This window comes from Lysobacterales bacterium (assembly GCA_016721845.1).
Lineage (GTDB): Bacteria > Pseudomonadota > Gammaproteobacteria > Xanthomonadales > Ahniellaceae > JADKHK01.
Map to the genome: position 1 here is coordinate 57367 of JADKHK010000007.1, position 114212 is coordinate 171578.

Genomic DNA, 114212 nt, shown 5'->3' on the forward strand with positions numbered 1-114212 from the left:
GGCCCCGACGTACAGGGCATTCGCCGTGTACTGCGCCTCGGAATGCGCGCGGAAGGCCTGCTCGCTCCAGATCGCCGACGACAGCGTCATCGTGCCGAGCGAGCTGGCACGCAGGTACAGCACGCCGCGCTCGCCCGGCTTCAGTCGCAGCGTGAACACGGCATTGCGGTGCGGATAACTGCGCGCCGCGAACGGCACGCGATCGCCGCTCTGTTGATGATCGGTGCCGCGCGCGGAAACGAAATAGGCGTCGATGCGGTCGACCGTGGCGTATTCGAATTCGATGCGCCAGGCCTGCTCGCCGGTCGCACGCGACTGCACCGGCAGCCGCATCCAGATCGTGTCGGTGCTGTAGCCGAAGCTCAGGTCGGGATGATCGCGAGGCGGCGCGAACTCCGCCGTGCGCGCGATGACGTCCTGCAGGTTCCAGCGACTGTCGACATCGTGCAGGACGGTGGCGACCTGACCCATTCTCAGGTCGCGCTCGTCCCCGACCAGGTCAAGCGCACGCGCGCGGCCGATCGGCAGCAGCAGGATGCAGGCCAGCAGGAACCATGCGGCGCGACGCATATCGTCTATGGGCTCGCCCAGCACACCCGATTGCGTCCGGCCGCTTTGGCGCGGAACAGCTCGGCGTCGGCGGCGCGCATGAATTCGGCGCTGGTCTGGTAGCCGATCTGCCACTGCACCACGCCGATGCTGGTGGTGATGCGGCGCGGCACGCCGGCCGACTCCGGCTGCAGGGCCTCGATCGCGCGGCGCAAGGCTTCGCTGTAGTCGATGGCTTTCTGCAGCGACGTGTTCGGCAGGATCACCGCGAATTCCTCGCCGCCGAGGCGGCCGGCGAAGAATCCGGCCAGCAGGGCGTTGCGGATCACGGTCGCAACCGCGCGCAGGACATCGTCCCCGGCGAGATGGCCGAGCTCGTCGTTGATGCGCTTGAAATGGTCGAGATCGACGAAGGCCAGCGACAGCGATGCCCCGGACTGCGCACCGATCACGGCCTTTTCCAGCGCTTCGCGCCAGACCCGGCGATTCGGCAGGCCGGTCAGGGTGTCGACGGTGGCGCGCTCGACCATGGCCTGGTGATAGCGATCCTCCAGGCTTTCGCGGCGCATGAACTTCAGCACCGCGTCGCCGACCGCGATCTGGTCGCCATCGTGGAGTTCGATGCGCGTCACCGGTTCCTCGTTGACCAGGGTCTGGTTGGTCGAACCGAGGTCTTCCAGCACGTAATGCTCGCGCTCGAAGACGATGCGGCAGTGCTGGCGCGACACGCTGGCGTGCGGAATCTGCAGATCGCACGAGACCGAGCGGCCGACGACCACGGCGCTGTCGCCGACTTCGATCTGTGCACCGAGGTTTTCGCCATGGATCACGACGATGCGCGCACCGGGGCGGCCGCCGCTGTCGCCGAGATTCAGGCGCAGGCGTTGCGTGGTTTGCGGATCAGGTCCGGACATGGCCGAAAGTGTACGCGTTGCGCCGCGATCCCGCACCGCGCCACGGCTCGTCACGTCGGCACCGGATCGGCATGGCTTGAACCCGGCGGCGCGGCTATCGTCGCCGTCCCGCTCCGGAGTCGAACCAGATGCTGCGATCGTCCCTGTTCCTGTCCGCCCTCCTGTCGGCCGCGGTCGCCCAGGCCTTCGATGGTCGCGATGGCGCCGATCCGCGCTGGCAGGCGTGGTCGCAGCACGAGGCGCTGGAGCGCGCGTCGCTGTTTCATGGCCTGCAATGGCGCGCGCTCGGGCCGACCGTTCAAGGCGGGCGCGTGGTCGACGTCGAATCGATCCCCGGCCAGCCGTACGGCTTCTACGTCGCCTACGCCAGCGGCGGCGTCTGGAAGACCACGACCAATGGCGTCGGCTTCGAGCCCTTGAGCGATGCGCTGCCGACGATGATCACCGGCGATATCGCGGTCGACCCGCATCGACCCGAGCGCTTGTGGATCGGCTCCGGCGAGCCGAACTCGTCGCGATCGAGCTACGGCGGCATGGGGGTGTTCCGCAGCGACGATGGCGGCAAGACCTTCGTCCACCTCGGCCTGACCGATGTCGATCGCATCAGCCGCGTGCTGGTCGATCCCAGGGACGGCACGCACGTCTGCGTGGCCGCGATCGGCAGCCTCTACTCCCGCAACGGCCGTCGCGGTGTGTTCTGCACGCGCGACGACGGGGCCAGCTGGACCCAGGTACTGAAAGGCGAGGGCGATACCGGCGTGATCGATCTCGTCCTCGATCCGACACAGCCGGGCACGCTGTACGCATCGACCTGGGAGCGCTCGCGCACCGCCTGGAACTTCGTCGAGTCGGGCGCGGGTTCGGGCATCTGGAAATCGGTCGATGGCGGCGCGACCTGGGCGCGTCTGGGCGGTGGCCTGCCGAGTGGCCCGCAGGTCGGCCGGATCGGTCTCGCGGCGTCGGCGTCGCAGCCTGGCACGCTGTACGCCAGCATCGACAACTGGGCCGAACTGCCGGCCGACCAGCAGGACCTCGGCGATCGACCACTGTCGGCGCGGCGCCTGAAGCGCATGAGCAAGGACGAATTCCTCGCCCAGGACCCCGAGGAAATCGAGAGCTTCATCCGCAGCAATGATCTCGACACCGAACTGGATGCCAAGACCCTGATCGCGAAGGTCAAGGCGGATGAGGTCAGCGTGCAGGATCTGGTCGATGCGCTGAACGACGCCGAGGCGGCCTTGTTCAATACCGACATCCACGGCCTCGAAGTCTGGCGTTCCGACGACGCCGGCGCGACCTGGCGCAAGACCCACGCCGACGTGCTCAGCGAGGTGAATTACACCTACGGCTACTACTTCGGACAGATCCGCGTGTCACCGACGAATGCCGACCTGATCTACCTCCTCGGCATGCCGGTGATCACCTCCAGCGATGGCGGCAAGACCTTCACCGGCATGAATCCGCCGAGCGTGCATGTCGACCACCACGCGTGGTGGATCGATGCCGCGAACCCGGACCGGATGATCGGCGGCAACGATGGCGGTCTCGACATCAGCTACGACGGCGGCAAGACCTGGCTCAAGCTCGATGCCCAACCGGTCGGGCAGTTCTACACGGTCGGCGTCGACATGGCCGAGCCCTTCAACATTTATGGCGGCCTGCAAGACAACGGCACCTGGAAAGGCTCGTCCGAGGCGCGCTGGGACGACGCCGACGCATGGTCCTTCATCGGTGGCGGCGACGGCATGCATGTCGCGATCGATCCGCGCGACGCGACCGTCTACACCGGCTACCAGTTCGGCTTCTATCGCTCTTCCGCCGGCCACGAAGTGCGGCCGCGCGAGAAGCTCGGTACACCGGCCCTGCGCTACAACTGGAACACGCCGGTGCTGCTGAGCCCGCACAATCCCGATGTCGTCTATTTCGGCGCCAACCAGCTGTTCCGTTCCTTCGATCGCGGCCGCACCTGGGGCGCGATCAGCCCCGACCTGACCACCAGCACGCAGCGTGGCGATGTGCCGTACGCGACCATCACCTCGGTCAGCGAATCGCCGAAGCAGTTCGGCCTGATCTGGGCCGGCACCGATGATGGCCATGTCTGGATCACCACCGGCGGCGGCAACGACTGGCGCGAGGTCTCGGCGAAGTTGCCGGAACGCTGGGTGTCGCGCGTGTTCGCCTCGCAGCACGTGCGCGACCGCGCCTACGTCAGTTTCAACACCTATCGCAACGACGAAGCCATTCCCTACGTGTTCGTGAGCGAGGATCTGGGCAAGACCTGGCGCTCGATCAGCGCGAACCTGCCGGCCGAAGCGGTGAACGTGATCAAGGAAGACCCGCTCAATGCCGACGTGCTGTACGTCGGCACCGACCGCGGCGTCTATGTCTCGCTGGACCGCGGCGCGGCATGGCAGACCCTCGACGCCGGCCTGCCGAACGTGCCGGTGCATGACCTGGTCGTACATCCGCGTGATCGCCAGCTGGTTGCGGCGACGCACGGACGCAGCGTCTGGATCGTCGACGCGTTGCCGATCCAGGAACTCACCGCCGAAGTGCGCGCGAAGCCCGCACATCTGTTCCATGTCGATGACGTCGAGGGCGACCGCGGCTGGCGTTCGCGGCCATCGCGCTGGTTCGACGAAACCCCCGACCTGCCGACGACGACGATCCACTACTGGGCCAAGGCAGCGGGCACGGGCAAGCTCTGGGTCCTGAATGCCGACAAGCAACTTCTGAAGGAGATCGTGGTCCATGCCGAGCCCGGCATCAACCGGCTGGAATGGGACCTGTTGATCGATCCGGATCTGGCCCTGGCGGCGGAGCAGGCGAAAAACGACAAGCTCGCCGAGGACGCGCGCGAGGCCGCAGCCAAACAGCCGAAGGACGCCGATGCCAAGGCCGCGGATGACAGCGGCCGGCTGGCCAAGACGCCGTACGCCGAGTCCATCCGGCTCGGGCATCGCCTGTACCTGATGCCGGGCGAATACACCTTGCAACTGCAGTTGGCCGACACCACTTCCGACACCCCGTTCACCATCACCGCACCCGAGCCGCGCAAGCCGCGCGCGGTCCCGGCCATGAAGATTCGCGGAAAAGAGGACTGATCCATGAACCATCTGCGTTTTGTCGCACCGCTCGCGGTGCTGGCCGCTGCCCTGGCGGGCGGTGCCGCCGCCGAAGAGGCCTGTCTCACGCCGGGTGCGGCGGGCCAGACGCTTGGCGGCATCGTGCACGGCATCGATGTGTACGGTGCTCGTCGCTACGGCGACAAGCCGAAGTCCGATGCGATCGACCGCGTGATCCTGCTCGCCCTGGATCGCGCCACCTGTGTCGGATCGAAGGACACTGCAGCGGGCGGTGCGATCAAGGCCGTGCAGCTGGTCGCGGACGAAGCGCTGCAGGCGACCCTGCGCGCTTGGGTCGGCCGCCATGTGACGATCGATGGCACGCTCGCAGCCGCGACGTCGAACCTGCACCGCACCGCCTGGGTGCTGGAAGCGACCGCCGCACGTGAAGTCGCAGGTGGCAGTTCGCTGTCGCGTGCGCAATCGGCGGACCTGCTGGAGAAGGGGCGCGTGCCGGTCCGCATCGGCGCTCGCGGCTCACGCTTCGACGCCTGCACCGGCATCGCGCAGCTCTCGCGCTCCTCGCCCGGCATCGTGCGCGAGCGCGGCAGCAATGCGGGCGCTGCGGTCGCGACGATCCAGCATGCCGATGTCGTGCATCTGTGTGAAACCTCGGCCGATGGCGAATGGTTCGGCGTTGTCATCCGGCCGGCGAACAAGCCGAAGCTCGATTGCGGCGTCATGCAGTCGATTCCCGGCGCGGAACCGTATCGCGGCCGCTGCGTCTCCGGCTGGCTGCGCACCGACGAGGTCCTGATCGAAGCGGGCTGATCGCCACGGCGCACCGCGATACCGGCCGTGACAATTCGCTATGCTCGCGGCCCATGATGGGAGAGAGCCGATGAGCACGCCTGCAGATCGCCTGGCGGAGTTGTTGCCGTTTGGACCACGCAAGGGTCGCGGTGGTAGTGGATCAGGGCAGTCGCCCTCGGGCGGCGGCGCGAAATGGCCGAGTGGCCTGATCGGAGCCGCGGTCGTCGCGGTAATGCTGCTGTGGCTGTTCTTCAGTTCCTACTACACGGTGCAGCCGGAAGGGCGCGCGGTGGTGAAGCGGCTCGGCGCGGTCATCGCGATCACCGATCCCGGCCTGCATTTCAAGCTGCCGTTCGGCATCGACACGGTCGAGTTCGTCGCGACCGAGCGCGTGCTCAAGCAGGAGTTCGGATTCCGCACCCTGGCCACCGAGGGCGAGCGCAGCGAATACGCACCGGAGGATTTCCCGGAAGAGTCGCTGATGCTCTCCGGCGACCTCAACATCATCGACGTCGAATGGGTGGTCCAGTACCGCATCAGCGATCCGATGAAATATCTCTACGGCATGCGTGATCCGACCCGCACCCTGCGCGACATCAGCGAATCGGTGATGCGCCGTGTCGTCGGCAACCGCATCGGCAGCGAGGTGCTGACCACCGCGCGCGTCGACATCGCGAATCTGGCCCAGCAGGAAATCCAGGAAGCGATGTCGAAGTACGACGTCGGCATCCACGTGGTCACCCTGCAGTTGCAGGACGTGGTGCCGCCACGGGCGGTGCAGCCGGCCTTCAACGAGGTCAACGAAGCGCGCCAGGAGCGCGAGCGCATGATCAACGAGGCCACCAAGCGCCTCAACCAGGAAATCCCCAAGGCCAGCGGCGAAGCGAATCGCCTGATCGCCGAGGCGGAAGGTTATGCGACCGAACGCGTGAACCAGGCGCTGGGCGAAACCGCGGCGTTCCGCTCCATCCTTGCCGAATACCGCAGCGCACCCGCGGTGACGCGTGCCCGCATGTACATCGAGACCCTGCATTCGGTGCTGCCGAACATCGGCAACGTGATGGTGGTGAAGGACGGCAAGACCGCACCGCTGCCCTATTTCGAGCTGCGCAAGCCGCAGGCCGCACCCGCCACGGAGACGCCGCAATGAAGTCGACTCTCGCGTTGATCTTCGCCGTGCTGGCCGCGATCGGCCTGCTGCAGTCGACCTATGTGATCGACCAGGCCGAACAGGCCATCCTCGTGCAGTTCGGCGAACCGGTGGGCGAGTTGGTGAACACGCCCGGCCTGCACTGGAAGCTGCCCTTCGTCCAGGATGTGCGTCGTTTCGACAAGCGCATCATGTCCTGGGACGGCGATGTCACCCAGATCCCGACACTCGGGCGCGAATTCGTGCTGGTCGACACCACGGCGCGCTGGCGTATCGTCGATCCGCTCAAGTTCCTGCGCTCGGTGCGCGACGAGGCCGGCGCACGCACGCGCCTCGATGATCTGATCGACTCGGTTGCACGCGACATCATTTCCGGGACCAATCTGGAAGAGATCATCCGCTCCAAGGACTGGACCGTCGACGTGAAGGCGCTGGGCGAAGAAGGCCTGTCGCTGGAGCAGGTCGACCTGACCCGTCCAAAGAAGGGCCGCGCGGTGCTGGAAAAGGAAATGCTGGCGGCGGCGTCGAAGCTGATGCCGGAACTCGGCATCGAGCTCGTCGACGTGCGCCTGAAGCGCATCAACTACATCGAGAGTGTCGGCCGCCAGGTCGAGACGCGCATGATCTCCGAGCGCCAGAGCATTGCCGAACGCTTCCGTTCCGAAGGCCAGGGCAAGAGCAGCGAAATTCTCGGCCAGATGGAGCGCGAGTTGCGCCAGATTCGCTCCGAAGCCGAACGCAAGGCGGCTGAAATCCGCGGCAAGGCCGATGGTGAAGCGACCAGGATCTACGGCGAGACGTATGGCGCCGATCCCGAATTCTTCGCCTTCCTGCGCACGCTGGACAGTTACAAGGCGATGGGCGAGAACACCACGCTGGTGCTCGATGCCGACTCGGAGTTCTTCCGCTACCTCGATTCGACGCGCGCGCGCTGAGGGACGGACTGCTTGCGGGTGCGATCGTGCATCGCACCCGCGAGGCGGTTCAGTGTGAACTTTCGGCGCGACGCCAGGTATTGCGGCCGGCGGCCTTGGCCGCATAGAGCGCGCGGTCGGCATCGGCGATCAACGCATCGGCATTGTTCAGCGATTGCGTCACCGCAATCCCGATGCTGGTGCTGATCCGGAGCGTCATGCCTTCCAGGGTCACCGGCGCCACCATCGCCGCGATGACGGCAAGGGCAGTGCGCTCGGCCGCGTCCGACGCCAGTGTCGCTTCGACATGCTCGGTCAGCACCACGAACTCGTCGCCGCCGATGCGGGCCACCAGGTCGCTGTCGCGCACGCAGCCGACCAGGCGCGTGGCGAATTCGCGGATCACCACGTCGCCGACGGCATGGCCATGGCGATCATTGATCTGCTTCAGATAGTCGATGTCGAGGTAGAGCACGGCCAGCGCCGTCGGCTGATGGCGACCGCGCGCCACCGCGAGCGCCAGACGCTCCTCGAAGTGACGGCGATTGGCGACACCGGTCAGCGTGTCGAAGCGGGCTTCGCGTTCGAGCTGGGCCTCGGCCAGCTTCATGCGCGTGATGTCGAACGTCAGCGCGAAGAAGCCGCAGACCTCGCCGTCGGCGTCGCGCTCCGGGATGTAGCTGGTCTGGTAGTGGAAGATCCGGCCAGCCAGTTCGGCCTGGCCCTCGAAACTGACGGCCTCGCCTGCCAATGCCCGCTGCATGTTCGGCGCCAGCGTTGCGTAGAGGGTGTCGCCGCGCACCTCGCGCACGCTGCGGCCGATGATGTCGGCCTCGTTCACGCCGGTCAGCCGGTGCATGTAGGCATTCGAAAAGGTGTAACGCTCGTTGCGATCGACATGGGAAATGATCGCCGGGATGTTGTCGGTCACCGAGCGCAGACGCTTCTCGCTGGCGTCGAGCGCCGCATCGCTGCGCTGCAGTCGGTCGTAGGCCGCAGCCAGCCGTGCCGTGGCACGGCGGCTCAGCTGCAGGAACACCGCGATCACCAGCAGGCCGGCCACGGCGGCGCCGGCCATCAGCAAGCGCAGGCGATTGCTGGTCTGCAAGGACTTCTCGCGCTCGGCGGCCAATTCCGATTCCTTGGCCAGGCGCTGCAGCTGGAATTCCTGTTCGGCATAACGCAGGCGTGCGTCGAGGTCCTCGCCGACCAGGGCGCGGTCCCGCCGATCGACCACGTCATCGAGTTCGAGCAGGCGCTGCAGGTCCGGTCCGAGGTCGCTGCGGTTCGGCAGGCGCATCAGCTTGACCCGGATCAGCGCGCGCAGGACGCGACGCTCCTCGGCGTCGAGACCGGCAAGGTGGAACTGCGATCGCGACAACTGGAACGACTGCTCCGCTTCAGCGAGTTGTTTGGCCTCGAGCGCCACTTCGCCCAGGACTTCATGACCGAGTGCGCGCAACTGGGCATGACCGAACTGCTCGGCCAGTGCCAGCACGCGCTGCGCGCTGGCACGCTGGGTGGCAACGTCGCCCTGGTCGCGGGCGATGCGTGCCAGTTCCAGGTCGAGTTCGGCGCTGAGCTTCGGATCCTTGACGGCCACGGCCACGTCGATCGCCTCGCGCAGCGAAGCGCGTGCGGCCTCGACCTGACCCAGTCGCGCCTCGGCGCGGCCGCGATTGCGCAGCAGGCGCGCCCGAATCAGCGGTTCCGCGATCTCGCCCAGCACCTGCAGTCCGCGATCGGCATAGGTACGCGCAAGTTCGTGGCGCTCGAGAAAATTGCTCATCGACGAGTAGCCGAGCTGCACGTCCGCCATCAGCGCCGGCGACGGCGTGCGACGCAGGCGGCGCTCGGCTTCGGCCAGCAGTTGTCCGCCCGGACTGTAGTCCTGCTTGGCCATCAGGCCACGGCTCTCGGCGATCAACGCGCGGATGGCGAGCAGCGGCTCGCCGGCCTCGTCGGCCGCCAGCTGCGCCGCACGGCCGGCATCGCGCTGGCAGTCCCAATTCGCGACCACGCGGCAGGCATTTGCATGGGCGAGTTCGAGCAGGGCCAGTTCGCGCTGGTCGCCGCGCTGTCGCGCGGCCTCGAGCAGCGGCGGCAACTGCGCCAGCACCTGGTCCGGATGCGCCAGGGCTTCCGATTCCAGCGGGTGGCGCTCGGTGTCATCGAGCATGGCCTGCGCCCAAGGCGCAGCGAGCAGCAAGGTCACCGCGACCAGGCAAGGCCAATTGAACGCGCGAGGGGTTCGACGCGGCGCGGCACTCATGGGTCGATCCTGGATCCGGTGCGGTAAGCGGCATTCTGCCACCGCCCCGGCGTGCGTGGCGGATTCAATGCGGTGCGGCGTGCCGCCAGGTACTGCGGCCGGCGGCTTTGGCCGCATAGAGGGCCTGGTCGGCGTCGGTCATCAGGCGGTCGCGGTCGCTGTCCGGTCGCGACACGGCGATGCCGATGCTGGTGCCCAGCGGCAGGGTGTGGCCATCCACCGTGAGCGGCTCCGCCATGGCCGCACAAACCGATGCCGCCATCGCATCGGCCGCTTCGGTGGCCGCGTCGGCGCCCGCCTGTTCCAGCAACACCACGAACTCGTCGCCGCCGATGCGTGCGACCAGGGCCTGCGGGCCGACGCACGCCGCGAGGCGATCCGCGAAATTGCGGATCAGCGCGTCGCCGGCGGCATGGCCGCGGCTGTCATTGACCTGCTTCAGGCGATCGATGTCGAGGAACAACAAGGCCACGGCCGATTTCTGCTGCCCTGCACGCGCCAGCGCCTGCGACAGCCGTGACTCGAATTCGCGCCGGTTGGCGAGCCCGGTCAATGCATCGAAGCGCGCCTCGCGCTCCAGTTGCTGTTCGGCGCGGCGCAGGCGGTCGTTGGTCGCGGCCAGACGCTGGTTGGCGCGGCGCTGCAGCAGCAGGAACAGGCCGGTGACGACGACCCCGGCGATCGCGACGGCCATCAGCAGCGCCCGCTGGCGATTGCTGGCCGACAGCAGCTTCTCCCGTTCGCTGGCCAGATCCGATTCCCGCGCCAGGCGCTGCAGCTCGAATTCCTGCTGCGCATAACGCAGGCGCGCATCGAAATCTTCTCCGGCCATGGCCCGGTCGCGGCGATCCATGGCCTCGTCGAGCGCCATCAACTGCAACATCAATGGCGCGGCGTCGCGGCGGTCCGGCTGGCGTTGCAGGAGCGTCCGCAACAATTCGCGCAGGGCCCGGCGCTGTTCGGTCTGCATCGAAAGCGTGTCGAAACCGCTGGTCGCGGCGCGCAGTTCGGCTTCGGCGACGGCGAGGTCGCCGGTGTCGCGCGCGGCGAGGCCGAGGACCTCGTGGCCGAGCGCCGCGATCTGCGGATTGCCGAGACGGTTCGCGAGCGCGAGCACGCGCTCGCCGGCCGCGCGCTGCTCGCTGACGTCGCTGGAATTGCGTGCGATACGGGCCAGTTCGAGGTCCAGTTCCGAACTCAGCTTGGGGTCGTCGAGTGGTGCGGCGACCGCGGCGGCCTGCAACATCGCCGTGCGCGCCACCTCGGGGTGGCCGAGTTCGAGCTCGGCGCGGCCGAGATTGCGCAGCAGCCGTGCGCGCACCACCGCCGCACCCTGGTCGCCGAGTGCATCGAGCCCTCGCTGGGCATAGTCGCGCATCAGGCTGTGCCGGCCGAGCTGCAGGGCCATCGATGAATACGCCAGCATGACATCGGCGAGCAAGCCGCCATCCGGATGTTGCGCGAGGATCGCCTCGGCCGCGCCGAGCCGACGCTCGCCATTGCTGAAATCCTGCATCGCGATGCGTGCTCGCGCCTCGGCGATCAGGCCACGTACGCCGAGATGGTCGGCACCGGCCTTGCGGGCCGCGACGGTGGCCGCGGCCGCGGCGTCACGCTGGCACGACCAGTCGGCGATCACGCGACAGGCGTTCGCGCGCGCCAGTTCGAGCCGCGCCAGTTCCTCGGCCTGACCGCGCGCATCCGCGTCGGCGATCAGTGCCGGCAACTGGGCGAGCACCCGATCCGGTTCGGACAGCGCTTCCAGCTCCAGCGGATGCCGTTTCGAATCCGCCAGCGCCGCATGCACCAGCGATGAGACGCACCCCGACAGCAGGAACAATGCGACGAGCCGGCCCGGCCTGGGGCGTACAGCGCGGTGTCCGGTTGGTCGCAAGGGCATTGATCGATCCGCGGCGGTGGTCAGCCGGTCGATTCTGCCACCGCGCCGGTCGGCGTGGGTGCCGGCCGATTGCTTCGGTCAAGTGTGAACTTTGGGCCGGGTCGCCGCAGCGGGCTTTCGGCCGCCCGGGCGTCAACACTACGCTCGGGCCAGGTGCATCGCCGATGCACGCGTTCAATCCAATCCTTGGGGGATATGTCGTCATGGCCGAAAACGAAGCTGGAAAACCATTCGATCCGTTTGAACTCGCTGCCGCGATCCTGCTCGGTCTCGGTGCGGTCGCATCGGCCGTGGCGGGTTACCAGTCGGGCCTGTGGGGCGGTGCCAGCGTCGAGGGCTACGGGGAGTCCTCGTCGATGACGACCGAAGCCGCAGCGACCTTCAACGATGAATTGACCTCCTACATCCAGGACGCGCAGGTCGACGTGCGCGCCAAGGAGATGATCTGGGAAGCCAGCGAGATCGATGACGCGGCGCGTGCCACGCGCCTGCAGGAAATGGCCAGCTGGCTGTACACCTCGCAACTGACCGAGCACGCCTACCAGGGCCTCGAACTGCCGGTCCCCGAGGCAGACCCAGAAACCGGCGAAGCGGGATGGAACCTGCCCGTCGATGCGCTCGAAAAAGCCCTGAACATCGATCTGGGCGAGGACTACGTCGAAAAGCTGTTCGCCCCCAGCAGCGAAGAGTTCGCGGCCGCAAAAGAGCGCTTCGAAAAGGCGCGCGTGGCCAACGAGATCGGCGACAAGTTCTCGCTCGCCGCAGTGATCCTCACCATCTCGCTGTTCTTCGGCGGCCTCGCGCTGGTCTTCAAGACCAAGGTGCGCTGGGGCTTCCTCAGTAGCGGCGCGGTCGTGCTGGTGGTCGGCGTCGGCTACATGGCGACGCTCACCTGGGCCTGACCTGACACGTTTGCGATTCAGGGCGCAGCTTCTGCGCCCTCGTTCGACGGGTAGAGCGTGCTGCCGGGTTGCAGCGGCACGGTCAGGGCACCACCTTGTTCGAAACCGTCGCGGTGGATCAGATTGCCGGGTGCGACGACCGGGTCGCTGTCGGTGGCGGCATTGTTGCCGGGGTCGATCTCGGACATCGCGCCGACCACGCTGATCGTGGCGCCATGTTGCACCGTGGCGCCGATCGCCGCGGAGATGTTGCCGGTGACGAGGAAGCGCAGCGCGCCACCGCTCGCCAGGTCCAGCGCCAGGTCGTTGATGTCGCCGCTGCCACCGGCCTGCGGGCAGTTCGCCAGCTGGAGGCTGTTGCAACTCCACAACACGCCGGACAATCCGGCCGGCACGGGCACGTCCAGCAAGGCGCCGCTGACGGCATAGGGCCCGGCATTCGCCACCAGCACCTCGTAGACGACGGCCTGCCCCGGCGCCACGCTGGCCGCACCATTGCTGTCGCTGACTTGCAAGTCGCTCGCATTGCGCACGCTGATCGTCAGCATCTGCGGATCGGAGCTTGCCGTGCCGCCATTGGCGTTGCCACCGGAGTCGACCACCGTGACATTGACGCGCGCCAGCCCGGCGTTGCCGGTGAGCGTGTAACCGAGTGTGCCGGCGGTGTTGATGCCGACGGCCGACAGAATATTGGCGGGATCGAAGATCTCGAATGCCTGGACACTGGCGATGGTCTGGCTCGCATCCTCGTCGGGAGGACCGAAGTCGACCGATCCGAGCACGCCATTGCGCATCTGCGCGCCGCTGCTGCCGGCGGCGTGCTCGGGCACGATCGCCGGATTCAGCACGAAGCTCGGCTTGTCGTTGACCGCCGCGATCACGATGTTGACCGTCGCGACGTTCGAATCCTGCACGCCGTCGTTGATCTTGAAGGTGAAGCTATCGCTGCCGTTGGCATCGGCATTCGGCGCGTAGAAGTACTGGCCGCCCGCTTGCACGATCAGCGATCCCTTGGTCGGCGGGGTCACGGTGATGATGGTGTACGGATCGTCGTCGTTGGCGACCAGCACACCCCCGTAGCTGCCGCCGTCCTCGATCGCATCGAGGCTGCCGTTCTGCGCCACCGGGATGCGATTGAAGCCGATGCTCACGCTGCAGCTCTGATTCACCGCGCCGGTCGTGTAGCGACTCCCGACCAGGGTGCCATTGCAGCCGCTGACCGCGCCGATGCGATAGCCCGGGTTCGGCTCCAGGTCGAAGAAGGTCGTGCCGCCGGGCGCGACCGATTGCGGCGTGTTCGGGGTGGCACGGCCGTTCGCGCCGATGGTCGGCGTCACCGTGAGTAGCGTGGTCTCTGCGAACTGCGCCTGCACGTTGATGTGCGCGCCGACATCGAGATCGCTGCGCTGGGCGGTCAGCACGCCGTCGGACCAGGCCACGAAGATCTTTCCGGGATCGGGGATGGCCGTCACCGTCGGGCCATCGGCGCCATAGTCGACCGTAAAGAGCCGGACCGGCTGACCATCGATGCTGCCGCCGGGGCCGGCCGAATACAGCAGGTTGAAGCGCTGGATCGTGAAGAACGCGGTCACGCTGAGGTTCGCGCTGATGTTTGCATCGGTCCGACTGGCTCCCGGCCGCTGATCGCTCCAGTGGTCGAACTGGTAACCGACGTCGGCGATCGCCTGCACCTCGGTGCCGCTGCCGGCATAGTCGACGGTCTGCTGTGCATTGCCACCGATCGAACCGTGCACATCCGCGACGTAGTTCAGCGTGAACTGCAGCGGCGAGAACGCGACGGTCACGGTGCAGTCGGCGGTCGCCGGCGCAGTCGTGTACTGGTTGCCGACGAGGGCGCCACCGCAGCCGCTGGCCGATGCAATCTGCTGGCCGACCCCGGGCGCCAGCGTGAACACGAGCGTGGCACCGGCCGCCACGGTCTGCACGCCGCCCGGATTCAGCGTGCCAATGCCGGTGACCACCGGCGTGATCTGGAAGCCGCTGCTGCGTTGCGCCAGGAAGGTGTCGTAGGCTGCATTGGCGTCGTTCCACGACACCACGTTGGTCGCGATGCTGGCGAATGCGACGCGATCGCCGCTGGCGCTCATCGCCGGATTCGAACTGTTGTGGTTGGCTTCCAGCGTGCTGCCGGCACGATGCGAGACCAGGCTCATGCCCGCGCCGGCACGGTCGTACTGGTAGACCTGCTGGAAGAAGCTGCCGCCGTTGATGCCGCTGATCACATCCCCGGCCAATGTCGCGAACACCACCCGCGAGGCGTCTGCATTGATGCCGAGATTGAACCATTCGCGGTTCGATCCCCGCGTTGCCGCCAGGTGACTGCGCGAGAACAATGTGTTCGAACGCGTTGCGGTGTCGTGCCAGTAGACGTCGGCGGCGGCGCCGTTGCCATCGATGAAGCCGTTCACCAGCGTGCTGCCCGTGCTCGAGAACAACACCGCGCTGCCATCGCCGCTGATCGCCAGCGGCACCGAGAAGCCATCGGCGAGGTCCGTCTCCGAGCTGATCGAATGCGAGATCAGCCGCGTCGTGGAGGTCGAAATCTGATGAACGAACGCCTGGCTCTGGCCATTGCTGACGCCGGTGCCGATCAAGTTCCCGGCGGAGGTGTAGTAGACGATGCGATCGCCGCTGTCGCTGAGCGCGACCGCCGTCGCGGCGGCGTTCGCGCCGCGCACCGTGCTGCCGAATTCGCGCGAGACCAGTCGGCTGGTCGCGGTGGTGCGGTCGTACAGATAGACGTCGTCGCCGCCGGCGTTGAGGTTGACGAAGCCGGCGATCAGGTTGGTCGCGCGGCTCTGGTACAGCACGTAGCGACCGTCCGGGCTCAGCGCGGTTGCACGTGAGGTGTCGTTGCCGGTGGTCGTTGCCGCATTCGCCTTCGACACCAGGATCGAGACGTTGTTGTCGCGGTCGAACAGGAACACGTCGCTGCCGGCGTTGCCGTCGGTGATGCCGGCCACCAGATTGGTGGCATTGCTCTCGTACAACACGTAGCGACCGTCGGCGGAGACCGCTGTCGGTGTCGCGGCGGCATTGCCGGCCACGTTGGTGCCGCTGCTGGCGTGCGAGACCAGGCTGATGCCGCCGCCGACGGCGTCGCGCAGGAAGACATCGACGGCGGCATTGCTGTCGTTCTGGAACGCCAGCAGATTGGTCGCAGCCGACGCGAACAGCACCCAACGACCGTCGCGGCTGAGCGCCTTCGCGGTCGATGCCGCGTTGGCGGGTACGTTTGAGAGCACGTCGAAGCCCTGGATCGCGTAGCTGATCAGGGTCTGGCTGCCGCTGTCGGCATCGAACACGAACACGTCGGCGTCGTTGTCGAGGTCGGATTCGATCTGGTCGACGCCGAGGTTGGCGGCGTGACTCTGCTGCAACAGGTAGCGGCCATTCGCAGACAGACCCACCGGCGTCGTCGCCCGATCGGCACTCGCTGCGCGCGCGAACGCGGCCCGGCTGACCAGACTCGAACTGTTGCCGGGCGTGTTGTAGACGTAGACATCCGGCACCGCATTGCCGTCGCTGCTCGGCGAGAGGTCGCCCGCCCAGGTGGCGAACACGAGGTGGTCGCCACTCCAGTCGAACTGCACCGACTGCGCTTCCGCGGCGCGCGCGCTGCCCAGCGTCGGCTGCGCCTGCGCGTGCGTGAGCAGCGTATTGCTCGAGCTGTTCATGTCGAACACGTACAGGTTGCTGGCATTGGTCAGCGCCGGAAAGTAGCCGGCGACGAGATTGGTCGCGGCCGACTCGAACACCACGCGGTTCGAGGTGGGGGTGCCGGCCACCGCCCTGGCTGCGGCGTTCGCGCGCGCCAGCGGTGCGCCGGGCGCATGCGATACCAGCTGGAACAGGCCGGAATCGCGATACCAGAGCAGCACGTCGCGGCTGGCCGCACCGGTGAAGGCGTTGCTGATGTTGCTGGCCGTGGTATCGAACAGCACGACACGCGTCGACGATCCGGATGCGGCGGACGAGCTGCCGTTCGCGGCCGTCAGCGGTGCGCCGCCGGCATGCGAGATCAGCGTGATGGCGCCGCTCGCGATCTCGTAGCTGAACACGTCGCTGCTGCCGTTCGTGTCGGTGCCGCCCACGATGTGATTGGCATTGCTGCTGTTGAAGATCACGTGGTTGTCGTCGACCGCAACCAGGGTCGCGCCCGCGGCGCCGCTGGCGGCGAGGTTGCCGGCGATGTGCGAGACCAGTCGCAGCGCGCCGGTCTGCGTCTCGTAAAGAAAGACGTCCTCGGCGTTGTTGCTGTCGCTTTGACCGGCGACGAGGTTGCTGGCGCGGCTGCTGAAGGCGACGAAATGGCCGAAGCCGGTGACCATGACCTGCCCATTGAACGCATCGACGCCGACGTCGGCTGCGGTGTTCAGGCTGGCGCCGGTGTGGGTGATCAGGGTGTTGTCGTTCCAGCCGGCACGATACAGATAAAGATCGTGCTGTCCGTTGTTGTCGGTGATGCCGGCCTGCAGGTTGGTCGAGGTACACGCGATCACCGCGAACTGCGCGCTCTGGTCGAACGCTCGGCCACGGCATTCGCCGTTCGAGCGCATGCTGTCTCCGACGGCATGCGAGATCAGGCGATTGCTGCCGTCGCTCGGGAAGTGCAGGAAACTGTTGGCGACATAGCCGGCGCTCTCGCCGGCAATCAGGTGCGGCGCGGTCGAGTCGAACAGCACCACGCCCTGATTGGCGATGGCCTTGACCTGCGAGAAGCCGGGCGAACTCGACCGCAGCGGATTGTCGGCCGCGTGCGAGACCAGGGTCATCGCCTGGGTCTGGCGATCGAGCAGGAAGACATCGGTCTCGGATGCATCGACTTGCCCGACCACGAGATTGTCGGCCCCGCTGTTGAACGCGATGTAGCGTCCGTCCGACGGACTGATCTTCGGCACGCCGCTGCTCGCGTTCGCCGCGTCGCCGGCCTGGACCCGGCTCACCGCGGTGTTCACCCACGACTGTGCCGACACCATCAGTGACAGCGTCGCCGACAACAGCGCCAGCATCCAGCGCGCACTCCCACTCGAACGATTGCTTCGCATCTTCCACCCCGGTCCGGTTCACGAGCGCCGACGCATCGGCCCTCCTTGTCCGTCCAAGCGAGGTTTGAGATGAAACAGTGCCAACCGGGTTGGAATCGTCAGCCGTGCAGGATCGCCGTGGAATCCGAATCGCTCCAGTTCAGGATCGCGTAGCCCTGTCCGGACAGGAACGCTTCGAGCTTGCGCTGCCGCTCGTCGCTCAGATGGCGTCGTTCGAAATTGATCACGCGTGGCCGGAGGCGTTCCGTATCCGACGCGTAGATGACCTCGTCGTCGGCGCCTTCCGCATCGATCTGCAGCACGTCGATGTCCTGCGTCCAGGAGAGTCGCGAGATCAGTGCATGCAAGCCCGAACACGGCACTCGGAGCGCTTCGATGCAATCGTCCAGTGGTGCATCGATGCGGAAATTGCCTTCGGCGTGGCGGCGGACATGCTCGATCGACGACGAGGTGAATCCGCTCGGGACGCGGTACGCCGGCGCGTCTTTCATGTAGGGCGGGTCGTACGCAGCCCACAACGTCGGTTTGACCCTGAACAGGCGCAGGCTGTCTTCGAAGCCGATGGCACCTTGATGGACCAGGGCATCCGGATGCGCCGCGTAATTCTGCCTCAGGAACGGAATGATCTCGGGCTGGGGTTCGATCAGCAGGATGCGGGTGAGCGCGCGATTGCGCATCACGAAGGCATGGATCGGATCGTTGATCCTGCCGTCATTGGCGCCGACCTGGACCAGGTTCATCCGGCCCTTCGCCGCGAGATATCCCTGCAGCAGGACTTCAAGGAAGGTCAGTCTCGATGACATCGTCCGAACCCCTTGCCTGGCGCGATCGTCGGGGTTTTGGACCGCGTTCGCAAGCACTGCGGCGGGTGTCCGGGGCATCAGGGTGCCAGCTTGCGGAATGCCGCCTGGCCGGGCGTAGTCAGTCGGCGTGCGATGTCGGGATCCAGGGCTCTGGCCTCGCGCGCGGCTTGCGCCGCAGTGTCGGCCTGTGCGTTCGCAGCCATGATGATCGCCAGCCAGGCCTTGGCTTCGGCACGGGTGCGATGGTCGTTGGCCAGATAGCGGTCGAGATTGTCGCTCGCGGCAAGGATGCTGCCCTGCGCGGCGTCGATCTGCTGAAGCGCATACTGCGCCTGCGCGCGGCCGAGCAGCAGGCGGCCGCGGCGCTGGTCGTTGAGGCCGGCCCGCTCGTAATTGCGCAGCGCCAAATCGTAGGCCACGAGCGCGGCCGGCCATTGACCGCGGCGGGCGAACACGTTGCCGCGCGACACGGCGACCGAACCGACTTCGACGCTGTGTTCGCCGTAGAGCGCCCGCTGATGGGTGTCGGCGAGATCGAGTTCGCGTGCCGCGTCGTCCAGTCGGTCGAGTCGTGTCAGCAGGTTCGCGAGGTTGCTGTGCACGCGGCCGCAGTCGCCGAGCTTGCTCGCGTTCGGGTGTGCCGCGCACATCGTCTTGACCGCTTCGTAGCGGCCGATGGCGGCGTCGGGTGGCGCGCCGCGTGCCGCAAAGGTCGCGGCGGTCAGTTCCAGCGAGATCAGTGCGGCACTGCCGGCCGGATAGATCTCCCTGGCCGCGGCGATGGCGCGACCCACCTGATCCAGGGCCGGCGCAACCCAGCCACGCGAAAAGCGCATGCTTGCCGCATTTTCGAGCAGCCCGACTTCGCTGACACTGGGGCCGCCGTGGATCGCGCGCACATCGACAATCGCCTGGTCGATCATTGCCAGGCCGGCATCCGGCTCACCGGTCTGGAACAGGCCGACCGCAATCGCAGATTCGAGATTCACGAACTCGATGTCGGGCGGCAACCCGAGTTGGAGCCAGCGCGCTCGCCCCTGCTGCAGTAACGGCAGTGCGTCCGTGTGGCGACCGAGCAGGGCCAAGGTGCGCGCCGGCAGCAGATCCGCGAACAGGCGGTCGCGACTGTCCGTGGCGAAGGCCAACGCACCATCACTGGCGGCTGCTCGCGCCTGCGCGAGCGCCAGGTCCGGTTCGCCGAGCTCGAACGCGACTTCGGTCAGGATTTGCCGAGCCTGATAGCGCAAGCCCGGATCGGCGATGGCATTCGCGTCGACCCGTGCGTCCAGCAGCGTCCGCGCGTCGCGCGCGAGGCCGGTCCGCAACAGGGATTGCGCCAGTCCGACGGTCACGCCGGTGCGCGCGTCATCGGCTTCGCGCCCGCGCAGCGGCGCGAGCAGGTCCAGCGCCTTGCGGAACTGGCCTTGCGCACGATCGAAGCGACTCAGCGAATCGCTGATGCGTGCCAGCGATTCCCATAGCCGGGCCTGGGTCAGCGGTGGCAAGGTGGCATCGCGCACCAGCGTCTGCTCCGCGACATCGAGCAACTGCGTCGGCGACAGCCGATCCCGTTCCGGTGCCACTTCCTGCGCCGCATCGAACAGTCCGAGCACATAGCGGACGACGGCATTGGCGCGATCGGCCTCGGTCTCGGCGCGCGCACGCGCCTGTTCGGCCTGCTCGGCTTGACGGCGTGCCTCGACGCCCTGCCACGCGGCGAGGCCGAGACTCGCCAGCACCGCCACGACCAGCACGGCACTGACACCGACCGCACCGCGATGCCGGAGCACGAACTTCTTGGTGCGATACCAGGTGGACGGCGGATGCGCGAGCACCGGATCACCGTCGAGGAAGCGCTGCAGGTCATCGGCGAGTTCGCCGGCGTTGCGATACCGCAGCAGCGGATCGGGCTGCAGCGCGCGTTCGAGGATGTTGTCGAGATCGCCAGCGAGAAACCGTCGCAGCGTCGACGGATCGGCCACCGTCGCGGTCGATGGCGTGATCAGCCGGGACGGCCGCATCGGCGAATGGCGTTCCGGCCGCACCCCGAGGATCAGTTCGTGCAACACCACGCCCAGGGCATACACGTCCAGCGCTGGCGAATCGCCGCCGCGACGCACCTGCTCGGGTGCGGCGTATTCCGGCGTCATGAACGCATCGACGGTCTGGGTCCGGTAGTTGTCGGCCTGGAGCAGCTTGGCGACGCCGAAATCGAGCAGCTTGACCACGCCCTCGGCGGTGACCAGGACGTTTGCCGGCTTGATGTCGCGGTGCACGATCATGGCGCGGTGGGCATGCTCGACCGCGCGACAGACGTCGCCGGCCAGTCGCACCCGTTCCCGCAGGGACGTGCGCTGGTCCCGGCAATACTGGGTGATCGGCACGCCGTCGACATATTCGAGCACGAGGTAGGGCAGTCCCTGCGTGGTCACGCCACCGTCGATGAGGCGGGCAATGTTGGGGTGATCGAGCGCCGCCAGCAATTGGCGCTCGCGCCGGAACATGCGCAGTTCCGATGCCGAGAGCACGTTGTGACGCAGGATCTTGATCGCGACACGCTGCTCGAAATCGGCGTGCTGGCGTTCGGCCAGGAACACCGTCGCCATGCCGCCGCTGCCGATCTGGCGCAGCAGGCGGTAGTCCGCGATCGTGCGTCCGATCATCGCTTCCGGTATCGCGTCCGCCGGCAGGGTTTCGTCGTCCATCGCCAGGAACCAGTCGCCGATCGGATGGGCCCAGGGCGCGTCGTCGCTGCCATGGGCATTCAGCAGTTCGCCGACCGCCTCGCGCAGGGTCGCGTCCGGGCAGTTCGCTGCCAGCCAGCGGGTTCGCTCCGGCGCCGGTTGCTGCAGTGCGGCGTCGAACCAGGTGCGCAGGCTCGGTGAGGTCGAATACTCGGGCGCGGGAGGTGTCATGACCGGTAGAGCGCGATTCAGGGCCCGGGAGTGTCACCGCGCAATTCCCGCAACAGGAACGCGCGGGCGAACTCCCAGTCGCGAAAGATCGTCCGCCGCGAGGCGCCGAGCAGTTCGGCGATGCGGTCGAAGGACTGGCCACCGAAGAAATGCAGCTCGACCAGTTGCGCAGCGCGCGCATCGATCCGTTCCAGGCGGGTCAGCGCCGAATCCAGTTCGAGCGCCTGCGCCGAGAGCAGGTGCACCGCGTCCGGAATCGACTCGTCGAGCGTGACCCGCTCGTGCTCGCCACCGGCCTTGATGCGACCTCGGGCACGGGCGCGGTCTACCAGCAGGTGCCGCATCGCCTGCGCGGCATAGGCGTAGAACTGCACCGGTTTCTCGAAATGAAGCGCGTTGCGACCGGCGATCTGCAGGTACAGCTCGTGCACCAGTACCGTGGTGTTGGTCGTGTCCGGTTCGCCGCGGCGCTGCTTGCGGGCGATCTGCTTGAGCTCTTCGTAGAACGACGCGACCAGTTCGTCGGCGCTTGACGGTCCAGAGGCGTTCGACACGCGGGGCTCCCGTGGCCATGACACGCCGATCATAGCCCAGTGCTCCAGCGGGTCAGGCCGCTGCGAGGGCGATCAGGCGTCGCGGTCGCCGAGTTGCGCGACCAGATAGTCCTCGGCCCAGCTGTGCAACGACCAGTCGCTGATGAAGCCGCAGTGGCCGCCGTATTCGGTCAGGTCGAGGTGGACCTGGGCCGGCAACTGCAGGGTGGTGAAATCCTCGACGGGAATGATCGGGTCATCCGCGGCCATCAGGATCGCGCCTGGCACCCTCAGCGCAGCCAGTCGGCCCTCGTGGATCGCATAGCCGTCGAAATACGCCTCGATCGTGCCGAAGTTCGTCTCGCGCAGGATCAGCTCCTGGGTCAAGCCGCGCATGTCGAGCTTGTAGATGTCCGGACCGAGCGGATAGCGCTCGGGGAACAGGCGCTGCTTGCGGCGCAGGGAATCGCGCCACTTGCGCATGAAGTAGTCGTGGTAGAGACGACGGCGCTCGAGCGCGTCGAGGATGTGGATCGGCCGGATCGCCGGACACACCGCCACGACCCGGGCCAGCTCGATGCCACGCTCCGGTGCCCGCAAGGCCACGCGCAACGCGAAATTGCCGCCCAGCGAGAAGCCGGCGATCGCCAGCGGGCGCGCCGGAAACAGGCGCGCGATCTCGGCCACGGCGCCGACCACTTCGTCGATGCGGCAGGAATGGAACACCGCTTCGTTCAGATGATGGGTATCGCCGTGGTCGCGCAGGTTCAGGCGGAACACGTCATAGCCTTCGCCGAGCAGGCGGGCCCCGACATTGAGCAGGTAGCTCGAACGCGCCGACCCTTCCCAGCCATGCAGCAGCACGACCAGGCCGCGCGCTTGCGGCCGGAGGTTCTGGGCGGCATGGAACCCCTGCAGGCGCACGCCGTCGCCGCAGTCGAGGATCCATTCCCGCGAGCGCGCCTCCAGCAGGCGATGGCGTTCGCGGAATTTCCAGCGCCGCACCGGGCTGGAGGCGAGGATCGATTGCACATGCGGATTGCGGAACAACCCGCGCGGCTTGAATTCAGACGGGGACATCGGCTTCCGCGATCGGGTCGAGATCGTCCGTTGCATCGACGCTTTTCGCACGCAGCGGCGGCGGCGACTCGAAGCCGAGCGCGACGATGATGGCGCGCCGCGCCGCCTCGGCCATGCGCTTGCGGCCGCCCTCGGTGGCCAGCGGCACCGGATCGAGGAAATGCACTTCGGCGATCGTCGCCGGTTCGCCGAGCAGGCGCAGGACGTTCGGGAAGAAGGCCTCCTTGCCGCGGAAGGCGACGGCCTTCGCCGCATGGCCGCCGCGCACATATCGCAGCGCCACTGGCTGCGCCGGCACGTTGGCGTCGTAACAGGTCTGGAAAATGCGCGCATGGAAAGTCCGCACCTTGTCGACCTCGCCGGTGCCGCCTTCCGGGAATACGCCGACGCCCAGTCCGGACTGCAGTCGCTCGACCATGGTCTGCGACACGCGCGTCAGCGAATCATTGCTGCCGCGCTCGTGATAGATGGTGCCGCCGCGGCTCGCCAGCCAGCCGATCACCGGCCAGTGCGCGATCTCCGACTTGGCGACGAAACACACCGCGCGCTGCGAATGCAGCAGGCTGATGTCGAGCCACGAACAATGGTTGGCGACGAACAACGTTGCTTCCCGGCGCGGCTCACCCACGCGCTTGAGCCGGAAGCCGAACACGCGCATCAGCCCGCCCTGCCACCAGCGGATCATGCGATGGTCGATGCGCTCGCCGGATGCGATGCGCATCGGCGCGATCGGCGGCAGCAGGGCCATCAGCACGATCGGCAGGCCGATGCACAGGTGCAGCAGCAACAGCGGCACGCGCACGACATAGCGCAGCGGACGCTTCCAGTCGCGCGTCGCGGGTTCCAGGCTGGTCGTCGAGGCATTCATCGGCCCGGCATTCTCGCGCAATGTCACTGCATGTAAAGCAAGATTGATGGCGCTTTGATGGAGCGAAAGCTCCATACGGGGGTGGATGCGGGCTATTCGACGGTCGGCTCTATTCCGTCGAGGATGGTCATCCAGTCGCGAGCGCCATGCAGCACGCGCAGAATGCGTGGCTTGGCCAACAAGCAATAGAACACCAGATAGCGATCCACCACGAACGAGCGAACGCCGGGTCGAAGGAGAGCGCTCCGATCGACGCCCATCTGCGGCTGACTCGCGAGCAGTGCAAACACGTGGCTGAAATGATCGAGTTGATGATCGGCTGCGGCCGCATCGCCCGCAGCAATATGCATCCAGATGTCGATCAGGTCGGCTTCGGCAGCCTGGCTGATCTCAACGCCGGCCACGAGTCGCGGCCTGTTTCTGACGGGCCTTCTGTTTCAGGGCAGCGATGTCGAGATCGCCTGCCAGCCCGCTGTCGATGCCGGCCTGGATCAGCGCCTTGAGTTCGTTCAACTTGCCGACGCGCGACAGTTCCCGTTCCTGCAACAGACGTAATCCGTCGCGCACGACTTCGCTGGCGTTGCCATAGCGGCCGCTTTGCACTTGATGACGGATGAACTCTTCGAGTTGGCTTGGAATGGCGACGTTCATGCCCATGACGCATCCTCGTAAGCGAAATCAAAGGATATCAATAGATATCGCTTTGATCGAATGCCGTTCAATCCGACTCCAGCCAGCGCATCAGGTCGTCGCAGTGTTCTTCCCACCAGCGCGGTTCGGCGGCGAAGGGAAAGGCGCGCGGGAAGGCGGGGTCGTCGTAGCGCGCCGAAATCCAGCCGGCGTGGTGGATCTGGCGCATGATCCGCAGCGGCTCGACCAGGGACAGTTCGCCGGGATCGAGGTCGCGGAATTCGGCATAACCTTCGAGCAGGGCGGCACCTTGCGCCGCGCCGCCGTCCATCAGCATCCACAGGTCCTGGATCGCCGGACCCATGGCGGCATCGTCGAGGTCGACGAAATGCGGGCCGGCGTCGGTCCACAGCAGGTTGCCGGGATGGCAGTCGCCGTGCAGGCGCAGTAGCGCGGGCTGGACGACGGCGAACTGATCGTCGAGGCGCGTGGCCACGGCATCGACCAGGCGCTCGTAGCGATCGACCAGTTGCGGCGGCAGCAGGTGCGCGTCAAGCACATGGGCGGCGGCGGCATCCACCCGCGACGCCACGTCGATGCGACCCCGGGCCGCGAACGGCCGCCGCGCGCCGACACTGTGGATGCGCGCGATCAGCCGCCCCAACCATTGCGCGACATCGAGGCCTTCCAGTTCCGGCGCGCGGCCACCCTTGCGCGGAAACAGCGCGACACGCTGGCCGTCGCAGTCGAACAGGGTGTCACCGTCGATCACCAGCGGCGCGACGACCGGCAGTTCCGCCTCGACCAGTTCGTTCGCGTAGGCGTGTTCCTCGCGGATCGCCGCATCGCTCCAGCGACCGGGCCGGTAGAACTTCGCGATCAACGGCTCGCCGCCTTCGATGCCGACCTGGTAGACGCGATTCTCGAAACTGTTCAGCGCCTGCAGGCGCCCGTCCGGATCAAAACCCAGCGCCTCGATCGCATCGAGCACGAAGTCCGGCGACAGCGCGGCGAACGGCGTCGCGTTCATCGCATCAACGTGCAGCGACCACGGCCAGCGTCAGCCGCGAGATGCAGACCAGCGCATCGTCGGCGTCGGTGATGCGGATCTCCCAGACCTGGGTGCTGCGGCCGAGATGCAGCGGTCGTGCGGTGCCGGTCACGTCGCCGTCGCGCATCGCTTTCAGATGATTGGCATTGATTTCCAGACCGACACAGCGACTGCCATCGTCGGGCAGACACATCCAGCCGGCCATCGAGCCCAGCGTTTCCGCGAGCGCGACCGACGCGCCGCCATGCAGCAGACCGAAGGGCTGCTTGGTGCGATGGTCGACGGGCATGGTGCCGCGCAGGAAATCATCACCGACTTCGCTGATGCGGATGCCCAGCGCGCCCTGCATCGTGTTCCGGCCGTGTGCTTCGATGGCGGCGAGATCGAACTGCTTCTTGAAGATCGTCATTGCGGCAGTTCCTTCAGCCAGTCGCGCGGGCGCAAGTAGTCAGCGAGTCGTGCTTCCGCCGACTCGGGTTCGGGCGCATAGCCGTATTCCCAGCGCACCAGCGGCGGCAGCGACATCAGGATCGATTCGGTGCGCCCGCCGGACTGCAGCCCGAACAGGGTGCCGCGGTCGAACACCAGGTTGAACTCGACGTAGCGCCCGCGCCGGTACAACTGGAACTGGCGTTCGCGCTCGCCATAGGCGTCGTCGCGGCGGCGTTGCACGATCGGGGCATAGGCGCGCATGAAGGCGTCGCCGACCGAACGCGTCAACGCGAAGCAGGTATCGGCGTCGAAGCGATGGAGGTCATCGAAGAACAGGCCGCCGACGCCGCGCGTTTCAGCGCGATGCTTGAGGAAGAAGTAGCGATCGCACCAGGCCTTGAACTCGGCGTACAGGCCATCGCCGAACGGAGCGACCGCATCGTGCGCGGTCTGATGCCAATGGCGGATGTCGGCATCATTCGGATAGAACGGCGTCAGGTCGAAACCGCCGCCGAACCACCACGCCGGATGGTCGCCGCGGGTCGCGAACAGGCGCACGTTCATGTGCGTGGTCGGGATGTGCGGGTTGCGCGGGTGGAAGACCAGGGACACGCCCATCGCCGTCCACGGTTGTCCGGCGAGTTCGGGGCGATGCGCGGTGGCGCTCGGCGGCATCTGCGTGCCTTCGACGCGCGAGAAACCGATGCCGGCCTGCTCGAACACCGCGCCGTCGCGCAGGATGCGGGTGCGCCCGCCGCCCCCTTCCGCCCGCTGCCACGTGTCCTCATGGAAGCGTGCTGCGCCATCGAGTTGCTCGATGTCGGCGCAGATCGCGTCTTGCAGGCCCATCAGCCACTGTTGCATTCGGACGAGATCGGGCGGGTTCGTGCTCATGCTCATGCAGCAAGGTCCTCGGTCAAGCCGCTAAGATAATCGCCCTGACTTCAATCCGCGATGCGTTCCGGCGTGTCGCCCCGCAATGACCATGTCGATCTCAACCCCAGTGGATCACGGCCTGCGACCGATGGCGCAGTCTGCGGCCGCCGATGAACCCGCGCTGGTCAGCCTGCTGCCCGGCCGCGCGAACGTGAAATATCCCGAGGCCGTGGTGCTGCCGCTGCGTGATCTCGTCGGCGGCTCGCGCATCGAGCTCTGGAATGTCGCGCAGGCACCGCGGGTCGAGTCGCACCAGCATTTCACGCTGCGCCACAATGACGATTGGCTGTTCGGCACCCTCGAACTCGACGAGGGCGGCGACCTCGCGACCGCGACCGAACACGCCTACGGACTGATGCTGGCGCAGTCGCATCGGCTTGGCTTCACCCACATCGTGCGGATCTGGAATTACTTCGGCGCGATCAATGCGGGTGAGGGCGACGACGAGCGTTATCGCCAGTTCGTCGCCGGGCGTGCGCGCGTGATCGATCAGCCACCGGCCGAAGGGTATGCCGCGGCCACGGCAATCGGTCTGCCCGCTCCGCCCGATCAGTTGCACATTCACTGGCTGGCCGCGAAACGGCCTGGCATCGCGATCGAGAATCCGCGCCAGGTGCCGGCCTTCGATTACCCACGCGACTACGGTCCGGTGTCGCCCGGTTTCTCGCGCGCGATGCTGGTGCCGGGCGAAACGCCACTGCTGTTGATCTCGGGCACCGCCAGCATCGTTGGCCATGCCTCGCAGCATCCGGACACGCTGGCGCAACTCGACGAAATCCTGATGAACCTCGATGCGCTGATCACCACCGCCGGCGCCCGCGCCCACGCCCGCGCCGATCTCGCGCGCGACGGCCTGCTGCGCGTCTACCTGCGCGACCCCGCCGAAGCCGGCCTCGTCCGCGCCCACCTGCAACGCGCACTCGGCGCCAGCACCTGCTTCATGCTCCTGCACGGCGACGTCTGCCGCGACGACCTCCGCATCGAAATCGAAGCCGCCGTGCCGATGCACCACGCCATCGGCTGATCCCCCTCCGCCATTGACGCCCTCGCGGCAGCAGTTCCAGACTGCATCCATTGGTCCGACGACTTCGTCGGAGAACTGGTGTTAGCCCCATCATGAAATCAACCGAGGTTTACGCGCTGCTTAAGTCAGAGCTGGGTCCATGGTTCAAGGCGTCCGGATTTAAGCGCGCCGACAGCTTCTTGAGTTGGTCACGCCCGCACGGCGAGCTACACATCACGGTGTGGTGCCAGGTCTCGCGCGACGGCTGGGACGACTATGCGGGCTCAAAGTTTGTCGTCGAGTTTCAACTCGCGCGCGAGCCCATTGTTGGCGCCGGTGCTAAGCGCCGGCAGCGCCTTGCAAGCCTCCTCACCGCGGAACAAAGAGAGTCTGCTCGTCGAATTGAAAACAACGTAATTTCCTCACTCAAAAAACCGCCCAAGACGCATCCAACACTGCACGTTTCTCCGCATGTCACGCAGTGGTACCTCGCCAAGTACGATGCTGTTGCCGCGCCGTATCCCGACGGTCACGACCTCTGGCTGCGCTATGCCAGACCGGAGCACGTTTCGCATTGGGCTCAGTTCATTCTTCCGCTTTTGCCGGGGTGCGTCAGTGCGGTCGAGGCCGGGGGCTAACACTACAGTCAACCGGACACCCAAACTGCTGCGCAGTCTGGGTTCCCGCCGCTGGCGACAGGAACTTCACCAGCGCATCGGCGATCACGCGAGCGGATCCATCGTTTCGAGGCCGAGGCTTGCGGCAGCGGCGGACATCTGGGCGTCGTGGGTGACTATGCGGATGTTCGCGCCGAGCAGCGCGCAGGTGGCCAGGTGGATGGCGTCGAGCGATTTGATGTGAGCTTCGATCGCTGCAGCGAAACGAAGCACGCCGTCGTCGATGCTCACCAGATTCACGCGATCAAGTACCGGGCGGGCCATCGAAACATCCAGCCCCTCGCGACGCAGCACGCGCGTCAACTCCAGATGCAACAGCATGGACGAAAACACGTCATCGCCGGCTTGAGTCACCGCATCGAGCCAACGGCGCGCCCGCAGATCGCCACCGGGCAGCAATGCGTGCAACGCGACCGATGCGTCGATGTACCAGCGCATCAGCGGTCGCCGCGCGACTCGGCGAACAACGCGTTCACCTGAGCGGGCGTGTAGCGGGCTTTGGCGGCTGGCCACGGTGCCGGCTTGGCCTTGGCCGGTGTGATGCGTCCTTCGGCGCGCAGCCGCGCGACCGTGTCAACGGACGCTTCCATCGATTCGATTCGCCAGCGAGCCACGCCGCGCTCGGTCACGATGACGGGCCGTCCATCCTTCACGGCATCAAGCACGCCCGCCGTGTTCTGGTTCAGTTCGCGCTTGCTGATCCTCTTCATGCAGCCATTGTAAGACATATGTCTGTCATTGGCGTCGGAAGGAAATCACCGAGACAGGAACTTCACCAACGCATCCGCGATGCCTTTGTACGGCGGGCGCAGGAGGAAGTCGAAGCCGGTGTAGCGGGACTGGTAGACGATCGGCAGCAGCTTGCTGAAATTCAGGAAGCCTTCTTTCGCGTGGTAGTGACCCATGCCGCTGGGGCCGACGCCGCCGAACGGGAGTTCGCTGGCGGCGAATTGCAGCAGCGCGTCGTTGACGGTGACGCCGCCGGCGATGCAGCGCGTCAGGATGCGTTCGACGTTGGCGCGGTCGTAGTCGAACACGTACAGCGCGAGCGGACGATCGTGGGTGTTGATGTAGGCGATCACGTCGTCGATGCGGTCGTAGCTGATGATGGGCAGGATCGGGCCGAAGATCTCGTCCTGCATCACCTTGGCATCGTCGCCCGGTTCCAGCACCACGGTCGGTGGCAGCAGGCGTTCCGATTCGGACGTCGCGGCATCGACATCGAGCAAGGTCTGCACGCTCAAGCCGCGCGTGGCGGCGTCGTCGAGATAGCCGCGCAGACGGCGGTATTGGCCGGCATTGATGACACGGGTGTAGTCGCCGAGTTCGCCTGCATCCGGGAAACGCTTCGCGACATCGGCGCGCAACGCGGCGACGAAGGCGTCGCGTTTGGCGCGCGGCACGAACACGTAGTCGGGCGCGATGCAGGTCTGGCCGCCGTTGAAGAGCTTGCCGGTGGCGATGCGCGCCGCCGCGAGTTCGAGCGGGAAATCGTCGCCGATGATGGTCGGCGACTTGCCGCCGAGCTCCAGCGTCACCGGGGTCAGGTTCGGTGCCGCCGCAGCCATGATCTTGCGGCCGACCGTGGTCGAACCGGTGAACAGCAGATGGTCGAAGGGCAGCGCGGCGAACGCGGCCGCCACCTCGGGACCACCGAGCGCGACCGCGACCTGCGTGTCCGGGAACACGTCGCGCAACAGGTCGGCGAGGAAGGCGCTCGACCGCGGCGTGTGTTCGCTCGGTTTCAGGTACACCGAATTGCCGGCTGCGATCGCGGTGGCCAAGGGCACCAGCGCCAGATTCACCGGGTAATTCCATGGCGCCATCACGCCGACCACACCGAGCGGCATCGGCCGCACTTCGGCGCGTGCCGGCAGCATCAGCCAGCCCGGCGAGCGCGACTGCGGACGCATCCACGATTTCAGGTTCGCCAGCAGTTGATCGATGGTCTTCAGCACCGTCCAGCCGTCCGAGATCGTCGATTCGTGGCGTGAGCGGTGGCCGAAGTCGGCCTGCAGCGCGGCGTTCATCGCATCGAGCCGGGCCTTGAACGCGGCGCGCAGTCGCTTCAGATCGTCGCGACGTTGCACATAGGTCGGTGGCGGCTGGTTCAAGCGCGCGGCCTTGAGCCTTGCGAGCGTGTCGGCGAGGAGCTGGGGCGTGGTCGCCGGCACCGGTTGCAGTTGCGCGTTCATGGGCTCACCTCGATGAATGCGGGAAGTTTACGCCCGCCGCCGGGGCGACGCCGTAAACTTCGCGCTTTGCGAGCCAGGATCTGTATGCCGATTCGTCCCTATCAAGGCCAGTTGCCGCGCCTCGGGCAGCGCGTTTATGTCGACCAGGGCGCGCACCTGATCGGCGATGTCGAGCTTGGCGATGACGTGTCGTTGTGGCCGGGCGTGGTGGTGCGCGGAGACGTGAACTACATTCGTATCGGTGCGCGCACCAATGTCCAGGACGGCAGCATCATCCATGTCAGCCATGATGGTCCATACACGCGCCCGGGCGGCTATCCGACAATTATCGGTGCGGACGTGACCATCGGCCACGGCGCCATCGTGCATGCCTGCGTGATCGAGGACGCCTGCCTGATCGGCATGCATGCCACCGTGCTCGACGGCGCCACCATCAAGAAGAACGGTTTCGTCGGTGCCGGTGCGGTGATCGCGCCGGGCAAGACCGTCGGCGAACGCGAACTCTGGCTCGGCAATCCGGCCAAACGCGTGCGCGTGCTCAGCGACCGCGATGTCGAGTCGCTGTACTACTCGGCCACGCACTACGTGAAGTTGAAGGATCGGTATTTGGAGAGCGGCGATTGAGTCGCTACCAGAGCCGATTCACACCGTAGACATCGAAGGACGGATCGGCGCTGACGACCGTGAGGTTTCCCGCCAGCGCCTGCGCGACCAGCATGCGGTCGAACGGATCGCGGTGGTGGTGCGGCAACGATTCCACGCGCCGACAATGGTTCGGCGTGATGTCGAGGCGTTCGATGGCGTTGGCCGCCATCTGCGTTGACATGCGCGGCAGCCAGTCTTCGGGAAGCTGGAGCTTCGCCAGTGAACGCTTGATCGCAATTTCCCAGAACGAGGCGATGCTGAAACAGGCGGGGTTCGTCGCGTCGTGCATGGCGTCCAATGCCCTGCTGCTCAACTTCGGATTCTGCTCAAGCGCCCAGATCAGGGCGTGAGTGTCGAGCAGCAACTTCACATGTAGTCCTTGAAGTCGTCGAGTGGCGCGTCAAAGTCGTCGGCCATCCAGACTTGGCCTTCCCAGCCACCGAACTGACGAATCTTCTTTTCCGGCTGCTCGACCGGCACCAGTTTCACCACCGGCTTGCCGGCATTGGCGATGATCACTTCCTCGCCCGCCAGCGCCTTCTGGATCAGCTTCGAGAGATGCGTCTTGGCTTCGTGGATCGAGGCGGTGGTCATGGTCGGTCGGAGGGGTTAGCTAAGGCGGTTAGCTAACCACTTCTGGGGGGTCGATTCAAGCGCCGGCCCGCCGTGTCGCACGTTCGCGGGCGATGCGCAGTGCCTCCACGAGTTCGGTCGCATCGCGCCGGCCGATGGCGCGCCAGTGATCGATCCACCAGGTCAATATCGGCGGCAGGAACGGCAGCGGGACCGTGATCAACAGGAGATCGCGCGGCGCATCCGGCGCCGTCCACAAGCGCCACGCCGCGAAACCGACCTCGACCAGCAAACCGAGCGCACTCCAGCGCTGCACCTTCGGCATCGCAAAGAAATCGCCGAGTGCGCGCGATTCGCCTTTCGGACGTTCCAGCCGTTCCGACCACCACCACGCCAGCGTCACCGTGGGTGCGCACAGCAAAGTCACCAGCAACGCATCGCCGCGACCGGACGACGGCGGCACCCACCACCACGCGGCGGCGATGTTCGCCACGGCGAATACCGTGAGCACGACGAAACGGAACTGATTGCCGGTCATCGTGGCAACGGCTTCACCGATTCAACCGCCCATCCACGAGATTCGCGACGACGGACGGGTCGGCGAGGGTGGAGATGTCGCCGAGCTGGTCGTGTTCGTTGGCGGCGATCTTGCGCAGGATGCGGCGCATGATCTTGCCGCTGCGGGTCTTCGGCAGGCCGGGGGCCCACTGGATGCAGTCGGGCGTCGCGGTCGGGCCGATCTCGCTGCGCACCTGCTGCACCAGCGCCTTGCGCAGCGCCTCGTCCGGTTCGATGCCGGCCTTCAGCGTCACGTAGGCGTAGATGCCCTGGCCCTTGAGGTCGTGCGGATACCCGACGACGGCGGCTTCCGCGACGGCGGCATGACTGACCAAGGCGCTCTCGACTTCGGCGGTACCGATCCGGTGGCCGCTGACATTGATCACGTCGTCGACGCGCCCGGTGATCCACCAGTCGCCATCCGAATCGCGGCGTGCGCCGTCGCCGGTGAAGTAGCTGCCGGGATAGGTCTTGAAGTACGTCTCGATGAAGCGCGCGTGATCGCCGTAGACCGAGCGCATCATGCCCGGCCAGGCATGGCGCAGGATCAGATTGCCCTCGCCGGCGCCGTGGATCTCCGCACCGTTCGCATCGACGATGGCGGGGAACACGCCGGGCAGCGGCTGCGTCGCCGATCCGGGCTTGAGCGGGGTCGCGGCCGGCAGCGGCGAGAGCAGGATGCCGCCCGTCTCGGTCTGCCACCAGGTATCGACGATCGGACAGCGCGAATCACCGACGACGCGGTGATACCAGAGCCAGGCTTCCGGATTGATCGGCTCACCGACCGACCCGAGCAGGCGCAGGCTGGCGCGGCTGCGCGCTTGCACATGCGACTCGCCCTCGCGCATCAGCGCGCGGATCGCCGTGGGTGCGGTGTAGAGGATGCTGACCTGATGGCGATCGACGACATCCCAGAACCGTCCCGGATCGGGATGGTTCGGAACGCCCTCGAACATCACCGAGGTCGCGCCGTTGGCGAGCGGCCCGTAGACGACGTAGCTGTGGCCGGTGACCCAGCCGACATCGGCGGTGCAGAAGAACACGTCGGACTCGCGCAGGTCGAACACGCGCCGCATCGTGCTGCTCGCGTAGACGAGATAACCGCCGCTGCTGTGCAGCACGCCCTTGGGCTTGCCGGTGGAGCCCGAGGTGTAGAGGATGAACAACGGATCCTCGGCCTGCATGCGCTCGGCCGGTGCGACCGGATTCTGGCCCTGCATCAGGTCTTGCCAGCAACGATCGCGCGGCGACTGCATCGGCACGTCGGCGCCGGTGCGACGCACCACCAGCACGGTCTCGACGCAGGCGCATTCGCGCTTCGCGACGGCGATATCGACCTGGGCCTTGAGCGCGACCCGTTTGCCGCCGCGCAGGCCTTCGTCCGCGGTGATGACCAGCTTGCTCTGGCAGTCACTGATGCGCCCTGCCAGCGATTCCGCCGAGAAGCCGCCGAACACCACCGAATGGATCGCACCGATGCGCGCGCAGGCCAGCATCGCGATCGCGGCTTCGGGAATCATCGGCAGATAGATCGTGACGCGGTCGCCCTTGCCGATGCCGAGCGCGCGCAATGCGTTGGCGGCCCGCCCCACATCGGCATGCAGTTCGCGGTAGCTGATGTGGCGCGGACGCTCGTTCGGATCATCCGGTTCGAACAGGATCGCGGTCTTGTCGGCGCGCGTCGCCAGATGGCGGTCGAGACAGTTCAGCGCGACATTCAATTCGCCATCGGCATACCAGCGGATATGGAAATCATCGAGGTCGAAGCTGACGTCCTCGATGTCGGTCGGAAAGCGCAGCCACTCGATCTGCGTGGCCTCGCGTGCCCAGAACTGCTTGCGGTCGCGGGCGGCGGCGCGATCGGCTTCGGCGCGTCCGGCGTCGATACTGCGCGCATCGGCGAATCCGGCGATCGGCGGGAACGTGCGTGTGTCGGTCATGGCCGGATCAGTCTTCGTCGCCGTCGTTCTGTGCGGAAGCCGCAGATCCCGCCTGCTTGCGCTTTTCCATCGCCTTGCGCATCAGCTCGCGCTCTTCCGGCGACGGCACATAGACTTCGCGCTGCTGGGTGGAATCGATCCGTGCCTGGGCGAAAGCGAACACCGCACCCAGTGAAAACAGGAACGCGCCGAGCAGGCCGAAGCCCAGAATGGCAGGGCTGTCGGTCACGAAGGCGGCAATCAGGCAGAGGACGGTCAGGCCGGCGAGCACGAAACGCATGGCGACTCCAGGATCGGGTTGGGCGCGAGGCGCGCGGAGTGTCGCATGCCGCGTCAAATTCATCAGCCGCCGGCGTCACCGTCGCGCAATTGCGCCAGCCGCTCGGCCAGCAGCCCCGCCATCTGCTGCAGGACGCGGACATGGCGGTCGGTGTAGAACGCGAGTTGCGAATGTTCAGTGTCGAGCACGCCGAGCAGGAGGTCGTGATGGAGCAGCGGAATCGCCAGCTCCGACAGGCGTTCGTCGTCGTCGATGACGTAGCGCGGGTCCCGCCGAGTGTCGTCGATGCGCACGACGTCGCGCGCCAGCGCACAGGCACCGACCACGCCCTGGCCGACGCGCAGCGTGATCGGATGCTCGATCACCTTGGGCGCCTTCAGCTTGGGCCCGTAGGCAGCGACCTGGGTCAGCATGCTGCCCTGGGCGTCGATCAGATAGACGACACAGTCCTCCAGTCCGAGTGCGGCGATCGCCTCGGAACTCATCGCCCACGCCGCCTCGCGGGCGCTGCTGGCCTTGCGCAACAGGATGATCAGTCGGGCGAGTGCAGCTTCGGCGGCGGCATCGAGGTCGCGCGGGGTCTGGGTGGTCATGACCGCAACGATAGCCGGGTCGCCGCGGCTGAATCCAGACGGAACTGCGGGTGGAGCGACCGGCCGGATACGATCGTGATTGATGTCGGTCAAGGTCGACCTTGTCGGTCCGGTTAGGCTGGACCGGCCGAAATCCATCCGAGGAGATTGCGATGAATACTGTTCGTCCGGTGTGGGACCGCATGGCCCGCAGTCTGCATTGGCTCATGGCCGCGTTGTTGATCCTGCAATGGACGACCGGCAACTGGGACGATCTGCTCGGCGTCCGCTTCCATGTCTCGCTGGGCGTGATCGTGCTGCTGCTGGCCCTGTTCCGGCTGCTGTGGCGGCTCACCCACAAGGCGCCCGGACGCAGCGGCGCGCCCACGCTTCCGGATCGCATGGCCGGTGCCGTGCACGTGCTGTTCTATCTGGTGATGGTGGGCCTGCCGATCTCCGGCATCCTCTGGCGCCAGGCGCGCGAGAAAGTCGTCGACGTGTTCGGCCTGTTCTCGTTGCCGCAGTTCATCGAGCCGGGCAAGGAATTCGCGAAGCAGATGCACGAAGTGCACGAGATCGGCGCCAACATCTTCCTGATCCTGCTCGCCCTGCACCTGCTCGGCGTGCTGAAGCGCGTCTTCATCGACAAGGACGACACGCTGAAACGCATGCTCGGCTGAGCGGACCAGCAAGGTCCTATTGCTGCGGCAGTGACAGGCGCCGGTCCGCCGGCTGGTCCATGGTCGCGCAGCTGCCGAAGGCCTGCGCGCCGTGCTGGCGCGCCCACAGCTCGCGTCGGGCGCGCAGCAGCGCCGTGCCATCGTCCTCGAAACTGTCGCCGAACACGTTCGGATTCAGCCCGAGGGCGCCGAGCATGCTCTGGTGCGCGTTCTGCTGGGTAATGCCGCACTGGCATTCCTGCGCCGGCTGGCACGCGCCCTGGGTGCCGACATCGGCGAGCACGTCGGTGTAGCGCTTGAAACCGCAGCCGCTCAGGTAGGTCATGCTGTCCGGGCAGTACATCTCGTGCGACAGGCCGAAGCCGTGCGCGATCTCCTGGGTGGCGGTCCAGCACAGTTCCAGCACATCGTCGGGGGCCAGGTTCGCGAAGGTGAACGAGATCGAGTTCGCAATCACGCCGCAGGAGAACGGCGACACGCCGGCGACACCGTTGCCAAAGCCGAGCTGGCCGGGCAGCCCGGCGATCATCGCTTCATGGTGCGGCACATTGCCTGGATCGACATCGGTCACCTGCACGCGGAATGGCCCCATCACGTCGCGCACGCAGGCCACCAGTTGTGTCCAGACCTCGTCGCTGCCGTTGAAGGGCGCCAGCCAGCGCGCTCCGGTCGGGGTGATCGTCGAGCGGTTGCTGCGCGAATCGTTCACGCTGCCGCGCGTGACCGTGCACCCCGCCGGCTTGCAGTGATCCAGGTAGATCAGCGTGGTGCTGCCGTCGCCGCCATCGGTCCGCACCAGGTCGGCATCGATGGCGCCGGTCGTGGTCGCGGCGAGGACCGGGATGATCTGGCCTGCCGCGAGTTCGCAGTTGTCGCCGGGGCAGGGCTGGTCGTCGTACAACTCGCCGGCGAACTGCGCGCGGCTGAAGCGCAGGCGATACTCGCCGACGGGCAGGCCGGACAGCAAATAGCCGCCGCTGTCATCACTCTGCGCGGAACGGATCTCGGCGCCGCTGGCGGCGAGATGCGCATGTACGGTGACGCCCGCGAGCGGCTGCTGCGTGCCGGCGTCGTGGACCGTGCCGGCGATGCTTCCGGCAGCGGGCAAGTCGAAGTCGATGTCGGCGCTGAGGTCGCCCAGCGTCGTCGTGACCGCATCGCCGCCGTCGATCTCGCAGGCGTTGAAGGCGCACGGCTGATCGTCGTACAGCTCCGGCACGAAGTCGGCGGCGTCGGCGATCAGGTAGTGCAGGTCGGCATCGAGTCCGGCGATGCGATAGGCGCCTTGTGCGTCGCTGAGAGTCGTCACGACGGGCGCGCCGCGCTCGACATGTCGTGCGGCCTCGTGGCGATACACCGACACGGTCGCGCCCGCCAACGGGGTGCCGGCACCGTCGACGTGGCCCGCAATCGTTGCGCCCGCATCCAGAACGAACGGCGCGAGAGTCGCCTGCTGGCCGGTAGCGAGCGCGATCGCGCCACCGTCATCGGGATTGCAGGCCAGATGCGCGCAGGGCAGATCCGGGTGCAGTTCGGCGCGGCACTCGGTGGCCGCGTCGACGCCACAGGCCGGACTGGTGGCAGCGACGCGGATGCTGCCGCTGCCCAGCAGTTCGATCTGCGCGATGCCGCCGACGCTGTCCGTGGCCAGCGGCGTATCGCCGGTCTCGCCGACGATCCACCACGATACGCGACCGTCGATGGCTTGGCCGGTGGCGGCGCTCTGCAAGGGCACGCTCAGCCGCGCCGGCGGTGACAACCGCAGATCGATGCCGCCGAGTTTGGCGCCTTCGGTCACGCTGAGGGTCTGCACTTCGCCCCGGCAACTTCCGGTGCTGCATTGCGCGTCGGGATAACGCTGGTCATACAGGGTGCCGTCGCCCACCGCTTCGATCACGTAGTCACCAGGCGCGACCGCCAGGCTGTAGGCACCGCTGCCGTCGGTCGAGGTGGCCGCGACCGCGATGCCATTGGCCAGCGCATGCACGCCGACGTTCGCGAGGGGCGTCGCATCGTCGCGCCGCCGCACCGTGCCGGCGATACTCGCGCCGCGGGCCAGGGTGAAGTTCACGCCGGAGCGCACCTCGTCCTGCGTGACCGTCACCGGCGTCGCTGGCGAGAAGTCGCTGCAGCAGGCCTGCTCTTCGTACAACTCGGCGCTGTATTCGGGGTGCTGCGCAATCAGCGCATAGGTACCGGCAGGCAGGGTCAGATTGAAACTGCCATCGGCTCCGCTGAACGTCGTCACGTGCTCGGACGGATCAAAGGCGTTGAACGCGATCACTTCCGCAGTTTCGATGGCGCCGCCGGTGTCACTGGCCGTGACCGCACCGGTGATCGACGCGGCCGACAGGGGTCCGACGCACAACAACATCAGCCAACACAGGACGCGCGACATTGGCAGTACCCGAGGATTTCGGGGACCAGCATAGTTCGGCACGAAGTCGCTCTCCACCCACTTTCGTGATGTTCGGCAAGATCGGTGTTTCGCATTGACTAGAAATTACAAAGGCATTTTGAATCAAATACTTAAAATTCAAATCATGGAAAAGTGATCCATGTGCTTTATAGTCATGGAAGATTGCTTTACAGTCTGATTTGGCAACGAATGTGAGTGCCTGTGAATCATTTCGAAATGGAGCAGGCGCTGTTGGATCGAGTCGAAGCCCATCCTCGGGACGTGGTCCGAATCGTCGCCGAACAGTTCGACACGACGCGTCCCACGGTACTGGCCAGGGTGTCGCATTTGATCGGAGGCGGTTATCTGACCCGGTCAGGCAGCAGTACGCGGCCCGTTTACGGTGTCGGAACCGCCCGACGCCGCCTCGTCGAGTTGCCGCTCGCGGGCATGGCCGAGGATCTCGTTTGGGCACAACACGTGTCACCACTTCTCGCGGGCTTGCCCGCGAATGTACGGGACATTTGTCAGCATGCGGTGACCGAAATGGTCAACAACGCCATCGATCATTCGGATGGTCAATTGCTGACCCTGTTCGTCGACCGGTCGTTGCTGCGCGCGCGCATCGTCATCGACGACGACGGCATCGGCATCTTCAAGAAGATCGCACGCCATGCGGGATTGCCCGACGAGCGACTGTCCCTGCTCGAACTGGCCAAGGGAAAATTCACCACCGATCCCCGAAACCATTCCGGAGAAGGTGTCTTCTTCACGTCGCGAATGTGCGATCGCTTCCAGATCCTCTCGGGTGAACTGGTCTTCGATCACGCGGATGGCTTGCCACTGGACTGGCTCGAAGAGACCGGTATTGATCGTTCGGGCACGACCGTGGTGATCGAGATCGCGATCGACAGCGATCGCACGATGAAGCAGGTTTTCGATCGCTTCTCGTCAGGGCCAGACGACTACAGCTTCGCCAAAACGGTGGTTCCGGTGGCTTTGGCACGCGTCGGTGATGATCAGTTGGTGTCGCGTTCACAAGCCAAGCGGTTGCTGCAGCGTGTCGATCGATTTGCCATGGTGGAGTTCGACTTCAAAGGCGTGGCGACCATTGGCCAGGCATTCGCCGACGAAGTCTTTCGCGTCTTCGCGATCGCACATCCGGAGATCGAGCTGATCGCCATCAACGCCAGCCCCGACGTCCAGCAAATGGTGCGTCGTGTCGAGGTGGCGCGCGATCGGCAACGATTGAATGGGGATCTGTTCAATTGATCCCGGGCCGCGGCATCACCCGCCGTGATAACTCGTGACCCGTGCGACCTCGTTCTTCGAACCGAGGAACACCGGCACGCGCTCGTGCAGGCCGCGCGGCAGACGGTCCATGATCCGGATCTGGCCATCGGTCGCGGCGCCGCCAGCCTGTTCGACAATGAAGGCCATCGGGTTGGCTTCGTACATCAGGCGCAGGCGGCCGCCCTTGTCGCGGCACTTGGCGTCGACCGGATACATGAACACGCCGCCGCGGGTCAGGATGCGATGCACGTCGGCGACCATCGAGGCGACCCAGCGCATGTTGAAGTCCTTGCCGCGCGGGCCGGTCTTGCCGGCCAGCAATTCGTCGATGTAGCGCTTCACCGGCGCCTCCCAATGGCGCATGTTGCTCATGTTGATCGCGAACTCGGCGGTGTCCTCGGGGATGCGCACGTTCATCTCGGTCAGCACGAAGCTGCCCTGTTCGCGATCGAGCGTGAACATGTGCGTGCCATCACCGACGGTCAACACCAGCACCGTGCTCGGGCCGTAGACGGTGTAGCCGGCCGCGACCTGCTTCGTGCCCGGCTGCAGGAAGTCCTCGGGGGTCGGTTCGGTCACGCCTTCCGGCGCCTTCAGCACCGAGAAGATGGTGCCGACCGAGACGTTCACGTCGATGTTCGAGGAGCCGTCGAGCGGATCGAATACCAGCAGGTACTCGCCCTTCGGATAACGATGCGGGATCGGATGCGGATCATCCATTTCCTCGGACGCGATCGCGGCCAGGTGCCCGCCCCATTCGTTCGCCTCGAGCAGGATCTCGTTGCTGAGCACGTCGAGTTTCTTCTGCACCTCGCCCTGCACGTTGATCGAGCCGACGTTGCCGAGCACGCCGCCGAGCGCGCCCTTGTTGATCTGGGTCGCGATGGTCTTGCAGGCGCGCGCGACGACTTCGATCAGCAGGCGCAGGTCGGGCCTGATCACGCCCTTCTCGCGTTGTTCCTCGATCAGATAACGGGTCAGCGAAATCGGCTTGTGCACGCGGGTCATGGCGGGGCTCCGGAAAGGTGGCGCATTGTCCATGCGCGACGCCCGGGCCGCGAGCCGGGAAAGCCCGTTGCTAGCGTTTGGCCATGCGCCTGCAGCGACCCGATGCGGTTCAGTGCGTGTCGCCGGCCATCCAGGCCTCGATGTCGGCGACCGTGCGCGGTGCGCCGGCCGACAGGTTCGTCGGTGTGTCGGTGGTGACCAGGATGTCGTCCTCGATGCGCACGCCGATGTCGGCGTAGCGGGTCAGCGCCGCATCGATGCCGGCGCGTTCCGGTTCCGGCAAGGCGAGATAGACCGGGTTGGCGCGGACATCCGCGGCACGCACGTAGATGCCGGGTTCGCTGGTGACGATGCGGCCCGCTGCCAGCGGATGGGTGCGGTCGTTGACGTCGTGCACGCGCAGGCCGAGGTCGTGGCCGAGGCCATGCGGGAAATACATGCGTACCTGGTCGCGCTCGTTGCGGCTGACCAGCCCGAGCCGGAGCAGGTCCTCGCCGAGGATCCTGATCGTCGCCTCGTGCAGGTCGCGCATGTGCGCGCCGGGCTTCATCATCGCGATGGTGGCGTCCTGGGCGCGCAGCACCGCCTCGTAGATCGCGCGCTGCTCGGGACTGAAGCGGCCGTTCTGCGGATAGGTGCGGGTGACGTCCGCGGTGTAACCCGCGACCTCGGCGCCGATGTCGGTGAGCAACAAGACGCCGGCGGGAATCGGATCGTTGTTGGTCACGTAATGCAGCGTGGTGGCGTTGCGGCCGGCCGCGACGATCGACGGGAAGCCCCAGCAACAGGCGCCTTGGTCGCGGAAGGTGTATTCGATGGTCGCTTGCACCTGGTACTCGTGCGTCGCGCTCTTGACCCGGCGCATCGCGGCCTTCTGCGCGGCGACGGTGGCGTCGATCGCGCGCTGCACGGTCGCGATTTCCGAGGGGCTCTTGACCATGCGCATGTCGGTCAGCAGCGGGAAGGCATCGCGGAATTGCAGTTCCGGATAGCTGCGTCGCAGCCGCTCGACGAATTGCTGCTCGGCGCTCGCGTCGTCACCGAAGTGGCGGTTCTCCAGGATCATCCAGACCACGGCCTTTCCGCCGCGCAGCTTCTGCTGCCAGTTCGGCAGACCGGCGGTGGCGAACGAACGATAGGACTTGGAATCGCCCCAGGCCCGGCCTTCCATCGCGGCGCGGATGAAGTCCTCGAAGCGCGTTTCCGACACCACCTCGGTCACGCCGCTGCGCTTGGACACCTCCTCGACGCTCGGGATACGCCCGGTCCACAGTTCGGCGGCCGGATCGCTGTCCAGGGTGAAGACGATCTCGCGGTGGGTGTCCTCACCCGGCACCAGCACCAGCGTGGTATCCGGGTTGTCGAGGCCGGTCAGGTACAGCAGGCTGTCTTCCTGGCGAAATGGCCAGTCGACGTCGCCATTGCGCACCTGCGCGGCGGGCGAGCGCAGGATCAGCATCGCGTCCGGGCCGATCCGGCGCATCAGTTCGGCGCGGCGTGCGGCGTATTCGTCGGCATCGGTTGCGGCAGCAAATGCCGGGAGCGCCAGCAGCAAGGCGAACAGCGGTGACAGCAAGGCGCGCATGGTCGGGTCCCGGGTCAGGAAAGAGCCGATGCTAACAGCGGCCGCACGCGACCCCGCTGCGCGCCGCGGGTGGGTGCTGCTAGCGTCTGGCGATGCGTTTCCTCCTGATCCTGATGCTCGCGGCGGGCCTTGTCCGGGCTGCGCCGACCAGCGCGTTCAGCCACGAAGCCTACGTCTGGCAACGGCGCTGGACGCCGGAACTGGCACAGACCGTCGCGGATGCAGCCGACGTGTTCGCGGCGTATCGCGTGCTGGTCGGCGAGATCGACGCGCGAGGTGCCGTCGCGGTGGCGGTGGACTGGCCGGCGCTGGCGACTGCGAAGCGTCCGGTCGTGCTGGTGCTGCGGCTGCCGGGTGCGTCGCCGCGGGTCGATCCCGACGCCGTGGCGATGGTGTTGCGCGCTGCGCAGGCCGCCGCGCGTTCGGCCCACGTCGGCGTGGCCGGCATCGAGATCGACCACGACTGCGCCCGGTCGCAATTGCCCGCCTACGCGACGCTGTTGCGCACGCTGCGTGCCCGTGTCGCGGTGCCGAAGTGGTCGATCACCGCCTTGCCGGACTGGCTGCAGAGCACGGCACTGACCGATGTACTCGCCGAAGTCGATGCCAGCGTGTTGCAGGTGCATGCGGTCGCGAAGCCCGGCAACGGCTTGTTCGATGCCGCGCAGGCGCTGCGCTGGATGCGCGCCTACGCCGAGGTCACGCCGAAGCCGTTTCGGGTGGCGTTGCCGGCGTATGCGACGCGGGTGTCGCAGGCCACCGATGGACGCATCCTCGCGATCGAGAGTGACGCGGCGACGATGCCGATCTTCGACGAAGCGGCGCGCGAACTCGTGGTCGATCCGCGCCGGGTCGCCGTCGTTTTGCGCCGACTGCGCGAGTCGCCGCCACCGCGTTTCGACGGCATCGTCTGGTTCCGGTTGCCGCTCGTGTCGGATCGGCGGGCATGGTCGATCGACACCCTGCGCGCCGTCATTGCCGGCGAGGCCATGCATCGCCCGCTGCGCGCCGAACGGGTGCGCATCGGCACAGGGCCGAACGTCGATGTCGTGTTGCGCAACGACCAGCGGGTCGACGTGCTGGCGCCGCCAGCCGTCACGGTGCCGCGTGGATGCCATGACGGCGAAGGCGTGGCCGGCTACCGCTTCGATTCGGCACGCGCGCGCTTCGATTCAAACGCGCCGCCATTGCTGAAACCGGGCGCGTCGCGCACCATCGGTTGGGTCCACTGTCAGGGAAGTACGGCACCATGATGCACCGGAACCGTTTGTCGCTCGCGTTGTTCGCCGCGCTCGTGGCCTCGTCGGCGTCGGCTTGCGGTCCGGACTTTCCGAACGAGGTGCTGGACGATCGCGCCCGCACGTTGTCGCACCTGCCCGAAGGCGCGTTCCATGTCGAAGTCGCGCGCCTGCTGCCGAAGCCGGATGCGCGCTTCGTCGCGAACGAATCGCAGGACTACTGGGAACCGGAGACCGCGCAGCGCGAACTGCGCAGCGAAGCCGAGGGTCGCGATCTCGACCCGGGCGAACACGAGCGCGTCGTCGCGATGCGCCAGTCGGCCGATGCGGCGGCGGCCTACGCCGCCGGCGACGGGTTGCCGGACGACCTCCGCCACTACGTTGCCGGTGCGGTGGCCTGGGAGCACGATCAGCTGGACCTCGCGCGCGATCACTTCGAACGCGCGCTGGCCGCGAACACTGCAGCGGATGCGCGTCGCGCCAGCTGGGCGCAGTACATGCTCGCGCGCATCGCCGCACGCGGCGACGATCTCGATGCCGCAGCCGTGGCGTTCGCGAAGGTGCGCGAGCGTGTGGCCGCCGGTGCGCCGGATCCGGTCGGGCTGGCGGTGGCGAGTTACGGCGAGGAAGCGGCGCTGCATCTCGATGCCTATTCAACCGCGCCGCTGAACCTGTATCTGCAACAAGCCGCGACCGGTTCGGTGTCCGGCGCGAACTCGGTGCTGATGCTGACGCGCAGTGCCTTCAGTGACGCCGAGATGCTGAAGGCCTGGATCGCCGATCCGCTGGCGCGGCGCGTGGCAGTTGCTTATGCCTTCGCACGGTCAGGCGAGCTCGTGACCGATCGTCCTGGTCTCGAAGGCGCGGAATACGACTACCTGCGTGACCCCTATCGCATCGGTGAATCGAGCGCGATCGTCGGCCTGCTCGAAGCCATCGAAGCATCACCGCAAGCCGATACGGACGGTGTGGATCGGCTTGCCGCAGTCGCTTATCGCGCCGGGCGTTTCGATCTGGCGGAACGGCTGGTGACGCAGGATGCCTCGCCGCTCTCGGCCTGGGTGCGCGCCAAGCTCGCCTTGCGCAAGGGCGATCGCGATGGTGCAGCGAAGGCCTATGCCGAGGCCGCGACCGGCTTCCCGCTTGAAGAAACCTGGGGCGGACAATTCGGCGTCAGTTCCGAATGGGAGGTCCTGCAGCCGCAGTGTCAGGTCAATGCCGAACTCGGTACGCTGAACCTTGCGCGCGGCGATTACGTCGCGGCGATGGAAGCGCTGTACGCCGCCGGCGGCCACTACTGGATGGACGCGCAATACGTCGCCGATCGGGTGCTGACCCTGGACGAATTGCGCGCGTTCGTGGCGAAGCATGCCGCATCGGCAACGGCACCGACCGAGGTCGCCGACGATGTCGAGGGCGCCGGCTATGGCGATGTCGCACCCTTGCTGCGCGACCTGTTCGCGCGGCGCCTGATGCGTGCCGGCCAGTACGACGAGGCGTTGCCATATTTCCGCGATGACGACACGCGTGGCGCAGCGCAGCGTTATGCCGCCGCGCTTCGGCGCGCACAGGGCGGCGGCTTCTGGTTCGACCGCGTCGGTCGGGCCGAGGCCTGGTTCGAGGCGGCGACGATCGCGCGCGCGTCCGGCATGGAAATCCTCGGCACCGAAGGTCAGCCCGACTTCGAGATCTGGGGTGGCAATTACGGCCGCGATCCCGGTCACTACGACGCCGAGTGGAACTGGATTCCGGAGCCACCGACCGACCTGAAACTCGAAGGCGAGTGGATCGGCGCCGACGAACCGCAGCGCTTGGCGGCGTCTAAGCCGCCGTACCTGTCGCGCTTCCAGTATCGCCAGGTCGCCGCCGACCACGTGATGCAGGCGGCGAGCTTCGTGCCGACGCGTTCGCAGGCATTCGCGGCGATGTTGTGCACCGGCACCGGCTGGCTGATCGACCGCGAACCGGAGGCGGCGCAGGTGCTGTATCGCCGCTACGTCGCGGACGGGGCGCTGGTGCCGTTCGGCGCACATTTCGGGCGCGATTGCCCGGCGCCCGAATTCGAGCGGGCCCGCGAGCGGCTGAAGTTCGAGCGCGTGCAGGCCGCCAAGCAGGCGGTGCGCGACTACGCGCCGTGGATCGCCGGCGTAGTCGCGTTGCTGATCGGCGGCTGGTTCTGGCGTCGCCGTCGTCGTTGAATCCCTCGCCCCGCGCAGCGGGGAGAGGGTGCCCGAAGGGCGGGTGAGGGGTGCTTTCAATTCGACTTGCGTCCATCGAGCCGATGCGCTTCCAGCGCGCCCAACAGCCCGGGGATGATTTCGAGGATTTCCATGCGGCGTGCGAGGGTGATCGCCGGCGAGTTGTCGTCCTCGGTGCCAATCATCATCAATTCATCGATCTGGTCGAGGTCTTCGCCCAGGCCTTCGATGCGGTCGCACATCTCGTCCCAGGCATCCGTGGCGAGGTCGATCGCGATCGAGAAACCCATGGCCCAGGCCAGTCCGAGGAATTCGTCGGTGCGCTCCGGATCCATGTCCTCCATGTCGGGTGCAGCCGCGATCAACGGCATGCATTCCTCTTCGCGACCTTCGGCCGCCGCGCCGACGCGGGTGCCGACGTCTTCCCAAAGGGACAGCACGCGTTCGCTCATCGCGTCGCGTTCCTCGACGCTGCGGAATTCGAAGCCTTCGCCCCAGATCGGCGGCAGCCACTGGTCGGGCGCAAGCGGCTGCGCGCAGACGTGCAGGGCACACAGGTAACCGTCCAGCATCTCGACGCTGAAGAAGCCGTTGGTGTCTTCGCAGCGTTCCTGCAGGAACTGGTCGAGGGCGTCGATGTCCTGTTCGCTGATCGTGGTCATGCGGCGGCTCCTGGCGATGGGGCGCGCATTGTAGTGCCAACGCCTCAGGCTTTCGGGGCCCGGTACAGATTGGTCAGGCGCGAGATCAGGATGGCGACGAAGAGCACGCCGACGATCTGCTGAAGCATCGCCAGCGCGCGCGCGGCCGGGCTGACCGGCGTGATTTCGCCATAGCCGGTGCTGGTCAGCGTGGTCAGCGAGTAGTAGACGAGATCGCCGAACCCGGTGGTGCCGTCCGGATTGTTGGACGGATTGATGAAGATCGCCTGCGCGTCGTAGTGGATGACGATGGCGTAGGCGCTGGCCCAGAGCAGGCCGAGCAGCACGTAGACACCGGCGATCGCGAACAGCTCGTCGAGGGTGATGACCTCGTCGCCGAGCACGTAGGCGAGCAGGGCGATCGCGGCATAGCCATGGAACACGACCTGCGCGACCAGCATCGGCAGCTCGAACCCGGCCTGCGGCCCCAGCAGGTGCGCGAGCTGCAGCGACACCGTCGGCAGCGCGATGACCCAGCCGGAACGCCACATCTCGGCCTGGGCGCGGATCAGGCGCACGACCATCAGCACCACGGCCACATCCAGGACCTGAGCCAGCGGCCGCAGCGCCCGCGTCTCGTCCGCGAACGGGTAGATCACCAGGCTGGCGGCCAGGGCCAGCACCATCGTGGCCGACGGTTGTCGCCACCAGGCGCGGGAATGGAACAGCCGTGGCAGGCTCATCCGCCGCTGCCGAGTTCGCGGGCGAGGAAGGCCTTGGCCGTGCGCGTGTCGCGCTTCACCGTCGGCGTCGACACTCCCAGCAGTTCGGCCACCTGTTCGACTTCCAGCCCGGCGAAGAAGCGCAGCTCGACCACCTCGGCCAGACGCGGATCGAGCGCCTCCAGCTTCGACAATGCGGCGTCGATGCCGACCAGTTGCTCGGCCTGTGCATCGATCGGCAGCGGCAGGCCTTCGAGGGCGTCCAGCGACACGTGTTCGGCGCCGGCACCGCGGCATTCGGCGACGCGGGCGCGGGCGTAGTCGATCACGATCTGGCGCATCGCCCGTGCGGCGGTCGCGAAGAAATGCTTGCGACTGGCGTAGTCGCCACCGCCGCTTTGGCCGAACAGCTTGAGGTAGGCCTCGTTGACCAGGGCCTGGGTATTCAGGGTTTCGCCCCGGCGATGCCGGGCCAGCTCCGCACGGGCGATGCGGCGCAGGTCCTCATGGACGAGGCCGAGCAGGCGCTCGCGCGCGGCGTGGTCGTCGCTGTTCAGGGCGCGCGTCAGTTCGGCATCGAATCCCATGGACGAAGGCTAGCGCAGGCGCAGCGCATCCATCCATCGCGATGCACGCCGCAGGCTGATAGCCTCGCCGGCCTGTCCGAGGTATCCATGACCGAATCCGCCCCGGCGCCGGTGCGCAAGGCCGCGCTCATCTTCATCTTCATCACCGTGGCGCTGGACATCCTCGCGCTCGGCATGATCATTCCGGTGCTGCCGCACCTGTTCGAGCATTTCCTCGGCAACGACACCGCGCTGGCGGCGCGCTACTACGGCTTCGCCGGCATGCTCTGGGCGGCGATGCAGTTCCTGTTCTCGCCGGTGCTCGGCACCCTGTCCGACCGCTTCGGGCGGCGCCCGGTGGTGCTGCTGTCGAACCTCGGGCTGGGGCTCGACTACATCTTCATGGCGCTGGCGCCGGCGCTGTCCTGGCTGTTCGTCGGACGCGCGATCTCGGGCATCACCGCGGCCAGCATCACCACCGCCGGTGCCTACATCGCCGATGTCACGCCGGCGGAAAAACGCGCCGGGGCCTTCGGCATGATCGGTGCCGCCTTCGGTATCGGTTTCGTGATCGGGCCGGCGCTGGGCGGCGTGCTCGGCGGCATCGATCCGCGCCTGCCGTTCTGGGTCGCAGCGGGCATGAGCCTCGCGAACTTCTGCTACGGCTGGTTCGTGCTGCCGGAATCGCTGCCGCCGGAAAAGCGCACGCCGCGCTTCGTCTGGAAGACTGCCAATCCGCTCGGCGCGCTGCTGTGGCTGAAGAACCACGACCAGTTGCTGCCGCTGGCCAGCGTGCATTTCCTGTCCAGCCTCGCGCACTACGTGTTGCCGAGCACCTTCGTGCTGTACACCGCCTATCGCTATCACTGGGGCCCGACGGAAGTCGGCATCGCGCTCGGCTTGGTCGGCATCGCGTCGGCCATCGTCCAGGCGGGACTGACACGCCGCCTGGTGCCGCTGCTCGGCGAACGCCGGGCCATGGTCATCGGCCTGGCCTTCGGTGTCGCCGGATTCCTGATCTACGGCATCGCGCCCAGCGGTTACTGGATGCTCGCCGGCATCCCGGTGATGGCGTTCTGGGGTCTGGCCGGACCGGCCGGGCAGTCCTTGATGACGGCGCACCTCGAACCGCATGAACAAGGTCGCCTGCAAGGCGGCCTGTCGAGCCTGATGGGCGTCGCCGGCATGATCGGCCCCGGCCTGTTCACGCAGACCTTTGCCGCCTTCATCGGTCCGCAGCGCGGCCTGCATCTGCCGGGCGCGCCGATGCTGATGGCCTCGCTGTTGTTGCTGCTGGCGATGGCCGTCGCGTGGCGAGTGACGCGGCCCGTCCCCGCCTTGCCCTGATCACGGCACCCAGCGCGCGATATAGAGGTCGGTGTCGCGGGCGCCTGCCTGGTTTGCGCGGTTGCTCGCAAACACCAGCCACTTGCCGTCCGGCGAGAACATCGGGAAGCCGTCGAAGCTCGGCGCCGTCGTGATGCGTTCTTCGCGGCCGTCGAAGCCGACGTAGCGGATGTCGAACTCGCGCGCGTCAGCGCCGATGTTGGTGGCGTAGACGACACCGCGTCCGTCCGGCGTCGGATAGGGCGCGAAACTGCCGACGCCGTGTCGCGTCAGTTGTTTCACGTTCGAACCGTCGGCGTCCATCACGAAGATCTCGAGCTGGCTCGGGCGCACGAGGTTTTGCTTCAACAGACGCTGGTAGTCGACCTGGGCATCACCCACGGGTCGCGACGCACGCCAGATGATCTTCGAACAGTCCGGCGTGAAGAAAGCGCCGCCGTCGTAGCCGGGCAGATTCGTCAGCTGCGTCACGTCGCCGCCGTCGCGATTGGCGACGTAGAGATCGAGGTCGCCATTGCGGGTGCTGGTGAACAGGATGCGGCCATCCTTGAAGCACTGGGTGGCTTCGGCGTCGTAGCCAGGGCCGGCGATGATCGGCATCGTTCTTCCGCCGGCATCGCGGCGCACGATGTCGAAGCTGTCGTAGATCGCCCAGACATAGCCCTGCGAATAATCCGGTTTCGCCGGGCAGGTCGGCGCGGCTGCTTCGGTGGTCGCGTAGATCAGCGAGTCGCCCTCCGGAAAATCGAAGTAGCCGCAGGTGGTGCGGCCTTTGCCGCTGGACACCAGTTCTGCCTTGCCGTTGTCGAGATCGAGCACGTATTGCGCGTCGCAGTCGCCGCCCGGTGGCGTGCGCTGGAAGCTGAGCTTGCGCCCGTCCGGCGACCAGTAGGCTTCGGCGTTGTCGCCGCCGAAGGTCAGGCGACGCAGTTCGGCCAGATGCGGTTCGTCCTTGCGCATCAGTTCCGGCACCGCCTTGCCGGCCTGCGGTTCCCAGAGTTGCAGATGGCGCAGCTCGGTCCCGACGTCGAAGCTGGCGTGCGCGACGCTGGTCGGTGCGGCCTTCGGGTCCGATGCCGCGCCGGTGGGCGGATGCGCGGCCGGGGCCGCTTCGCCCGGGCGCTGCGACAACGTCGCGCGCAACGTCACCTCGGCGCCGTCGCGCTTCACGATCACGTCGATGGTGTCGCCGGGCTTGTGCTCGCGCAGCACGAAGGTCATGTCGTACAGGTTGTTGATCGTGATGCCGGCCATGCCGACGATCACGTCGCCCTTTTTCAATCCGCCCTTTTCGGCCGGGCTGTTCGGACGCACGTCGCTGAGCTTGACGCCGCCGGTCGTCGCTTCCATCGCCGAATAGTCCGGCACCGAACCGAAGTAGGCGCCGTAGCCGCGGCTGTCGCCTGTGGTCGGCGACGCCGCGCTGGTGCGCACGTAGTCCGGACGAGGCCCGCGGCGCACGCCGTCCGCCAGCGCGGCGGTGATGCGCGCGACATCGGCGCCGCCGGCGATGTTCAACAACGCGGCATCGTCCTCGGGCGAGTGGTACTGCTCGTGCGCGCCGGTGAACAGGTGCACCACCGGCACGCCGGCGGCGTAGAAACTCGAATGATCGCTCGGACCGTAACCGTCGCCGCCGGCCGTGATCTTCACCGACGGTGCAGCCTTGTTCGCAGCTGCGACGATCGCGTCCCAGGCGGTCGAACTGTCGGCGCCGAGCACATTGAGCTTGTGCTCGTTCATGCGTCCGACCATGTCGAGGTTGATCATCGCGGCGACGTCGCCGATCTTCCCGCTCGGCAGGTGCTCGACGAACCAGGCGCTGCCGCCAAGACCAATCTCCTCGGCCGAGAAGCCGACGAACATCAGCGAACGCCGCTCCATCGGCTCGCCATCGCGTTCGCCGAGCAGCTTCGCCGCGCACAGCATGCCGGCCACGCCGGACGCATTGTCGTCGGCGCCGTTGTGGATGGCGCGCACGTCGGGCTTGAAGCTGCCCTGGCCGCCCCAGCCGAGGTGATCGAAGTGCGCACCGACGACGACATATTCGTCGGCCAGCGCACCGCGGCCGGGCAACACGCCGACCACGTTCTGCGTCTTCGCGATCACCGGATGCAAGTCGACGCGGCCTTCGGCGCGCGCGTCCTTCAGCGCGAACGAGGCCGGCTGGTAGGTCGCATCGATCGCGGCCTGCGCCTTCGCGAGCGTGGTGCCGCTCGCGAGCAGCCAGCGGTCGGCCTGGGCGCGCGTGACCTGCAGCACCGGGATGCCGGCGTCGGACAGCGGGCCCATGGTCTTCAGCGGCGGCAACTTGTCGGGCTCGTCCGGCGATTGCGGCGGTGCGACCAGCAACAGCGCGATGGCACCGGCCTCGCGTGCCTGGATGGCCTTGCTGCGCAGATCGGAATAGCGGGTCGGCTTCTTGCCCTCGAACGGCGACTTCTCGTCCGCTTCGCCCGGCTCGTAGCGGAGCGCGAGCACGGCTTTGCCTTTGACGTCGAGTCCGGCGTAATCGTCGTAATCCAGATCCTTGGCGCGGATGCCGTAACCCGCGAACACCAGTTCGCCCGAGAATTCCGCGGACTTCGAGAACCCGAGCGGAATCCAGTCCTGCGCGTAAACGGCGTCCTTCAACGCGTTGTGTTCGCCGACGCGGATGCCGGTATTCGCCTCGAACGCCTGCATTCGACCTTGCGTCGGCGCCGCCAGGCCGAGCGCGTCCATCCACTCGGCGATCGCGAGCGCGGCCTTGTCGTTTCCTTTCGTGCCGGTTCCGCGGCCTTCCATCGCGTCATCGGCGAGTACCGCGGTGACCTCGCGGAAGCAGGCTTCGGGATCGGCCGGCAGCGGCTTGGCGTGCGTGGCGGAAGCGGCGAGGGCGACGGCCGCGGCGAGCGGCAACAGGCGGGGCATGGGCATGGGATGCATCCGGTTCAAGATCGACATTCAGCCTAGCAGCGCCACGGCAATGCCGGCATCGGCCCGCGTTGACATCGATCAATCCTGCGTCGATGCTGCCGCGATGAACGAACCCATGACGATCCCAACGGACGCCGTCGAGCTGTGCGCGCAGCTGCAGTCGGGTGTGTCGATTCCGCCGGGCGAACGGCCGCTGGGCGAGGCGATCGCCGAAGTGCTGGGGCTTCCGCCGGCCCTGCGCGCCGACGTCTTCGCGCAGCGCGTGCACGAGATCGCGGCCTGGGTCGCCGCGCATCATCCGGAGCGTCCGTGGACCTGCGAGTACTACCGCGGCACCGATGCATCGCACGTGTTCCGGGGTGGTGTCGGACATTCGCTGGTGATCGATCCCGAGGGGCGGCTCTGGCGCGCGCGCAGCTACGAGGATTTCGACACGACCTACGACATCACCCCGCAGACCTGCACCATCGCCACGCTGACGCCGCTGTACCCGCAGATGCGCGAGTACCGGCCGCGATGAATTCATCCGTGCGCCTGCCCGTCACCGGGGTCGTCATCGCCCTCAATGAAGCCGATCGCATCGGTCGCTGCATCGCGTCGCTGCTGCAGGTGTGCACGCGCGTGGTCGTGCTCGATTCCGGATCGAGCGATGACACGGCTGCAGTCGCGCGCGCGGCGGGTGCCGAGGTCCTGCATCAGGACTGGCTCGGCTTCGCCGGCCAGAAGAATGCCGCGATCGCGCAGGCGCGCACCGACTGGGTGTTGCTGCTCGATGCCGACGAATGGTTCGAGCCCGACGCGCTCGCGCAGCTCGATGCGTTCCTGCGCAGCGACCGCATCGCCGCGGCTGACGCTTGGGAACTGCCGCGCCGCACGATCTTCCTCGGACGTCCGCTACGCCATGGCGGCTGGGGCCGCGAATGGTTGCCGCGCCTGTTCCGAAGTGAGCTGCGTTATCGCCCGGACACGGTGCATGAGCGCCTCGATCTCGACGGCCGTCGCAGCGACAGCCTCGATGTCCGTTTCGAACACGTGCCGGTGCGCGATCTCGACGAGCACTACCGCAAGCTCGCGCGTTACGCCGCGCTCTGGGCCGAAGGTCGCGCCGCACTCGGCAAACGCGCCGGCTTCCTCGACCTGTACACGCACCCTTTGTTCTATCTGCTGAAGAACTATCTGCTGCGCGGCGGTTTTCTCGATGGTCGCGAAGGCGCGGTGTTCCATCTCGCTTACGCCGGCTACACCCACGCAAAATACGCGCGACTGTGGGCACGTTCGCGATAGGGCACGGGCAAGGTCGCGGGCGCCGTCGCGCGATCCATCGCATCACCCGCGGTCGAGCGGGCTCAGCAGTCCCGCCGGGCCACGGTTCAGCACATGCGTGTAGATCTGCGTCGTCGCGAGGTCGCTGTGTCCGAGCAGTTCCTGCACGGTGCGGATGTCGGCACCGGATTCGAGCAGGTGCGTGGCGAAGCAGTGGCGCAAGGTGTGGCAACTGGCGCCACGATCGATGCCGGCCTTGTTCAGGGCGCGCTTGAAGGCGCGTTGCAGCAGGTCGGGATCGAGATGATGACGGCGCTCGATGCCCAGGCGCGGGTCGATGCTGCGCGAGGCCGCCGGGAACACGTATTGCCACCCGGTTTCCTGTGCCGCGTTCGGGTACTTGCGCGCCAGCGCATGCGGCAGGAACACCGCGCCACGGCCGTCGCGCAGGTCCGCGGCATGCGTGGCGAGCGCGCGTGCGACCGCATCTCGCAGCGGTTCGCGCAACTGTTGCGGCAGCATCGTCATGCGGTCCTTCGCGCCCTTGCCGTCGCGCACGACGATGTGGCCGCGCTCGAAGTCGATGTCCTTCACGCGCAGGCGCACGCATTCGCTGACGCGCATGCCGGTGCCGTAAAGCAGGCGGATCATCGCCGCATAGGCCGGTTCCAGCGCGGCGAGCACGCGCCGCACTTCGCCGACACTCATCACCACCGGCAGTCGCGCCGGCCGTTTCGCGCGCACCACCGATTCCATCCACGGCAATTGCACGCCCAGCACCTCGCGATACAGGAACAGCAAGGCCGCCAAGGCCTGGTTCTGCGTGGACGCCGCGACATCACCCTCGACCGCGAGCCGCGAAAGAAACGCCTCGACCTCGGGTCCGCCCATCTCGCGCGGGTGGCGCTTGCCGTTCGCGAGGATGAAGCGGCGGATCCAGCCGCAATACGCCGCCTCGGTCTTCAGGCTGTAGTGCTTCACGCGAATGCGATCGCGCACCTGGTCCAGCAAGCGCGGCGCCGACCCGCCACCGCCCGCTGCGGACATCGCCGACGCACCCGTTATCCCGACGCCACGGTCGCGATAAGACATATCCCTACTCCATCAACGGACATGCCCACATCATCGTCCACGTCCCGCGCCAAGACCTCAGTGCAAGTCGTGATTCCCACTGCGAAATTTCTTGACCCGCTCCTACCACCCGGCACAGACTCGACCGCATATCCCGACGCTTCCGTCGGAGAATTGGCGTTAGATCACTCGTGGCCGTCTCCTGGAACTCGCTAACTTGCACGCCGGATGCCGAGGCTCTTAGCGAGCTCCGGTCGTCTTGGTCTTGGCTGCTGTCGTCGCCTATCGAGCCCGTGCTTTTCCATCTTCGGGGATGTCTTCTTCCGCGCGGGTTCCGCAAGCGGTCTATTGGCTCAACACCGGCACCGGCGAGATTGCGAAGGTGTCTGAAACGCTGGCTGAGTTTCAGGAGTTGCTTGGCTCCGAGAAATCCGCCGAATGGTTCCTACCGACGCTCGTTGAAAAGCTGCACGCCGCTGGAAAGGTTCCAGCATCCGGCCAGTGCTATACCTATGCCGTCATGCCGGTCTTCGCGGAAGGGAAGTTCGAAGAATGGAACTTCAAACCTGTGCCAGTGCGCGAGCACTTCGCGGTCACGGCAAAAGTGTTGAAGGAAATCGCCAATCTTCCCAACGGGGCGAGCGTGCGCCCTCAGCATCGCGGAGTGATCTAACTATGTGCTATGGACTCCTCCCCTACGTCAACCTGATTGATCCTGTTCTGCTTCATCACGGGTGGATCGGTGCAAGCGTCTATCCGTCCTCGAAGTGGCGGGATCATCCGCCGGGACATCATGGAATCCGCAGGTGTGGGGCCTATCGTTCAAGCGACCTCGAGGGTCGACATAGTTATCGGCCTTGCCACACCGCGGCCGAGCCGCTGGTGATGAGGTTGATCTGATCGATCCGTTGACGTGCCGCTCTGTGGTGAAAGGGTGTGGTGCGTTGACTGCGGGTATCGATCAGGCGCTGGTCATCACGATCTCCTGATCGAAGCGTTTGCCGTAGTCGGCATCGAAGCTGCGTGCGTGGTGCCACGTCGCCCAGATGATGCGCACCATTTTGTTCGCAAGGCCGACTGCCGCCTTGTTGAAGCCGCGGCGTTCGGCGAGCGCGACCGCCCAGGCGCGCAAACGATCGAGCGGCTTGCCCGCAGCCTGCGCACGTTTTGCCGCCGCGAGTACCGCACGCGCCCTTGAATCAGCAGCGTGCGGCAATACACGTCGCCGCACTTGCTCATGCGCCCCAGTTGTCGCGTCGATCCGCTCGAATGCTCCTTTGGCGTGAAGCCGAGCCAGCTCGACAGCACGCGACCATTCTTGAAGCGATGAATGTCGCCGACCGATGCGCGCACTGCCGTTGCCGTGACCCAGCCGATGGTCGGCAACTTCTCCAGATCGGCGATCACGCGATCGTCCTTCGCTGTCGACGCGAGTGCACGATCGGCGTCGACGACGCGTTGTTCGAGTGCGCGAATCTCATCGAGCAGCGATGCGATCAGATCGCGCATGCGCTGATCGAGTGCCTCGTGACCAAGCGCCGTGCGCATCGCCTGCTGGCCACGCTCGGCGCCTTCGGGAATCACGATGCCGAATTCGCGCAGCAAGCCGCGCGCGAGATTGATGCGTGCCGTGCGCGTCTCTTGCCACTGCTGACGCGCACGATGCAGCAACTGGATCACCTGCTGCAGCTCGGTCTTGATCGGCACCGGCTTCAGGTCGATGGCACGCGCCGCTTCGATCATCGCCAGGCAATCCGCAGCGTCGGTCTTGCTGCGCCGCACATAGGGGCCGCACGTACTGCGCCGGAAGCAGCGTCACCTGATGACCCAGCGCACTCAGCCAGCGGCCGAAATGATGCGCCGAGCCGCAGGCTTCCATCACCACCCGCACCGGTGCACGGTTCTGCCAGAACGCGATGAACTGCGCACGCGACAGCCGATGTGAATCGATTGCCCTGCCGTCCTGATCAACGGCGAGCACCTGGAACACCGACTTCGCGAGGTCGATGGCGATGGTGGCGACAGCGGGATTACACTTCATGGCGGACTCCTCCGGCGGTGACTGATGCCTCAACACCTTCAGACTGGCACTTCGATGCCGATGCCGCGCCGGGAGGAGTCCATCCCATCATTCAAGCCGACGTCGCTCCGCGACGCGGCTTAACTCAGGCGTTAGACACCAATGCCAACCGTCTTCGTGTACGGGTTCAGAGGCAAGTACACCGGGTCTCCGGTGTACGACTATTCGCATCCCGAGCTCAACGCCACGCACAAATGCATGCTCTTCCTGTCGCAAGAAAGCGATCAGAGCCAGATGCACCTAGCCGGAGCCGAGTGCCTGAAGTACGGCTTCGGCGAGTACGAATTTTCCCGCGCGGGGAGGCTGGACATTGATTCGCTGAACACGGACACCTTTCGCGGCTTTTCGGGGTACTACGAAGAGGCCCTGAGCCAGGGTAGTGCGCTGGTCTTTTATCCCAATGCTTGAGGTTCGCGTGCATGGCCGCGTTAGCGTCTAATTATGTGTTCAAGCCGACCGCCGAGGAAGTTGCTCGCATCATCCAAACACCGTCGCGCGGCGGCGGCATGACACGGCGTTAGATGGCATTTCTCGTGAACGACCCAACACAGAACTTTGCTACGGCCGCGCGAATATTCTGTTCGGGGGTTGAAAGCCCTCCTGGTGAGCCATCGAGCGAGGTGGTCGCTGCGCTCCCGGCATCTCATGCGCCTGTACCGGGCCGCACTCGAGCTTCCGGAGCGCTTCGAGGACTTCGACGCTCCGCGTGTTTCAGACGAGGAATGGAAAGTAGTGTTTCGTCGCTTCGGGTCACTTCCGTTCAACTACTACGCCGAGTGCTTCGATCCCCTAACCGTCCCTTGCGAGGAACCTGTCGTCTCAGATCTTGCGGACGATCTCGCGGACATCTGGAGAGACATTAAGGCGGGTCTGGTGTTGTATGAGACGGGGCACCCTGACGCAGCGGTCTGGGAATGGAAGCAGCATTTTCAGTTCCATTGGGGCATCACGCGGTCGGCGCGATGTATGCGCTGCATTGCTGGTTGGCGCAGAACCCGGACAAAATGCCATCTAACCAGCCGCTCCACCCCGACGCTTCGCGCGCAAGCGCGCTCAGCGCGGGCGAGCGCCAGCCTCCGCCGCGCGGCGGCATGACACGTCGTTAGACCGCAGGGTGAATCAATGCAGCTATCTCTGGACCAGGATTTGCAATCCGCAATGCGACGCACACACTTGGATGGCGCACCTGGGGTCGCTGCCTCTGGCGCCGTGTGGCTAGTGTCTGCGGTAGTGTGTTTCGGATTGGGCGTGCCAAAAGCCGTGTGGGCTTTGTTGATCGGTGGAGCGCTCATTTCGCCCCTCAGCAATGTACTCAAGAAGCTGTTGGGTGCCCCCTCGGAAGCGAAGCCGAACAACGCACTCAACCATTTGGCGCTGGCCACCACGATTTGGCTGATCGCCTGCTGCTTTATGGCCTTTGGCCTGTATCTGCACGACGAGACATGGTTCTTTCCGGCCATGATGCTGACGATCGGAAGTCGCTATCTGGTCTTTTCAATACTGTTCGGCCTAACGATCTATTGGGTTCTAGGCGGCCTGCTCATCGGCGCTGGTGCGTTAGCCTTCTACCTGTCGTCGCCGGCGTTGTACTCGGCGCTCGTCGGCGCAGCAGTCGAGATCGCTTTCGCAGTCATCCTCTTCTCCAGACTCTCACGCCATTGAAAACCAACAAGTTCGCTTCATTGATCCGCGCGATCGGGCTTTTCGGTTGTCTGGCAGCACAGTCTTCGACCTTTGCCGAAACGGCGAAGAGCGAAAACTATCCGCCCGTCGAACGTGCGTCCTTCCATCAGTTGGTCTTCGCAGACGACGACTTCGCGGTCCTCGACAATCTCTATCCGCCCGGTGGCGATTCCGGTTTTCATGCCCACTATCGCGACATCTTCTACGTCGTGATCCAGCCCGGACAGGGCGGCCGCAGCCAAAAAATTGGGGAGCCCATGGCTGCTGTGCCGAAGCCTGTCGCGGGAGACGCCGCATTTGGCGGCCTGGGCGGCGAACCTCGCCTTCATCGGGTGGTGAACGGTGACAAGAGCGCCGCCCAGTTCATCGTCGTCGAGTTGCGCCGCGCCAAACCTCTGGGAAGCACCGCTTCGTCGCGCGAGGACTCGAAGCGCTACACGCAGATTGCGGACAATCCTCGGCTGCGCGCTTGGCGCCTTGTCTTGGAACCAGGCCAGTCTACGGCGTCAATTTCGCAGATCGGCAAGGGCATCCGCATTGTCGTGCGCGGCGGCACCTTGAGCACCATTTCTCCCGGCATGCCTGACCAGATTTTGGCGTTGCGGTCTGGCGACTTTTCAGTTCAGTATCCCGGCTTCACGCGCGCACTCACCAACTCCGGCACCGAAGCGATTGAGTTGGTCGAGATGGAGCTGAAATAGGACCTCTGCCCACTCACCCAGCATTCAAGCCGACGCCTCTTCATTCCGGCGTCAGGCCTCGCAAGACGTACCCTTGGCACACAGGAGTGACCATGAAGATCACCGTCTCGACCGTCGTTGCGGCTCCGTTGGACGTCGTCTGGGCTGCGTACACCACGCCCGATGACATCAAGGTCTGGAACGCGGCCTCGCCGGACTGGCACACCACCGCGTCGACGGTGGATCTCAGGCCGGGCGGCAAGTTCTCTTCCCGGATGGAAGCCAAGGACGGATCCTTCGGATTCGATTTCGCGGGCGAGTACACGAACATCGTTCACCTCGAGCTGATCGAGTACGCGTTCGGCGAGCGCATTGGCAGAGTCGAGTTCAAGGAAGGCCCGGATGGCGTCACGGTGACCGTCACCTTCGATGCCGAGCAGACCCATTCCGAAGAACAGCAACGTGGCGGCTGGCAAGCCATCCTGGACAGCTTCGCGCGCCACGTCTCGAGCAGGTTGGCCTCGCAGTAGCCGCGCCTGCCGCTGCTCAGCTCAAACGTCAGACCGCACACGCAATGGAGATCAAGATGGGTGCTGCATTCTGGGTGAAACGAATCCTGCTGGCGTTCGCCGTGGCGTTCTTTGTTCTTCTCGGCGCAGAGCTCGCGAAGGGACACTCGCAGATGGCGGCACTTCAATTTGCCGGGTTGTGGGGCGTTGCCACCAGCGCGATCTTCACCCTCGCCAGCTACCGCCGCTACAGGCGCAATCCGGCATGCTGGCTTGGCGTCACCGCGAGGTCCGACAAACCAATCAAGCCGAAGCCGCTTCGCGGCGCGGCTTGACTCAGGCAGCACGCTCGCGTCGTCGAGCGGCACTTCAATATCAAGGATGGCCGACCATGCAGCTCTTGCTTGCCACTGCCGCAGTTCTGGCGACCGTCACCGGCGTGGTTCACTCTGTGCTGGGTGAGCGCCTGATCTTCCGTCACCTGCGTGCATCCACCCTCGTTCCTTCGCTTCCGGCGAAGCCGCTGCAGGGGCGGCATGTGCGCATTCTCTGGGCCACCTGGCATCTGGCGTCCGTTCTTGCCTGGGCGTTCGCGGCCTTGCTCTGGATGCTTGCGACGCATCCCGAGGCGGTGTTGTCGTCGCGGTCGATCCTTGCTGCTGCGACGGCGGCCTTTCTGGCAGGCGCGCTCCTCGTCCTTGTCGGCACCCGCGGTCGTCATCCGGGCTGGGTCGCACTCGCCGCAGTCGGCATCCTGTCGGCGGTGACCACGAGTGGCACCTGAGCACTCACCCGAGCCGGCGTCGCCCATGGTCCGCCCCGTGCTTCCGGGCTTGGACGACATCGTCGCGTCCTATGACCGGGCGACGTGGGGCCGATCATCGAGGGTCACTACGCGCTGGCCGAGCGGGCGGGCGGTCTGGCGGCGCTGGTGCCGCTGTTGGTGATGGCGTTTCGAAAGATCAAGTCGTTCAAGGGACGCAAAGTCATCCTGCACTTCATCTTGCCCTACGTGCGCTGCACGCGCGAGGTGCTGGACATCGGCCTGTTCGCGTTGGCGGACAAGTCTCGGGTCGTCCGGGAAGACGCGCTCGCGCTGATTGCCTATTCGCTGGACGAACGCGCAATGCCGGCCCTGATCGCCCATGCCGATCATGCCGATCAGCGCGACCGCGATTCCGCCCACGCCGCAATCGACGCGATTCGCAATCGGAACCACCACCTGTTCCTGGATCGGGACCATGCCGGCAATGTCGTGTGGCGCGTGACCGATGCGTGTGGAAAGATCGCGACCTGAGTCCGCGCCGGACCCGAACACCGGCCGCAGCCCGCGCCGATACTGGAGGTCCTCGATGAACATCCTGTTGTGGGTCCTGCAGGCGCTGGCCGCGCTGCTGTACGGCGCGTCGGGGGTCATGAAGGTGTTCATGTTCGAGCAGATCAGCGCGGATGTGCCGTCGTTCGGCGCCTTGCCGCGGGAGGTCTGGATGGCTCTTGGCGTCATGGAGCTCGTCTGCACGGTCGGGCTGATCGTTCCGGCCGCCTTCCATTGGCAGCCGCGACTGACGGTGCTGGCGGCCGCGCTGCTGGCGATCGAGAGCCTCGTGTTCATCGGCGTGCACGTGAAGTACCACGAGCTCGGGTCCATCCTGTTCAGCGCCGTGCTGGGCCTCGCCATGGCATTCATCGCCTACGGCCGGATGGTCCTGAAACCGATCCTGTGAGCGCGGTGTCGGCCGGTGAGCGATGGCTTCGAGGGCGACGGGCGGTTATCGTCGCCGGCACGTCGACCCGTTGCGAGCGCCCATGACCGGACCCGCGTTTCCCGACCTGAAAGATGGCGCCCGCTGCCAGGTGGTGGGCGGGACACACGCCGGCAAGTCCGGCATGGTCACCGACATCCACACCAGCAAGACCGGGCACGTCACCCTGACCGTCGTGCAGCGGGATGGCGTCCGCTTCAAGACGCTCGCGAAGAACGTGCGAATCATCGGCGCGACGTGAACGAACTGCGGCCCGAACCCGCATCCGCGCGGATGCCGGTGTCGGAAGGATGAATCCTGATCGGATCGGGAGTGGGCCCATGCTCAAGACCTACCAAGGCAGTTGCCATTGCGGCGCGGTCCGCTTCGAGGCCGACCTCGACCTCGCCCAAGGCACCTATCGCTGCAACTGCAGCATCTGCAGGCGCACGCGCTTCTGGCCGGCGGTCGCGCGCGAGGGCGGATTCCGCCTGCTGGCCGGCGAGTCGGAATTGACGAAGTACCTGTTCCACTCCAGGAAGAACGAACACTACTTTGCCGTCATTGCGGCGTGCGCGCGTTCGGCATCGGCACCGAGACACCGATCGGCCGGATGTACGGGGTCAATCTCGGCTGCCTGACCGACATCACCGACGAGGAATTGTCGACAGCGCCGATCACCTATGTCGACGGGCGCAACGACCAGTGGCAGCAGGCGCCCGAATTCTTCGCACACCTGTAGCCGTTGCGATTGCCGTACGGTTCGGGCGAGCACCGCCGCGTAGGGGACACGATCATGAATGATGATCCGCTGTATCACGACGGCATGCGCGCGCTGCAGGACGCGCGCGAGACCCGGGCGCTGGCCGACCGCTTGGCGCAGGTCACCGTGCGTGCGACGTTCACGCCCGAGGATCGCGGCTTCATCGAGACCCGGCCGATGTTCTTCATCGCCACGGCCGATGCGCGCGGCCATCCGGATTGTTCCTGCAAGGGCGGCTTGCCCGGCTTCGTGCGCGTGCTCGACGAACGCACGCTTGCCTTCCCCGACTACGACGGCAACGGGATGTACCGGACCCGGGCAACATCGGCGTGAATCCGCATGTCGGACTGCTGTTCCCGGACTTCCAGACGCCGAAGCGGTTGCGCGTCAACGGCACTGCGACGGTCCACGCCGACGATCCGTTGCGTCAGGACTTTCCGGGATCGGTCTTCATCGTCCGCGTCGCGGCCACCCGGATCTTCCCGAACTGTCCGCGTTATCTCCACGCCATGCCGCTGGCCGAGTACTCGGCCTATGCGCCCCGGGCCGACTACACGCCGCCGGTACCGGCGTGGAAGACCTTCGAGGCCTTCCGCGACGCCTTGCCGGCACGCGATCGCAGCGACGACACCAGGGCTGAGCCGGGTGGCGCCGCCTCAGTCGGTGCGCAAGGCCGCGATCGGGTCGAGGTCGGCGGCCTGGCGGGCCGGATAGACGCCGAAGGCGAGGCCGGTGAGGGCGCAGACGAGGGTCGCCGTGAGCACCGGGATCGGCGCCCAGCCGACGGTCCAGCCGGCGAGCCAGGCGATGGCGTAGGCGAGCACGCCGCCGAACACCAGCCCGAGCAGGGCACCGACGCCGCAGATCAGCGCTGCCTCGCGCATGAACTGTTCGATCACGTCGCGGCGACGCGCACCGAGCGCGCGCAGCAGCCCGATCTCGCGTTTCCGCTCCAGCACGTTCGCCAGCATGATGTTCATGATGCCGATGCCGCCAACCAGCAGCGATACCCCGGCGATGGCGGCCATCACGATCCGGAAGATCCGCTGCGTTGCCTGGTGCTGCTGGTAGAGCTGGGCCGGCACGATCAGCGTGTAGTCCTTCTGTCCGGCATGGCGCTGGTCGAGCATTGCCGACAGCACCTTCGAGCCGTCGACGATATGCGCGGGATCGTCGAGCTGCACCAGGAAACGGTCGATCTCATCCTCCATCGGCTGGAAGCGCAGACGCGCCAGCGCCGACCCCAGCGGCACGAAGACACGATTGCTCTCGAGGCCGAGTTGCACGCCTTCGAATTGGTCCTTGCTGAGATCGCGATCCGTGAGCACGCCGATCACCTCGAACCAGGCGTGGTTGACCTTGACCAGTTCGCCGACCGCGCTGCGGCCCGGAAACAGGGTCTTCGCGGCCTGATGGCCCAGCACCGCGACCGCCGCGAGGCGATCATCATCGCTGTCATCGAACGCACGTCCCTGCGCGACCTGCAGCGAGGACAATGCGAAGTAGCCGGGCGTGACGCCGCTCGCGACCGCGTCGGACTTGCTGAATTCGCTGAGCACCGAATGGGTCTTGATCGCCTTTTCCGCAGCGATGCCGGTGGCGCCCGGCACCACGTCGAGCGCGGCGTCGGCGTCGGCGCGGGTGAGGCCGAGACTGCGTGCGCGCATCTCGCGCAGTGCATCTTCGTCCGGTGGCGACTCGGTCTTCGCGATCAGGTTGCGCAGTCCGAGGCCTTCGACCAGCTTCAGGGCTTCCTGCCGCGAGCCTTCGCCGACGCCCTGCATCGCGACGATCGAGCCGACGCCGAAAATCAGTCCGAGCAGGGTCAGCAGGGTGCGCAGGCGCCGCCGCCACAATTCCTCGACGGCTTCGCGCCAATGGGTGCCGAAGCCTTGTCCGATCCGATCGAGCAAGGTGCTCATCCCATCCTCCGCATGCCGCCGCCACGGCCGCCGCGCGCACCGTCACCGCCGGGTGCGGCGTAGCGCTTGGCGTCGGGGTCCGCGGCATTCGCAGCCGGCGTCAGGACCACCGCGTCGCCGGCCTGCAATCCCTTGACCACTTCGCTGCGGGCGGTACCGCGCGCGCCGAGTTCCACTTCGCGCTTCGCGACCTTGCCGCCGGCGCGCACCTCGACATAGGTCTTGCCGCCTTCGGCGATCAGGGCCACGTTCGGCACCGACAAGCCCTGGCCGGATTCGCCGGTGTAGACCTCGGCGGCCATGCCCTGTCCCGGCACCAGGCGATATTTCGCCACCGCTTCCGCCGGCACGACGGCTTTCATCAACAGGTACTTCACCGGGTTCTGGCGACTGCGCGACTGCGCCGCGCCGGCGACCCAGCTGACGGTGCTCGCGAATTCCTGGTCTGGGCGACCGAGCGCGTGCATCTTGACGCGTGCGCCGACCTTGACGCCCTGGGCATCGAGCTGGGTCAGCGCGAACTGCACTTCCAGCGCGGCCAGTTCCGGCAAGGCGCCGAATTCCTGGCCGGCCCACATGCTGGCGCCGACCTTGGGTTTCTCGCCACCCCAGTCGGTGTTCAACACGAACACGCCTTCATGCGGCGCGCGCAGCTCCAGCGCGGCCACGTCTTCGCGGCGTCGCCGGGCATTGAGGTCATAGGTCGCGCGCTGCGAATCGAGCACCGCCAGTTCCGCGCCGCCGCGCACGCCGGTCTGTTGTTGTTGCCATTCCAGCGTCTCGTGTTTGTAGCCGAGGAAGGCAGCGTCCTGCACCGCATCGAGAATCTCGTTGCGCGCGAACATGCCGAGATCGGCCCCGGCATAACGCTCGGCGATGCCAAGATCGACGTCGACCTTGGCGATCTCGGCGCCGACCTTGTCCTGCGCGGTCGAGAGTTCGATCTCCTTGCCCATGCGCGCCAGCACGTTGCGGCGCAGGTCGAGTTCGGCCTTGGTCAATTCGAGTTCGCCCTGCGGCGCGATGAAGCGCGCGATCAACTCGCCCTGCTTCACTTGCGAGCCCTCGGGCACCATCCACTCCAGCTGACGTTGCGACCAGCCCTGGCCGGGCACCGACAGGGGCGTGGCCTTGGCCGAACGGACCTCGCCGGTCGCCATCACCCGCAGCGACAGCGCCGATGCCCGCACGACCTCGACCGGCGCATCCAGCGCCGCATCCTGGCCGCAGCCGGCGAGCGCGAGCAGGGGCCACATCCGCATCCATTTCATGGCTGTTTCTCCGTCGCCGCGACCAGCACCACGCGGACCGGCTGACCTGGTTTGAGCGCCTGGCCCTTGGGATCGAAGCTGACCACCGCATCGACCACCGGCACCAGTTGCGAGCGCGACTTGCTGCGCACGGCGCGACCGATCTCGCTGACCTTGCCCTCGATCGCCTGACCAGCGCCGCCTTCGACGATGACCCGGGCCTGCATGCCGACGCTGACGCGCCGGATCTCGGTTTCGGGCACGGCGACGCGCGCGATCAAGGTCGACACGTCCGGGATCTGCGCCACCGACTGGCCACGGAACACCTGCGAGCCGACATCGAATTTCTCGCCCTGCCAATTGCTCTGGTGCAAGATGATGCCGTCGCGCGGCGCCTTCACGTTCAGTTCCTGCATCGCCTTCTGCGAGCGTTCGACTTCGCCGCGCAGCTGCGTCAGTTCCGCTTCGACCAGGCGCCATTCCTGCTTGCGCTGCTCGGCGGCGGCCAGTTCGCGTCGCGTCGCAAGCGCCAGCTGCTTCTCGGCCTGTTCGCGTTCGATCACCAGTTTCTGGTAATCGACGCGGCGCACGATGTCGACCGGCTGGTCGGCCTTGCGCGTGGCCTTTTCGGCATTCGATTTCGCCTGCGCCGTGGCCAATGCCTCGGTCCGCACGCGCTCGGCGAGTTCGAGGCGCAGGCGTTCGCGCTGCGTCTCCTTTTCCTTCAGTGCACTCTGCTTTTCAGTGAGCTTGCGCATCACCTCCGAGCTGTCGAAGGCGGCCACGACTTGATCCTTCTTCACCGGCGTGCCATCCGGCGCGAGCTGGGTCAGGGTGAGCTGCCACAGATCATCGATCGCGGGCGGCGATATCGCGGCACTCTCGCGAGCGGCGATCTCGCCGTCGAAACTGAGTTCGGCGGCTGCCAGCGACAGGCTCGCCAGCAGCAGGCTGGTCGCGATGATCGTCTTCATGACTGGGCGCCCTTCGTGGCGGCGTCCGGCGCGGCCGGCACCGACTCGACGCGCACGCTCGACGCCGGCAACAAGCCGAGGTCGGCCGAGTTCTCCAACGGAATGGTCACGGTGAAATAGCGGCCGGCGCCCATTTCCATCTTCGCTGCGGGCGCACCGGAAATCGCGCTGATGGTGGCATCGAGTTTCAGGTCGGGGCGCGCATCGAATCGCAGGTGGACCTTCTGGCCGACGGCCAATGCCGAACGATCGGCTTCCAGTGCATAGGCCTTGATCGTCATCGGGCCGCGGTCGACGATCTCGCCGACCTTCATGCCCGGCCACGCCGAGGAGCCTTCGTCGAAGCGATCGCCGCGCCACGGGTTGAAGCCATGCACGACGACACCGTCGACCTCGGCCTTCACTTCCGCCAGCGCCACCTGGGCCTGGTTGTACAACAGGTCCTGATGCAACTTGTCGATCTCCAGGCGTGCGTCTTCACGACGGCGCGTCACGGCGGCGCTCGCGGCGTCGCGTTCCTTGAGGCGCAGGGCGAGATCGCGCTCGGTGCGCACCTGCTCACCCTGGTAGCGGTCGTAGTCGAGCGCGGACAGGTGCTGCTTCGGAATCGCGGCATCGACCCGGGCCTTGCGGAACAATGCATCGGCATCGACCCAGGCCCGCTCGGCGTCGATCGCGGCGACCGTCAAGGTCGCGATCTCCTGCGCCGCCCGAGCCTCGGTCTGCTCGATCTGCGCGGTCAGGGTCTGGATCATCGCCGCGCTCGCACCGGCATCGATGCGCACGACGACATCACCGCGCTTCACCGCCGACCCCTCCGACACGTAGTAGCGCAACACGACCGGCGAGGTGTTCGAGGGCGGGCAGTACACCGGCTGCGCATTCATCGCGACCACTTCGCCGCTGAGGATGACGCGCGACGTCGGGTTGGCGAAGACCGAGCTGCAGCACAGCACCCACAACAGCAAGGCAGGAGCGCATCGTTCAACGTTTCGCATCGGATTCCACCAGGCCGTCGCGCAGGCGCACATGGCGCGGCACACGTGCGGCGATGTCGTTGTCGTGGGTGACCAGGACGATGGTCTGGCCCTGGGCATGCAGTTCCTCGATCAGGCCGAGTACGTCGGCCGCGCTCTTTGAATCGAGGTTGCCGGTGGGCTCGTCGGCGAGCAGCAGGGCCGGGCTCAGGATCAGCGAACGGGCAATCGCCGCACGCTGCATCTGGCCGCCGGAGAGCTGGGTCGGGCGATGATCCATGCGGTCGGCCAGGCCGACGCGCGCCAGCAGGTCGCGTGCGCGCGCACTCACGTCCGGCTTCGGCTCCCGCGTGAAGCGCAGCGGCAGCAGGACGTTCTCCAGCACCGTCAAGCGCGGCAGCAGGTGGAAGCTCTGGAAGATGAAGCCGATCTTGCGGTTGCGCACGGTGCTGATGGCCTCGTCGTCGAGGCGCGAGACTTCCTGTCCATCCAGCACATACGAGCCCGAGTCGGGCTTGTCGAGACAGCCGAGCACGTTCAGCAGGGTCGATTTCCCCGATCCCGAGGGTCCCGTGATGGCGACGAATTCGCCGGCGTCGACGTGCAGGGAGACATCGTCGAGCGCCCGCACTTCGGCGCCGTGCATGTCATAGGTACGGGAGATGTGTTCGACCTGGATCACTGCGACTTCCCTGTAGCGAATGGCTACAGACCATGGGGACGCGGAAAGGTTCCGCAACGGCTGCAACGCCGGAACCGCCAGAGGTCATGCGACGGGATGGGGCGTTGGTGCATCGGGGCGGGTGCGGGCTAATCGATGGTGGGCAAGACCGACACCACTTCCTTCACCGTGGTCATGCCGCGCGCGATCAATTCGGCGCCAGCCATGCGCAGCGGGCGCAAGCCGTCGCGCAGGCAGGATTCGCCGAAGGCGGGGAGGTCGATGTCGGCGCGGATCTCGCGGCGCAGCTTCGGCGTCATCGTCAGCATCTCGTAGACCGCGGTGCGACCGTAGTAGCCGGTGTGGCGACAATCGTCGCAACCCTTGGCGGTGCGCGCATGCGTCGGCAAAGGCACGTCGAAACCGCGGGTCAGCGCCTGCCATGCCCCCGGGTCGACCGCCACCGGCGTCTTGCAGCGCGGACACAGCGTGCGCGCCAGGCGCTGCGCGACGATGCCGTTCACCGTGCTCTGGATCAGATAATGCGGGACGCCGAGATCGAGCAGGCGGGTGACCGCGCTCGGCGAATCGTTGGTGTGCAGGGTGCTCAGCACCAGATGCCCGGTCAGCGCGGCCTGCACCGCCATTTCGGCGGTCTCGAGGTCGCGGATTTCGCCGACCATGATGATGTCCGGGTCCTGCCGCAGCAGCGTGCGCACGCCGGCGGCGAAGGTCAGGTCGATCGAGTTCTGCACCTGCATCTGGTTGAACGCGGGCGCGATCATCTCGATCGGATCCTCGATCGTGCAGACATTGATCGCGGGCGTCGCCAGATGCTTGAGCGTCGAATACAGGGTCGTGGTCTTGCCGGAACCGGTGGGGCCGGTGACCAGCACGATGCCGTGCGGGCGTTCGATCATCTCGCGCCACTGCGCTTCGTCGCGCGGGTTGAAGCCGAGCTCCGAGAAATTCTTGACGACCACGTCCGGGTCGAAGATGCGCATCACCACTTTCTCGCCGAATGCGGTCGGCATCGTCGAGATGCGCATTTCGACTTCGCGGCCGCCTGGCGAGCGGGTCTTGATGCGGCCATCCTGCGGGCGCCGGCGCTCGGCGATGTCCATGCGCCCGAGGATCTTGATGCGCGATACCACCGCAGCCATCACTGGCGTCGGCAGTTCGTAGACCTTGTGCAGCACGCCGTCGATGCGAAAGCGGACTGCGCTCATCTCGCGCCGCGGTTCCAGGTGGATGTCGCTGGCGCGCTGCTCGTAGGCGTACTGCAGCAGCCAGTCGACGATGCGCACGACATGCGAGTCCTCGGCACCGAGTTCGCCGGACTTGCCGAGTTCGACCAGCATCTCGAAGTTCGGCATGCCGCGCGGGTCGGCCGTCTCGTTGCCGTCCCGCGCCTTGCGCACGCTGCGCGAAATGCCCGCGAATTCCATCAGGAAGCGGTTCACGTCGAGCGGGTTCGCGACGACGCGGCTCACCTTGCGCCGCAGCAGGCGTTCGAGATCGGGTAGCCAGCGCGCGTCGAAGGGTTCGCTGGTGGCGATCGTCAGGGCATCGGCGCTGACGTCGACCGGCAGGATGCGATAACGCGTGGCATAACTCGGGGCGACCACTTCGCCGACACGGGCGATGTCGATCTTGGTCGGATCGATCCGCAGGTAGGGCAGGCCGGCCTTGTGCGCCAGCCATTCGGTCAGCGCTTCCAGCGTCAGGTAGCGACCGGGCTCGCGCGGGTCGGGCAGCTTGGCGTTCGCGATCAGGATCAGCGGATGCAGCTCGCCGCGACTCAGGCCCTTGCCGATGCGGATGGTCTTCGCCGCTTCGCCGGTCACCAACTGGTCGACGATCAGCGCCGCCAGCACTTCGTCCAGTTCGACGCGCTTGCCTTCCGAAAACCTGCTCGTCGTGAACGCCGCGCGGCCTTCCATGGGCTCCGACTTGGGAGATTCGTGCTTGCTCATCGCTGGATTTTCCGCCGGGCGCAGCCTGCGCCGCGGCTATACTACGGCGCTTTTCGCCCCAGACCGGAATCCCCATGACAGGCCCCACTTTCCAGGACGTGATCCAGACGCTGAACCGCTATTGGGCGGAGCAGGGTTGCGTGCTGATCCAGCCGCTCGACATCGAAGTCGGTGCCGGCACCTTCCATCCCGCGACCTTCCTGCGTGCGCTCGGCCCGGAGCCGTGGCGTGCCGCGTACGTGCAGCCGTCGCGGCGCCCGACCGATGGTCGCTACGGCGAGAACCCGAATCGTCTGCAGCACTACTACCAGTATCAGGTCGCGTTGAAGCCGAACCCGACCAACATCCTCGACCTCTACATCGGCTCGTTGAAGGCGCTCGGCATCGACCCGCTGACACATGATCTGCGCTTCGTCGAGGACAACTGGGAATCGCCGACGCTCGGCGCCTGGGGTCTCGGCTGGGAGGTCTGGTTGAACGGCATGGAAGTCACGCAGTTCACCTATTTCCAGCAGGCCGGTGGTCTTGATTGCAAGCCGGTGACCGGCGAGATCACCTACGGCCTCGAACGCCTGGCGATGTACCTGCAGAACGTCGACAACGTCTATGACCTGGTCTGGGTGCAGGGCCCGCAGGGCACCGTCACCTATGGCGATGTCTACCACCAAAACGAAGTCGAGCAGAGCACCTACAACTTCGAACATGCCAACGTCGATGCCCTATTCGCCTGGTTCGATACCTGCGAAGGCGAGGCGCTGAAGCTGGTCGAGAAGAACCTGCCGCTGCCGGCCTACGAGCAGGTGTGCAAGGCCAGCCACAGTTTCAACTTGCTCGATGCCCGCCGTGCCATCAGCGTGACCGAACGCCAGCGCTACATCCTGCGCGTGCGCACGATCGCGAAGGCGGTGGCCGAGTGTTACCACGCGCAGCGCGAGAAGCTCGGCTTCCCGGGCCTGAAGCACAAGGCGGCCTGAACCATGACGACACCTATCGCCCCCCTGCTGATCGAACTCGGCACCGAAGAACTGCCGCCGAAGGCGCTGGACGAACTCGCGAACGCGTTTCGCGATGGCGTTGCTGCCGGCTTGAGCAAGCGCGGCATCGCGCACACTGCGCATTCGGTGCGCGCGCTGCATTCGCCGCGCCGGCTCGCGGTCTGGATCGAAGACGTCGCCCTGCAGCAGCCCGAGCAGAAGCTCGAGCGCCGCGGCCCGGCCGCGAGTGCCGCCTTCGATGCCTCCGGCACGCCGACCAAGGCGTTGATCGGTTTCGCGCACAGTTGCGGCGTCACCGTCGAACAACTCGAAAAGATCGATACCGACAAGGGCGCGTGGCTCGTGCATCGCGCCGTGAAGCCGGGTGAGCCGACCGCGACCCTGCTGCCGCAGATCGTCGAGGAGGCGCTGAAGGCGCTGCCGATTCCGAAGCCGATGCGCTGGTCCGACCTCGACTACCAGTTCGTGCGCCCGGCCCATTGGCTGGTGATCCTGCTCGGCACCGATGTCGTGCCGGCCGAGATCCTGGGTCTGAAGTCCGACCGCATGAGCCGCGGTCACCGCTTCCATCATCCGGAGCCGGTGTGGATCAGCAATGCCAACGACTACATCGATGCGCTGCGTGCCGCGAAAGTCCTGGTCAATCCGGCCGAGCGCGCGAATCGCGTGATCAGCGAAGTGCAGCGCGTGGCCGAAGGGCTGGGCGGCCTGCCGCGCCTGCGTCAGGAACTCGTCGACGAAGTGAAGAACCTGGTCGAATGGCCGGTCGGCATCGCCTGCACCTTCGAACGCGACTTCCTGCGCGTGCCGCAGGAAGCGTTGATCATGACGATGGAGTCGAACCAGAAGTTCTTCCCGGTGTTCGACGCGGACGGCAAGCTCACCGAACATTTCATCGGTGTCGCCAACATCGAGAGCCGCGATCCGAACGAGATCCGCAAGGGTTATGAGCGCGTCATTCGTCCGCGCTTCGCCGATGCCAAGTTCTTCTTCGACGATGACCTCAAGTCGCCGCTGGCGGCGCAGCAGGACGCGCTGCAGAGAGTCACCTACCAGCAGAAACTCGGTTCGGTCTGGGACAAGGTCTGCCGCGTCGGCGAACTGGCCCGCGTCATCGCCGAACGGCTGCGCTCGATGCACGGCCTTGGTGTCGATCCGGCGCAGGCGACGCAGGCCGCGAAGCTCGCGAAGTGCGACCTGATGACGCGCATGGTCGGCGAGTTCCCGGAGCTGCAGGGCATCATGGGCCGCTACTACGCGATCGCCCAGGGCGAGTCCGCGGAAGTCGCGAACGCGCTCGACGAGTTCTACCAGCCGCGTTTCGCCGGTGATGCGATCGCGCCGAGCCGTCTCGGTCAGGTGCTCGCGATCGCCGAGAAACTCGACACGCTGGCCGGCATGTTCGCGATCGGCCAGAAGCCGACCGGCAACAAGGATCCGTTCTCGCTGCGTCGCAATGCGCTTGGCCTGGCGCGCACGCTGATCGAAGGTGGGCTGGATCTCGATCTGAATGCGCTGCTGCGCGAAGCCATCGCCGCGATCTCGACCGACGGCCTCGATGCGAAGGCGAACGATCTCTACGACTTCATCACCGACCGCCTGCGCGGCTACTACGCCGACCAGGGTTTGCGTGCTGATGCCTTCGAAGCCGTGCTCGCCGTGCGTCCTTCGAGCCTGCGCGACTTCGACCGCCGCATCCGCGCCATCGACGTGTTCACCAAGCAGGCGGAAGCCGAGAGCCTCGCGGCCGCGAACAAGCGTATCGGCAACATCCTGCGCCAGGCCGGTGAAAAGCAGTTCGCCATCGCCGAGCGCATCGATGCTGCCCTGCTCGATGCCGGCGCCGAAACCGATCTCGCGAACGCGCTCGACGCCGCGATCCGTGACGTCACGCCGCTGATGGCCGAACACCGCTACGTCGAAACGATGCAGCGCCTCGCCCAACTCAAGCCGGTCGCCGATGCCTTCTTCGACGGCGTCATGGTCATGGTCGACGACCCCGCGAAACGCGGCAATCGCCTCAGCCTGCTGCGCGCACTGCGCACGCAGTTTCTGGCGATTGCGGATATCGGGTTGCTCGGCTGATTGTCGTCGCGCAGGGCACGTCGATTGACCGACGTTCTCAATTCGGCTACAAATGTAGCTGAATTGAGAACGCCATGACGCTCGCGAGCCAATTGCTCGGCAACACCCGCTCGGCCGTGCTGGCCGCGATGCTGCTGCGCCCGCAGGCACGATTTCACGTGCGCGAACTGGCGCGATTGCTGGATATTTCTCCGGGCACCCTGCACCGGGAACTGAAAACGCTGACCGAGCTCGGATTGCTGACGCGACAGGAAAGCGGTCGACAGGTCTACTTCACCGCGAACCGCGCTCATCCCATCGCCCATGAGCTTTCCGGTCTGTTGCGCAAGACCAGCGGCGTCGTCGACGTGCTGCGCGCCGCCCTGCAGCCCTTGGCCAGTGGTATCGATGCTGCCTTCGTCTATGGCTCGATGGCTGCCGGTACCGAACACGAGCGCAGCGACATCGATCTCATGGTCATCGGTGGCGTCCGATTCCGCGACGTCGTGTCAGTCCTGCACGACGCACAGCCGGCGACCGGGCGCGAGATCAATCCTTCGGTCATGGACGGCGAGTCGTTTCGGCGCAAGCGCGCATCCGGAGATCCGTTCGTCTCGACCGTCTGGCAGTCACCGAAACTCTGGGTGATCGGGGGCGCGAATGAGCTTGGATAATCTGGTGATAATCGGCCGGCTCAAGGTCCATGTCGCGGCGCAGGAGGAAATCTCGCGCTTGCTGGCGGCCGCCGAGCGCAATTTGCGCGACGCGAAGGCCGAGACCATCAGCGACGAGACCCGTTTCGATGCTGCGTACAAGGCCGTCATGCAGTGTGCGCTTGCGGGGCTGGCCGCCGCCGGATTCCGACCGGCCACCGATGCGCCCGGCCACCACCAGACCATGGTGCAATCGTTGCCGCTGACACTCGGTGTCGATCGGGTCACCATGGTCGTGCTCGACGCGCTCCGCAAGAAGCGCAACATCAATGACTATTCCGGCGACTTGATGGATCCCGAGTCCTTGCGGCAATGCCTCGTGGAGGCGGAAGCCCTGCTGGCGTGTGCGCGCGCTCGACTCCTCGGCGCTTGAGCGTGTGAACAGCCAATACCGCACCATGTCGGAACCAGGCAGCGTGCCGATCAAACTGTGGACACGAGGCGTGCCGGTCGAGGACGAGGCGTTGCGGCAGGTGCAGCAGGTGGCGCGCTTGCCGGTGGTGTGGCCGCATGTCGCGGTGATGCCGGACGTGCATGTCGGGATCGGTGCGACGGTCGGGTCGGTGGTGCCGACGCGGGATGCGATCATTCCGGCGGCGGTCGGTGTCGACATCGGTTGCGGCATGATCGCGGCGCGCACCTCGCTGCATGCCAACGATTTGCCGGATTCGCTGGCGGGTGTGCGCAGCGCGATCGAGCAGGCCGTGCCGCATGGCCGTACGACAGCACGCGGCAGTCGCGACAAGGGTGCATGGAACGATCCGCCGAAGGCCGCGGAACTGGCATGGTCCGGGTTGGTGCGCGACTTCGAGCGTCTGTGCGAGTTGCATCCGCGATTCACGAAGACGAACAATCTGCACCATCTCGGCACGCTCGGGACCGGCAATCATTTCGTCGAACTCTGCCTCGATGAATCCGATCAGGTCTGGGTGATGCTGCACTCGGGTTCGCGCGGCGTCGGCAACGCGATCGGTACGCACTTCATCGAACTCGCCCAGGCGGACATGCGCGCTCACATCGCCAACCTGCCGCATCGTGATCTCGCCTACTTCCAGGAAGGATCGAAGCATTTCGACGACTACGTGTTCGCGGTCGACTGGGCGCAGCGCTTCGCCATGGAGAACCGCGCGATCATGATGGGCAATACGCTTGCCACGCTGGCGGAGGCGATCAAGAAGCCGTTCACGCTGACCGAGGAAGCGGTGAATTGCCATCACAACTACGTACAGCGCGAAACCCATTTCGGCGAGCGCCTGTTCGTGACCCGCAAGGGTGCGGTGAGCGCGCAGCAGGGCCAGCTCGGCATCATCCCGGGATCGATGGGCGCGAAGAGTTTCATTGTCCGCGGGCTCGGCAATGAAGACGCGTTGTGTTCGTGCTCGCACGGTGCCGGCCGGGTGATGAGCCGGACCAGGGCCAAGCAACTGATCACGCTGGACGATCACGTGAAGGCCACCGCACACGTGGAGTGCCGCAAGGATGCCGAGGTGATTGACGAATCGCCGGCCGCGTACAAGTCGATCGATGCGGTCATGGCGGCGCAGCGCGACCTGGTGGAGGTCGTGCATACGTTGCGGCAGGTGGTGTGTGTGAAGGGCTAGGAGCATCGCGGGGCGGAGCCCGCTCCCACAAGAGCGGGAGCATCACGCGGGTTACACGCGGCGTGCATAGAGTGCCCCGCGTGTGATCGGAGGTGAGCCATGACGCTGCGACTGTTGTTACTGGGATGCATGCTTGGATTGACCGGCGCGGCCCATGCGGCCCTGCCCAACGAACCCGTCGAACGCATTGATCTCGGGCGCTATCTCGGCACCTGGCACGAGGTGGCGCGTATGCCGAATCGATACCAGGAGGACTGCGTCTCCGGCACGACCGCGACCTATCTGCGCGGTGAGGACGGCGAGATCGTGGTGCGCAATGCCTGCACGACCGGCGACGGCGAGCGCATCAGTGTCGACGGTGTCGCGCGCGAAGTCGTCTCGGGCAGCGGCAACCTGCAGGTGCGCTTCGCGCCGCGCTGGCTCGCGTGGTTGCCGGTCTGGGCCGACTATTGGGTGCTCGACCTCGATCCCGACTATCGCTGGGCCGTGGTCGGTGGGCCGACGCGCAAGTTCCTGTGGGTGCTGGCCCGCGATCCGCAACTCGACCCGGACGTCTTCGACGGCATCAAGGCACGTGCCGCGGCCCGCGGTTATGCGGTCGAGCGCTTGTGGGTGGCTGACACGCTGCGCAATGCGCCGGAGCAGCGTGTCGCGCAGGGACGCTGATCAGCGTTCGACGATCGCCACGACGCCCATGCCGCCGGCGGTGCAGACCGAGATCAGCGCGCGACCGCCGCCTTTCTCGTCAAGCAGCTTGGCCGCGGTCGCGACGATGCGCGCGCCGGTGGCCGCGAAAGGGTGGCCGAACGCGAGGCTCGATCCGACCACGTTCAACTTCGCCCGATCGATTTCGCCGAGCGGCTTCGCCAGACCGAGGCGCTTGCTGCAGTACTCGGCCGATTCCCAGGCCTTCAGCGTGCACAGCACCTGGGCCGCGAAGGCTTCGTGGATCTCGTAGAAGTCGAAGTCCTGCAGCGTCAAACCCGTCGCCTTGAGCATGTCCGCGACGGCCACGGTCGGTGCCATCAGCAGGCCTTCGCCGGCGACGAAATCGACCGCGGCGACACGCGAATGGGTGAGGTAGGCGAGTGGCTTCAGGCCGCGTTCCTGGGCCCAGGCTTCCGAGCCGAGCAGCACCGCGCTGGCGCCATCGGTCAGCGGCGTCGAATTGCCGGCGGTCAGGGTGCCCTTGCCCGAGCTGCGATCGAAGGCGGGCTTCAGCGTCGCGAGTTTCTCGACCGTGGTGTCGGCGCGCAGGATGTTGTCGCGCTCCAGCCCGCGGAACGGCACCACCAGATCCTTGAAGAAGCCGCGCTCATACGCGGCCGCCGCCTTGCGATGCGATTCGTAGGCGAGCTGGTCCTGGGCTTCGCGCGCGATGCCCCATTCCTTGGCCATCATTTCGCAGTGGTCGCCCATGGCCTTGCCGGTACGCGGTTCGGCCACGCCCGGAAAACCCGGCTTCAGTTCGGCGGGCGAGAATCCTTTCAGCGCCGCGCTGACGCGTTGCCCGAAGGTCTTGGCGCGATTGATGTTGAGCAGGCGGCGTCGCAGTTTCTCGCCGACCACGATCGGCACGTCCGAGGTGGTGTCGGAGCCGCCGGCGATGCCGGCCTCGATCTGGCCGAGCGCGATCTTGTTGCCGATGTGGATGCTGGTGTCGAGGCTGGTGCCGCAGGCGCGCTGCATGGTGATGCCGGGCGTCAGCGGCGACAGGCCGGAGGACAGCGCGACTTCGCGGCCGATGTTCCAGTCCGAGGAATGCTTGAGCACCGCGCCGAGCGCGACTTCGCCGAGCTGCACGCCGCTGAGGTTGAACTTCTCGACCAGCGACCCGACCGCCTTGATCGACATGCCGACATTGCCGAGGTCGAAATAGGCGGTGTTGTTGCGGCAGAACGGAATGCGCGAACCACCGAGGATGGCGACGCGGCGGGCTTGGCTCATGACGAACTCCGGATCAGGGAGTCCCGACCCTAGCAAAGCTGCGTGGAGCGGTCACGCCGACTGCTGGTCTTCGAGGTCAAGCTCTGTGTCCGCCGACCGCGCGGACAGGAAGAAGGCGTCGGCATAGGCCCAGAAATGCCAGGCGGCCGGCACGGTGCGCAACATCCAATCGAGGTGTGCAGCCGCAAACGCCATTGCCGCCTCGCGATCGGTCACCTGCAGGGGTTCGCGGATGCGCAGCTTGCGCCGGCCGGTCGCGGGATCGAGCCAGACCGCGAAGAACACGATCGGCACCTGGGCCTTCTCGGCGAGCTTGATCATGCCGCTCGGCAACTGCGCATCGCGATCGAGCAGGCGCACCGGCATCTCGCCGCCGACGCCGGGCACGTCGATCGAGGTCAGCAGGCCGGTGCCGGCCTGCAGGGCGCGCAGCATCGGGCGCGGACCGTCGCCGATGTAGACCAGGTCATGCGCGCCGGTCCGGATCACTTCGGCATTGCGCAGCAGGGCGTACCGGTGCAGCAGGGTTTGTCCGGCAAAACTGTCCGGATCGGTGCGCACCGAGAGGCCGGCAAAGCGGCGACCGCTGCGGCGCAGCGAACGCAGCGCCCAGAACCCTGCGCCCCAATGGAAGGACAGCGTGATCAGCGCACCATCACCCGTCGGCCAGTTGCCCTCGATGTCGAAGTGGCGATCGAGATAGCGGTCGCTGCGCCACTTCAGCAGGAACAGGTCGACCTGGTCGACGAGGTGGTACAGGCGCTGCTCGACGGCGAATCGCTGCGGATCGTCCACGACGCCGTAGCGCTGCGCGATGGCGACGGTGGCATCGACACGCTCGCGGAAAAACCACGGCCAGCGTGCCAGCCGCCGCGCGATGCGGAAGCCGATGGACCAGGGCAAGGCAGCGATCAGGGCCGGCACCAGCCAGCGTTCCACCAGCACGCGCAGTTCGCGGCGCAGGCGGTTCTTGCGGGAATCGATCATCGATGAATCCTATCAAAGCGCGGCGAAATCTCCTGCGACCGCTAAACTGCGCGGCTGATCGATCGGAGTCCGTCATGTCCGTTGCCCTGAGTTCCTGCCCCGCCGTGCTGGCCGTCGAGCTGGTGCCCGAGGGCGCGCCGACCGCGCTGAGCCTGCCGCTCGAATCGGCGCACCTGCTCGGTGACGCGATCGCGAACGACCTCGCGCGCCTGCTGCCGGGGATCGAGACGATGGGACTCGCGGTGGCTGCGGCACTGTATGACCAGGCCCAGATCCTGCGCCCGGGCTGGCCGATCCACGGTGAACTGATGCGCATGCACCAGCAGGCGCAACGTGGCGGCTGGATGCCGGCGATCACCAGCTTCGGTGCCTCGGCCGGGCGCATGGCCGCACCGGTGCTGGAACCCGACCTGCGCCTGATCGGCAGCCCGCTGTTGCTGGTGCCGTTCACGCTGGTCGGGCATCACCACGATGCTCAGCAGATCGGTGCGCTGATGGAGCGCGACTTCGAGGACAAGGGGCTGGCCGACTCGGCCACCTCGCTGTTCCTCAACGAAGCCTTCTCGATCCGTAGCGAACATGCGCGCTATCTGACCTGCAACGACCTCTGCGCGCTGGCCGCGATGCAGTACGAGCACGCCGGTTTCGCACCGATCTGGTCGATCATCGAGTGCGCCTTGCTGTCGCCGCAACGGGATGAACGCGTCGAACTGGATGGCGATGTCCAAGTGGACTATCGCGGCGGCCACGTCGCCGTTCGCGGGGATGCCGCATCGCTGCCGTTCCGGCAGGCCGCCGCGATCCTGGCCGCGCACGGTCTGCCGGCCAATCCGAACTGATCAGTCGGCGCTGACCGTCCGCGTCTTCGCCCAGTCGCGCAACTGCTGCACCGGCTCGGCCATCAGCACCGACAGCGGTCGCGTTGCCTTCAGCTCGGCGACGACATGGCGTTGCTGCAGCGGCACGCCATCGGCGTGCGCGGCATACAGGGCCGAGACCACCGCCTGCTCGATCTCGGCACCGGAAAAGCCGGCGCTGTGCTCGACCAGCCGGTCCAGCTCGAACTCGGCCCAGTCCAGCTTGCGCTTGTCGAAATGGACGCGAAAGATCGCATCGCGCGAGGCGGTGTCGGGCAGGTCGATGAAGAAGATCTCGTCGAAGCGACCCTTGCGCAGCAATTCCGGCGGCAGTCGCGAGACATCGTTTGCGGTCGCGACCAGGAACACCGGCTGCTTGCGTTCGGCCATCCAGGTCAGCAGGGCACCGAGCACGCGCCGCGACACGCCGTCGTCGCTGTCCGAGGTCGCGAGGCCCTTCTCGATCTCGTCGCACCACAACACGCAGGGCGACAGCGCTTCGGCATTCTTCAGCGACTCGCGCAGGTTGCGCTCGGTTTCACCGTGGTACTTGTTGTACAGCGCGCCGAAATCGAGGCGCACCAGCGGCACGCCGAAGGAGCCGGCGATGGCTTTCGCGGCCAGGCTCTTGCCGCAGCCCTGCACGCCGAGCAGCAACAGGCCCTTGGGCGGGTCCAGCCCGGCCACCTTGTTCTCGCCGAGGAAGATCGCGCGGCGCTGCTCGACCCACTGCTTCAGGCGCGCCAGGCCGGCGACATCGGCGAAGGCCGCGGTTTCGTATTCGAAATGCAGCACGCCGTCGCGGTTCAGCAACTCGAACTTGAGCTTGGCCAGTTCCGGCAAGTCGGCCATGCCGACCGCGCCGTCGCGGAACACCAGATGGCGGGCGATGCGGCGCGCATCCGGCAGTTTCAACCCCAGCAGGTTGCGGACGATGGTCTTGAACGCGACCGGGTCGATCTCGACGCGCTTGCCGCCATGTTCGCGTGAATACAGGAAGGCTTCGTCGCGGACGAGCTTGCCGAGCGCCGACTCGTCCGGCAGCTTCAGCGGCACCCTTACCGTATGCGACTCGATCTCCTTCGGGATCTCGATGCCGACGCCGATCAGCACCAGGGTATGCGCTGCGGCGTTCGTGCGTTCGACGATCTCGCGCAGGAAGCGCATCGTCATCGGGTAGCGCAGATAGCCATGGAAATCGCACAGCAGGAAGATCGCGCGTTCCTTCTGCTCCTTGATGAACTGCAGCGTCGCCGTGGCCTCGACGGCACCGAGCGGCGGTTCATCGAGGGTCATGTCCAGGCGCTGCAGGCCGTCGGTCAGGCTCCACTTGTACAGCGGCCGCCAGACCTTGCCGATGACATGGCGGAAGCTCTCGACGACACGCGCTTCTTCGGCGGTATCGATGGCGATGACCGGGTGACCGGCACGAATCAGGCTGGCGAGATTGTCGAGGTCGGGCATGGTCGGACGGGCAAGGCAAGGCCGCTACTGTGTCCGGAAACGGCTGTTTTGTCGAAGGTCGGCTGCGCCTGAATGGCGGTGCGGCGCATCACGGTGCCGGCGCGCCCGAGCTGTATGCTTGGGCGGTCCGTTGTCCGGAGAAACCCGATGAAGCATTTCACCCGCGTGCTGTGGCTCGCGACCCTGAATATTCCGTTGCTGGTGGCGGCCGCCGAGTTGCCGAGCCGGCGCTACCAGCTCGCGCTCGATCCCGCGGCCCAGTCCGTGCAGACGCCGGCCTTGAATGCCGAGAAGGCGCTGGCCGAGGATGCGCTCGCCGACAAGGGCGCGCCGCTGCGCTACGCGATCATGCACAAGGCGGCGGTGAACCTGGCCGATCGCAGCAAGTTCGCGGTCGGGCGCTGGAGCGACGTCGATGCCGACACGCGGTTGTGGCGCACCCGCATCGATGCCCCCGGCGCGGTCTCGATCGATCTGGCACTGAAGCCCTTCCATCTGCCCGAAGGTGCCGAAGTCTGGTTGAGTGATGCCGCCGGCCAGCGCGTGCGCGGTCCCTACACGGCGGCCGACAATCCGAAGTCCGGCGAGTTCTGGACGCCCTACGTGCCCGGCGATGTCGCCTACCTCGAAGTGCTGGTGCCGAAGCGCGCGCACGACGAGTTGCAGCTCGGCATCCTGAGCGTGCAGCAGGCCTATCGTTCGATCGAGAGCGGCGATTCGCCGTTCGCGAAGTCGGGTAGCTGCAATGTCGATACGGTCTGCCCCGAAGGCAACAATTACCGCGACCAGATCAATGCGGTGGCGCGCTATTCGGTCAGTGGCGGCCTCTGCACCGGACAACTGGTGAACAACGCGGCGCAGGACAACAAGCGCTATTTCATGACCGCGAACCATTGCGTCAGCAGCCAGAGCGATGCGAACTCGGTGGTGGCCTACTGGAAGTACGAGAATCCGACCTGCCGCACGCCGGGCAGCAGCGAGAGCGGGACGCCGATCAGCGCGGCAGGCAATTCGATCAGCCAGACCGGTGGCGCCGTGTTGCGTGCTACCTATGCGGTGGCGGACACCACCTTGCTGGAACTCAACACCACCGTGCCGACCGCCGCGAATGCGTTCTGGCTGGGCTGGGACCGGACCGAGAACCCGGTGGCGTCGGGGGTGTCGATCCATCATCCGCAGGGTGATGAAAAACGCATCAGCTTCGAGAACCAGGCGCTGGTGATTTCCGACAACACCCCGTCCGGCGTGCCCGGCGACAAGCATTGGCAGATCAGTGATTGGGATCTCGGCACGACCGAGCCCGGTTCCTCCGGTTCGGTGCTGATGAATCCGCAGAAGCGCCTGATCGGCGTGTTGTCGGGCGGCGGTGCCGCCTGCGGCAACAACCAGCCCGACTACTACGGTCGTCTCAGCGTCGCCTGGGAAGGCGGCGGCAGCGCGGCGTCGCGGGTGAAGGACTGGCTCGATCCCGGCAACAGCGGCGCCACCGCGATCGACGGCAAGGCGACCTGCGCCAAACCGACGCTGGCCCTGAGCCTGGAGGCGAACGCACGCGCCGGTACCGCGGCGCTGATGAGCGTGCAGATCGCCGGTGGCACCGGTCCCTACGCAGTCGAATGGGACATCGACGGCGATGGCGACATCGATCGCCGCACGGCCGGCGTCGCCAGCACCACGTCGATCCAACCGGTCTATCCGAACAAGCGCAGCACGACCGTATCGGTGAATGTCATCGATGCGACCGGATGCAGTGCGGTGGCGTCGCAGGTTTACTCGTTGCGCGGCCCGCAACTCGCGGCCACGGCCAATGGCGATGCCAGCCAGAGCTGCGGCGATGGCGACTCCAACATCGAGCCCGGCGAAATCTGGAATGTGCCGGTGCGCATCAGCAACGCCGGCGACGACGTGATCGGCGATGGCTTTGCCGTGTTCACCGGCGGTACCGCGGTCGGGGCCGGTGGAGGCAGCAGCACTGGTGCCAGCGACAACTTCGGGTATCGCGCCCTGGCCAGTGCCACGTCGGCCAGTTGTCGCTACCAGCCGGTCGACATGAGCGGCGCCAGCGCCCTCACGCCGGTCATCGGCCCGCACGTCACCAATGCGCCGGCGAGCGACGAAGGTTATGTCGCCGGACTGAGCGTCGGCGGGGCGTCGCCGTTCCGGTTCTATGACCGCGACATCACCAGCCTGATGATGTCGACCAATGGCTATCTGTCGACCAATGCCGCCGATGGTGGCGACGACTACACGGCCGCCTGCGGGGTCGACGACCATGCCGACGTCACCGATGGCCGCGTGCAGGTGCTGCACGACGATCTCGTGATCCAGTCCGGCGGCAGCCTCAAGCACCAGCATTTCGGCACCTGCCCGCGCGCTTCCGATGCCGGCAGCGCCAGTCAGGGTTGCACCGTGTTCGAGTGGCGCAACATGGGCCGCTACGCGAGTGGCGGCAGCGCCACCGGCAACGCGGTGTTCCAGACCATCCTGTACGACCAGAGCTACGAGATCGTGCATCAGTACGTCACCGCCGATCCGACCAGTGGCAGCAATGCCTCGATCGGACTGCAGAGCCCCGACGAAAGCATCCGCTTCGACTATCAATGCGATGCCCCGAATGCAGCACCGTCCGGGACCGCACTGTGCTTCTTCCATCCGACCGCCTTGCCGGCGACGCTGGCCGAAGGCGAAGTGCATGTCGTCTCGACCGCGAATGCGCTGGGTGATCTGGCAGCCGCCGGCAGCGCCAACGTGACCGTGAAGGCCTATGTCGATCCGGCGGCGCAATGTGGTTCGCGTGCGGTCGTCAGCTATCTCGGCGGCGTCGGCGACTACGCCTACAGCTTCGCGCCGACCAAGGTGCTGGATGTCGCGATGCCGAACAGCGGCAACTGCCAGGTGGCAACACAGTGCGCGGCCCAGGTGCAAAGCGTGGGAGCGCTGCCGCAACCCGGCGGCTTGTACCTGAACTTCAACCGCAGCGGCAACGGCCAGAACCTGTTCAATTACGGCAACATCCTGAGTTCCGCCTGGTTCACCGGCAAGGCCGACCGTACGCCGGTCTGGTACATCGTCAACGGCGAATGGAACCCGGGACTGGCGCAGGCGCCGGCGAGCATCCTCAAGGTCACGCGGACGTCGTCGGCGCCCTTCACGACTGCAGTAGCGACCGTCGGCTCGGCCCAGTTCACCCGTGGCGACGACGATTCGGTCTACATCAACACCTGGGAGTTCAATGGCGTCTGGGCCGCGGACAAACTGTCGCGCGCGTTCTCGCCGACCGCAGTGCCGAACCCCAACCATTCCGGCGGCTGGTTCAACTCCGGGCAGTCCGGCTGGGGCGTGGTGATCGACGAACACATCGTCAGCAACCAGGCCTCGACCGGCTTCCTCGGCTACATTTTCGACAACGCCAACGAGCCGCGCTGGGCCCTGGGCGAAGCGGTGGGCAGCAGTGGCCTGATGCTGATGAACACCTACCTCGTGCATTGCCCGTCCTGCCCGGTCTTCGAGGACTTCGGCAGCCTCCCGTTGCCGGCCGGCAACATCACCCGCAGCTACCAGTCGCAGACCACCGGGACGCTCGACACGGCCATCGTCTTCCCGGCACCCTTGAGCGGTAGCTGGACCCGAAATGCCCTGCCGATCCAGATGATCACCCCACCGCCGAGCTCGCCATGATTCGACACTGGATTGTCTTGCGTCACGCCCATGCTGAAGCACAGAGCGCCGATGGCGCCGACGTGTCACGGGAACTGTCCGAACGCGGCCGTGACGAGGCCAGGCGTGCCGCCGACGCGCTGGCGAAGATGCTCGACGGCCGCGTGCCGCGCATCCTGTCTTCGCCGGCCGCACGCGCCGAGGCGACCGCGCAGATCGTCGCCGAACGCCTGGGCGATACCGTCGGCTTCAACGCACGCATCTACGACGGCACGCCCGGCACCTTGCTCGACGTATTCAATGCCACCGAGCCGACCGAGACGGTGCTGCTGGTCGGACACAACCCAGGCGTCGAGGAACTGGTCGCCTTGCTGGTCGATGGTCGCTCGCAGGCGCATCGCGGCATGCCGACCGCCGGCATGGCGGTGATCGACGTGCCGGACGGACTGGTTGAACCCGGTCGCGGCCAGTTGCGCGCATTCTGGGCGCCCTGACCGGGCACGGATGCGCGCGCTGGTCCCAGCGTTGCTGATGTTGCTCTCCGCGCTGCCGGCGCGGGCCGGCGATGAACGCCACCATGTGCTTGATCCGGTCGCGTCGACGGTGCATTTCGAATTGCGCGCACTGGGCTGGTGGCCGGTGCGCGGCGATGCCCGGGCCGAGGGTACGGTGACGATCCGCGATGGCCTCGCCGTGATCGACGTGCGCGTGCCGCTGGCCTCGTTGCAGATGAATCGCGAGGGCTATCGCGACTGGGCGCTGTCGCCGGAGTTCTTTGCGGCCGAGGCCCACCCCGAGATCGGTTTTCGGGCCGAGGCCATCCCGCTGCTGCGACTGCGCGCCGGCGGCGAGATCAGCGGCGAACTGCGCGTGCGCGGACGCACGCGCAAGGCGCGATTCACGCTGCTGGCCAGCGACTGCGCCGAGGCGGCCGCACGTTGCCGCGTGCAGGCCGGTGGCGAGCTGTCGCGACGCGACTTCGGCATGCGCACGCGTCGCTACACGCTGGGCGATCGCATCCGCATCGATCTGGATTTGCGATTGGTGTCGCCGTGATCGCGCCGACACGAGTCCTGTGGGTGCTGCTGGCGATCTTGCTGGGCGGTTGCGCCGACCAGCGGCGGCTGATCCGAGAAGCCGAGGCGCTGGTCGAGGAAACGCGGCCGCTCGATACCACCTGCAGCCGCATCGATCGTTGTGCGATCGACTCGCCGGTGGTCGTCGATGCACGCACCCGGACCGCCGACGGCCGCCACGGTGCGATCCTGCTCAGTGACGCCGAGGCAGCCCTGGTCGCGCGCGTGCACCTGATCCGCGCGGCGCGTGAATCGATCGAGTTGCAGACCTTCATCTTCGCCGACGACGACGTCGGCCTGCTGATCCTCGGCGAATTGCTGACGGCGGCGCGGCGCGGCGTGCGCGTGCGCGTGCTCAGCGACCAGATGTTTTCGATCGAGAATCGGCGCTTCCTCGCGCGCCTCGCGCGCGAGCACGCGAACTTCGAATTCCGCCTGTACAACCCGACCTTCAACGAGGCGCGCACCGCGCCGCTGGAGTTCGCGGCCGGCATCCTCTGCTGCTTCTTCCGCTTCAACCAGCGCAGCCACAACAAGCTGCTGCTGATCGACGGCCGCTACGGCATTGTCGGCGGGCGCAACATCGAAGAGCGCTATTTCGGCTTCGGCGACGAATACAACTACTACGACCGCGACTTGCTCGTGTACGGCGCGGTCGGAGCGGCGATGCAGGCCTCGTTCGATCGCTTCTGGACGCACCCGAAGACGGTGCCGCTGGCGCAGCTGAAGGATGTCGCCAAGCGCATCGTCGAAGCCGGCCGCGATCCGCCGCCCTTGCCGGCGCCGAAGCTCGATCATGGCGACCGCCTGGTGCGCGTGCAGGCCTTGGCCGAAGATCGCGACTACCTCGGTCGCGTGCTGATCGACCATGCGCTCAGCGTGGCGGCGGTCGAGTACTTCTCCGATCCGCCGGACAAGCCGAACGTGTCCGAGCGCAGCGAACACGACGACCTGACCGCGCTGATCGGCCGCATCATCACCGGTGCCGAGCACGAGATCGTGCTGCAGACGCCCTACCTCGTGCTGTCGAAGCCGGCGCGCAAGGCGTTTCTGACCTTGCGTCGCGACCATCCCGACTTGCGCGTGCTCGTCTCGACCAACAGCCTGGCGGCGACCGATGCCTTTCCGGTCTATGCGATTTCGCACAAGCGGCGGCGCTATTACCTCGAATCGCTCGGCTTCGAGATCCACGAGTTCAAGCCCTATCCGGGCCGCAGCGAGGCCGCGATCGAGGCGAAGAAACCACCCGGTGCGCTGCGCTCGGCGCTGAAGATCCGCACCCGCAAGGCGGTGCCGTTGCGCCGCGACACCGTGCGCCGCGGCCTGCATGCCAAGGCGATCGTCGTCGACGGCGAGATCAGCCTGATCGGCTCGCACAATTTCGACCCGCGCTCTGAAGGGCTGAACAGCGAGAACGGCGTGATCGTGCGCGACGCCGGTTTCGCGGCCGAACTGAAGCGCGCGATCGGTGGCGACATCGGTCCCGACCAGAGCTGGGTGATCGCCAAGAAGCCGGACCGCGGCTTGCTCACGCCGATCAACCAGACCATCGAGGCCGTATCGGAGAAACTGCCGGTCTTCGACCTGTGGCCCTGGCGCTATGCGACCAGTTACGAATTGCGCCCGGAATGCGTGCCGTTGCCGCCGAAGCACCCGGATTTCCTCACCTGCTACGTCCGTGTCGGCGACTTCCCGGAAGTCGACCTCGCCGCCAAGGGCATCTACACGCGCATCATCACGGCGTTCGGCGTCGGCCTGTCGCCGATCCTGTAGCGCCTGCGTCCTGCAATTGACGCTGTCCTGCCCGCTGGCTAGTCTGCGGCGGATTCTTCGCGAGGGTTTGCCATGGGTTTGTCGATCAATATCGAGCTGTCGGACAGCGATCTGGACCATTTCCAGGAAGTGCTGAAGCGCGCACACGAGACCGCCGGCAGCAAGTCGTCCAGGGAAATCACCGATGCCGCCGCGGCCTTGCTGGCCGATGCCCACGCCAGCCACGCGCCGGAATTCATCACCGAGCGCCTGGCCAAGCTCGATGCCCTGATCAACATGGTGCACGATCAGGCTTGGGGCATGCCGGAAGAAGACCGCGCGCGGGTGTTGACGGCACTGACCTATTTCGCCGATCCGAAGGACGTGATCCCGGACAACGTGCCGGTGGTCGGTTATCTCGACGACGCGATCATGATCGAGCTCTGCGTCCGCGAACTGAAGCACGAGGTCGAGGCCTACAGCGACTTCTGCTCGTTCCGTACCCACGAAGCCGAAGAACGCGGGCTGGATCCGGCGACCATGGACCGCGCCGACTGGATGGAAGAGCGTCGCCAGGAGCTGCAGGAACGCATGCGTCGCCGCCGCGACCGCGACGGTTACGGCAGCGCGTCGGGCGTCGGTCTGTTCAAGTTCCGTTGAACCTCTGCGCCAGGTGATCGAACAGGGCAGCTTCGGCTGCCCTTTTCAATCGTGCGCCAACGCGGCGATGATGCAGCGCACCCGGCAACCGAACAGGCGAATCCGATGCATGGCATGCACTGGCTGGAACAGGCACTGATCCTGCTGCTGGCGGCTGCCGCGGCGGTGCCGGTATTCACGCATTTCCGGCTCGGTGCGGTGCTGGCCTATCTGTGTGCCGGTGCGGTGATCGGGCCGCATGCCCTCGGTTTCGTCGACAGCGGCGAGCAGCAGCTGGCGGTGGCTGAACTCGGCGTCGTGCTGCTGATGTTCGTGGTCGGCATGGAACTCTCGCCGGCGCGCCTGTGGCTGATGCGCCGGCTGGTGTTCGGGCTGGGCTCGCTGCAGTTCGTCGCCACCGCCCTGCTGTTCGCCTTGCTCGCCCTTGGGTTCGGACAGCGCTGGCAGATTGCGGTGATCATCGGCGGCGCGCTGGCATTGAGTTCGACCGCGATCGGCGTGCAGCTGATGGCCGAACGCAAGACCCTGAATATCCAGCGCGGACGCATGGCGCTGGCCATCCTGTTGCTGCAGGACCTCGCCGCGATCCCGGCCTTGACCCTGGTGCCCTTGCTGGCGGTCGGCGACAGTGGCGGCAGCGGCTTTTCCCTGCTCGCAGTCGGCAAGGCCCTGGGCAGTGTCGCTGCGGTGGTGTTGCTGGGCCGCTATGCCGTCCGTCCCTTGTTCCGCATCGCGGCCAAGAGCGGCAGCGTCGAGACGTTCACCGCCATGACCCTCGTGGTTGCGCTCGGCACCGCCTGGATCACCGGGTTCGCGGGACTGTCGATGGCGCTGGGTGCCTTCCTCGGCGGCATCGTGCTGGCCGATTCGGAATATCGCCACGAGGTCGAGTCGCATCTGGAGCCGTTCAAGGGCCTGCTGCTCGGCCTGTTCTTCCTGTCGGTCGGCATGGGCGTGGACTGGGCCCTGGTGTTTTCGATGCTCGGCTCGGTGCTGCTCGGGGTGGCGGTGCTGATCGCGCTCAAGGCGACCGTGATCTACCTGGTCGGTCGCCATGCCGGCGGGCTGACGGCGGCCGATGCGATCCGCATGGCCGCGGTGATTTCACAGGGCGGCGAGTTCGCTTTCGTGCTGCTGGCGCTCGGCTTCAGCGTCGGCGTGCTGCCGGCCGACGTGCGTGACCTGCTGTCGGCCAGCATCGTGCTGTCGATGGCGGCCACGCCGCTGCTGGTCATGGCCGCCGATGTCGTCGCGAAGCGCTGGGAGCCGAAAGACGAGCGACCCTACGACGAACTGCCGCAGCACGAGGCGCCACGCGTGGTCATTGCCGGATTCGGGCGCGTCGGCCAGATCGTCGGCCGCGTGCTGCGCGCCAGCCGCATCTCCTTCCTCGCGCTGGAGCACAGCGTCGAGCAGGTCGACCTGTCGCGACGATTCGGCAACATGATCTATTACGGCGATCCCGGTCGGGCCGATACCTTGCGCGCCGCGCGCGTCGACCAGGCCGACGTGTTCGTGCTGGCGATGGACGATCCGGTCGAGAGCGTGCGTGTCGCCAAACTCGTCCGGCGCATGTATCCGCACGTCCGCATCGTCGCGCGGGCGCGCAATCGCCAGCACGTGTTCGCGTTGTGGGAAGAAGACGTCAAGAACGTCGTGCGCGAGACCTACCTGTCCAGCCTGATGATGGCGCGCAACACGCTTGATGCGCTGGGCGTGGACACGGCGCGCGCCGAAGGTCGCGTCGAACGCTTCCGACAGCACGACGAATCGATGCTGCGCGCGCAATTCCAGATCCGCGACGACGAAGCGAAATTGATCCAGAACTCGCACGAGGCGCTGGCCGAGCTGCAGCAACTGTTCGAAGCCGACGAGCGCGAATCGAAGGCCGAAACCGCGCGCGCAGACTGACGATCAGGGGCAGGAGCCGTCGCCGCAGACGTTGTGGCCCATGTCGCGCGTTTGACCGATGCTGTATTGCGCGGCAGCCTCGCTGCCGTTGTTCTCGCTGAAATAGTTGCGGCCAAACGCGACTTGCGTGCCCCCATTGGCGCCGCTCAGTCCGAATCCGATGTTGCGCGCGAACAGGCAATCGGTGACGACGCTGCCATAGCCGACGATCAGGCCCGTCTCGTTCTCGGAGAAGACGCTGTCGCTGACCTGCAGCCGCGCGCCGTTGTTGAAGATGCCACAGTTGCCCTGGTTGCGGACACAACGGATGCCGCGCATCTGCACCGGCACGTTGGCGCCGGCATCGCTGACCACGAACGGCAGTCCGCCGGCATTGCCGAGGATGGTGAGGTTCTCGAACGAGGAGCCGTAGTTCAGCGAGAACGCGACGATGCCGCCGCTGCCCATGCCGACCACGGCGCCGTCGTGGATGCGCAGCAAGGTGCCGGCGCCGTTCTGGACGATGCCGCGGCCCGCGACCGCGCCGGAACATTCCAGCCCGGGGTTCAGGATGCACTGGCCACCGCCGTTGACGGTGAACCCGCCGAGGTCCAGGTCGATCCGGCTCGCGGCGATCTCGATGCCGTTGACCGCGAGACCGCCAGTGACCGTTAGGTCGGAGGTCAACCGATAGGCACCGTCATTCGCGAGCGTGACCGGAAAGCCCGGTGCATCGCCGGGAAAGCAGCCGACCGCGACGCAGGCCTGGTCGATCTCGAATTCACCTTCGCCGAAGGCCGGACCGGCCGCGACGAACAGGGCAAGCGCCAGCAGGGGGATCGGTCGCATGGTCGGGCTCCTCATTCGAATCCATCACGGAACAGGCGATCGGCGACGGCAGCGCCGCTGATCGCGTCGAGATCGGCCGGCCACCAGGCCGGATTGCCGCTGCCCAGGGCGCGCAGCAGACTGAATTGCAGGTTGATCGGGTCGAATTCGATGACGTCGTGGTCGAACGCGGTGACGCCGCCGAGGACCAGGGTGCGATCGAAGGACAGCAGCAGATGACCGTTGCCGAGCACGTGCAGGGCATCGAGATCGGCATTGCGCGGCACGCCGTTGGCGTCGCCATCGAAGGCCACGGCATTGAAACTGCTGCCGTTGAACTCGACTGCGTCCGACGCTGCGACGTAACCGAGCGGCGCCAGCGTGACCCCGCGCGTGAACGACAGCAGCAGGCGGCCGTTGCGGGTCGCGACGGCATCGACGTCGATGCCTGCAGGCAGTCCGGCGGTGCTGGCATCGAAGGCCAGCGCACAGCTGGCGTAGCGGCAGGCGACGACGTCGCCGCGCTCGGCATAGACGCCCCCGACCAGGCCGGTCTGGTCGAGCGAGAACAGCACGGTGTCGTCGTCGCGGATGTCGAGTGCGTCGAGATCGGCGCCGACCGGCAGGGTCGCCGGCACCACGAATCCGATCAGGTTGACGCCATCGTCGAGCAGATAACTGTGGTCGGGCGCGGTGGCGGTGCCGATGCGCAGCGCGATGTCCGCCGAGAACTGCAGCGGTGCGCCCGTGACGGCACCGGCGAACGCGAGGAATCCGATGGCGTGCAGGCGTCTCGACATGGCAGCCCCGACAAAGCACGCCAAGCATAGCCGAGCACGCAGCGTGGGCGTCAGTCGCGCTTCAGCAGCGCCGCCAGGTCGACATAGCCGAGCAGGATCGCGACTTCGTGCGCGGTGCGCGTAAGGCCGTCGCGACGACGCGGGTCGGCGCCGCCCTTGAGCAGGCGTTCGGCGATGTCGCGCATGCCGTGCATTGCCGCGGCATGCAGGACCGAGACGCCACGACGATCCTGGACGTCGAGGTCGGCGCCACGATTCACCAGGCGCGTGACCAGTTCGCCCAGTTCGCGGTTCGGCGAACGCGTGCCGGCCTCGGCGCGGGCGCCGAGCAGCAGCAGCAGCGGCGTCTGCCCGTCGCGGTTTGGTGCGTCGATCGGCGAGCCGGCATCAAGCAGGCGGTCGAACATGCGGAGCGATGCGATGGCATCGTCGGCCGCGAACGCGAACTGCGCCGCCGCATGCAGGGCGGTGTTGCCGATCTCGTCCTGCGCCAGCGCCGATGCGCCGCGCACCAGCAGCACCTGGACCAGATGATCGTTGCCGAGTGCGCAGGCGACCATCAGCGGCGTCGCTCCACCGGGCAGGGCCTGGTCGATGTCGACGCCATGCGCGACCAGCATCGCCACCACGCGTTCGAAGCCACGGCTCACCGCGGCGCTGAGCGGTGTCGCACCGGTGCGCGCCGAGAGACCGGCATCCGCGCCAGCGGCCAGCAGGTCGGACACAATGCCTTCGAAGCCGCCGCCAGCGGCGCGCAACAGGGCCGTGCAGCCCTGCGCGTCGCGGCCGTCGATCGGCAATCCGAGTTCGCGCAGCTTGGCCACAGCGTCGCGATCACCGGCCTGCGCCGCGGCGGGCAAGTCGGCTTCCATCAGGGCACGCCGCGGCAACTTCCAGTTCGGCCAGCGCAACAGCCTGAGTGCCTGCTCATGCCGGGCCAGCGTGGCGCGACCGAGCGGGGTTTCGCCGTCGTTCGCGCGACGCTCGGGATCGGCACCGGCGCGCAGCAAGGCCGTCAGCACGACATCGCGTCCGGCCCCGGGCAGGCGCATCAGCAGATGCAGGGCGGTCTGGCCGCTGTGGTCGGCGGCATTCGGATCGAAGCCGCGTGCCAGCAGCAGGCGCGCGGTGCCCGGCAAGGCCGCACGCAGGGCCAGATGCAGGGCCGAGGCGCCGCCGCTGATGCGGGCATGGCCGTCGGCGCCGAGGTCGATCAGGGACTGCGCGAATGCATCGAGCCCGGCGTGTGGCGCGAAGTCGTCGTCCGCGGCATTCGCGAGCAGGGGCAGCAATACGCCGGCACCTGCAGCCGAGGCGCCGGCCTCGAGCAGGACGCGCATGCAATGCACCGGCACCGGCCGCAGCCGTGCCGCCATCTGCAGGGCTTCGCTGTCGTCGAGCGGCGCTGCGACCGGATCGAATCCGTGCGCGATCAGCATCTGCAGGATCGCGACATCATCGCGTTCGAGTGCGATGCGGAACGCGCGCAGCAAGGTCTCGACCGACGGCGGTGGTTCCAGTGCCAGCAGTTCGGCGCCGATATGGGCATGCCCCTGTTGCAACGCGTCGAGCAACAGGCGTTCGCGCTCGGCATGGTCGGGCAGCGGTTCGGCCAGTTCGTCCGGCAGCGCCAAGGTCGTCGGGCACGGCGCCTTTGGATCGATCGCGGCGACCAGGTCCCAGCGCCCGCCGGCTGCGGCGATGTCGACGGCGCTGCGGCCGTCACGCATGCGCAGGTCGCGGTCGATGTCGAGTGCGAGCAGGGCCTTCACCGTATCCAGGTTGGCCTGTTTCGAGGCGCAGGCGAGGTGCAGCGCGTTGCGGCCCTGAGCGTCGGTCGCCGACGGATCGGGCTTGCGGAACACCAGGCGCGCGAGCACGCGATTGGCGCCGGCGCGGGCTGCTTCCATCAGCGGCGTGACGCCGTGGCTGTCGCGCGCATTCACGTCCGCGCCGGCCGCGACCAGCGCATCGGCGCAGTCGCCATGGCCGTGCAAGGCCGCTGCATGCAGGGCGCTGCGGCCGAGCTTGTCGGTCGCGGCGATGTCGGCCCGGGCCTTGAGCAGGCGTTTCAGGATCGCGGCACGATCCTCGTGGCCGCTGGCCGCGGCGATCAGCGCCGGCGTGCCGCGTGCGACTTCGGTCTTCGCGCCACGTTCGAGCAGCAGGCGCAGCACCGGTTCATTGCCGGCGCGCGCAGCGATCGCGAGTGCGGTCAGGCCCTCGCGGTTGACCTGGTCCGGCGGTGCCCCGGCATCGAGCAGCATCGCGCTGATCGTCGGATCTTCACTGAGCGCGGCGTGATGCAGCGGCGTGTTGCCATCGTGGTCGACCCGATCCGGGCGCGCGCCATTCGCGAGCAGGGTCATCACCGCATCGGGGCGGCCATGCAGGGAATCGCGGGTCGCCGCATGCAGGGCAGTGATGCCGTTGACGGCCAGGCTCGGATCGGCCCCGTGCGCGATCAGGGCGCGCAACAGGCCCAGGTCGGACAAGGTGGCGGCGATGCACAGCGCGCTGCGCTGGTCGCGATCGTTCGGTCCGGGCGCGGCATTGGCATCGGCTCCGGCGTCGAGCAGGGCCAGCGCCTGCGGGATCTGGCCGGCTGCCGCCGCATTCAGCAGCGCCAGGCCTTGGTCAAGCGGCGTCGTGTCGGCCGCCGCGTCGGTCGCGGGGTCACCGATCGCATCGTGTGCGCCAATGAAGACCGGTGCCGTCATCGTCGTCGCAGGCGCCGCGCCGATCTCGTCCTCGGTGACGATCAACAAGGCCGCCGTGCGCCACAGGGTCAGCACGTGCACCCAAGGCGCCAGCAGCAGCGCATACGCGATCCATCCCGGCTGGCGCCAGGCCGGCGGCAACAGCGGCGTGAATCCGGACAACGCCGCCGCGCCCAGCACGAGTGCAATCCAGCCCAGCGCGACCAGCACGCCGGCACCGAAATGGCGATCGCCCTGCTGGCCGGTGAGATGCAATGCGAACACCGTGCTGCGATCGAGCGCACGCAGCAGGCCGCGACCCTCGTAGGCGTCGTCCCAGACCAGGGCGAGGCCAGGCGCGGGCCACAGTCGCAGGGCGGCACCGATCGCGACCAGAAAGCCGCCGGACAGCACCAGCGCCAGCATCGGCGTGCGCGACTGCAGCACCTCATGCAGCGGCCAGCCGATCATGGCCAGCACGATGGCCGCGTAGAGCAGCAGTCCGCACAGCGCGACGCTGCCGCGACGGAACCACAGGCCGGGGAAGTCATCATCCAGTTCGTAGCCCAGCACCCGCGCCGCGCCCGCAGCCAGCGCCGGTTGCGCGAGCACGATCAGCAGCGTCGCCGCCCACGGCGGCACAAAGGCACCTGCGAGGATCAGCAGGATGCCGGGAACAAGGAAGCGCAGATCGGCGATCACCGGAAACACACGCGCGGCAGCAGTCATGCCGCGCAGTATATGCGCCCTCAACCTGCCAGCGCCCGCGACACGATCTCGCTGGTGTCGCGCGACAGACCGGGCACGGCGGCGAGGCGTTCGAGTTCGCTGCGCATCATCGCGGCTCGGCTCGGTTCGAGGCGCCGCCAGCCGTTGAACACGGCGGCGATACGCGCCGCGATCTGCGGATTGATCGCGTCCAGCACCGCCAGCTGCGAACCGATCAGGCGATAGCCGGCGCCGCTGGCCTCGTGGAAGCGGGCGCGATTCTGGCGCGCGAAACTGCCGAGCAGCGAACGCACCTTGTTCGGATTGCGCAGGCTGAACGCGGCATGGTCGAGCAGGGCGTGCACCCGTTCCAGCGTGCCGGGCTGCGGATTGGTCGCCTGCAGCATCAGCCACTTGTCGATCAGCAGCTGATCGTCGGCATGCCGGCGATGGAACGTTTCGGCCAGGGCCTGGGCGCCGGGCACGGCGTGGTGCATCAGTGCCGCGAGCGCGGCCAGGCGTTCGCCCATCGCGGTGGCATCGGCATACTGTTGTCGTGCGAGCGGCGCATGCGCTGCCGCGTCGGCCGCCATCAGCAGGTGCAGTGCGCGCTGACGGAAGCGCCGCGCCGACACCGGCGTCGCCGCGTAGCGACCGCGCGCGGCGTCCGCGAGGACCTCGCGCCGTGCGATCAGTGCCGCGGCCAGATGTTGTCCGATGGCCGCGCGCAGTGCCTCGCGCACCCCGTGCAGTCGGGTCGGATCGAGTGCATCGATGCGTTCGCCAAGACTGATTTCATCGGGAGGTTCCAGGCATTCCGCGACCAGCGCCGGGTCGATGTGCTCATCCGCCACCAGTTTCGCGAGTGCGTCGAGCAGCACGGCCAGCGACGGCGAAGCATCCAGCCCGCCCCGTCGATAGGCCGCGAGCAGGATGCGCTCGGCCAGCGTCTGCGCGGCATCGAAGCGGTTGAAGTCGTCGTGCTCATGCGCGATGCGAAACGCCAGCTCCGCGTCGCTGACCGCGAATTCGAGCCGCACCGGCGCCGAGAAGTCCTGCAGCAGCGACGCGACCGGGCGTGTGTCGATGTCCTCGAACACATAGTCGGCCACCGCATCGGTCAGGACCAGCACGGTCTGCTCGGCGGCCTCCGTACCCGTGCCGGCACGCCGTAGCGGATACGGCCGGCCATCGGGCGCATACAACATCATCCGCACCGGAATCGGCAGCGGCTGCTTGCTCGCCTGCCCGGGCGTCGGCGCGGTGTGCTGGGACAGGCGCAGGTGGACGCGGCGCGTCGGCGCGTCGTGGCAAAGCTCGGCCCGCAGCACCGGCGTGCCGGCTTGCGCGTACCAGAGCTTCAGCGCATCGAGATTCGCGCCGTTGGCATCGGCCATCGCGCGCAGGAAGTCGTCGCAGGTGACGGCCTGGCCATCGTGGCGATCGAAGTAGAGATCCATGCCGCGGCGGAAGCCATCGCGGCCGAGCAGGGTGCGATACAGGCGCACCACTTCCGCGCCCTTGTCGTAGACGGTCGAGGTGTAGAAATTGTTGATCTCGCTGTACGCCGCCGGCCGCACCGGATGCGCGAACGGACCGGCATCCTCGGGGAACTGCATGGTGCGCAACTGCCGCACGTCGTCGATGCGCTTGACTGCACGCGAGCCCTGGTCGGCCGAGAACTCCTGATCGCGGAATACCGTCAGGCCTTCCTTCAGCGACAGCTGGAACCAGTCGCGACAGGTGACGCGGTTGCCGGTCCAGTTGTGGAAATACTCGTGTGCGACGACCGCCTCGACATAATCGAGATCGGCGTCGGTGGCGGTTTCCGGATCGGCGACGATGGCCTTGGCGTTGAAGATGTTGAGGCCCTTGTTCTCCATCGCGCCCATGTTGAAGTCGTAGGTCGCGACGATGTTGAACACGTCGAGATCATAGGCCCGGCCGAACTGTTCCTCGTCCCAGATCATGGCCCGTTTCAGGCTGTCCATCGCATGCGCGCAGCGCTGGATGGCTTGCGCCTCGGCGTAGATGCGCAGGCGCACATCACGCCCTTCCATGGTCCGGAAATGATCCTCGATGCAGTCGAGCCGACCGGCCACGACCGCAAACAGGTAACTCGGCTTCGGCCACGGATCGATCCATTCCGCGAAGTGCCGACCTTCCGGCAGGCGTCCGGACTCGCCGGGATTGCCGTTCGCGAGCAGCACCGGGAAGCGTTCGCGGTCCGCTTCGAGACGCACCCGAAAGGTCGCCATCACGTCCGGACGATCGATGAACCAGGTGATGCGGCGAAAGCCTTCGGCTTCGCATTGCGTGGTCAGGAAGCTGCCGGAGCGATACAGGCCTTCGAGGCGCGTGTTCTTGTCCGGGCGGATGTGCACCTCGGTCTCGATCGTGCAGGGCGAAGGCGCACCGGCAATCGTCAGCGATGCCGCGTCGATGCGGTACTCGTCCGCAGTCAGCGCGCGACCATCAAGGCGCAGCATGCGCAACTGCAGGTCTTCGCCGTGCAGGCACAGGGCTTCGCCGTCGTCGCGTTCGGGATGCCGTTCGAGCTGCAGTGTCGCGAACACGCGGGTCTCGGCGAAGTCGAGTTCGAAGCGCAGCGCCACGTCGCGCACGCGCCAGGCCGGAGGCCGGTAGTCGATGAGTCGGGTCGGTTCGGTGCTCATGGGGTCACAGGACGCCTTCACGCTTGATCGCAAGATAACGCTCGACGAGCGCCGCCGGTAGCGCATCGCTGTCGACATCGAGCACGCTGGCGCCATGGGCGCGCAAGGCATCGTGCGCGCGCCGGCGATCTTCCAGGTACAACGCGGTGGCACCGACCAGCAAGGCGTCGTCGAAGTGCTTCGGTTCCTGTTCGCGGGCCTGGTCCAGTGCCTTCTCGCGCAGGCTGGCGACGATCACGACATGGCGTCGGCGCAGTTGCCGCACCGCGCCGAGCAGGTCCTCGACGTCCTCGTCGCGGACATTGGTGATCATCACGACCAGCGAACGCCGCGGCTGGCGCAGGCCGAGTTCGGTGGCCGCGGCGAGATAGTCGGTCGCCACCGGTTGCGGCTGCAGGTCGTAGATCGCGCCCAGCATCGGATCGAGCGCGCCGAGTCCGCGTTGCGGCTTGATGAAGCGCGAGGCGCCGCCGTGCGCAAACAGGCCGACCGCATCGCCCTGGCGCAGGGCGATCCAGGCCAGCAGCAGGCTGGCGTTGAGGACATGATCGAAATGCGAATGCGCGCCATCGCGCGCCAGCATGCGCCGGCCGGTGTCGAGCAGCAGCATGACCTGCTGGTTGCGCTCCTCGCGGTAGTCGCGCGAGATCAGCTTGCGCGCGCGCTGGCTGGCCTTCCAGTCGATCTGGCGCAGGCTGTCGCCTTCGCGGTATTCGCGCAACTGGTGGAACTCGGTGCCGTCGCCACGCCGCCGCCGCAGGTGCGCGCCGAGCACGCGGCTGGCCTGGTCGGCACCGACCAGGGCCAGTCGCCGCAGCGGCGCGAAATCCGGGTAGACCTTGACCACGGCGGGCGCGTCGACGAGACGCTTGTGCGTCCACAGACGCAGCGGCGAATGCAGCCGCAACTGGATCGGCGCGAATGGATAACTGCCGCGTTCGTGCGCGGTCACGGCGTAGTCGAAGCGCGTGCTGGCATGCGCGCGCAGGTCGACGCGGCGCGGCAGGCCGCCGACACTGAACGTCGGCGGGTGACCGTCATGGACATCGACGCGCAGCGTCCGCGCGTCGGCCGGATGCAGGCGCAAGCCGATCTCGCGGCGCACGCCCAGCGGCAGGATGTGCGGTGATTCGCGACTGGCCAGCGGCGTGCGCAAGCGCAGCACGGCCAGCGCATCGAGCGTGGCCAGTGCGACCAGCAACACCGACGCGAACAACAGTGCCGACGACGGCACGACGGCGAACGCCACCGCCAGGCCGATCGCGGCCAGCAGCAATGCACCGGCGATCAGCGCCGGAGCCGGCCTCATCGGCGCGGCGCCTCGACTTTCAGCAGCAAGGCATCCAGCACCTGGTCGACGCGACGGCCTTCGATCTGCATTTCCGGCGCCAGTGCGATGCGATGGCGCAGGGCCGGGCGTGCGATCCGCACGACATCGTCCGGCGTCACGAAATCGCGACCTTCCAGCACCGCTTGCGCCCGCGCCGCCCGCACCAGGGCGAGACTGCCGCGCGGACCGGCGCCCATCGCGATGCCGGGCCAGCTGCGTGTCGCACGGACGATGCGCACGGCGTAGTCGAGTACCACCGGATCGATCGCGATGGCTGCGGTCGCGACCTGCATCGCGACGACATCGGCCGGTTGCACGACCGCGCGCACGCTGGCGAGATCGAACTGGGAGGCGCTGCCGGCACTGACCGACTGCACCATGCGCAATTCATCCTCAAGCAGCGGGTAGTCGATCAGGATCTTCAGCAGGAAACGGTCGAGTTGCGCCTCCGGCAGCGGATAGGTGCCTTCCTGCTCGACCGGGTTCTGGGTCGCGATGGTCAGGAACGGCGGCTCCAGCGGGAAGCTGCGCGATTCGATCGTGACCTGGCTTTCCTGCATCGCTTCGAGCAGCGCGGATTGCGTCTTCGCCGGCGCGCGGTTGATTTCATCGGCCAGCAGCAGGTTCGCGAACACCGGGCCGCGGCGGATCTTGAAGCTCTCGCTCTTCGGGTCGTAAAAGGCGTGACCGCTGACATCGCTCGGCATCAGGTCAGGCGTGAATTGCACGCGCGAGAAACTCCCCTGCATCGACGCCGCGAGCGCGCGCACAAGCAGCGTCTTGCCGAGGCCGGGCACGCCCTCGATCAGGACATGACCGCCGGCCAGCAAGGCGACCAGCAACTGGTCGAGCACGTCGGCCTGGCCGATGAAGGCGGCGCCGATCTGCTCGCGGATCGCGGCGACGCGTTCGACCAGCGCAGCGGTCGGCAAGGTGGGCGTAGGGACGGCAGTGCTCATAGGCGGCGTTCCAGTTGCAGCAGGGTGGAGACAGCGGAGTGGAAGGCATCGGCGCGACCGAGACCGACCGGATGGAGGGCAAGGCGCAACGCGGCTTCCGGCAGCTGCGCGCGTTCGGCGAGTGCAGCGAGACGTGCATCGTCGGGCAGGGCCGCGATCGCCGGCTCGCGCTCGGCGATGCGTTTCTGCACGCGCGCCAGCAGGGCGCGGTGCATCGCCACCGGCTGGCCGCGACGGAACAGGAATTCGCCGCTGGCGCGTACATGTTCGAGCAGGGCGCGACGGGGCGGCAGCGTGTCGGGCAGGATCGGCCCGAAACGCTGGCTGCGCATCCACAGCCACAGCAGCAGGGCGACCAGCGCCGGCAGCAGGAACGGCCAGCCGACCCGCACGATCAGCACGTGGAACGGTTCGATGTCGACGCCGCGGAACAAATGGATGCGCTCGCGTTCGAGCAGGGGTGCGAGCAGGGCTGCGCCCAGCTCCACCGACGCCGCGTCGTCGAGTGCGCTGTTGTGCAGCATGTCCAGTTCGCTGACCAGGAAGACGCGGCCGTCCGAGTACCAGGCATGGCCATACCAGTAGCCATAGGTCTTGTCGTCGTAGCTGGCGAGCTGGGTGTAGTGCGACTCGATGTCGCCGCCGAGGCGAGTGCCGCCGCACAGGGTGTAGCTGCGCTGGTTCGACAAGGCCAGATCGAAGCAGTGCGGATCGGGCGCCAGCGGCTCGACGCCGAGTTCGTCCAGCAGCTTGCCGGCGCGACCTTCGGCCGAGGCCGGCATGCGCAGCAGCAACAGGGCGCCGCGCCCGACGAAATCGAGCAGGGCATCGACCTCGGCCTCGCGCAGGTGGCGCGGATCCAGATCCAGCACGATGGCGCTGGCGCCGGGTTCGGCGAAGTCGGCACTGCTGAAACGCAGCCGATCGAAGACGGTATGGCCACGCGCGCGCAGCGTTTCCTCCAGTGCCAGCAGGCGATTGCGCCGTGCCGCCGGGCCCGGCGGCGTGCGGAACTCGAAGGGCACCTGGTGGAAGTTCGCGATGAACCAGTAGACGCCACCGGCGACCAAGGCCAGGCCGAGGACCGCAAGGATCAGATTGCGCGTGCGCGTCTTCATCGCGGCAGCGGTCCGGCGCGGTCATAGCGTGCGACCAGTGCGGCGAAGCGCGCGGCATCCGGCGGGTCATCGGCATAGGCGCTGCGCTGCCACTGACGCACGACGTCGATCACGGCCTCGCGCGCCGCATCGTCATCGATGCCGCGGGCAAGCCGCAACACCTCGGATTCGGTCGCGCCGGGCGTCAGCATGCCGTTCGCCCGCGCCGGCAGTGCCGCACAGGTGCCGCGATACAACAGCGCCATCGCGGCACGGACGTCGCCGCGCGCGAACAATGCCCGTGCCGCTCCGGTTAGATCGTCCGGCAAGGCATCGGGCTCGCGGTCGGCCTCGACCTCGGTCGTTCCCGGCGGCTTGCGTCGACGCAGTCGCTCGACCATCGGCAGGCGCCACTTCGCGACATGCATCAGCACGACGGCGATCAGCAGCGCGAGCAGGATCCACAATCCGAACTTGGCGAAGAAGCCGATGATGTTGCCGATCACGCGCAGGAAGGGCCAGGGCTCGTCGGCGTTTGCGGTGTCGGGCGGCGCATCGATGCGCTCCCAGCGTTGCAGCAGCTTCTTCTCGCCGAACTCCGGTGCGTCGAGGGTCTTCGCGACCTCACGCGCGAAGCTGGCGTCGGGCTTGTGATCGGCGAACACGTCCGCGATCGCGCGCGACTCGATCACCTCGGCCTGCCATTCCTCGTCGTCGCTCTCGGCCCGGGCCTGCGTCGTCCCCGGCAGCGCGAGTCCCGGCACCAGGACCAGCAGCAGCGCAGCAGCGCCAATGCGGCGCGCGATGCGCCGGAACGCGAGTTCGATGTCCCAGGCCTCGAGCTGGGTACGCCGATTCAAATACAGCGCGAAGCCGGCCGCGACGAAGAACGGCTCGACGATGCTCATCGCGAAGAACGACACAGCGTTCAGCAATATCTGCGCCCAGCGCGGCGGATCGTCCATCAGGGTCTCGAACATCACCTGTGCCGACTCGCTCAGGAAGTCGTAGGGCACGAACATCAAGGCCAGCATGAAGACCGACAGCCAGAGCGCGACCTCGATGTGCAGCAGCACGAGGCACAGGCCGATCGCGACGGCGCTGTTCGAGGCGCGGCCGAGCAGGGTCGAGCGTGCGCGCCGTTCCGGGCCGCGCAGACCTTCGAGCAGGGCCACCGGCATGCTTAGTCCGCGCGATAGATCGATGCGCCGCCACAGCAGCCACGGCCAGACCGCGCCGAGCCGGAACTGCTGGCGCAGGGTCTGGCGCACGCTCGGCGGGTCGGTGAACACCGCACGCGACAGGATGTGCAGCACCAATTGGTCGAACCACGGTTTCAGCCACCACAGCAGCAGTCCGGCCAGCCAGACCTGGTCGATCGCGTAGGCGAGCGCGTTCAGGACCGCGAACAGCGGCAGTCCGAACAGCAGCCAGCTGCGCGCGATCACGCCGGCATGGCGCCGGATCAGGACGAAGCCGAGGTCGGCGGCTTCCCAGGGGCTGCGGCTGCGCAGCGCGACGTGCAAACCCTCAGGCCGCATGCACGCGCCCTCGTCCGCCGAAGCCGAGCCAAGCCAGCACCAGCAGCCAGATCGCGCCGCCGCTGCCGTATTTCACGAGGTCGGGCAGACGGGCGATCGAGGACCAGAAGGCCTCGATGAAAGCCGCCGCGAGCAGCATCACGAACACGCCGAGGATCAGCCGCGCGCCGATGTGTCCGGCCGCGAGCAGGGCGGCGACACGGCTGAGCTGCCCCGGCGCGATCAAGGCGAAGCCGAGACGCATGCCGGCGCCGCCGGAGATCACGATCGCCAGCAGTTCCGGTGCCGAGTGACCGACCACGAAGCGCCAGAACGGGCCGCCGTAGCCGATGCCGGTGAGATGGCCGGCCACGGTGCCGATCATCACGCCATTGCTGACGAGCACGATCACCGAGCCGAGGCCGACCAGCAGGCCGCTGGCGAAACTGCGGAAGCCGATGCTGATGTTGTTCATGATGTAGTGGCCGAACATCATCAGGTCGGTGCCGCTGTCGCGGCCGATGCGGTCGGTGCGGGCCGGGTCGTACATCTGCTCCATCTGCGCCAGCTGTTCGATGTCGAAGACGCTGTGCGCCAGCTCCGGCTGCACCTGCACCGCCACGATCATCGCGAAGAAGGGCAGGAAGAACAGCAGGCCAGAGGCCAGCATCCAGCCCCATTGCGCACGCACTTCGGCCGGAAATTCGGAGACGATGAAGCCGATGGCACGCCACCAGCGCGGATTCGGCGGCCGGTAGAGCAGGGTGTGGGTGCGTTCGACCAGTTGCCCGAGGCGCTCGATCAGCATCGGGCTGTAGCCACGGCGGCGCGCCAGCGCGAGCTGCTGGCACAGGCGTCGGTAGCGTCCCGGCACGTCGGCGGCATTGCAGCCGGCATCGCTCACGGCCGCGTTCGGCTTGCGCTGGTCGGCGACATCGAGCCACGCGGCCAGTGCCTGCCAATCCGCTTCGTGCCGCGCGATGAACTGGTCCTGGCGCATCAGCGACCGACGATGTGGTTGGCGTAGCCGAGCAGGCGTTGCACGGCCTGTGCGCCGCGCGCCTGGGTGACGAGGGTCGGCAACAGGCCCGCCAGCTCGATCTGGCGCGCCTCGGTCAGCTGCGGCGCGCGTTCGGCAAAGGCCACGATCACCGCCTGTTCCTCGGCCGGCAGTGCCAGCGCCGGGACATAGCCCGGCACGGCCGGAATGGCGTCGTCGTGGCGACGACGATCGGCATGCACGACCAGGGTGCCGGCGACGAGATCGCCGAGCCGCCGCGCCTGAGGATCGATCGCGCAGCTGAAGAAGCCGAGTGCATAGCCGACCGGCAAGGCATCGACGGTGCGCATCAGATTGCGGATCAGCGATGCGGTGAAGCCGACCGGCGTGCCGTTCGCATGCACCACCCGCAAGCCGACGACGCGCTTGCCCGGGGTTTGGCCATCCATGAACAACTCGAACAGGATCGGGTACACCCACATCAGCACGAACATCAAGATCAGCAGCAGCCCCTGGCCGGCTTCGCCGAGCAGGGAAATCATCATGGCCAGCGACATGAACACGCCGGCGCGAATCGCCAGGTCGATCAGCCAGGCCAGCGCACGCGGCGCTGCGCCCGCTGCACGCAAGCGCAAGGCGATGCCTTCCGGAGTCTCGTGCAGGGCTTCGGTATCGAGCATCAGGCCAGGATCACGATGGTGTCGGCGAAGTCGTCGTGCAGGCACCGGCGGCTGTCGCGGAAGATCAGCAGCACGTTGAGCAGCGAGATGAAGGGTCCGATCAGGGGGATGTTGCCGATCAACGCGATCGCGAACCAGCGCATGAAGAGATAGCGCGCGAAGTCGACGCGTTCGCCATCGCTTCGCACCACGCGGATGCCGAGCAGGCGCTTGCCGATGGTCTGGCCGGTGCGATAGATCCCGACCAGATTCACGGTGATGATCGCGATGGCTGCCGCGACGATCAGCACCACCACGGCGATCATCAGGTTCGGGTTCTTCTGCGCCGCCGGCATCAGGATCGCAACGACGATCGCGACCGGCACCACAACCAGGGAATCGAGAATCGCTGCGCCCAGGCGCTGTCCGCGTGACGCCAGTGCCATGGCCGGTCCCGGCGCTTCGACATTCGCCAAGGGCGCACGGTAGGGATTGTCGTCGTCCGGAATGGGGGGTGGCACGGCGTTCATGGGCCCTCCGATGGCAGAAATCGCACTTTATCAGCAGGGCACGGGGCTTCGATAAGATGGGGCACTGGACCCGAAGGACCTGCCCGTGATTCCGCCGACCCTGGTCGACATCGAAGCTGCGCGCCAGCGCATTTCCGCGCATGCGCGGCTGACGCCGGTGCTGCGCGACGAAGCACTCGATGCCGAGATCGGCGCGCGTCTGCATTTCAAGTGCGAGAACCTGCAGCGGGTCGGCGCCTTCAAGTTCCGCGGTGCCTGCAATGCGGTGTTTGCACTCGACGATGCCGTCGCGGCGCGGGGCGTGATCACGCATTCATCGGGCAACCATGGCGCCGCACTCGCGGCCGCGGCCGCGCTGCGAGGCATCCCCGCGCACGTGGTGGTGCCGGAAAACGCCAATGCCCAGAAGCTCCGCAACATCATCGCGGCGGGTGCCACGGTGCATCGCTGCGCGCCGAATCTGGCCGCGCGCGAGGCGCTCTGCACGGCGCTGGCGCGCGAGACCGGCGCGCGTCTGGTGCATCCTTACACCGAGCCGCTGGTGATTGCCGGACAGGGCACGGCAGCGCTGGAACTGCTCGATCAGGTCAATGGCATCGATGCCTTCATCGCGCCGGTCGGTGGCGGCGGCCTGATGTCCGGCTGCGCAATCGCCTTGCGCGCCCGCTCGCCGCACACGACGCTGATCGGCGCCGAGCCGGTCGGCGCGGATGATGCGCAGCGTTCGCTCGCGGCCGGTCACGTGGTGCCGGTGGAACGCCCGGAATCGATCTGCGATGGCCTGCTCGCGACCCTCGGCGAGATCAATCACCGTGTGCTCGCGCAGCATCGCGTCGAAGTGCTGACGGTGGACGACGGCGCCGTGCGTGCGGCCATGCGGCGCCTGTGGGAACGACTCAAGCTGGTCGTCGAGCCGAGTTCGGCGATCACCTACGCGGTACTGCAGGCGCAGCGCGAACGCTTCCGCGGTCAGCGCGTCGGCGTGCTGCTCAGTGGCGGCAATGTCGATCTGGACGCGATCCCCGCGTTCTAGACGCGCGCGCTCAGCCGGCAGACGCGATCGCGGTTGCCTGGGCCTTGCGCCACTGCATGAAGTCCGCGCGCGCCGCGGCATTGCGGCCATCACGCTCGCCGGCCAACAGGGCATCGCGGATGCCGTATGCCTCCATGCTGCGCAGTCGAACGATTTCGCGTCGCACCTCATCGCGATTCCGATCCGACACGCCGACGGCGGTTGGCGCCCGCTGCAGTCGTACGGCATCGAGATGCTGCAATCGCCGCAATTGCCAATCGAATGCCGCGCGGGTCGGAAACAACTGCGAGCTCTCGATCTGCAAGGGATTGGACCAGCATGCAGCGATCAGGTCCCAGCCGCGGCGATGCCGTTCCGTCGCCACGTCAGGCGGTTCATGCAGGACGACCGCATCGACCGCAAAGCGGAATCGCCGGCCTTCGCGCAGGATCACCTGCGCATGTGCATAGCAGTTGCAGCGCAGTCCGCCCCCATCCGGCACCGGCAGTTCGCAGCGCAGCGAACGCAGGAACGCGACATTGTTCGACGAATAGCATTCGAGTCGGCCATCGGGCCGGTCCCAGACGTAACCGAAATCCATCACCGTCGCCGCAATGCCGGTCGGGGTCGGGTCGTCGTAGAGGGTGAGGCCGCCGACGGCATCGGCGGTGCCTTCGCGCAACGGTGCGGTCAACCGGTCCAGCCAGTCGTCGCGCACCGGCCTGCAATCGCCGTCGAGATAGACGACAAATCGGCCGCGCGCATGGTTGGCCGCCCGATTCTTCTGCACATCGTAGTCGAGGCCTACGGCGTCGATCACGCGCACCGGAACGCATGATGCCGCGACCAGCTGCTGCACCCGCCCGTCGCCGACGGCATCGGTGATCAGGATCTCGGCGTCGTTGCGTGCGGCGATCGTGCTCAACGCGGCGAGTGCGGCGTGCAAGCTACTGAAGCTCTGTCCATCGGTGACGTTGAACGATTCGGTGACCAGCGAAAATTCGGGCGATGTCATCACCGCATTCTAGGGTCACAACTGCCCGATGGCTTCCAGCGACGCGACGCGGCGTTGCTCGGCGGCGTCGAAACTGCGCTCGCGCAATTGCGTGATGGCGCGATCACGGCCGGCGCCATCAAGGCGGACGTCGGCCCGCAAGGCATCGCGGGCCTGAACGTAGGCGCGCACTCGGGCGTCCCAGGCGGCCTGCTCGGCATCGGCCTGGGCCAGGCGTTGCGCCGCTTCGGCGCCGAACAGGGCCTCGCGCTCGCTCTGTCGCTGTGCCGGGTCCAGCCGCAGCGCGTCGAACTGGCGATTCTGCTCATCGACCAGCAAGGCCGTGTTCGCTTCCTGCATGCCCGCGCGCTGTTCCGGACTCAGGCGCGCATCAAGTTCGTCGAGACGCTGCCGGCGTGCGCGCTCGTCCAGCGCGTCGTCCGCCATCACGTCACGACGATCCAGGGTGTATTCGGTATAGCGTTCCTCGTCGCCGAAGAAGGCCTCGGCCATGGCCGTGTCGAGCAGCCGCTGGCGCAGTTCGTGGACGCGTGCGAGGCGCTCGCGCAGATCATCGCCGGGCGGGACGTTCATCGACGCGAGTGCCTGCTGGTAGTCGACGTAGCGATCGAACAATGCCGCGACGTCGGCCGCAACGACATCACCGTGCAGGGCTCGCACATGCGCGAGCAGCAACGCGCGGATCGCGGCGACATCGCGCTCGCCGAGGGCGCTCAGGAAATAGTCGAACAGGCGGCGCAGTTCGAGACTGGCAACGACACGGCCACTCGCGTCCAGCGTCACTGCGCCATCGGGTTCGCTGTCGCGCAGCGACGCCGGCCAAGTGAGCGAAGCGGCCACGGTCGGATCCGTGGCGGACGGCGTGTCCGCTGCAGGTGCTGCGACGCGGGTTGATTCGATCGCGTCGGACGACGTCCCGGACGGCGCGTCCACCGTGTCTGCTGCGCGGGGGCGGCGCTCTTCGGCAGCGCGTGTCTGCCACCACAGTGCCGCACCGGCCAGCAGCAACAATGCACTGACCGCGACAACAAGACGGCCCGGTCGAGACCGGGCCGTCGCATGCTTCATGGGCATCATGCCGCTGCTGCGATCACAGTCCGGCGGACTTCAGCCGGTTCGCCTGCGTGCGGATCACCGACACCGGGTTCGACGCAAACAAGCCGCGCAGACCGAAGATCTGGTTGACCTCGTCGAGGTGGTTCCAGCCGTAGTCGTCGCGCAACACGACGCCGAGGTGCGAGGAGCACTGCCCGACCAGTCCGTCGTTCTGCTCGAAACCGAAGAACAGGGCCCCGGCACCCAGCATCGCGTCGCTGGCATCAAAGACATTGGTCAGCACCGACGTGCCACCCCACGAGTAGTAGCGCACGCCGTTCACGCTGCTCGCGCCCTGGCCGCAGCGGTAGCTCGGCAGGCCCTGCGGATGGCGGGCATTGAAGGCGGCGGAACCGGACGACGAGAGCGACGCCAGCGCGCCGAGCGCGTACTGCGGATCGCTGTTGCCGGAGAGAAAGCCGATCAGGCTGGACAAGGCATCGACGAAACCGGCGACCAGCGGCCGCAACGGCGAGCCGGCCGGCAAGGTGGTGGCGAGCGCATCGGCGACCTTGCTGCCGGTATGCGGCGAGCCGACCGAGGTGACCGAGGCGACCAGGTCCGGACGCACCGACGCGACGTAGCGCGCGGTCGGTCCGCCATGGCTGTGCCCGATCAGGTTGAACTTCTGGTAGCCGTAGATGGCACGCAGGTTCACCAGGTCGCGGATCAGTTGTTCGCCGCGTACTTCGGTGTAGTTCGAGGCCGAGACGCTGCCGATGAAGACCTTGGCGCCGCCGGCGCGCAGGTCGGACGGCACGCCGTACCAGTAGTCGTAGACGCCGAACAGCGAATCGAATCCGAGCAGGCCGTGCACCAGCACGATCGGGTAACGCGTCTTGGTGTAGTCGGATTGCGCCGATGCCAGCGGCGCAATGCCGAACAGGGCGACGACGAGCAACAGTCGGGACAGCAGTGTGCGGATCATGAGACTCCCCTGGATGTGTGCGTGGTGGCCGTCGCGCGATCTTGATCGTCACGCTGACGGCAACCGCACCATAGTGCCAAGTCGGTCACAAATCAAACGTGTGTTTCAAGTGACCGTTTTGCACTGCAACAGGGAAGGCGACGGGCAGCGGTCCCGTGGGGCCGCCGCCCATCCGGATGCATCACTTGGCGTCGACGAACTTGCCGAAGTCCTTGAGCTGCGCAACCACGGCGGCGTCACCGACGACGACGATCGACTGCTGTTCCGGCGCGAAATACTTCTGGCCGATCGCCTGGACTTGCGCGGCGTCGACGGCACGCACCTTGGGCACGAACTCGCCGAGGAATTCGGGGGGCAGGCCGACCAGCCAGTTGTTCGCCAGCGAGCCGGCGACGGCACCCTGCAACTGGTTGCTGATCAGGTAACCGCCGGCGATGTAGCGCTTGTTCATGTCGAGCTCGGCGGCACTCACGGCCTCGGCGCCGATGCGCTTGTACTCGGCGAAGAACTCGCCGAGTGCGGCACCGGTGACGTCGTTGCGTACGTCGGCCGAGGCGATCAGGGCGCCACCCGCGACCTGGGCGCGATAGCCGAGTCCGGCGCCGTAGGTATAACCCTTGTCCTCGCGCAGGTTCTGCATCAGCCGGCTGCTGAAGCCGCCGCCGAGAATGGTGCTGGCGACCCGCAACGGGATGTAGTCGGCATCGGTCGCCGGCACCGCAGGGCGGCCGATGCGCAGCGCCGATTGCACGCTGCCGCTGCGTTCCAGATGCACGAAGCTGGGCGTGGCGCTGACCGGCGAAGCGGTCGTTGCAGCGGCGGGCTTCCCTTCGACCTGCCAATCGCCGAAGCGATCCTGCGCGAGCTTGAACGCGGCGTCGGCATCAATGCGGCCGGCGATGACCAGCAGGGTCTGGTCCGGTCGCAGGCGTTGCTTGTAGGCCGACACCAACTTGTCGCGGGTGATCGCGTTGATGCCGTCCTCGGTGTTCTGCGTGCGCGCATACGGATGCTCGCCATACACCGCTTTCAGGATGGCGCGCTCGGCGCGGAAGCCGGGCTGCGCTTCCGCCGCCTTCAGCCCCTGCAGCGCATTGGCCTTGGCGAGAGCGATCTCCGACTCGGGAAAGCTGGGGTGACGCACGATCTCGGCAAGCAGGCCGAGCATCGGCCCGGCATTGCTGGCGAGCGCATCGGCGGAGACGACGAGACCGTCATTGCTCGCGAATGCACCGACACCGCCGCCCAACGATTGCGCCGTCTCGGCGATGTGTTTCGAATCACGCTGGTCGGTGCCTTCGCTGAGCAGACCCGCGAGCGTCGAGGCGAAACCCGGCGTGGTCGCTTCGTCGGCGGCGAGGCCGGCGTTCTTGAACGCGAGCACGTAGTCGACGCGCGGCATGCCGTCGCGGGCGACCACCCACACGGTCAGGCCGTTGGCGAGCGTGCGCTTGGCGATGTCAGGCACCGGCAACGGCTTGTCGGCGGCGTAGGCCGGCAGGTCTTTCGGCATCACCGGCGCATCGGCGGCGTTTGCGGCAGGAACGATCAGGGCGCCGATCAGCAGGGCAAGGATGGACTTGGTCATGGCGGGCTCCTCACTTCTTCTCGGCATCGGTGGCGAGCATCGCCGCCGGTTTGCGATCGATCACGGTACGGTTGGCGACGGTCAGGTATTTCGCCGCGACGCGTTTCAGGTCATCCGAGGTTACTGCCTGGATCCAGCCCGGCACCTGGTTCGCGACCTTGGCATCGCCCCACAGCGCCTGGTATTTCGCGAGCGTGTCGGCTCGGCTCAGGAAACTTTCCAGACTGTTGTTCCAGTCCGCCAGCATCGCCGTCTTCACGCGCGCCAGTTCGGCATCGGACACGCCGTCCTTCACGATCTGCGCGATCTGCGCGTCCATTTCGGCGAGCACGTCCTCGACCTTGACGTCCGGCTTGTACAGCGCGAACAGGGTGAGCAAGGTCGGGCCGTCGTATTCGAACGGACCGGTGAGGCCGAACAGCGAATCGATGTTCAGGGCCATGGTCTTGCCTTTCACTAGCCCCTGGTACAGACGCGAGGCATCGCCACCGGCCAGCACGTCGGCGAGGACCGCCATCGGTGCCTGGTCCTTGCTGCCGCGCTCGGCAATCTTGTAGCCGATCGCCACCGCCGGTACCTGCGCCAGCGCGTCGGATTGGGTGATGCGCTTCTCGGCGGTGTTCAGGGGTTCGTCCACGTCCGGACGTTTCGGGGTATCGCGCCGGGCGATCTTGCCGAAGTACTTCTCGGCCAGTGCGAAGCCTTGCTCCGGGGTGACGTCGCCGGCCAGCGACAGCACCGCGTTGTTCGGACCGTAGTAGTCGCGATGGAAGGCGCGCACGTCGTCGAGCTTGGCGCTTTCCAGGTCGACGAAGCTGCCATAGCCGTCGTGATTGTTCTCCCACTTCGCGAACGCCTGCTGGCTGATGTCGATCCACATGAAACCGCCGTAGGGCTGGTTCTTCACGTTGACGCGGATCTCTTCCTTGACCACATCCTGCTGGTTCTTCAGCGTCTTCTCGTTGAAGTCGAGTGTGGTCATGCGGTCGGCTTCGAGCCACAGGATCGGTTCCAGCGCCGACACCGGCGCGATCTCGATGTAGTTGGTGAAGTCCGGGCGGGTCGAGCCGTTGTTGCGGCCACCGCCACCGGTGATGACCTTGTCGAAGGTGCCTTCCGGCGCGTTCGGCGTGCCTTCGAACATCAGGTGTTCGAACAGGTGCGCGAAGCCGGTACGGTTCTTCGGCTCGGAGCGCATGCCGACCTTGTAGACGACGCTGAGGCCCACCACCGGCGCGCTGTGGTCTTCGCTGACGACGACGGTCAGGCCGTTGTCCAGCGTCTTCACCGCGATCGGCAGGTCGAAACGGTCCGCATCGCCGGCGAAGGTGGAGGCAGAGAGGGACAGCCCGATCAAGACGGGCAGGAACTTGGGAGTACGCAACGCGGACATGAATGTCGACCCGACGCAGTGAATGGAACGCACAGCCTAGCCGGCCCGGACGACGATCAAGCGGGCCATACGTCATTTCCGACACCGTTGGTCACGTTGCCGCCATTGCCCGCGACCGGGTCGGCTCCGTACAGTCGGATCGATTGATCGGGGAAGTCGTTTGCGAACCGCCATCGTGCTGATGACCCACCGCTTCGATCCGTCCATCCTGGCCGAGTTCGAACGCATGCGCGCCGCGCTGCACGCAGGCGATCGCGCCTTCGTGCTGAGTGATGCCGAGGAATTGCCGGACGACCTCGCGGCGCCGGTGCATCGCTTCACGCTGGGGCGCGTGGCGACCCGGGCGAAACGCCTGGTCGGCCACGAGATCATGTGGAACCTGCACCTGGCCTGGCTCGACTTCTTCGACGCCCATGCCGACTTCGACCACTACTGGTTCATCGAGTACGACGCGGTCTATGCCGGACCGTGGCGCGACCTGTTCGATGCCTTTCGCGACCAGCCGCACGACCTGTTCTGCGCGCACTTGCGCCGACATGCCGAAGAACCGGACTGGCACTGGTGGCACGAGATCCATCCACCCGACGGCGTGCTTGACCCGGCGTCGTGCGTGCGCGGATTCCTGCCGATCGCGAGATTGTCGCGGCACGGGTTTGCCGTCCTGCGCGATCAGGTGCGCGCCGGCTGGAGCGGATTCTTCGAAGGGCTGCTGCCGACCTTGCTGCACCTGCAGGGGCTGCGCATCGGCGATTTCGGCGGCGATGGTGCATTCGTGCCGGAAGGATTTCGCGAGCGCTTCTACACGAGCGCGAGCGATCGAGCCGGCAGCTTGCACAATCTCGGCACCCACCGTTTCCGTCCGCCGCTCGCCTATCCGCGGATCCTGCCGGGTCGCATCTATCACCCGGTGAAGCCCGAGTCCTGCCTCGTCGATGCCGGTGTCGACGACGTCGAACGCAGTGGCGCGGCGATCGCCAATGCACTGGAGCAGATCCGCCAGCGCCGCCAGCAGCGGGCCGCGAGCGGCACGCGCGACGTCGATCTCGACACCGTGCTGCAAGCCTTGACCGGGCTCGACGTGCCGACCCTGCGCAACGCGATCGAGCGGCACGTCGAAGCGACCGCGGGCGATCACCGTTTCATCCTGCTGCGGCAGCGTCTGGAGCGACTGGTGGACGCCGCGGCATGAACGCATTGCTGGTGGTCGGTGCCGGCTTTTCCGGTGCGGTGCTGGCCCGCGAACTGGCCGAGGCCGGATTCGACACGCACGTCATCGACCAGCGCGATCATGTCGCCGGGCATTGCCACAGCGCGCGCGACGCCGAGACCGGCGTGATGGAACATGTCTACGGGCCGCACATCTTCCACACCAGCAACGACGCGGTCTGGCATTACCTGCAGCGCTTCGGCGAATGGATGCCCTTCGTCAATCGCGTCAAGGCGCGCACCGCACGCGGCATCTTCAGCCTGCCGATCAACCTGCACACGATCAACCAGTTCTTCGGCACCGCGATGGGGCCGGACGAGGCGCGCGCTTTCGTCGCCCGCCTCGCGGCGCGGGACATCGATGTGCCCGCGAACCTGGAAGAACAGGCGCTGAAGTTCATCGGGCGCGATCTGTACGAGGCCTTCTTCCGCGGCTACACGATCAAGCAATGGGGCTGCGATCCGACCGAGTTGCCGGCCGACATCCTCAAGCGCCTGCCGGTGCGTTTCAACTACGACGACAACTATTACGACAGTCGCCATCAGGCCTTGCCGAAACACGGCTATACCCGCGTCGTCGAGAACATCCTCGATCACCCGCGCGTCCACGTGACGCTGGCGACGCCGTGGGACGCCGCGATGCAACGCGAGTTCGCGCATGTGTTCCATTCGGGCGCGATCGACGCGTGCTTCGGATTCAGCGAAGGCCGTCTCGGCTATCGCACCATGCATTGGCAGCGCAGCGTCCATGACGGCGACTACCAGGGCACGGCCATCATCAACTGCCCGACGCTCGACGTGCCCTGGACGCGCGTGCTCGAGCATCGGCATCTGTCGCCGTGGGCGTCATGCGAGCGCTCGCTCGTCACGCACGAATTCAGCAAGGAGACCGAGGCCGGCGATCTGCCGTTCTACCCGAAGCGGCTCGCGGCCGATCGCGAACTTCTCGCCCGCTACGTCGCCAGGGTCGAGGCGCAGCGCAACATGACCTTCATCGGTCGCCTCGGCACCTATCGCTACCTCGACATGCACCAGGTCATCGCCGATGCGCTGGATCTGGCGCGTGACTGGTGCGCGGCCCATGCGCGCGGTGCGCCTCGGCCGTTGTTCTCGCGACCGCCGTTGTAGCCGATCGCGCGCCGGACCGATCGGCGCATCCGGACTCTTCCGAGCAACCGGATGCGCCTCGTGGCGAACGGCCGCGCGACCCTTACTGGACGATCAGCTCGTCGGCATCCACCGTCCGCACGCCCTTGGTGTGGCTGGCGATGCGGATGGCTTCATTGCGCGCGGTCAACGACGGCACGGTGCCCTTCAGGCTGACGATGCGATCTTCGGTATCGACATCAATCTTCATGCCCGGGGTGACGTCGTCGGCGAGCAACTGGCTCTTCACCTTGCCGGTGATCCAGGCATCGCTGACTTCGTCGCCGGCTTCCTCGGCCGCTTCCCGCACTTCGCCGGAGGCCGTCGCGGTATTCGCATCCTGGCGGCGCTCGCTGCCGTCTGCGGCAATCACGATGTCGTTGTCGACCGAGCGCACGCCCTTGACCTTGCGTGCCAGTTCGGTGGCCGCCAGCTTGTCGGCCAGCGTGTCAGCGCCGCCGCGCAGCGTGACGTTGCCGTTGCGGGTGTCGACATTGATGTCGAAGCCTTCGGTGCGCTTGTCGGCGAGCAGCTCCGTTTTCACGGCAGCGGTGATGCTGGCGTCGTCGATGGTTTCCCCGAGTGAACGATCGGGTTCGCTCGCGATGACATTGCCGACGCCCAGGATGGCAGCAAAGGCCGATGCGATCAGGGTGGTGCGAAGCATGTTCATGGGGTCTCTCCTTGGTCAGACATTCAAAGGCAAGCCGCCGCTTCCGACGGCAACGGCCGGGTGCGGATCAAGCCTCCAGTCGGGCCCGCAACGCACCCACCGCGTTCGAACACGCGCGCAGTTGCGGCGCGTGGTAATTCAGGATTTGCAACAAGGTCGGATCATTCGCCGCCCGCAAGGCGTCTTCGAAGGCGAGTTCAAACTGCAGCTCGCGGTCGGCCAGGTGGCGGATGTAGATGGTCTCGTCGTCGTCGCATACGGTCGCTTTCAGATTCGTCCACAGGTTGGACGCGAAGCCGGTCA

The 114212-nt window shown here is 66.7% G+C and carries 102 protein-coding genes and 2 pseudogenes (2 of these 104 only partly in view); 44 read left to right on the forward strand and 60 right to left on the reverse strand.

All coding sequences use genetic code 11. The annotated features are described in order from the left end of the window. Both IPP28_04750 and IPP28_04755 read right to left on the reverse strand, forming a co-directional pair. Positions 1-570 carry the 5' end (the start) of a diguanylate cyclase gene (locus tag IPP28_04750; protein ID MBL0040355.1) on the reverse strand. It extends 1230 nt beyond the left edge of the window, so only the first 570 of its 1800 coding nucleotides appear in the window; the start codon lies at positions 568-570; its stop codon lies beyond the left edge, outside the window. A 5-nt stretch (positions 571-575) separates the two neighbouring features. Next, the gene (locus IPP28_04755) at positions 576-1463 is read right to left on the reverse strand and encodes a GGDEF domain-containing protein (GenBank protein ID MBL0040356.1); all 888 of its coding nucleotides are present in this window, start codon (positions 1461-1463) and stop codon (positions 576-578) included. A gap of 128 nt (positions 1464-1591) precedes the next feature. On the opposite strand from IPP28_04755, the gene IPP28_04760 reads away from it, so the two are divergent. Genes IPP28_04760 through hflC form a run of 4 tightly spaced genes read left to right on the forward strand, consistent with a single transcriptional unit; the run spans position 1592 to position 7426 of the window. Continuing rightward, the gene (locus IPP28_04760; protein ID MBL0040357.1) at positions 1592-4567 is read left to right on the forward strand and encodes a glycosyl hydrolase; all 2976 of its coding nucleotides are present in this window, start codon (positions 1592-1594) and stop codon (positions 4565-4567) included. Positions 4568-4570: 3 nt separating this feature from the next. Beyond that, complete coding sequence (locus tag IPP28_04765; GenBank protein MBL0040358.1) at positions 4571-5359, forward strand: hypothetical protein; 789 nt, start codon at positions 4571-4573, stop codon at positions 5357-5359. 40 nt (positions 5360-5399) lie between these two features. Continuing rightward, positions 5400-6491 carry an FtsH protease activity modulator HflK gene (hflK, locus tag IPP28_04770; GenBank protein MBL0040359.1) on the forward strand — a complete coding sequence of 364 codons (1092 nt, stop codon included), beginning with the start codon at positions 5400-5402 and terminating at the stop codon, positions 6489-6491. Next, on the forward strand, positions 6488-7426 hold the full coding sequence (gene hflC, locus IPP28_04775; protein MBL0040360.1) for a protease modulator HflC: 939 nt from the start codon (positions 6488-6490) through the stop codon (positions 7424-7426). The genes hflK and hflC overlap by 4 nt, the downstream gene beginning before the upstream one ends. Positions 7427-7475: 49 nt before the next feature. Here the strand turns inward: hflC and IPP28_04780 are convergent, their stop codons facing one another. Together IPP28_04780 and IPP28_04785 are read right to left on the reverse strand one after the other, a co-directional pair. Further along, a complete protein-coding gene (locus IPP28_04780; protein ID MBL0040361.1) occupies positions 7476-9677 on the reverse strand; it encodes a GGDEF domain-containing protein in 2202 nt (733 codons plus the stop codon). A gap of 64 nt (positions 9678-9741) precedes the next feature. Then, positions 9742-11577 carry a diguanylate cyclase gene (locus tag IPP28_04785; GenBank protein ID MBL0040362.1) on the reverse strand — a complete coding sequence of 612 codons (1836 nt, stop codon included), beginning with the start codon at positions 11575-11577 and terminating at the stop codon, positions 9742-9744. 203 nt (positions 11578-11780) lie between these two features. Between IPP28_04785 and IPP28_04790 the strand changes: the two genes are divergently transcribed. Continuing rightward, complete coding sequence (locus IPP28_04790; protein MBL0040363.1) at positions 11781-12479, forward strand: hypothetical protein; 699 nt, start codon at positions 11781-11783, stop codon at positions 12477-12479. 17 nt (positions 12480-12496) lie between these two features. On the opposite strand, the gene IPP28_04795 is transcribed toward IPP28_04790, so the two are convergent. The 11 genes from IPP28_04795 to hemF form a co-directional block, all read right to left on the reverse strand. Next, positions 12497-17548, reverse strand: a complete 5052-nt coding sequence (locus IPP28_04795; protein ID MBL0040364.1) for a cadherin-like domain-containing protein — start codon at positions 17546-17548, stop codon at positions 12497-12499. Positions 17549-17646: 98 nt separating this feature from the next. Beyond that, positions 17647-18351, reverse strand: coding sequence for an FkbM family methyltransferase (locus IPP28_04800; GenBank protein ID MBL0040365.1), 705 nt, complete (start codon positions 18349-18351; stop codon positions 17647-17649). A gap of 77 nt (positions 18352-18428) precedes the next feature. Continuing rightward, the gene (locus tag IPP28_04805; protein MBL0040366.1) at positions 18429-21266 is read right to left on the reverse strand and encodes a serine/threonine protein kinase; all 2838 of its coding nucleotides are present in this window, start codon (positions 21264-21266) and stop codon (positions 18429-18431) included. Positions 21267-21283: 17 nt separating this feature from the next. Continuing rightward, positions 21284-21820, reverse strand: coding sequence for a sigma-70 family RNA polymerase sigma factor (locus IPP28_04810; protein ID MBL0040367.1), 537 nt, complete (start codon positions 21818-21820; stop codon positions 21284-21286). A gap of 72 nt (positions 21821-21892) precedes the next feature. Continuing rightward, positions 21893-22879, reverse strand: coding sequence for an alpha/beta fold hydrolase (locus tag IPP28_04815; GenBank protein ID MBL0040368.1), 987 nt, complete (start codon positions 22877-22879; stop codon positions 21893-21895). Next, positions 22866-23747, reverse strand: a complete 882-nt coding sequence (locus IPP28_04820) for a 1-acyl-sn-glycerol-3-phosphate acyltransferase (GenBank protein MBL0040369.1) — start codon at positions 23745-23747, stop codon at positions 22866-22868. The genes IPP28_04815 and IPP28_04820 overlap by 14 nt, the downstream gene beginning before the upstream one ends. Before the next feature lie 92 nt (positions 23748-23839). After that, complete coding sequence (locus IPP28_04825) at positions 23840-24151, reverse strand: type II toxin-antitoxin system RelE/ParE family toxin (GenBank protein ID MBL0040370.1); 312 nt, start codon at positions 24149-24151, stop codon at positions 23840-23842. Continuing rightward, positions 24138-24404 (reverse strand): type II toxin-antitoxin system ParD family antitoxin, encoded by a 267-nt coding sequence (locus IPP28_04830; protein ID MBL0040371.1) that lies wholly within the window; start codon positions 24402-24404, stop codon positions 24138-24140. Before IPP28_04830 ends, IPP28_04825 begins: the two co-directional genes overlap by 14 nt. 61 nt (positions 24405-24465) lie before the next feature. After that, the gene (locus IPP28_04835; protein MBL0040372.1) at positions 24466-25407 is read right to left on the reverse strand and encodes a serine/threonine protein kinase; all 942 of its coding nucleotides are present in this window, start codon (positions 25405-25407) and stop codon (positions 24466-24468) included. Between the two features lie 4 nt (positions 25408-25411). Beyond that, entirely contained in the window at positions 25412-25837 is a 426-nt protein-coding gene (locus IPP28_04840) for a hotdog fold thioesterase (protein MBL0040373.1), read from the reverse strand. Beyond that, the gene (hemF, locus tag IPP28_04845; GenBank protein ID MBL0040374.1) at positions 25834-26754 is read right to left on the reverse strand and encodes an oxygen-dependent coproporphyrinogen oxidase; all 921 of its coding nucleotides are present in this window, start codon (positions 26752-26754) and stop codon (positions 25834-25836) included. The genes IPP28_04840 and hemF overlap by 4 nt, the downstream gene beginning before the upstream one ends. A gap of 91 nt (positions 26755-26845) precedes the next feature. Between hemF and IPP28_04850 the strand changes: the two genes are divergently transcribed. Together IPP28_04850 and IPP28_04855 are read left to right on the forward strand one after the other, a co-directional pair. Continuing rightward, on the forward strand, positions 26846-27820 hold the full coding sequence (locus tag IPP28_04850; GenBank protein ID MBL0040375.1) for a pteridine-dependent deoxygenase: 975 nt from the start codon (positions 26846-26848) through the stop codon (positions 27818-27820). A 92-nt stretch (positions 27821-27912) separates the two neighbouring features. Next, positions 27913-28437: a hypothetical protein gene (locus tag IPP28_04855; GenBank protein MBL0040376.1), complete on the forward strand. Its 525-nt coding sequence runs from the start codon at positions 27913-27915 to the stop codon at positions 28435-28437. 84 nt (positions 28438-28521) lie between these two features. Here the strand turns inward: IPP28_04855 and IPP28_04860 are convergent, their stop codons facing one another. The 3 genes from IPP28_04860 to IPP28_04870 are packed head-to-tail and all read right to left on the reverse strand — an operon-like array spanning position 28522 to position 30671. Further along, a complete protein-coding gene (locus IPP28_04860; protein MBL0040377.1) occupies positions 28522-28875 on the reverse strand; it encodes a PIN domain-containing protein in 354 nt (117 codons plus the stop codon). A gap of 38 nt (positions 28876-28913) precedes the next feature. After that, the gene (locus IPP28_04865; GenBank protein ID MBL0040378.1) at positions 28914-29186 is read right to left on the reverse strand and encodes a type II toxin-antitoxin system prevent-host-death family antitoxin; all 273 of its coding nucleotides are present in this window, start codon (positions 29184-29186) and stop codon (positions 28914-28916) included. 45 nt (positions 29187-29231) lie between these two features. Next, complete coding sequence (locus IPP28_04870) at positions 29232-30671, reverse strand: coniferyl aldehyde dehydrogenase (GenBank protein MBL0040379.1); 1440 nt, start codon at positions 30669-30671, stop codon at positions 29232-29234. Between the two features lie 84 nt (positions 30672-30755). Here IPP28_04870 and IPP28_04875 point away from each other — a divergent pair, with 84 nt between their 5' ends. Then, a complete protein-coding gene (locus tag IPP28_04875; GenBank protein ID MBL0040380.1) occupies positions 30756-31295 on the forward strand; it encodes a gamma carbonic anhydrase family protein in 540 nt (179 codons plus the stop codon). 4 nt (positions 31296-31299) lie between these two features. Here IPP28_04875 and IPP28_04880 read toward each other — a convergent pair whose 3' ends face one another. The 6 genes from IPP28_04880 to IPP28_04905 all read right to left on the reverse strand — a co-directional run bounded on the left by IPP28_04880 (position 31300) and on the right by IPP28_04905 (position 35260). Beyond that, positions 31300-31686 (reverse strand): type II toxin-antitoxin system VapC family toxin, encoded by a 387-nt coding sequence (locus IPP28_04880; protein ID MBL0040381.1) that lies wholly within the window; start codon positions 31684-31686, stop codon positions 31300-31302. Then, positions 31683-31910 carry a type II toxin-antitoxin system Phd/YefM family antitoxin gene (locus tag IPP28_04885; protein MBL0040382.1) on the reverse strand — a complete coding sequence of 76 codons (228 nt, stop codon included), beginning with the start codon at positions 31908-31910 and terminating at the stop codon, positions 31683-31685. Before IPP28_04885 ends, IPP28_04880 begins: the two co-directional genes overlap by 4 nt. Positions 31911-31965: 55 nt before the next feature. Then, positions 31966-32427 carry a hypothetical protein gene (locus IPP28_04890; protein MBL0040383.1) on the reverse strand — a complete coding sequence of 154 codons (462 nt, stop codon included), beginning with the start codon at positions 32425-32427 and terminating at the stop codon, positions 31966-31968. 13 nt (positions 32428-32440) lie between these two features. Next, on the reverse strand, positions 32441-34387 hold the full coding sequence (acs, locus tag IPP28_04895) for an acetate--CoA ligase (protein MBL0040384.1): 1947 nt from the start codon (positions 34385-34387) through the stop codon (positions 32441-32443). 7 nt (positions 34388-34394) lie between these two features. Further along, positions 34395-34667, reverse strand: a complete 273-nt coding sequence (locus IPP28_04900; GenBank protein ID MBL0040385.1) for a hypothetical protein — start codon at positions 34665-34667, stop codon at positions 34395-34397. Between the two features lie 62 nt (positions 34668-34729). Next, positions 34730-35260, reverse strand: a complete 531-nt coding sequence (locus tag IPP28_04905) for a GAF domain-containing protein (GenBank protein ID MBL0040386.1) — start codon at positions 35258-35260, stop codon at positions 34730-34732. Between the two features lie 152 nt (positions 35261-35412). Here IPP28_04905 and IPP28_04910 point away from each other — a divergent pair, with 152 nt between their 5' ends. Then, positions 35413-35919 (forward strand): cytochrome b/b6 domain-containing protein, encoded by a 507-nt coding sequence (locus tag IPP28_04910; protein MBL0040387.1) that lies wholly within the window; start codon positions 35413-35415, stop codon positions 35917-35919. A 16-nt stretch (positions 35920-35935) separates the two neighbouring features. Here the strand turns inward: IPP28_04910 and IPP28_04915 are convergent, their stop codons facing one another. After that, on the reverse strand, positions 35936-38317 hold the full coding sequence (locus IPP28_04915; GenBank protein ID MBL0040388.1) for a carboxypeptidase regulatory-like domain-containing protein: 2382 nt from the start codon (positions 38315-38317) through the stop codon (positions 35936-35938). Between the two features lie 237 nt (positions 38318-38554). Between IPP28_04915 and IPP28_04920 the strand changes: the two genes are divergently transcribed. Next, positions 38555-39589 (forward strand): DUF4325 domain-containing protein, encoded by a 1035-nt coding sequence (locus tag IPP28_04920; GenBank protein MBL0040389.1) that lies wholly within the window; start codon positions 38555-38557, stop codon positions 39587-39589. Between the two features lie 15 nt (positions 39590-39604). Here IPP28_04920 and IPP28_04925 read toward each other — a convergent pair whose 3' ends face one another. Further along, complete coding sequence (locus IPP28_04925) at positions 39605-40609, reverse strand: class 1 fructose-bisphosphatase (GenBank protein ID MBL0040390.1); 1005 nt, start codon at positions 40607-40609, stop codon at positions 39605-39607. A gap of 118 nt (positions 40610-40727) precedes the next feature. Then, positions 40728-42203 (reverse strand): aminopeptidase P family protein, encoded by a 1476-nt coding sequence (locus tag IPP28_04930; GenBank protein ID MBL0040391.1) that lies wholly within the window; start codon positions 42201-42203, stop codon positions 40728-40730. Positions 42204-42295: 92 nt separating this feature from the next. Here IPP28_04930 and IPP28_04935 point away from each other — a divergent pair, with 92 nt between their 5' ends. Together IPP28_04935 and IPP28_04940 are read left to right on the forward strand one after the other, a co-directional pair. Beyond that, positions 42296-43456 carry a DUF3142 domain-containing protein gene (locus tag IPP28_04935; protein MBL0040392.1) on the forward strand — a complete coding sequence of 387 codons (1161 nt, stop codon included), beginning with the start codon at positions 42296-42298 and terminating at the stop codon, positions 43454-43456. Further along, positions 43453-45639, forward strand: coding sequence for a hypothetical protein (locus IPP28_04940; GenBank protein ID MBL0040393.1), 2187 nt, complete (start codon positions 43453-43455; stop codon positions 45637-45639). Before IPP28_04935 ends, IPP28_04940 begins: the two co-directional genes overlap by 4 nt. Before the next feature lie 56 nt (positions 45640-45695). Here IPP28_04940 and IPP28_04945 read toward each other — a convergent pair whose 3' ends face one another. Genes IPP28_04945 through IPP28_04955 form a run of 3 tightly spaced genes read right to left on the reverse strand, consistent with a single transcriptional unit; the run spans position 45696 to position 47589 of the window. Next, positions 45696-46301, reverse strand: a complete 606-nt coding sequence (locus tag IPP28_04945) for a YecA family protein (GenBank protein MBL0040394.1) — start codon at positions 46299-46301, stop codon at positions 45696-45698. A gap of 44 nt (positions 46302-46345) precedes the next feature. Continuing rightward, positions 46346-47023, reverse strand: coding sequence for a two pore domain potassium channel family protein (locus IPP28_04950; protein MBL0040395.1), 678 nt, complete (start codon positions 47021-47023; stop codon positions 46346-46348). Further along, on the reverse strand, positions 47020-47589 hold the full coding sequence (locus tag IPP28_04955) for a sigma-70 family RNA polymerase sigma factor (protein ID MBL0040396.1): 570 nt from the start codon (positions 47587-47589) through the stop codon (positions 47020-47022). Before IPP28_04955 ends, IPP28_04950 begins: the two co-directional genes overlap by 4 nt. A gap of 87 nt (positions 47590-47676) precedes the next feature. Here IPP28_04955 and IPP28_04960 point away from each other — a divergent pair, with 87 nt between their 5' ends. Then, a complete protein-coding gene (locus IPP28_04960) occupies positions 47677-48915 on the forward strand; it encodes a TCR/Tet family MFS transporter (protein ID MBL0040397.1) in 1239 nt (412 codons plus the stop codon). Here the strand turns inward: IPP28_04960 and IPP28_04965 are convergent, their stop codons facing one another. Then, a complete protein-coding gene (locus IPP28_04965; protein ID MBL0040398.1) occupies positions 48916-51834 on the reverse strand; it encodes a M20/M25/M40 family metallo-hydrolase in 2919 nt (972 codons plus the stop codon). 115 nt (positions 51835-51949) lie between these two features. Here IPP28_04965 and IPP28_04970 point away from each other — a divergent pair, with 115 nt between their 5' ends. Continuing rightward, on the forward strand, positions 51950-52354 hold the full coding sequence (locus tag IPP28_04970; GenBank protein ID MBL0040399.1) for a hypothetical protein: 405 nt from the start codon (positions 51950-51952) through the stop codon (positions 52352-52354). A gap of 8 nt (positions 52355-52362) precedes the next feature. After that, positions 52363-53118 carry a glycosyltransferase family 2 protein gene (locus IPP28_04975; GenBank protein ID MBL0040400.1) on the forward strand — a complete coding sequence of 252 codons (756 nt, stop codon included), beginning with the start codon at positions 52363-52365 and terminating at the stop codon, positions 53116-53118. Between the two features lie 42 nt (positions 53119-53160). Here IPP28_04975 and IPP28_04980 read toward each other — a convergent pair whose 3' ends face one another. After that, the gene (locus tag IPP28_04980) at positions 53161-54189 is read right to left on the reverse strand and encodes an integron integrase (GenBank protein MBL0040401.1); all 1029 of its coding nucleotides are present in this window, start codon (positions 54187-54189) and stop codon (positions 53161-53163) included. A 244-nt stretch (positions 54190-54433) separates the two neighbouring features. Between IPP28_04980 and IPP28_04985 the strand changes: the two genes are divergently transcribed. Next, positions 54434-54841, forward strand: coding sequence for a hypothetical protein (locus tag IPP28_04985; protein ID MBL0040402.1), 408 nt, complete (start codon positions 54434-54436; stop codon positions 54839-54841). Between the two features lie 302 nt (positions 54842-55143). On the opposite strand, the gene IPP28_04990 is transcribed toward IPP28_04985, so the two are convergent. Further along, positions 55144-55950: an IS110 family transposase gene (locus IPP28_04990; protein ID MBL0040403.1), complete on the reverse strand. Its 807-nt coding sequence runs from the start codon at positions 55948-55950 to the stop codon at positions 55144-55146. A gap of 451 nt (positions 55951-56401) precedes the next feature. Between IPP28_04990 and IPP28_04995 the strand changes: the two genes are divergently transcribed. From IPP28_04995 to IPP28_05050, 12 genes and pseudogenes are all read left to right on the forward strand, one after another. Continuing rightward, positions 56402-56656: a hypothetical protein gene (locus IPP28_04995; GenBank protein ID MBL0040404.1), complete on the forward strand. Its 255-nt coding sequence runs from the start codon at positions 56402-56404 to the stop codon at positions 56654-56656. Between the two features lie 237 nt (positions 56657-56893). Then, positions 56894-57343, forward strand: a complete 450-nt coding sequence (locus IPP28_05000) for a DUF5063 domain-containing protein (protein MBL0040405.1) — start codon at positions 56894-56896, stop codon at positions 57341-57343. Between the two features lie 153 nt (positions 57344-57496). Beyond that, positions 57497-57910, forward strand: a complete 414-nt coding sequence (locus IPP28_05005) for a hypothetical protein (protein MBL0040406.1) — start codon at positions 57497-57499, stop codon at positions 57908-57910. Continuing rightward, positions 57907-58632 carry a hypothetical protein gene (locus IPP28_05010; protein MBL0040407.1) on the forward strand — a complete coding sequence of 242 codons (726 nt, stop codon included), beginning with the start codon at positions 57907-57909 and terminating at the stop codon, positions 58630-58632. Before IPP28_05005 ends, IPP28_05010 begins: the two co-directional genes overlap by 4 nt. Positions 58633-58724: 92 nt before the next feature. Beyond that, positions 58725-59141, forward strand: coding sequence for an SRPBCC family protein (locus IPP28_05015; GenBank protein MBL0040408.1), 417 nt, complete (start codon positions 58725-58727; stop codon positions 59139-59141). A gap of 56 nt (positions 59142-59197) precedes the next feature. Then, positions 59198-59455, forward strand: coding sequence for a hypothetical protein (locus IPP28_05020; GenBank protein MBL0040409.1), 258 nt, complete (start codon positions 59198-59200; stop codon positions 59453-59455). Positions 59456-59511: 56 nt separating this feature from the next. Then, a complete protein-coding gene (locus IPP28_05025; protein ID MBL0040410.1) occupies positions 59512-59904 on the forward strand; it encodes a hypothetical protein in 393 nt (130 codons plus the stop codon). A gap of 84 nt (positions 59905-59988) precedes the next feature. Continuing rightward, positions 59989-60417: a hypothetical protein gene (locus IPP28_05030; protein MBL0040411.1), complete on the forward strand. Its 429-nt coding sequence runs from the start codon at positions 59989-59991 to the stop codon at positions 60415-60417. Between the two features lie 55 nt (positions 60418-60472). Then, positions 60473-60844 carry a DoxX family protein gene (locus IPP28_05035; protein ID MBL0040412.1) on the forward strand — a complete coding sequence of 124 codons (372 nt, stop codon included), beginning with the start codon at positions 60473-60475 and terminating at the stop codon, positions 60842-60844. A gap of 82 nt (positions 60845-60926) precedes the next feature. Continuing rightward, a complete protein-coding gene (locus tag IPP28_05040; GenBank protein MBL0040413.1) occupies positions 60927-61124 on the forward strand; it encodes a KOW motif-containing protein in 198 nt (65 codons plus the stop codon). Positions 61125-61203: 79 nt separating this feature from the next. Continuing rightward, positions 61204-61604 (forward strand): annotated as a pseudogene (locus IPP28_05045) (GFA family protein). Between the two features lie 54 nt (positions 61605-61658). Continuing rightward, positions 61659-62245 (forward strand): annotated as a pseudogene (locus IPP28_05050) (pyridoxamine 5'-phosphate oxidase family protein). Between the two features lie 36 nt (positions 62246-62281). Here the strand turns inward: IPP28_05050 and IPP28_05055 are convergent. The 6 genes from IPP28_05055 to IPP28_05080 form a co-directional block, all read right to left on the reverse strand. Then, positions 62282-63547, reverse strand: a complete 1266-nt coding sequence (locus IPP28_05055) for an ABC transporter permease (protein MBL0040414.1) — start codon at positions 63545-63547, stop codon at positions 62282-62284. Further along, positions 63544-64818 (reverse strand): hypothetical protein, encoded by a 1275-nt coding sequence (locus IPP28_05060; GenBank protein ID MBL0040415.1) that lies wholly within the window; start codon positions 64816-64818, stop codon positions 63544-63546. Before IPP28_05060 ends, IPP28_05055 begins: the two co-directional genes overlap by 4 nt. Next, complete coding sequence (locus IPP28_05065) at positions 64815-65771, reverse strand: efflux RND transporter periplasmic adaptor subunit (protein ID MBL0040416.1); 957 nt, start codon at positions 65769-65771, stop codon at positions 64815-64817. The genes IPP28_05060 and IPP28_05065 overlap by 4 nt, the downstream gene beginning before the upstream one ends. Continuing rightward, complete coding sequence (locus IPP28_05070) at positions 65768-66769, reverse strand: HlyD family efflux transporter periplasmic adaptor subunit (protein MBL0040417.1); 1002 nt, start codon at positions 66767-66769, stop codon at positions 65768-65770. The genes IPP28_05065 and IPP28_05070 overlap by 4 nt, the downstream gene beginning before the upstream one ends. Next, positions 66756-67430, reverse strand: coding sequence for an ABC transporter ATP-binding protein (locus IPP28_05075; protein ID MBL0040418.1), 675 nt, complete (start codon positions 67428-67430; stop codon positions 66756-66758). Before IPP28_05075 ends, IPP28_05070 begins: the two co-directional genes overlap by 14 nt. A 128-nt stretch (positions 67431-67558) precedes the next feature. Further along, complete coding sequence (locus IPP28_05080; GenBank protein ID MBL0040419.1) at positions 67559-69352, reverse strand: type II/IV secretion system protein; 1794 nt, start codon at positions 69350-69352, stop codon at positions 67559-67561. Between the two features lie 107 nt (positions 69353-69459). On the opposite strand from IPP28_05080, the gene glyQ reads away from it, so the two are divergent. From glyQ to IPP28_05110, 6 genes are all read left to right on the forward strand, one after another. After that, positions 69460-70359, forward strand: coding sequence for a glycine--tRNA ligase subunit alpha (gene glyQ / locus IPP28_05085; GenBank protein MBL0040420.1), 900 nt, complete (start codon positions 69460-69462; stop codon positions 70357-70359). Between the two features lie 3 nt (positions 70360-70362). After that, complete coding sequence (locus IPP28_05090; protein MBL0040421.1) at positions 70363-72465, forward strand: glycine--tRNA ligase subunit beta; 2103 nt, start codon at positions 70363-70365, stop codon at positions 72463-72465. A 74-nt stretch (positions 72466-72539) separates the two neighbouring features. After that, on the forward strand, positions 72540-73118 hold the full coding sequence (locus IPP28_05095) for a MarR family transcriptional regulator (protein MBL0040422.1): 579 nt from the start codon (positions 72540-72542) through the stop codon (positions 73116-73118). Then, positions 73105-73530 (forward strand): DNA-binding protein, encoded by a 426-nt coding sequence (locus IPP28_05100; GenBank protein ID MBL0040423.1) that lies wholly within the window; start codon positions 73105-73107, stop codon positions 73528-73530. The genes IPP28_05095 and IPP28_05100 overlap by 14 nt, the downstream gene beginning before the upstream one ends. A gap of 25 nt (positions 73531-73555) precedes the next feature. Beyond that, on the forward strand, positions 73556-74758 hold the full coding sequence (locus tag IPP28_05105; GenBank protein MBL0040424.1) for an RtcB family protein: 1203 nt from the start codon (positions 73556-73558) through the stop codon (positions 74756-74758). 99 nt (positions 74759-74857) lie between these two features. Further along, entirely contained in the window at positions 74858-75424 is a 567-nt protein-coding gene (locus IPP28_05110) for a lipocalin family protein (GenBank protein MBL0040425.1), read from the forward strand. On the opposite strand, the gene IPP28_05115 is transcribed toward IPP28_05110, so the two are convergent. Together IPP28_05115 and IPP28_05120 are read right to left on the reverse strand one after the other, a co-directional pair. After that, entirely contained in the window at positions 75425-76705 is a 1281-nt protein-coding gene (locus tag IPP28_05115; protein ID MBL0040426.1) for an acetyl-CoA C-acetyltransferase, read from the reverse strand. 51 nt (positions 76706-76756) lie between these two features. Then, positions 76757-77692, reverse strand: coding sequence for a hypothetical protein (locus IPP28_05120; GenBank protein ID MBL0040427.1), 936 nt, complete (start codon positions 77690-77692; stop codon positions 76757-76759). Positions 77693-77766: 74 nt separating this feature from the next. Between IPP28_05120 and IPP28_05125 the strand changes: the two genes are divergently transcribed. Then, on the forward strand, positions 77767-78531 hold the full coding sequence (locus IPP28_05125; protein ID MBL0040428.1) for a hypothetical protein: 765 nt from the start codon (positions 77767-77769) through the stop codon (positions 78529-78531). Here the strand turns inward: IPP28_05125 and IPP28_05130 are convergent, their stop codons facing one another. After that, on the reverse strand, positions 78532-80013 hold the full coding sequence (locus IPP28_05130) for an AAA family ATPase (GenBank protein ID MBL0040429.1): 1482 nt from the start codon (positions 80011-80013) through the stop codon (positions 78532-78534). A 147-nt stretch (positions 80014-80160) separates the two neighbouring features. Between IPP28_05130 and IPP28_05135 the strand changes: the two genes are divergently transcribed. From IPP28_05135 to IPP28_05160, 6 genes are all read left to right on the forward strand, one after another. Beyond that, positions 80161-83691 (forward strand): hypothetical protein, encoded by a 3531-nt coding sequence (locus tag IPP28_05135; GenBank protein MBL0040430.1) that lies wholly within the window; start codon positions 80161-80163, stop codon positions 83689-83691. Next, positions 83688-84164, forward strand: coding sequence for a histidine phosphatase family protein (locus tag IPP28_05140; GenBank protein ID MBL0040431.1), 477 nt, complete (start codon positions 83688-83690; stop codon positions 84162-84164). Before IPP28_05135 ends, IPP28_05140 begins: the two co-directional genes overlap by 4 nt. A gap of 10 nt (positions 84165-84174) precedes the next feature. After that, a complete protein-coding gene (locus IPP28_05145) occupies positions 84175-84726 on the forward strand; it encodes a YceI family protein (protein ID MBL0040432.1) in 552 nt (183 codons plus the stop codon). Further along, positions 84723-86519: a phospholipase D family protein gene (locus tag IPP28_05150; GenBank protein MBL0040433.1), complete on the forward strand. Its 1797-nt coding sequence runs from the start codon at positions 84723-84725 to the stop codon at positions 86517-86519. Before IPP28_05145 ends, IPP28_05150 begins: the two co-directional genes overlap by 4 nt. Positions 86520-86591: 72 nt before the next feature. Further along, positions 86592-87158 (forward strand): DUF1232 domain-containing protein, encoded by a 567-nt coding sequence (locus IPP28_05155; protein MBL0040434.1) that lies wholly within the window; start codon positions 86592-86594, stop codon positions 87156-87158. Between the two features lie 105 nt (positions 87159-87263). Further along, a complete protein-coding gene (locus IPP28_05160; protein MBL0040435.1) occupies positions 87264-89069 on the forward strand; it encodes a cation:proton antiporter in 1806 nt (601 codons plus the stop codon). Between the two features lie 3 nt (positions 89070-89072). On the opposite strand, the gene IPP28_05165 is transcribed toward IPP28_05160, so the two are convergent. From IPP28_05165 to IPP28_05215, 11 genes are read right to left on the reverse strand one after another with little or no spacing between them, the layout of a single operon-like run. After that, the gene (locus IPP28_05165; GenBank protein MBL0040436.1) at positions 89073-89897 is read right to left on the reverse strand and encodes a hypothetical protein; all 825 of its coding nucleotides are present in this window, start codon (positions 89895-89897) and stop codon (positions 89073-89075) included. A gap of 11 nt (positions 89898-89908) precedes the next feature. Beyond that, positions 89909-90676 carry a hypothetical protein gene (locus IPP28_05170; GenBank protein ID MBL0040437.1) on the reverse strand — a complete coding sequence of 256 codons (768 nt, stop codon included), beginning with the start codon at positions 90674-90676 and terminating at the stop codon, positions 89909-89911. A 50-nt stretch (positions 90677-90726) separates the two neighbouring features. Further along, positions 90727-94104 (reverse strand): ankyrin repeat domain-containing protein, encoded by a 3378-nt coding sequence (locus IPP28_05175; GenBank protein MBL0040438.1) that lies wholly within the window; start codon positions 94102-94104, stop codon positions 90727-90729. A 20-nt stretch (positions 94105-94124) separates the two neighbouring features. After that, on the reverse strand, positions 94125-96758 hold the full coding sequence (pepN, locus tag IPP28_05180; GenBank protein ID MBL0040439.1) for an aminopeptidase N: 2634 nt from the start codon (positions 96756-96758) through the stop codon (positions 94125-94127). A 4-nt stretch (positions 96759-96762) separates the two neighbouring features. Beyond that, positions 96763-98067, reverse strand: coding sequence for a DUF58 domain-containing protein (locus IPP28_05185; protein MBL0040440.1), 1305 nt, complete (start codon positions 98065-98067; stop codon positions 96763-96765). Continuing rightward, positions 98064-99047: a MoxR family ATPase gene (locus tag IPP28_05190; GenBank protein MBL0040441.1), complete on the reverse strand. Its 984-nt coding sequence runs from the start codon at positions 99045-99047 to the stop codon at positions 98064-98066. The genes IPP28_05185 and IPP28_05190 overlap by 4 nt, the downstream gene beginning before the upstream one ends. After that, positions 99044-100165: a DUF4350 domain-containing protein gene (locus IPP28_05195; GenBank protein MBL0040442.1), complete on the reverse strand. Its 1122-nt coding sequence runs from the start codon at positions 100163-100165 to the stop codon at positions 99044-99046. The genes IPP28_05190 and IPP28_05195 overlap by 4 nt, the downstream gene beginning before the upstream one ends. Beyond that, the gene (locus IPP28_05200; protein ID MBL0040443.1) at positions 100162-101685 is read right to left on the reverse strand and encodes a hypothetical protein; all 1524 of its coding nucleotides are present in this window, start codon (positions 101683-101685) and stop codon (positions 100162-100164) included. The genes IPP28_05195 and IPP28_05200 overlap by 4 nt, the downstream gene beginning before the upstream one ends. After that, positions 101675-102664 (reverse strand): stage II sporulation protein M, encoded by a 990-nt coding sequence (locus IPP28_05205; GenBank protein MBL0040444.1) that lies wholly within the window; start codon positions 102662-102664, stop codon positions 101675-101677. Before IPP28_05205 ends, IPP28_05200 begins: the two co-directional genes overlap by 11 nt. Beyond that, the gene (locus IPP28_05210) at positions 102664-103344 is read right to left on the reverse strand and encodes an RDD family protein (GenBank protein MBL0040445.1); all 681 of its coding nucleotides are present in this window, start codon (positions 103342-103344) and stop codon (positions 102664-102666) included. The genes IPP28_05205 and IPP28_05210 overlap by 1 nt, the downstream gene beginning before the upstream one ends. Then, positions 103344-103853, reverse strand: coding sequence for an RDD family protein (locus IPP28_05215; GenBank protein MBL0040446.1), 510 nt, complete (start codon positions 103851-103853; stop codon positions 103344-103346). The genes IPP28_05210 and IPP28_05215 overlap by 1 nt, the downstream gene beginning before the upstream one ends. An 85-nt stretch (positions 103854-103938) precedes the next feature. Between IPP28_05215 and IPP28_05220 the strand changes: the two genes are divergently transcribed. Then, entirely contained in the window at positions 103939-104886 is a 948-nt protein-coding gene (locus IPP28_05220; protein ID MBL0040447.1) for a pyridoxal-phosphate dependent enzyme, read from the forward strand. A 10-nt stretch (positions 104887-104896) separates the two neighbouring features. Here IPP28_05220 and IPP28_05225 read toward each other — a convergent pair whose 3' ends face one another. From IPP28_05225 to IPP28_05245, 5 genes are all read right to left on the reverse strand, one after another. Further along, positions 104897-105880, reverse strand: a complete 984-nt coding sequence (locus tag IPP28_05225; protein ID MBL0040448.1) for a glycosyltransferase family 2 protein — start codon at positions 105878-105880, stop codon at positions 104897-104899. 15 nt (positions 105881-105895) lie between these two features. Continuing rightward, complete coding sequence (locus IPP28_05230) at positions 105896-106948, reverse strand: hypothetical protein (GenBank protein ID MBL0040449.1); 1053 nt, start codon at positions 106946-106948, stop codon at positions 105896-105898. 22 nt (positions 106949-106970) lie between these two features. Then, positions 106971-107903, reverse strand: a complete 933-nt coding sequence (locus IPP28_05235) for a triacylglycerol lipase (GenBank protein ID MBL0040450.1) — start codon at positions 107901-107903, stop codon at positions 106971-106973. A gap of 181 nt (positions 107904-108084) precedes the next feature. Beyond that, the gene (locus tag IPP28_05240; protein ID MBL0040451.1) at positions 108085-109491 is read right to left on the reverse strand and encodes an insulinase family protein; all 1407 of its coding nucleotides are present in this window, start codon (positions 109489-109491) and stop codon (positions 108085-108087) included. A gap of 10 nt (positions 109492-109501) precedes the next feature. Further along, positions 109502-110884: an insulinase family protein gene (locus IPP28_05245; protein MBL0040452.1), complete on the reverse strand. Its 1383-nt coding sequence runs from the start codon at positions 110882-110884 to the stop codon at positions 109502-109504. 160 nt (positions 110885-111044) lie between these two features. Between IPP28_05245 and IPP28_05250 the strand changes: the two genes are divergently transcribed. Together IPP28_05250 and IPP28_05255 are read left to right on the forward strand one after the other, a co-directional pair. Beyond that, positions 111045-112073 carry a hypothetical protein gene (locus IPP28_05250; GenBank protein MBL0040453.1) on the forward strand — a complete coding sequence of 343 codons (1029 nt, stop codon included), beginning with the start codon at positions 111045-111047 and terminating at the stop codon, positions 112071-112073. After that, the gene (locus IPP28_05255) at positions 112070-113218 is read left to right on the forward strand and encodes an NAD(P)-binding protein (GenBank protein ID MBL0040454.1); all 1149 of its coding nucleotides are present in this window, start codon (positions 112070-112072) and stop codon (positions 113216-113218) included. Before IPP28_05250 ends, IPP28_05255 begins: the two co-directional genes overlap by 4 nt. A gap of 82 nt (positions 113219-113300) precedes the next feature. On the opposite strand, the gene IPP28_05260 is transcribed toward IPP28_05255, so the two are convergent. Both IPP28_05260 and IPP28_05265 read right to left on the reverse strand, forming a co-directional pair. Then, a complete protein-coding gene (locus tag IPP28_05260; protein ID MBL0040455.1) occupies positions 113301-113909 on the reverse strand; it encodes a BON domain-containing protein in 609 nt (202 codons plus the stop codon). 67 nt (positions 113910-113976) lie between these two features. Beyond that, a protein-coding gene (locus IPP28_05265; protein MBL0040456.1) for a hypothetical protein crosses the window boundary here: on the reverse strand, positions 113977-114212 show its 3' portion. It continues 199 nt past the right edge of the window; the window shows 236 of its 435 coding nt (coding positions 200-435); its start codon lies beyond the right edge, outside the window; the stop codon is at positions 113977-113979.

What these genes read in the sequence shown, in the direction of transcription:
- IPP28_04755 (MBL0040356.1), bottom strand. Translation starts at nt 1,463, where the DNA reads ATGTCCGGACCTGATCCGCAAACCACGCAACGCCTGCGCCTGAATCTC.
- IPP28_04760 (MBL0040357.1), top strand. Translation starts at nt 1,592, where the DNA reads ATGCTGCGATCGTCCCTGTTCCTGTCCGCCCTCCTGTCGGCCGCGGTC.
- IPP28_04765 (MBL0040358.1), top strand. Translation starts at nt 4,571, where the DNA reads ATGAACCATCTGCGTTTTGTCGCACCGCTCGCGGTGCTGGCCGCTGCC.
- hflK (MBL0040359.1), top strand. Translation starts at nt 5,400, where the DNA reads ATGCTCGCGGCCCATGATGGGAGAGAGCCGATGAGCACGCCTGCAGAT.
- hflC (MBL0040360.1), top strand. Translation starts at nt 6,488, where the DNA reads ATGAAGTCGACTCTCGCGTTGATCTTCGCCGTGCTGGCCGCGATCGGC.
- IPP28_04780 (MBL0040361.1), bottom strand. Translation starts at nt 9,677, where the DNA reads ATGAGTGCCGCGCCGCGTCGAACCCCTCGCGCGTTCAATTGGCCTTGC.
- IPP28_04785 (MBL0040362.1), bottom strand. Translation starts at nt 11,577, where the DNA reads ATGCCCTTGCGACCAACCGGACACCGCGCTGTACGCCCCAGGCCGGGC.
- IPP28_04790 (MBL0040363.1), top strand. Translation starts at nt 11,781, where the DNA reads ATGGCCGAAAACGAAGCTGGAAAACCATTCGATCCGTTTGAACTCGCT.
- IPP28_04795 (MBL0040364.1), bottom strand. Translation starts at nt 17,548, where the DNA reads ATGCGAAGCAATCGTTCGAGTGGGAGTGCGCGCTGGATGCTGGCGCTG.
- IPP28_04800 (MBL0040365.1), bottom strand. Translation starts at nt 18,351, where the DNA reads ATGTCATCGAGACTGACCTTCCTTGAAGTCCTGCTGCAGGGATATCTC.
- IPP28_04805 (MBL0040366.1), bottom strand. Translation starts at nt 21,266, where the DNA reads ATGACACCTCCCGCGCCCGAGTATTCGACCTCACCGAGCCTGCGCACC.
- IPP28_04815 (MBL0040368.1), bottom strand. Translation starts at nt 22,879, where the DNA reads ATGTCCCCGTCTGAATTCAAGCCGCGCGGGTTGTTCCGCAATCCGCAT.
- IPP28_04820 (MBL0040369.1), bottom strand. Translation starts at nt 23,747, where the DNA reads ATGAATGCCTCGACGACCAGCCTGGAACCCGCGACGCGCGACTGGAAG.
- IPP28_04830 (MBL0040371.1), bottom strand. Translation starts at nt 24,404, where the DNA reads ATGGGCATGAACGTCGCCATTCCAAGCCAACTCGAAGAGTTCATCCGT.
- IPP28_04835 (MBL0040372.1), bottom strand. Translation starts at nt 25,407, where the DNA reads ATGAACGCGACGCCGTTCGCCGCGCTGTCGCCGGACTTCGTGCTCGAT.
- IPP28_04840 (MBL0040373.1), bottom strand. Translation starts at nt 25,837, where the DNA reads ATGACGATCTTCAAGAAGCAGTTCGATCTCGCCGCCATCGAAGCACAC.
- hemF (MBL0040374.1), bottom strand. Translation starts at nt 26,754, where the DNA reads ATGAGCACGAACCCGCCCGATCTCGTCCGAATGCAACAGTGGCTGATG.
- IPP28_04850 (MBL0040375.1), top strand. Translation starts at nt 26,846, where the DNA reads ATGTCGATCTCAACCCCAGTGGATCACGGCCTGCGACCGATGGCGCAG.
- IPP28_04855 (MBL0040376.1), top strand. Translation starts at nt 27,913, where the DNA reads ATGAAATCAACCGAGGTTTACGCGCTGCTTAAGTCAGAGCTGGGTCCA.
- IPP28_04865 (MBL0040378.1), bottom strand. Translation starts at nt 29,186, where the DNA reads ATGAAGAGGATCAGCAAGCGCGAACTGAACCAGAACACGGCGGGCGTG.
- IPP28_04870 (MBL0040379.1), bottom strand. Translation starts at nt 30,671, where the DNA reads ATGAACGCGCAACTGCAACCGGTGCCGGCGACCACGCCCCAGCTCCTC.
- IPP28_04875 (MBL0040380.1), top strand. Translation starts at nt 30,756, where the DNA reads ATGCCGATTCGTCCCTATCAAGGCCAGTTGCCGCGCCTCGGGCAGCGC.
- IPP28_04885 (MBL0040382.1), bottom strand. Translation starts at nt 31,910, where the DNA reads ATGACCACCGCCTCGATCCACGAAGCCAAGACGCATCTCTCGAAGCTG.
- IPP28_04890 (MBL0040383.1), bottom strand. Translation starts at nt 32,427, where the DNA reads ATGACCGGCAATCAGTTCCGTTTCGTCGTGCTCACGGTATTCGCCGTG.
- acs (MBL0040384.1), bottom strand. Translation starts at nt 34,387, where the DNA reads ATGACCGACACACGCACGTTCCCGCCGATCGCCGGATTCGCCGATGCG.
- IPP28_04900 (MBL0040385.1), bottom strand. Translation starts at nt 34,667, where the DNA reads ATGCGTTTCGTGCTCGCCGGCCTGACCGTCCTCTGCCTGATTGCCGCC.
- IPP28_04905 (MBL0040386.1), bottom strand. Translation starts at nt 35,260, where the DNA reads ATGACCACCCAGACCCCGCGCGACCTCGATGCCGCCGCCGAAGCTGCA.
- IPP28_04910 (MBL0040387.1), top strand. Translation starts at nt 35,413, where the DNA reads ATGAATACTGTTCGTCCGGTGTGGGACCGCATGGCCCGCAGTCTGCAT.
- IPP28_04915 (MBL0040388.1), bottom strand. Translation starts at nt 38,317, where the DNA reads ATGTCGCGCGTCCTGTGTTGGCTGATGTTGTTGTGCGTCGGACCCCTG.
- IPP28_04920 (MBL0040389.1), top strand. Translation starts at nt 38,555, where the DNA reads ATGGAGCAGGCGCTGTTGGATCGAGTCGAAGCCCATCCTCGGGACGTG.
- IPP28_04930 (MBL0040391.1), bottom strand. Translation starts at nt 42,203, where the DNA reads ATGCGCGCCTTGCTGTCACCGCTGTTCGCCTTGCTGCTGGCGCTCCCG.
- IPP28_04935 (MBL0040392.1), top strand. Translation starts at nt 42,296, where the DNA reads ATGCGTTTCCTCCTGATCCTGATGCTCGCGGCGGGCCTTGTCCGGGCT.
- IPP28_04940 (MBL0040393.1), top strand. Translation starts at nt 43,453, where the DNA reads ATGATGCACCGGAACCGTTTGTCGCTCGCGTTGTTCGCCGCGCTCGTG.
- IPP28_04945 (MBL0040394.1), bottom strand. Translation starts at nt 46,301, where the DNA reads ATGACCACGATCAGCGAACAGGACATCGACGCCCTCGACCAGTTCCTG.
- IPP28_04950 (MBL0040395.1), bottom strand. Translation starts at nt 47,023, where the DNA reads ATGAGCCTGCCACGGCTGTTCCATTCCCGCGCCTGGTGGCGACAACCG.
- IPP28_04955 (MBL0040396.1), bottom strand. Translation starts at nt 47,589, where the DNA reads ATGGGATTCGATGCCGAACTGACGCGCGCCCTGAACAGCGACGACCAC.
- IPP28_04960 (MBL0040397.1), top strand. Translation starts at nt 47,677, where the DNA reads ATGACCGAATCCGCCCCGGCGCCGGTGCGCAAGGCCGCGCTCATCTTC.
- IPP28_04965 (MBL0040398.1), bottom strand. Translation starts at nt 51,834, where the DNA reads ATGCCCATGCCCCGCCTGTTGCCGCTCGCCGCGGCCGTCGCCCTCGCC.
- IPP28_04970 (MBL0040399.1), top strand. Translation starts at nt 51,950, where the DNA reads ATGACGATCCCAACGGACGCCGTCGAGCTGTGCGCGCAGCTGCAGTCG.
- IPP28_04980 (MBL0040401.1), bottom strand. Translation starts at nt 54,189, where the DNA reads ATGTCTTATCGCGACCGTGGCGTCGGGATAACGGGTGCGTCGGCGATG.
- IPP28_05000 (MBL0040405.1), top strand. Translation starts at nt 56,894, where the DNA reads ATGCGCCTGTACCGGGCCGCACTCGAGCTTCCGGAGCGCTTCGAGGAC.
- IPP28_05015 (MBL0040408.1), top strand. Translation starts at nt 58,725, where the DNA reads ATGAAGATCACCGTCTCGACCGTCGTTGCGGCTCCGTTGGACGTCGTC.
- IPP28_05020 (MBL0040409.1), top strand. Translation starts at nt 59,198, where the DNA reads ATGGGTGCTGCATTCTGGGTGAAACGAATCCTGCTGGCGTTCGCCGTG.
- IPP28_05025 (MBL0040410.1), top strand. Translation starts at nt 59,512, where the DNA reads ATGCAGCTCTTGCTTGCCACTGCCGCAGTTCTGGCGACCGTCACCGGC.
- IPP28_05035 (MBL0040412.1), top strand. Translation starts at nt 60,473, where the DNA reads ATGAACATCCTGTTGTGGGTCCTGCAGGCGCTGGCCGCGCTGCTGTAC.
- IPP28_05040 (MBL0040413.1), top strand. Translation starts at nt 60,927, where the DNA reads ATGACCGGACCCGCGTTTCCCGACCTGAAAGATGGCGCCCGCTGCCAG.
- IPP28_05055 (MBL0040414.1), bottom strand. Translation starts at nt 63,547, where the DNA reads ATGAGCACCTTGCTCGATCGGATCGGACAAGGCTTCGGCACCCATTGG.
- IPP28_05060 (MBL0040415.1), bottom strand. Translation starts at nt 64,818, where the DNA reads ATGAAATGGATGCGGATGTGGCCCCTGCTCGCGCTCGCCGGCTGCGGC.
- IPP28_05065 (MBL0040416.1), bottom strand. Translation starts at nt 65,771, where the DNA reads ATGAAGACGATCATCGCGACCAGCCTGCTGCTGGCGAGCCTGTCGCTG.
- IPP28_05070 (MBL0040417.1), bottom strand. Translation starts at nt 66,769, where the DNA reads ATGCGAAACGTTGAACGATGCGCTCCTGCCTTGCTGTTGTGGGTGCTG.
- IPP28_05080 (MBL0040419.1), bottom strand. Translation starts at nt 69,352, where the DNA reads ATGGAAGGCCGCGCGGCGTTCACGACGAGCAGGTTTTCGGAAGGCAAG.
- glyQ (MBL0040420.1), top strand. Translation starts at nt 69,460, where the DNA reads ATGACAGGCCCCACTTTCCAGGACGTGATCCAGACGCTGAACCGCTAT.
- IPP28_05090 (MBL0040421.1), top strand. Translation starts at nt 70,363, where the DNA reads ATGACGACACCTATCGCCCCCCTGCTGATCGAACTCGGCACCGAAGAA.
- IPP28_05095 (MBL0040422.1), top strand. Translation starts at nt 72,540, where the DNA reads ATGACGCTCGCGAGCCAATTGCTCGGCAACACCCGCTCGGCCGTGCTG.
- IPP28_05100 (MBL0040423.1), top strand. Translation starts at nt 73,105, where the DNA reads ATGAGCTTGGATAATCTGGTGATAATCGGCCGGCTCAAGGTCCATGTC.
- IPP28_05105 (MBL0040424.1), top strand. Translation starts at nt 73,556, where the DNA reads ATGTCGGAACCAGGCAGCGTGCCGATCAAACTGTGGACACGAGGCGTG.
- IPP28_05110 (MBL0040425.1), top strand. Translation starts at nt 74,858, where the DNA reads ATGACGCTGCGACTGTTGTTACTGGGATGCATGCTTGGATTGACCGGC.
- IPP28_05115 (MBL0040426.1), bottom strand. Translation starts at nt 76,705, where the DNA reads ATGAGCCAAGCCCGCCGCGTCGCCATCCTCGGTGGTTCGCGCATTCCG.
- IPP28_05120 (MBL0040427.1), bottom strand. Translation starts at nt 77,692, where the DNA reads ATGATCGATTCCCGCAAGAACCGCCTGCGCCGCGAACTGCGCGTGCTG.
- IPP28_05125 (MBL0040428.1), top strand. Translation starts at nt 77,767, where the DNA reads ATGTCCGTTGCCCTGAGTTCCTGCCCCGCCGTGCTGGCCGTCGAGCTG.
- IPP28_05130 (MBL0040429.1), bottom strand. Translation starts at nt 80,013, where the DNA reads ATGCCCGACCTCGACAATCTCGCCAGCCTGATTCGTGCCGGTCACCCG.
- IPP28_05135 (MBL0040430.1), top strand. Translation starts at nt 80,161, where the DNA reads ATGAAGCATTTCACCCGCGTGCTGTGGCTCGCGACCCTGAATATTCCG.
- IPP28_05140 (MBL0040431.1), top strand. Translation starts at nt 83,688, where the DNA reads ATGATTCGACACTGGATTGTCTTGCGTCACGCCCATGCTGAAGCACAG.
- IPP28_05145 (MBL0040432.1), top strand. Translation starts at nt 84,175, where the DNA reads ATGCGCGCGCTGGTCCCAGCGTTGCTGATGTTGCTCTCCGCGCTGCCG.
- IPP28_05155 (MBL0040434.1), top strand. Translation starts at nt 86,592, where the DNA reads ATGGGTTTGTCGATCAATATCGAGCTGTCGGACAGCGATCTGGACCAT.
- IPP28_05160 (MBL0040435.1), top strand. Translation starts at nt 87,264, where the DNA reads ATGCATGGCATGCACTGGCTGGAACAGGCACTGATCCTGCTGCTGGCG.
- IPP28_05165 (MBL0040436.1), bottom strand. Translation starts at nt 89,897, where the DNA reads ATGCGACCGATCCCCCTGCTGGCGCTTGCCCTGTTCGTCGCGGCCGGT.
- IPP28_05170 (MBL0040437.1), bottom strand. Translation starts at nt 90,676, where the DNA reads ATGTCGAGACGCCTGCACGCCATCGGATTCCTCGCGTTCGCCGGTGCC.
- IPP28_05175 (MBL0040438.1), bottom strand. Translation starts at nt 94,104, where the DNA reads ATGACTGCTGCCGCGCGTGTGTTTCCGGTGATCGCCGATCTGCGCTTC.
- pepN (MBL0040439.1), bottom strand. Translation starts at nt 96,758, where the DNA reads ATGAGCACCGAACCGACCCGACTCATCGACTACCGGCCTCCGGCCTGG.
- IPP28_05185 (MBL0040440.1), bottom strand. Translation starts at nt 98,067, where the DNA reads ATGAGGCCGGCTCCGGCGCTGATCGCCGGTGCATTGCTGCTGGCCGCG.
- IPP28_05190 (MBL0040441.1), bottom strand. Translation starts at nt 99,047, where the DNA reads ATGAGCACTGCCGTCCCTACGCCCACCTTGCCGACCGCTGCGCTGGTC.
- IPP28_05195 (MBL0040442.1), bottom strand. Translation starts at nt 100,165, where the DNA reads ATGAAGACGCGCACGCGCAATCTGATCCTTGCGGTCCTCGGCCTGGCC.
- IPP28_05200 (MBL0040443.1), bottom strand. Translation starts at nt 101,685, where the DNA reads ATGCGGCCTGAGGGTTTGCACGTCGCGCTGCGCAGCCGCAGCCCCTGG.
- IPP28_05205 (MBL0040444.1), bottom strand. Translation starts at nt 102,664, where the DNA reads ATGCGCCAGGACCAGTTCATCGCGCGGCACGAAGCGGATTGGCAGGCA.
- IPP28_05210 (MBL0040445.1), bottom strand. Translation starts at nt 103,344, where the DNA reads ATGCTCGATACCGAAGCCCTGCACGAGACTCCGGAAGGCATCGCCTTG.
- IPP28_05215 (MBL0040446.1), bottom strand. Translation starts at nt 103,853, where the DNA reads ATGAACGCCGTGCCACCCCCCATTCCGGACGACGACAATCCCTACCGT.
- IPP28_05225 (MBL0040448.1), bottom strand. Translation starts at nt 105,880, where the DNA reads ATGACATCGCCCGAATTTTCGCTGGTCACCGAATCGTTCAACGTCACC.
- IPP28_05230 (MBL0040449.1), bottom strand. Translation starts at nt 106,948, where the DNA reads ATGAAGCATGCGACGGCCCGGTCTCGACCGGGCCGTCTTGTTGTCGCG.
- IPP28_05235 (MBL0040450.1), bottom strand. Translation starts at nt 107,903, where the DNA reads ATGATCCGCACACTGCTGTCCCGACTGTTGCTCGTCGTCGCCCTGTTC.
- IPP28_05240 (MBL0040451.1), bottom strand. Translation starts at nt 109,491, where the DNA reads ATGACCAAGTCCATCCTTGCCCTGCTGATCGGCGCCCTGATCGTTCCT.
- IPP28_05245 (MBL0040452.1), bottom strand. Translation starts at nt 110,884, where the DNA reads ATGTCCGCGTTGCGTACTCCCAAGTTCCTGCCCGTCTTGATCGGGCTG.
- IPP28_05255 (MBL0040454.1), top strand. Translation starts at nt 112,070, where the DNA reads ATGAACGCATTGCTGGTGGTCGGTGCCGGCTTTTCCGGTGCGGTGCTG.
- IPP28_05260 (MBL0040455.1), bottom strand. Translation starts at nt 113,909, where the DNA reads ATGAACATGCTTCGCACCACCCTGATCGCATCGGCCTTTGCTGCCATC.